The organism is Actinoplanes sp. NPDC051388 (genome assembly GCF_055586225.1).
Genome location: NZ_JBVJIP010000009.1, coordinates 1 through 112,984, shown reverse-complemented (window position 1 = coordinate 112,984; position 112,984 = coordinate 1). Strand labels below are relative to the sequence as shown.

The window sequence follows — 112,984 nt, the reverse complement described above, 5'->3', positions numbered from 1 at the left end:
CGGCCCGCTTCCCCGGCCGCGGATTGCCGGGGCCGCCAATTGCCGGGCGGCGGCTTGCCGGCCGCGGTCTAGTTCGGGCGTCGCGCCAGGGTGGCCGTGCGGACGGTGCGGATCCTGAGATCGTCGTTCTCGATGGCGGCAGCCAGCTCGCGCTCCACGGCCGCCAGATCGGCCGGATCCAGGCGCCCTTCCAGCCCGTGCCGCGCCCGCCCCAAGGCGATCTGTGCATAGCGGGCGGCACCGGCCGGCAGCGGCGACCGCAGATCGATCTCGAACCGCCGCTGGGAATCCAGCGCCAGCCCGGCCGCGACCAGCCGCGCCGACCAGTCCTCGTTCATGTGCATGCCGTGCTCGGCGCGCATCTTGGCCAGTTCCTCGTGGCAGCGCGCCTCCAGCCGCGACGCCGGCAGGAACGTCGGGAACGAGTCCAGCTCGGTGATCACGACGACCCCTCCGGGCCGGAGCGTGGCGAAGATCTGCGTCGCCGCATGTGCCGGGTCGGCCATGTGGTGCATGGACGCGGACGCCCACACCAGGTCCGCCGGTCCGATCGCCGGCCAGGCCTGGTCGAGGTCGGCCTGGACGGTGCGCACCCGGTCGGCCACGCCCGCGTCCGCGGCGCGCGCACCGAGGTGGGCCAGCATCTCCGGATCGACGTCCACGGCGGTGACGGTCGCGCCCGGGAGGCGGCGGGCCAGCGCCAGCGTGCCGGTGCCGCTGCCCGCCCCGAGGTCGACGACGGCCGGACGCGGCGGGACGGCCAGGGCGACCCAGGCGAACAGCTCGTCGTAGTACTCGTGCAGGACTTCGGCGTCGAGATCGAGCATCTCGGCCAGGTGAGAATGTGCCATGCGTCCGACCGTAGCCGGATCTTGCGCCAAGGGCATAGCATCTTGCGTATGAAGCAAGACGCGGATCTGGACGCCGTGGTCCGGCAGCGCATCCGGGGGCTGCGGGCGGCCCGCGGCTGGTCCCTCGACGAGCTGGCCGCCCGCTGCCATCTCAGCCCGTCGACGCTCAGCCGCATCGAGACCGGCCACCGGCGCATCGCGCTCGACCAGCTGACCCCGATCGCCCGCGCCCTCGGCAGCACGCTCGACCAGCTGGTGGAGTCGGCCGACGACGAGGACGTGGTGATCCGCCCGCACCGCAACGCCGCCCGCGGCACCACGACCTGGCTGCTGTCCCGCCAGGGCGGCATGACGGTCGCCAAGATGCGGATCACCCGCCCGGCGCCGGCCGACCTGCGCGTGCACCCCGGACGCGACTGGTTCACCGTGCTGTCCGGCACGGTCGTGCTCCGGCTGGGCGACCGCACCATCGCGGTCCGCACCGGCGAGGCCGCCGAGTTCTCCACGATGGTCCCGCACGCGTTCGGAGTCGAGGACGGCCCGGCCGAGATCCTCTGCATCCTCGACCACGAGGGCGAGCGCACCCACCTCGGCCCCGGCCACTGAGGCCCGCTCAGGTCAGCAGGTGGAGTGGAAGAGTCCGCCGACCGCGTGGTCCTCGGCCAGCTCGTTGTAGATCCGGACCGCCTCGCGGGTCTCCGCGACGTGCACGGTCACACCCCGCTCGCGCAGCTTGTCCACCGTGTCCGCCGAGACCTCGAGTCGCAGCTCCATGCCCCGGGACAGCACGATCTCGGCGGCGCCGTGCTCGATCAGCTCCTCGACGTCCGCCGGCTGGATCCCCGGGCTGTGCTCCATTCCGGTCTCGGACCAGTCCCAGGCCCGTCCCCCGCCGGGATGGAGCTTGAAGTCCTTCCCGGACCCGAGCCCGTCGACCTCCATCACACCCCAGGAGATCGAGAGAACCTTCGGCGACTTTCCCACCCGGCCCACATTACCGGCGCGACGAGGGCGACCGCGAAAGCGCCGCCGATCCCGAGCGGCACCAGCAGCACAGCGACCAGGAAGCAGAAGATCGCGAAGCCGACCAGCCCGCGAGCGACACCGATCAGGGTCCGGACCGCCGCGTCCGCGCCCTGCTGCGCCAGCACGAACGCGACCACCACGCTGATCGCGGTCGGGAAGGGCGCCAGCACCCCGGTCACCGCCGGCCCCGCCACCGCCGCGCTGCCGGTGACCACCAGCACCAGCGTCGCGGTTGCCACCGCCCGAGCCGGGAGATCCCACCACGGCAGCCGAAGGGACTCGAGGACGGCGCTGTCGTCGAGAGTGGACACCGCCCGATGCGCCAGCCAGGCCGCGACCAGCACCAGCGCGAGCCCCCCACCAGGCCCGACCACGAGCCGCGACAGCAGGAGATCGGCCGTCAGCGTCGCGGCCCACGAGACGAGCAGAGTCGCCGGCCACCCCCAGCGACGCCCCGCATGAGCGAACACCACCACGAAGAGCGCCAGCGAGACCAGCCCGAGAAGCGACGCCGACGCCGCGCGGGCACCGAACCGCACCCCCTGCTCGAGCGCGGTGATCAGCAGGATCGGCCCCGCAACGATCGGAAAGGCCACGAGCATCCCGGCGACCCGGGCTCCCCACCGCCGCCCGGCCAGCGAAGAACCCACCACCAGCACCGGCGCCAGCAGAAGCTTGAGCACCAGCGTCACCTGCACACCCTACCGAGTCTCGGAAGTTTCGGAGGATCTCAGGTATTGACGTAGGTCGAAGTCCGTCGCAGCATGTAGCAACGGGCTGGATGGGCCGCTGCCACCCAGCGGCACTTCCCGCGGGCAGGCCCGAAACTTCCGCCCCCACGACAAGGAGTTTCGTCTCATGTCCAGACCCGTCCTTCGTGGCGCGTTCGTGCTCGGCGCAGTCGGACTGCTGGCCGGCGCCGGGCTCGCCGTGCTCGGCACCACGGCCGGCGCCGCCTCCAATGTGGTCACCGCCAGCTGCCAGAACGGTTATGTCGGACTGACCTACGACGACGGCCCGAACCCGAGCAACACCAACACACTGCTGACCGCCCTGCGCAACAACAACCTCCGCGCGACGCTCTTCAACACCGGCCAGAACGCGGCCGGCAATCCCTCACTGGTGGCCGCCGAGGCCGCCGCCAACATGTGGATCGCCAACCACAGCTACACCCACCCGCACATGCTGACGCTCAGCTCTGCGCAGATGTCCTCGGAGCTCTCCCGGACGCAGTCCGCGATTCAGAACGCCGGCGGCGGCACGCCGAAGTTGTTCCGCCCGCCCTATGGCGAGACCAATTCGACCCTGCAATCGGCGGCGTCGGCGCTCGGTCTGCGGACCGTCATCTGGGATGTGGACTCGCAGGACTGGAACGGCGCCAGCACCTCCCAGATCGTGCAGGCCGCGAGCCGCCTGACCAACGGCCAGTTGATCCTCATGCACGACCAATACGCGACCACGGTCGCCGCCATCCCGCAGATCGCCGCCGGCCTCACCAGCCGCGGCCTGTGCGCCGGCATGATCTCCCCGACGACCGGCCGCGCGGTGGCGCCGGACGGCTCGACCAACCCGCCGCCGACCGACCCGCCGCCGTCCGGGGGCTGCACCGCGACCTACTCGCCCGGGCAGAGCTGGCCGGACCGCTTCAACGGCCAGGTGACGGTCACCGGCTCGACCAACTGGACGGTCACCGTCACGGTGCGCTCCCCGCAGCGGATCATCGCCACCTGGAACGCCTCGGTCAGCTGGGACACCAGCGGCAACGTGATGACCGCCCGCCCCAACGGCAACGGCAACACCTTCGGCTTCACCATCATGCACGGAGGTGATCGAACGGTTCCGGCTCTGACCTGCTCGGCCTGACTTCTTCCGCTACGGCCACAGCACACTCCCGTGGCCACCGCCGGGCCGCGCGCGGCGAGACCTCCGCGCGCGGCCACCGGGCTGTCCATCGGGGGGTGGAAAGGCAAAAGGCAAGGAGCACGCGCTCCCTGCCACTTCTAACGTATATCGGACCCGGGGACTTGCCGCAAGCCCCGGGTCCCGGCGCAGAATCGTCGGCCGTAGCCGGAACCGACGGGGGATTTCCATGTATGACGTGATCATCGCGGGCGGCGGGCCGACCGGATTGATGCTGGCCGCCGAGCTGCGGCTGCACGACGTGCGCGTGGTGGTGCTGGAGCGGGACGCCGCGCCGACCAAGGTGGTCCGCTCGCTCGGCCTGCACGTGCGCAGCATCGAGGTGATGGACCAGCGCGGCCTGCTGGAGCGGTTCCTCGCGCACGGCAAGAAATACGAGCAGGGCGGGTTCTTCGCCGGCCTGGTCAAACAGTGGCCGGCCCGGATGGACACCGCGCACGGCTACGTGCTCGGCATCCCGCAGCCGATCACCGAGCGGCTGCTCGCCGAGCACGCCATCGAGGCCGGCGCCGAGATCCGGCGCGGCGCCGAGGTGGCCGCCCTGAGCCAGGACGACGACGGGGTGACCGCCGAGCTGACCGACGGCACCCGGGTGCGCGGGCGTTATCTGATCGGCTGCGACGGCGGCCGCAGCACCGTCCGCAGACTGCTGGGCATCGGCTTCCCCGGCGAGCCGTCCACCCACGAGACTCTGCTCGGCGTGATGGAGCTGACCGCGACGCCGGACGAGATCCTCGCCGTGAACACCGAGGTGCGCAAGACGCAGGTCCGGTTCGGCGCCGGCCCGGTCGGCGACGGGGACGGGCTCTACCGCGTGGTCGTGCCGGCCGCCGGGGTGAACGAGGAGCGTGGTGTCCCGCCGACCCTCGAGGAGTTCAAGCAGCAGTTGCTGGCGACCGCGGGCACCGACTTCGGGGTGCACTCGCCGCGCTGGCTCTCCCGGTTCGGCGACGCCACCCGGCTCGCCGAGCGCTACCGAGCCGGCCGGGTGCTACTGGCCGGCGACGCCGCGCACGTGCACCCGCCGCTGGGCGGGCAGGGTCTCAACCTCGGCGTGCAGGACGCGTTCAACCTGGGCTGGAAGCTGGCCGCGACGATCGCCGGCTGGGCGCCGGAGGGGCTGCTGGACACGTATCAGGCCGAGCGGCGGCCGGTGGCGGAGGCGGTGCTGGACAACACCCGTGCCCAGTCCCTGCTGATCTCGGTGCAGCCGGGCCCGCAGGCGGTGCGCCGGCTGTTCGCCGAGCTGATGGAGTTCGAGGAGGTCAACCGCTACCTGATCGAGAAGATCACGGCGATCTCGGTCCGCTACGACTTCGGCCCCGGCCACGACCTGCTCGGCCGCCGGTTGCGCGACGTGCCGCTGAAGCACGGCCGCCTCTACGAGCTGATGCGCGGCGGTCGCGGGCTGCTGCTCGATCAGACCGGCCGGCTGTCGGTGGCCGGCTGGGCGGACCGGGTCGACCACGTCACCGACGTCAGCGAGGAGCTGGACGCCCCCGCGGTGCTGCTGCGCCCGGACGGCCACGTCGCCTGGGCCGGCGCCGACCAGCAGGACCTGAGCACCGCATTGCCGCACTGGTTCGGAGCGGCGGCGGGGGCGTAAAGGCTGCACGGAAGGCCATTGTTGCCGGTTGCCCGGGTCTGACAGCATGACCGTGACACTGGGCTTTCCGGAGGCTGCACATGACTTTGCCGCTGCGGGTGACGGTGGCGCCCGAGCGGGCTGACGCCGCGCCCGGTGACGCGCTGACCTTCGACGTGACCGTCCGCAATGCGAGTGACATCGTCGAGCACTACGGCGTGGAGTTCCTCGGGCTGCCGGACGGCGCCCAGGTCCGCACCGAGCCCGACGTCGCCAAGCTGCGGCCGTCCGAGTCCGGCACGCTGACCGTGCGGGTCAGCCTGCCGGTGCAGCCGCCCGCGCCGGCCGGCACCTATGTGCTCGGTGCGCTGGTCCGTTCGAAATACCGGCACGACGTGTCGCGCTGCGTCGAGGTGCCGGTCGAGCTCGCCTCGATCGAGTCGATCGCGGTGAAGGCGACGCCCGAGGTGGTCACCGGCGGGCGCGCCGGCCGATACACGATCGAGGTGTCCAACGGGGGCAACGCCCCGGTGCGGCTCTATCTGGCCGCCACCGACCCCGAGCGCCGGGTCACCGCCGCGTTCGAGCCGCCGTGGGTCGACCTGCCGCCCGGCACTTCGGCGCAGGCCCTGCTCACCGTGTCGGCGCCGCTGCCGTGGAACCGTGAGAAGCAGCGCCAGATGACCATCACGGCCACCCCGGACCTGCCCGGCGCCACGGCCGGCACCGGCAACGCGTCCTTCGTGCAGAAGCCGCGGTTCGCGTCCAAGTTCGCCAAGGTCGCCGGCATCGCCGCGGGCGTGCTGCTGCTGGCCGCCGCGGTGGCCGTGCCCACGCTGATGGCGCGCAACGCGGCCAAGGACGACGACAAGACCGACGTCGCCGCGACCGCTCCCGTGGTGGTGCCGCCGACCGTGCCGGGCGCCCAGCAGCCGTCGGCGCCGCCCGCGGAGCAGCCGTCCGCGGCGGCGTCCGGGCCGGTGGTGCCGCCCGGCGGTGGCGAGTCCTCGCCGCCCGCCGAGCAGCCGACGGACGAGGCCACCGCCGGGGGCGTGCTGGCGCCCCGCCGGATCGACCTGACCAAGGGCAAGGACGGCGTGCTGGCCAGCGACGCCTTCCGCGACGACGGCTTCCTGACCAGCGGCGACACCGGCTCGATCTCGGTGCCGGGGTGTGAGAACGCGACCGCGACGGCAGTGGTGACCGATGCCGACCAGAAGAAGTTCCTGACGTCGTCCAACCCGGACGACGCGACCAAGTGCCACACCGTGCCGGTGCTGATCACCTTTGTGGCGGGCGCGCCGGCCGGCGGCCTGACCGTGGTGCCGCTGACCAAGGACACGCTGACGATGGAGGTCGGTTATGCCGACCTCTCCCGCACCACCGAGCCGAGCCTGGCCGTCCCGGAGGACAAGGCGAAGGCCCGCGGCGGCATCACCTTCGTCTCGGTGCGCCCCCGCTCGCAGGACGGCGCGGCCACCCCGCCGGTGGCGCTGACCGAGCTGGTGATCACCCCGCTGCGGTGATCGAGTCCCAGAAATAGGTGAGCAGCGCGGTGGCGATCGAGGCCACCGCGAGGATCGCCAGGATGATCAGCAGCACGATGAGCCAGCGGCGGCGTGGCGCCTCGACCGGCGGCGGTCCGAGCCGCACCGCGTTCGGCCGGGCCACCCGCAGCTCACGGCCGCAGCGCTCGCAGCGGATCCGGGTCTGCTCGTTGGGGTAACCGCAGCCCGGGCACCCGATCTCCCGGCCTTGCGGCGGCGGCGCCTGAAAGTTCTGGTTGCCATAGGTGGTCGGCGGATATTGCCGGGTGTCGGTCGGCCGCTGCCGGTCGACCATGCCGGTCTGGTCCACCGGCTCCCCCGGCTTGCGAGGCGCCGCGCGCGGCTGCTCGTCCTTGGTCTCCTGCCGCAGGAACATCAGCGGGTAACCGCAGTTGGGGCAGAGCTGATCGGACTCCGGGCGCACCGGCGAGCCGCAGTCCGGGCACGGCATCTGCCGCACCGAACCGCCGCCCCCGCCGCCGTGTCCGTAACGGTCAGCCATCGGCACCTCCCGGACGGGCCCGGCCCTGCACGGTGGCCTGCGGCTGGAATCGGACGTCGAGCTGCACCTGCGCGCCGAGCGGCAGCTCGCTCTGCAGGAAGCCGAGCACCTGCCGCTCGGTGAGGTGCCCGGTGTGGTCCATCTGCACGACCACCACCGGGTTTTCCGCCGGCACGGTGTCGTTGCGGCCATAGACGCCGCCGACGTCCATCACCGTCACGCGGGAGCCGGTGGCCGCCTCGAGCAATGCCTCGACACCGTAGCGGGTGCCGCGCCAGCCGAGCAGCCGGCCCACCTCGCGGACCATCGAGCGGCGGTATTCGGCTGGGTCGGTCGGCTCCAGCTCGACGCCCAGCCAGGCGCCCAGGAACTGCAGCATCTCGGGGCTGGCCAGGCCGGTGTCCATTTGATATTCGATGCTGTCGATGCGCTCGCGCACGGTGTCGGCCACCTGCTCGAACGCGGTCACGAAGTCCCGCAGCACCGGGTCCTGCGCCATCGCCCGGGGCAGCTGATCGACCAGCCAGCTCATTGCTGGACCACCACCCGGTGCTCATAGGACATGAAGAGCGCCTCGGGCAGCAGCCGCAGCCGCTGCTCGACCTGGTCGAGGGTGCGCTTGCGGCGCAGGTCGGCGGAGAAGAAGTGCACCGCTTCCACGCCCTGCACGCCGAACGACCCGTGCAGCACGCCGTAGACGTCGCCGAGCCGCAGGTCGGTGTCGAACGGCCAGCCCTGGCCGCTCGGGCCGCCGGTGAGCGGGTTCAGGTATTCGTAGAGCGCCCGCTCGGCGCGTTCGCGGACCGTCTCGGTGCGCACGCCCGGACCGGCCCGCACCTCGGAGACCACCTTGACGCCCTGGTAGCGCGGCGGCTCGATGCGGATCCGCATGGTCAGCAGCCGGCGCGGCTCGAGGTAGGCCTTGATCTGCTCCTCGAGCTCCTCCGGGATGGCCAGGTCGTCCAGCGTCAGGTCCTCCGGCGGGATGTCCAGCCGGGGCACCACGAGCAGCCGGGCCGGCTCGCCGGGACTGGCCGGCGGCAGGCACCGGGCGCGGGCCACGTTGGGCGCCGCGTCCAGGGTGAGCCGCTCGACGTCCTCCGCGGTGACCGCGCGCCGGCCGCCGCGCAGCAGCAGCGGGCCACGGATCTTGGCGTTGTCCACCGTCTCGGCGTCCACCCCGCCGACCGACGCGTCGAGGTTGGTCACCGACGCCACGAACGGGATCGACGTGTGCAGCACGGTCAGCCGCTCGGCCGCCACGTTGCCGCGCTTGCCGCCGCCGAAGCGATAGCCGGTCACGTAGATCTGGGCGTCGATCGGCGGGATCGCGCCGTGCTGCCAGACCTGGCCGCCGCGGTCCAGCACCCGCGGACCGAAGCGGATCTCACCGGTGGCGCCGGACCAGGTGTAGACCTTGTCCTGGACGGTGGCGTCGGCCAGGTCGGCCACCTCCATCCACTCCTCCTCCTCGGGCTCGCCGCTGCGTTCATGGCGCGGGAGGACCACCCGGACGGTCTCGTCGTGCCGCCGCGGCAGCACCGGCACCCGCCGCACCTGGAACATCTGGCCGGGGCGGCCGTTGCTGGTGCCGAGCAGCTCGGACGGGGCCGGCTCGGCGTGGTGGGCCGGGATCGCACCACCCAGCGCCACGGCGGAGAGCGACTCGAGTTCGGGCGGGTTCGCGTACTCCGGCTGCCCCTCCACGGCCTTGACCAACCGGCAGCGCAGCCAGTGCGCCCGGCGCGACCCGATGGCCAGCGCCTCGTGCCGGGCGGGGAGCAGCAGCGTCACCTGGCCGGGGCTGTTGAAGCCGGCGCTGGTGTCCTCCAGGATCCGCACCGACTGCCAGGCCTGACCGTCCCACGCCTCCCAGACCCGGGGCGGGCGGCGCGGGTCGACGCCGGCGCCCTCCGGGCCGGTCTGCACCTCGAGCCGGATCAGGTTGCCCGCGGCCGACTCGGCGAATCCGAAGTAGACCGCCTCGTCCGGGCGCAGGTTCGGGAAGAGCCGCACCGACGACGCCTCGCGGCGCAGGTCCTCCCAGTGGTCGGCGTAGCGCTCGCCGGTGTGCGTGACGCAGGCGACCAGCTTGGGCGGGGTGATCTGCAGCTCGGAGTCGGTGAGGAAGACCACCGGCTCCTCGTCCTCGCGGCGCTCGGTGCTGACCTGGGTGCCGGACGGCACCCGCACGGTGTCCTCGCGGGCCGAGGTGAGCGTGAAGAGCAAATCGACCCGGGCCGGCACGGCGGAGAACAGCTCGACGCCGACCAGTTCGAGGAACTTCACATAGAGCCGGTCGGGCACCTGGTTGAGCCGGTAGAGCGTCATCTCGGTCATCCAGGCGAACAGCTCGACCAGAGCCACGCCGGGGTCGGACACGTTGTGGTCGGTCCACTCCGGACACAGCCGGTTGATCCGCCGCTTGGCCTCGTCGACGATGTCCTGGAACCGGCGGTCGTCCAGTTCGGGCGCGGGAAGGCTCACGGCTGGGGCTCCTCGGTGGGAATGGTGTAGAACGGGAACACCAGGTTGCGGACGTCGTTGGTGCTGCGGATGCGGTAGCCGATGGCGATGTGCACGGTGCTGGTCGACTGCTCGGCGGTGGCCAGCACCTGCTGCAGGGTGATCCGCGGCTCCCAGCGCTCGAGGGCCTCGCGGACCATCTGCTCGATCAGGCCCAGCGTGCCGGCGGTGAGCGGAGCGAAGAGCATCTCCCACATGGCGCAGCCGAACTCGGGCCGCATCACCCGCTCCCCCGGCACCGTGGACAGGATCATCCGGATCGAAGCGTCCACCTCGTCCACGCCGCTGACCAGCCGCACCGAGCCGGTCCGGTTGATCGCCGCCGGGAACGCCCAGCCGCTGCCGATGAAGTCCTCTTGCCGCATCCCGCTCACCCGGCCAGCACGTCGGTGGAACCCGCGGTAATCGCACTCACCGGTGCGTCCGTCGGATCGTTGCAGGTCATCACCTGATCGCCGACCCGGGCCAGCCCTTTCCCGTTCACCAGGACGGTGGTCGAGCCGAGCACCACCTTGCCCTGGTTCGTCGGCGGCTTCTGGAACGTGGTCGGCGGCGGCGCGATGTGCGGCGGGACCATCTGCGAGATGCTGTCCTTGGTCGCGGCCGGCAAGCCGTTGATGAACACGTCGGTGGAGAGCGCGGTCATCAGCTTGCCGACATAGGGCAGCGGCGTCGGGGTCGGCACCGGGCCGCCGGGCGACGGCACCAGCAGGATGTGGATGTCGGTGCCCAGGACGGGATCGTTCTGGCGGGCGGCGGGCTGTGGCATCAGTTCAACCTGATCGGCTTGCCGGACGCGGTCAGCGATCCGGAGGCGGTGATCTCGACCTGAGCGCCGGACAAGGCCAGCTTCTGGGTCGCCTTGATCTCGATGTTGGTGGCCGAGAGGACCAGTTTCTGGTCGCCGGTCACCTGCGACTCGGACTTCTCCAGCTTGACCAGGCAGGGCGTGCCGCCCAGGCTCAGCGTGACGAAGGGCTGGTCCTCGTCGTTGAAGAGCAGCCGCGAGTCCTTCCGGCTGACCAGCAGCCGCTCGTTGATCTTGCCACCGGCCACCGCGCCCGGGGACGGCGGCGCGTCGGTGCGGTTCCACAGCCCGCCCAGGATCACCGGCCGGGTGTGGTCGTCCAGTTCGAAGCCGACCAGCACCTCGTCGTCGACCTCGGGCAGCCACTGCAGGCCGCGCTCCTTGCCGCCGCCCGGGGTGGCGATCCGGGACCAGGCGCTCTCGTCGTCGGCGGACAGCGTGGGGAACTTGACGCGCACCCGGCCGAGCTTCTCCGGGTCGTCGTTGTTGGTCACGATGCCGACCACCAGGCCGCTCCAGCCGCGGCGATCGCTGCCGTTGCCACCGCCGCCGCCACTCGCGCCGGTCAGGTCGGCCAGCCCGCCCGGCTCCTTGCCGCCGCAGGTGAACTTGGTCAGATAGGGCCGGCCCGCGCCGTAGGTGTGCTCGACGCCGGTGACCCGCCAGCCGCCGGTCAACCGCGATCCGATGCCCTCGATCTGCACCTTGGAGCCGGCCGCGATCAGCGGGTCGCCGACCGCCTCGGCGCGCAGCACCGCCTCCTCGGCGGACGCGCGCAGCAGCAGCGACGACGCGAGCTCGTCGGCCTCGGACTGGTCGGTCACCGGGAACTGGCCGGCGTTGCGCTTGACCCGGCCGAACGCGCGCTTGGCGGCGTCGGCCATCTCCTGCGCGGCGGGCGCGTCGGTGCCCGGGTCGGTCTCGGTGCCGCTGCCGGTGATCGGCGCCTTGCCGAGCTGGTCCCAGCCGCGGATCTGCACCTCGTCGCAGCGCTCGGCGGCGGAGAACCGCACCGAGAAGCGGGACAGGTTCTGCCCGTAGCGGAGCTTCGGCGGGGCGCCGGCCGAGCGTACGGATTTCTTGAAGAAGAACTTCTTGTCGCTGACCCAGACGTCGAAGCCGATCCGGGACGCGCGGCGGCGCAGGAACGCGTAATCCGTCTCGCCGGCCTGGAGCACGTATTCGTGGGTGGCGCCGGTCGCGTCCACGTCGGCGTCCAGGCCGTACTCGCCGGCGATGCGGCTGGCGATGTCGGCGTCGCTGATCTTCTGGAAGCTGCGCGACTTGGGCTCGCGGGCCAGCCGGTGGGTCAGGTCGAAGCCGGTCAGGACGAGCTCGTGCCGGCCCGCGCCGCCGGGCTCGATGCTGACCGCGGTGATCTCGCCGGAGGTGACCACCACCGGGTCGCCCTCGGCCCGGAACGCGATCTCGACGCGGGTGCCCATGGTGAAGGTGCCCTTGTCGAAGATCTCGAAGTGCGGGTCGTCGAGGTGGATCGCGAAGTAGTCGGGCAGGTGAACGGACTCCTCGACGCGGACCATCGTGACGCGCGGGTAGAGCTCGGGCGGCAGCGGTCGCCCGTCCACCGTGAGCACGACGCCGTCCAGGCGCTTGACCGCCTCAGGCACGGCGGCGCACCGGCAGCTCAGGGATGACCAGCAGCATGCCCGGCTCGAGCGCGAGCGGGTCGACCACGTTGTTCGCCTCGGCGATGAGCCGCCAGCGGGTCGAGTCGGCATAGTGTCTCGCGGCGACCCGGTCGAGCGTCTCGCCGTGCGAGAGGCGGTGCACGGTGTCCAGCGTCGGCGTGTGCGAGGTCGGGTTCTGCAGCGGATACTCGGCCTCGTCCTTCCACTGCTTGAGCTTCAGGTCGGCCTTGGCCCGCAGCGGCATGCCGTCGCTGGCGAAGAAGGTGTACTTGAGCTGCAGGCTCTCCACGATCGCCTTGAACGACGCCAGCTTGCCCCAGTGGAATTCCACCCACGGCGGCCGCGCCTTGTTGCGCTGCTTGTCCGAGCCGGCCAGGCCCGGGTCGACTTTGAGCAGGTCGAGCAGCTTCTTGGTGTGCTCGGTGACATCGGTGCCCTCGTGGGTGGTGTCCAGCGTCATGCTGATCGCCAGCGTGCCCGACTGGCCGCCCTGGAAGCGCAGCTCGGGCGCGTTACCGCCCTTCTTCTCCGAGGCGTTCCAGGTGTTCGACTTGTTGATCGTCAGCTCGGCCGGGTTGAACAGGAAGTCGATCTTGACGTTGTTCTCCGTGCGAAGGAAGGCCTTCGCGGGTGCGCCGGGTGCGGTCATCAGAACACTCCTGCCCATCGGCCGCCGCGCCGCTCGATCTCGCGCAGCAGGCGTTGTTCGACGATCTCGACGACCTTGTCCGGGTCGAGTGCTTGCTGGGCCGCGCCGGCCGCCCCGGAGACCGCGCCGGACACGGCCGAGGTGGCCTGGCCGACGAGCCCGTTGGCGGCGCCGGCGGCCTGGTCCATGAACCCGTCGACCGCGCCGGACGCCTGGCCGACCAGCCCGTTCGCCGCGCCGGCCGCCTGGTCCGCGTAACCCGACACGGTGGACAGCGCGCCGGACGCCGAGTCCATCGCCCCGGACGCCATGCCCTGCGCCTGGTCCAGCATGCCCCCGGCGGCGGCGAGCGGGCTCGCGCCGGCCTCCATCACCGCGGCCCGCGCCGCGCGCGTCGCCATGTCGCCGACCGCGCCGAAGCCCGCGCCCACCGGCAGCTGGTCGACGATCCCGGCGGCGGTCTCCCCCGCGCTGTTCAGCGCCGAGCGGCCCTGCCCGATGAGTCCGTCGGCCATCTGCCGGCCCTGTCCCAGGTAGCCGCTCGCCGCCGAGGTGGCGTCGGCCATCGCGGCGCGCCCCTGGCCGATCAGCCCGGCCGCCGCGTCCTGCCCCTGGCCGACCAGCCCGGAGACCGCCGAACTGCCCTGCCCGATCAGTCCCGAAGCGGCCGACCGGCCCTGCCCGATCAGCCCGTCGGCCATCTGCCGGCCCTGTCCGACCAGGCCGGACGCGGCCTTGCTGCCCTGCCCGACCAGTCCGGAGGCGGCGGACCGGGCGCCGGCCGCGAGGGCCGATCGCTCGTCGTCGTCCAGCAGCGAGGAGAGTCCGCCGCCGAGGAAGAACCGTGGCCGCCGCACCGGATTGCGGGTGTGCGTCAGCTCGTGCGCGAGGACCGCCGAGACGGTCGGTCCGGCGGCCGGCGCGCTGTGCAGGTGCACGACGCTGCCGGTGGTCGCGCCGAGCGCGCCCGCGGCGTTCAATGCGGCGCGGGTGTTCGGGCCGGTGGTGAACAGCGGCGGCCGCGACCGTCCGCTGAGCGCGGCCGCCATCGCGTGCAACCCGGTCGGCAGCGCGCGGGGGGCTTCCAGAGGTCGTGATGCGACCGCGTCTTCCCAGCGCTGCCTCGGGCTTTCGGTCAAAGACTTTCGGGATACGCGTGCCGGAGAGCTCTCGCCCAGCCGGCCGGCCCGGCTGCCGGGTCCGGGCCGCGGCGCCGCCGCCGGGCCGGACCGCACCGCCGGGCTCAGGTGCACCGCCCCGGTCGGGTCAGGCTCGTTGCCGGGCGGCAGCGGGGCCGACCCGAGCACGCGGAGGTGCTCGACCGGGAGCGGGTTGCTCACCGACGGACCGGTGGCGGGTCGCGCGGCCAGGGGCGAGCCGGTGCCGGCTCCGGCGAGCGGCGTCGAACCACCGGCCAGCGGCCCGTCGGCGCTCCTGCTCGCGCCGCTGCTCGCACCTTCGCTCGCGCGGTTGCTCGTGCCGTTGCCCGCGCCTTTGTTTGCGCCTTTGTTCGCGCCTTTGTTCGCGCCTCTGCTCCGGCCGGCCGCGTGGCCGGATCCCGAGCCGCTCGTCGTGAGCCCGCCCAGCGTCGCGACCGGTGTGATCGCGGCGGGCCGGGTGGCCTCGCCGCCCATGAAGCCCGGGCGCATCGGCATCGCGTGGCCCGGGCGGACCTCGGGACCCGATTCCGGCGCGGCGGTCAACGGCCCCGCGCCCGCGCGTCGTCCGGCCTTCACGGATCGGCGCAGGATTCCCGGTGACCGGCCGGCCAGCGCCGGTCGTGCTTGGCGCAGCATCGACGGCCGGGCGACGATCGGGGTCGTGCCGGCCGAGGCCGGCGTGTCGTGCGAGTGTGACGACAACGACGCGCCTGCGCCAGCCGCCGCCGAGCGACGCGCCCGGAAGCCCTGCCACCAGCGCATCACGGTCCACGGCACGCGCACCGGCATGGCGCCGACCACGCCGGCGCCGACCGGTGCCGCAGCACCCGAAGCGCCGTCCGCCGGGGACGGCGAACGGCGACCGATCAGGCGGCGGACGACGCGGCTCAACAGCCGCGGTCGCCCGCTACTTCGACGAGCGGAAGCCACTGTGGCACACCTCCAGCTCCTCGATGGCCAGGTCGCGGGACGACGCGGCCAGCTTGGGCCCGGACCACTTGACCGGCTTGGCACCCATGATCGTCCAGGTGCGCATGGACTCGCCCTTGGCGTTCAGCACGCTGATCTTTCCGTTGCGGGGCTTGACCTTGTTGCCTTCCTTGGTCAAGCCCTCGCCGGAGGCGGACATCAGCCACTCGAAGAGCGCGTCGGTGTCCGTGATGCCACGCTTGAACACCAGGTTCGGCCATTTCATCCGGCCCAGCAGTTTGTGCGTGAACCCGTTCTGCCCGCCCTCGGCGAGCTCTTCCACGTCGATCTGCACGGACAGCCCGGACACCTCGGTGAAGGCGCCGATCGTCGTACCGTCGATCTCGAACTTGAACTTGCCGACGAACGGCGGGTCGACGGTGTGCGCGTCAGCCACCTTGAACTCCTTGCCATGCGCGTTCGTTCAAGCCGCCGACCTCCTGGAGCAGGCGGATGCGGTCCCCGTGCTCCAGGTCGAGCAGCCGGTCGAGGTCCCAGTGCAGGTGATATGCCAGGAAGGCGATCTCCTGCCACAGCTCGTCGTGGGCGTAGTGCCCTAGCCCACCTCCACGGACGTCTGCGGGAAAGGGGTACCGGGCTCCAAGGCGTCGAGAATGCTCGGGTCCTGGAAGTTGACGATCCGGTAGAGATCCTGCAGATATCCGAAGTCGCTGACGAACAGCGATTCGATCGTCTTGGTGGTCACCCGCTGGACGGTGCCCAGCTCGGTGACCACCCGCGACAGCACGATGACGGTCGCGTACGCCTCGTTCTCCTTGACCCGGCCGTCGCGCAGCGGCTCGATCTCGTCGCGCGCGCAGGCCAGGCGCATGATTCCGGTGCGATGCAGCGTCCCGTGCTCGTCCACGAACCCTTTCGGGAGCGTGAACGGAAACTCAGTCTGCAGGCTCATGCCCGGTGCAGACCCTCGTGCGTGATGACCACCTTCTCGGTCGCCACCTCGTTGCTGCCGGCGTCGAGCTCGGCGCCGGTCCACTTGGAGACCCAGCCGCGCTCGAAGTTCCAGCGCGCCACCTCGGTCTTCATCGAGTCCTTGATGACGATGGAGCCGTCCCGGCGGGCCGCGTCGACGTCGCCGTCCTCGACCTGCTTACGCCACTCCCACAGCGCCTTGGACTCGTCGATCCGGCGCTCCAGGGTGATGTCGCTCCACTTCATCGCACCGGGGACCTTCCGGATGATCATCCGGCCGTCCTTGGTGGCTTCCTTGTACTCGATCGTCTCGGTCTCCGACTCGACGCCGGAGCACTTGCGGAAGCTGGCCATCTCCACTCCGCCGATCTCCAGGACGAAGTTGAAGCTAGTCATCAGGTCGGGCATCGCCGCCTCCTAATCTGTTCTCGGTGAAAGTCTGGTGCGCCTCGTCAAGGGGTGGGTCAGTCGGTGGTGTCGCCGCCGCCCTGCCACTGGCTGATCCGGAAGATCACGAACTCGGCGGGCTTCACCGGTGCGATGCCGATCTCGACGATGAGCTTGCCCTCGTCCACCGACGCCGGCGGGTTGTTGCTGGCGTCGCAGAGCACGTAGAAGGCCTGCTCAGGGGTCGCGCCGACGAGCGCGCCCTGGGTCCAGAGTCCACGCAGGAACGACGTGATGTTGCGCTTGACGCGCTGCCACAGGTCGAAGTCGTTGGGCTCGAACACCGCCCACTGGGTGCCGCGCTGGATCGACTCCTCGACGAAGTTGAACAACCGCCGCACGTTGATGTAGCGCCAGCTCGGATCCGTCTTGGCGAGCGTGCGCGCGCCCCAGATCTTGGTGCCGTAACTGCCGAACGAGCGGATGCAGTTGACCCCCTCAGGATTGAGAAGGTCCTGCTCACCGTTGGTGACGTCGGTCTCGAGACGGATGATGCCGCGGACCGCCTCGTTGGCCGGCGCCTTCCACACACCGCGGGCGCCGTCGGTGCGCGCCCACACCCCGGCCACATGGCCGGCCGTCGGTACGGTCAGATAAAGCTCACCGTTCGTCGCGCCCGGGCGGGCCAACGGGTTGGGCACCACGACGTTCGGGTAATAAAGCGCGCCGAACGCCGAGTCGCGGGCGAGGCGCGAGCGCCACTCCAGCGCACGGGTCGCGTTCAGCCCCGGCGGAAGGTCCAGAATGGCCATCTTGTTGTGGCTGGCCTCGCAGAAGTCGATCAGCTGCTTCTGCGCGCCGAGGAACATCTCCTCGTCGATCGAGCCGTCGTCCTTGGTGGCGACGGTGACCAGGTCGGGGATCGCCACCATGGTGACGTTCTCCGCGATCGCGAGGCCCTGATAACCCGTGCGGTCCGCCTCGCTGCCGATCAGGTCCTGCGGCGACACCTCGACGCCGGAGACCGGCGGCGACTGCAACGTGTAGCGGCCGGCCATCGGGGTGCGCTCGGCGAGCGAGGCGCCCTGCAGCGGCTGGATCTCGATGCGCAGGAACTTGGACCGCTCGTTCACGGCGCGCTCGACGGTGCGGGCGCTGCGGCCGCTGAACTGGATGCCGCCCAGCTCCTCACGCAGCTGGCCGCCCTCAAAGACGCGCAGCGTGTAGTCGCCGGTGCCGTTCGGCGCGGCGGTTCCGTCCGAGCCCTCCTCGGCGGGCGGGGCGGCGGGCGGCGGGACGACCTCGACCTCGAGGTTGGACCCGGGGTTGCGGGCGGACAGCTGCATGCTCGGGTTCTGCGGATTGTCGGCGGCCGGCAGCACCAGCGTCGGGTTCCCGCCGTTGCCGTCCGATCCGTTGGCGCCCGGAATGCGGCAGATGTAGGCGGCGCTGCCGCCGTTCTCGAAGAAGCCGCGCACCGCGTGCGGGAGCATGGCGCCGCGGACGAATCCGCCGTACACACGCTCGAACTGCGGCCAGCTCGTGACGAGCTGTGGCTTCACTCCGTCAGGGTCGGTCGGGTCGCCCTGTTCGGCGTCATAGCGTTCGGTGAAGCCGACGAACGCCGCCACGGCGGTACCCACCCCCTCGATGGGCATGGAGCCGCTCGGCTGCTCCTCGATGTAGACGCCCGGGGCTCCGTACGACGCGGCCATGGGTGACACCCTTCGTTGTCAGGCCTGCACCGCGCTGGTCAGCAGCGCGGGGTCAAGATCCGTTTCGTAGAACTCTCCGTAGTGCAGCGGCGGGAAGACCCGCACCGTCGGCCGGACCGACGAACAGGCGACCACCTTGACCGCGGGGAAACGGTGCACGATGACGTGCACCAGGTCGGTGGTCGCGCGCTTGTCGAGATCGAGCACGATCACATCGGGCAGGGCCTCCAGCACGCGGGCGAGCACATCGCTGCCCGCGTCCATCAATTCGATGCCGTCCTGCCGGAGGATGTCCTCGAGTCCGAGTCGATGCAGCGCGCTGAAATCGCCCATCAGGACTCTCGTCACCGCACGCACCCCCTCAGGCCGTCGCCGCCGGTGCTGAGCGTGCCTCGCGTATGTGCGTTGAGTGAAGGTGCGGCGGTGCAGCCGAAGGTGCACCACGTCACTCAGGGGTTGCCGGGTGGGGCGACACCCGTCGATTCTGGACCCCGGGGGAGGAGGCAGCGCTGTGATGACCACGCCGACCGGACACGACGATCCGGCCGAGACTGTCATCCTCGTGCCGCAACAGCGCGGCAAAGGGTCGGACATGCCGACGGTGCAGATGGCGATCCCGCACGGCCACGCCGCCGACCTGTGGGAGAAGCCGGCCCCGCCGGAGCCTCTCGACGCCCCGTGGCTGCGGCAGGTGGCGTGGATCGCGCCGACCCTGCTCACCCTGGTGCTCGGCGGCACCGGAGCGTGGATCGGCACCGCGACCTGGGCGCCCGACCCGGCGACGCCGTGGGCCACCGAGGCGCTGCGGTGGTACCAGGACCTGGCCGGTGACTCGGCGCTGGCACTGCGTGCGCCGTCCGTGATCGCGATGGCCCTGGCGACCGCCTTCGCGGCGGCATCCGGCGAGCGGGTCGGCGGGCTGCGGGTCGCGGTCGTCGGCGGCTTCCTCTTCGCCGCGCTGCCGACCACCAGCGCCTGGGCCCGGCAGCCCGGACCGGTGCCGATATCCATCATGCTCGCCGCGTTCGCCACGTTCCTGCTGCTGGTCATGCTGCGCAAGCCGCGGATCACCGCGGCGGTGGCCTATGCGATCGTCATCGGGCTGCTCGGCGCCACCGGCGGCATCGCGGCGTTCCTGCTGCTCGGGGCGCACGCGGTCGGGCTGACGGCGGACGCGCGCGATCGGCGTACCCCTCTGACCTGGGGTTTGGCGGCCCTCGTCGGAGCCGGCGCCGCGACGCTTCCCCTGCTCATCGGGCACGCGGACGCGCTGGCCGGCGGCATCAAGCTGGCCATGTCCGCCACCTGGTTGCCGCTCGACCTGTTCGGCGGGGCGATGCTCGCGGGCGCGGTGCTGGCGCTGGCCTTCATGGGCGTCTCGCTGCGCGGCAAGGCCGCCGTGGTGACCCTGTGGGCGCTGCTGCCGGCCATCGCGCTGGCCTCGGCCGCGATCTTCCTGCCGGTCTGGTCCTCGCAGCCGCTGCTGATCACGGTGCCGGCCTGGTGCGTGGCGGCCGCGGTGGCGCTGCGCCGGTTCACGCTGGCCCGCGGGGTGAGTGTGATGCTGGCGATCGCGCTGCTGGGCGTGCCGGTGCAGACCGAGCTGCGCAAGGCGGACCCGGGAGCGTCGTGGGTGGTTCGTCCGTGACGGTGCTCGACTGGTTCTCCGAGACCGGCACGAAGACCGGAGTGCGGGCGTCCGCCCGGGTGCCCGAGCACGTGCCGCACGGCATCCCGGCGCCGCCCTCGGAGAACGAGAAGCTGCTCTATGACAAGCGCCGCCTCTGGGTGCTGCAGCTCGGCTCGGCGGTCAGCTTCGGCACGCTGGTGGTCAGCCAGATCTTCTTCATCTCGCTGTCCCGGTGGCTGCTGCTGCTCGCGCCGCTGCTGATCTTCAGCGTGCTCTATTACCTGATCTCGCTGCTGGTCAACCTGGGCACGCCGGGCTTCGACATGCGCCGGCACCACCGGCTGGTGCGGGACAACCAGACGTTCCCGTCGGTGGACGTGTTCCTGCCGGTGTGCGGCGAGCCGTTCGAGGTGCTGGCCAACACCTGGCGCTACGTGGCCCGGATGAAGCGGCACTACCCCGGGCACGTGGACGTCTACGTGCTGGACGACTCCCCCACCGCCACGCTGTCCCGGGCGGCGCTGCGGCACGGCTTCGTCTACCAGCGGCGGCTCAACCGCGGGTGGTACAAGAAGGCCGGCAACCTGCGATACGCGTACAAGCGCACGTCCGGCGAGTACATCCTGGTGCTGGACGCCGACTTCGCCCCGCGCCACGACATGCTCAACGAGCTGGTGCCCTACCTGGTGTCCGACCCCGGGCTGGGCATCGTGCAGTCGCCGCAGTTCTTCCGGCGCGAGGAGGGCCAGGGCTGGCTGCAGCGCGGCGCCGGAGCCGTGCAGGAGCTCTTCTACCGCCTGGTGCAGGTGTCCCGTCAGGCGCATCACGCGGCGATCTGCGTGGGCAGCTGCGCGCTCTACCGCCGGTCGGCGCTGGACGCGATCGGCGGCTCCACCCTGATCGAGCACTCCGAGGACGTGCACACCGGCTTCGACATGCGGCGCAAGGGCTGGGACCTGCGGTACGTGCCGGTGCCGCTGGCGGCCGGCCTGTGCCCGGACAACGTGCGCGCCTTCTTCACCCAGCAGTACCGCTGGTGCACCGGGTCGATGAGCCTGCTCGCCTCGACCAAGTTCTGGAACACCAGGATGTCGGTGCGCGGCCGGCTGAGTTATCTGTCCGGCTTCTGCTACTACCTGCACACCGCGGTCTTCGCGGTGGCCGCGCCGATCGTGCCGGTGCTGATGCTCACCGTCTTCCCCGAGCAGGTCACCGCCCGCAACTACCTGCTGATCGTGCCCAGCCTGATCTACAACTTCCTGATCTTCCCGGGCTGGCACCGCACGAAGTACCGGTTCGAGACCTGGTCCACGAAACTGCTCTACGGCTGGGCGCACGCCTGGGCGATCTGGGACATCCTGCTGCAGCGCCGGATGGGCTGGCAGGCGACCGGCAGCAAGGTCAAGGGCAACCGCACCGGCCGGCTGCGGGCCGGCGTGGCCATCTGGAGCACCGGCACCAGCCTGGCCTGGGTGGTGCTGGCCGCCCGGCACATGCTGCTCACCGACCTGTACGCTTTCGCCCCGGCATTCCTGGCCGGCGCGTTCTACCTGACCGTGGCCCTCCAGGCGGCACTCGTGGATCCGGCGGAGGACCTGTGAAGACTCGGCAGCTCGTGCTCAGCATGATGCTGGCGGCGACGTCGTTCCTGGGTTACGCGGTGGCCGACGACAACATGCCGGTCACGGTGGCGGCCGGGCGCGACGCGCTGAGCCGCGAGGTGGTCGCGGTGATCGAGCGGCCGCAGACCTACGACGTGACGCCGCTGCTCACCCCGAAGCAGAAGTATTTCGGCGTGGCGATCGACGGCGCCCCGCGCAAGATGACCGGCGTCCGGGGCTTCGAGAAGACGGTCGAGGCGAAGCCCAACATGATCACGGTGTTCGCCGAGTTCGGGGACCCGTTCGCCAACCGCGAGGTGCAGAACTCGTACGCGTACGGCGCGCTGCCCGTGCTGCGCTGGGAGCCGTTCGACCAGAAGCTCTCCGACATCGCGGCCGGCAAATACGACAAGTACGCGCGCAAGTACGCCCAGTCGGTGCGCAAGCTCAACCTGCCGGTGGCGATCACCTTCGCGCACGAGATGAACGGTTTCTGGTACCCGTGGGGCACCCAGGCCAACACGGCGGCGGACTTCATCGCCGCCTGGAAGCGCCTCTACAACATCTTCGAGCAGGCCGGCGCCACCAACGTGATCTGGACCTGGACGCCGAACGTGATCAGCGGCGCCCCCAAGATCAAACTGGACACGCTCTACCCGGGCGACGCCTACGTGGACTGGGTCGGCATGGACGGCTATTTGACCAGGTACGGCCCGCAGAACTTCGACCAGCTCTTCGCGCCGACCATCGCCGAGGTCCGCACGCTCACCCGCAAGCCGCTGCTGATCATCGAGACCGGCGTCGAGCCCGGCCCGAACCGGATCGTCGGGCTCAAGGACCTGCTCTATTCGACCGCCGAGTCCAAGGACCTGATCGGCCTGGTCTATTTCAACCAGCCCGGCCGCGTGCCGTGGCAGATCGACACCGATCCGGAGGCCGCCGGGGTGTGGGGCCGGCACGCCAAGAAGCTGAAGTACGGCTTCCGGGTGAAGTAGCTCATCGACCTTCGTTGGGTTTTCCGCGGCGGGACGGCTCAGGTAACAAGTCGGTACCTGCACCTCCGTCCGCACTTCTTGCCCTTTATCCCCAGGCTTCGACACTCTTTAATGCAAGCGTGGAGTACACCCTCGGCGTTGATCTCGGCACGACGTACACGGCAGCGGCGGTCCGCACCAACGGACACGCCACGGTGGTGCAGCTCGGCTCGCGCCGGGCCGAGATTCCGTCGCTGGTCTTCCTGCGCGAGGACGGCGTGGTGCTGGTCGGCGACGCGGCCGAGCGCCGCGGCGCCCGTGAGCCCGCCCGGCTGGCCCGCGAGTTCAAGCGGCGGCTCGGCGACCCGGTGCCGGTGCTGGTCGGCGGCTCGCCGATCTCCGCGCACGCGCTGATGGCCCGGGTGCTCGAGCACGTGCACCAGACGGTCACCCGCACCCAGGAGGGCCCGCCGAGCCGGGTCAGCGTCACACACCCGGCGAACTGGGGTCCGTACAAGCGTGAGCTGCTGATGCAGGCGATGGTGCTGGCCGAGGTGCCGGACGTGCAGCTGCGTTCCGAGCCCGAGGCCGCCGCGGTGCAATATGCGTCGCAGGAGCGGGTCCGGGCCGGCGAGATCATCGCGGTCTACGACCTGGGCGGCGGCACCTTCGACGCGGCGGTGCTGCGCAAGACCGAGACCGGCTTCGAGCTGCTCGGCGAGCCGGCCGGCATCGAGCAGCTGGGCGGCGCCGACTTCGACGAGGCGGTGCTCGCGCACGTGATCGAGATGCTCGGCCCGATGGCGCAGCAGCTCGACCCGTCCAACCCGTCCGTGGTGGAGGCGCTGAGCCAGCTGCGGCGCGACTGCGTGCTGGCCAAGGAGGACCTGTCGGCGGACACCGAGGTGCTGATCCCGGTCGCGCTGCCGTCGGTGCACACCCGGGTCCGGCTCAACCGCTCCGAGTTCGAGCAGATGATCGGCCCGGCGCTGACCGAGACCGTCGCGGCGATGCGCCGGGCGCTGCGCTCGGCCCAGATCGAGCCCGGCGACCTGCGGTCCATCCTGCTGGCCGGTGGCTCGTCGCGGATCCCGCTGGTCAGCGAGATGCTGTCCACCGAGTTCGGCCGGCCGCTGGTGCTCGACGCGAACCCCGAGCACAGCATCGCGCTGGGCGCGGCGATGTCGGCCCGGGACGGCGGCGGCATGGTGTCCCCGCCGATCCCGCGGACCAAGCCGGCGCCCGAGCCGGCTCCGGCGCCGCTTCCGCCGGGCAAGCCCTACCCGACGGCGCCCTATCCGACCGAGGCGCATCCGGAGTCTCCCGCACCCGAGGATGCCGCCGCCTACTACCCGGGCCAGCCCGCCGCGCCGACGCCGACGGCGCAGCCGGGCGTCTATCGCACCGGAGTCTCGCCACTCCCCCAGCCGGTCCCGGCCAACCCTGTGCCGCCGCCCATCGGCCGGCCGACCTCGCCGTCGCCGGTGTTCACGCCACCGCCTCCGGCGGGCCCGCCGCCGGTCTTCGGCGAGCCGCCGCCGAAGAAGCGTCGCGGGCTCGCGCTCGCGGTCTCCGCCGCCGGGGTCGCCGTGCTGCTGATCGCGAGCGGGGTGGCCTGGGCGGTCACCCGCGGCGGCGGTGGCGGCGAGCCGACCGGCGGCGCCCAGGACACGGCCACCGATCAGCCGGCCGCGCCGAAGACGATCGGCGCCTGGAAGCGGCTCGCCGACCTGCCGACCTCGCTGGAGGGCGCGGCGGTCGCGGCCTATCAGGACCGGGTCTGGGTGGCCGGCGGCCTCTCCGACGACGAGGCCCGCACCAAGCTGACCACGGTCTACATCTATGACCCGACCACCGACAAGTGGTCCACCGGCCCGTCGCTGCCCCGGCAGATCAGCCACGGCTCGCTGGTGGCCACGCCGTGGAGCCTCTACTTCCTGGCCGGCTGGGTGCAGGACGGCGGCTCGCCGCAGGTGTTCAAGCTCAACCCGACGAACAGCGCCTGGGTGCCCGACGTGCCGCTGCCCGAGCCGCGGGTGGCCGGCGCCGCCGCCTTCGACGGGGCGCACGTGATCTATGCCGGCGGCACCCGCAAGGGCGGCGCGCCGACCGACACCGTCTGGTCGCTCGCCAACGGCAAGTGGCGGTCCGTCGGCAAGCTCTCCGAGCCGCGGCAGAAGCTCACCGCGGTCAGCAACAACGTCGACACGGTGTGGGTGCTCGGCGGCCGCGACGCGCAGAAGGAGACCAAGTCCGGCGCCATCGACCGGGTCGCGCAGGGCAAGGTCGCCGAGGCGCCGACGGTGCGGATCGACCCGGCGGTGGACAGCTCGGCCGCGGTCCGGCTGGACGGCATCGGGATGTGCCTGGTCGGCGGTGAGATGCCGAACAAGCGCTACAACGACTGGTGGTGCGACCAGTCCGGGGTCGCCGCCACACTGCCCAAGCTGGACCCGCAGCGGGCCGGCCTGGGCGCCGCGCGGATCGGCAAGACGGTCTACGTGGTCGGCGGATACGGCGCGGACTTCCAGGGTCTGAACCGGATCGAGTCGTTCACCGTGCCGGGCTGATAGCGTTTCTCCCCTGATGGCGTACGGGCTGGGAATCGACTGCGGCACCACACATACCGCCGCGGCCGTCGCGCGGGACGGCGCGTTCGAAGTGCTGCGCCTGGGCGCCCGCCGCGCCGAGCTGCCCTCCCTGGTGTTCCTCCCCGCGGAGGACCCGGTGGTGGTCGGCGACGCGGCCGCCCGGCGCGGTGAGACCGAGCCCGGCCGGCTGGCTCGCGAGTTCAAGCGGCGCATCGGCGACCCGGTGCCGATCCTGGTCGGCGGCACCCCGCTGTCCGCGCACGCGCTGACCGCCCGGATGCTCGAGCACGTGCTCAGGGTGGCCAAGGCCGGCCAGGGCGAGGCGCCCGCGTCAGTGGTGCTGACCTGCCCGGCGAACTGGGGGCCGTACAAGCGGGATCTGCTGCTGCAGGCGGCCCGGCTGGCCGACCTGCCGGAGACGACGCTGCGCAGCGAGCCGGAGGCGGCGGCGATCGAATTCGCCGCCGGGTCGCGGGTCCGCGACGGCGACGTGATCGCGGTGTACGACCTGGGCGGCGGCACGTTCGACGCGGCGGTGCTGCGGCGCACCCCGGCCGGCTTCGACGTGCTCGGCCAGCCGGAGGGCATCGAGCAGCTCGGCGGCATGGACTTCGACGAGGCGGTCTTCGAGCATGTCACCGCCGCGCTGCCGGCCGACAAGCTCGGCGCCACCGACGATCCCGCGGTGCTGGCCGCGCTCGCCCGGCTGCGGCGCGACTGCGTCGAGGCCAAGGAGGCGCTGTCCGAGGACACCGAGGTGATGATCCCGGTCGCGCTGCCCAGCCTGCACACGCGCATCCGGCTGACCCGGGTCGAGTTCGAGGCGATGATCAAGCCGGCGCTCACCGACACGGTGTCGACGATGCACCGGGCGCTGCGGTCGGCGGGAGTGGCGCCGGCCGAGGTCAGCACGATCCTGCTGTCCGGCGGCTCGTCCCGCATCCCGCTGGTGTCCCAGCTGCTGTCCACGGAGTTCCAGCGGCCGGTGGTGCTCGACCCGCACCCGGAGCACAGCATCGCGCTGGGCGCCGCGCGGGTCTCGCTGCTCGGGCCGGCGCCGGCCTTCGTGGCGCCACGCCGCACGACGCCGCGCGCCACGCCGCCGCCTCCGGCCGCTCCCCCAGAGGCCGCAGAGCGCTCTGCGCCCTCTCGGGAAGCACGGCCCGGCGCTGCCTCTCAGGCCGCAGAGCGCTCTGCGCCCTCTCGCGAAGCACGACCCGGCGCTGCCTCTCAGGCCGCAGAGCGCTCTGCGGCCTCAAGGGAAGCGCCGCTGTCCCCGCAGGATGCGGTGAACGCGCGAGCCGTGCCCGTCGTGCCGCCGACCACCGTCCGCGCCTCGGCCAGCGTCCCCGGCCCGGCCGTCGCCCCCGGCCCGGCCAAGGACTTCGACTCCCCGGTGCTGCTCACCCGCGAGGGCCTCGACCTCGGCATGACGCCACCCCCGGTCACCGAGCCGATGCCGTCGCCGAAGGACCGCACCAGGCGCCGCCGCCTGCTGCAGGCCGGCGCCGCCGCCCTCGCCGCCGTGCTGCTCGCCGGCGCCGGGATCTATCTGGTGCAGCGCGCCAACGCCGGCGAGGACGACGACGGCCGCAAGACTCCCCCGGTGGTCGCGTCCTCCCCCGCCGCACCGACGTGCGGGTTCGTCGACGCCTTCGACGGCGGCACGCTCGACCCGGCCTGGGAGCGCACCCGGCCGGACGCCGACGTGACCCTGGTCGGCGGCGCGGTCACGATGGACGCGCCGGACGGCTCGGACATCTACGAGACCCGCTACACCGCCCCGATGCTGCTGCGGCCGTGGTCCGGCGACTTCAGCCTGGAGGCCGAGCTGACCGCCACGCCGGACCAGTTCTATCAGGGCGCCGGGCTGGTCGTCTGGAGCGGGCAGAAGAACTACGTGCGGCTCGAGCTCGGCTGGGGTGACGTGCGCGCGATCGCGTTCGAGTACCGCAACGGCGGCAAGCACCTCAAGCCGCACCCGCCGTTTCAGGCCGGCCCGGACACCGTGCGGACCAACGCCGACAAGGTGGTGCTCAACCTGCGCCGGGTCGGCGACACGATCAACGCCCGCTGGAAGCGGCCGGACGAGGCCGCGTTCACCGACCTGGGCACGATCGACATCGCGCTGGCGGACGAGGTGAAGGTCGGCGTGTCGGTGCTCAACCGGGCGCAGTCCGGCGCCGAGCCGTCACCCTTCAGCGCCGAGTTCCAGCGGGCCTCACTGACCTGCTGAGGCCGCTTCGCCGAGCGCCCGGATCTCGTCCAGCGTGCCGGCGCGTGCCTTGATCACCTCGACCGGCGGGCCCGCCTTGCCGCGCAGGGCCGCGTCCACGGTGGCCGTGACCACCAGGTCGAGGCCGGGCTTGAGCTGGCCGCCGAGCGCCGACCAGAAGTCCGAGTTCTCGCTGCCGTCGCCGCTGCGCAGCTTGAGGGTGGGCACCGGGCGCACGTCCGCGAACGGGCCCTGCAGGTGCTCGGCCTCGATCGTCGGGTGCAGCAGCAGCGCGGCCAGCACGTCGCCGAGCAGCGAGTGCTCGTCGCGCACCTCGCTGGTCCACGCGGTGACCAGGTAGCGGCAGTCGATCCGGGGCAGCGGGTCGCGGCGGAACCGGCGCCCGTTCGACTCCTCGACGATCACCTCGCCCATGTCGCGGTCGGCCAGGTTGGGCCGCACGTCCCACAGGTAGAGGTCGACGGTCGGCTTGGAGGAGAGCGCCGCGGACCACTCGCCGTCGGGCGCCTCGAACGCGATGTCGATGTCCCGGGCGGGCAGGGGCACGACGGCCCGCAGGAACGCCTCCAGCGTCTCATCGAGCAGATGCAGCATCGGCGTCCTTCACCAGATCGAAGTAGCGGTCGAACTCCTTTTCGGTGCGCAGGCGTCCGAGCTTCTGGAACTCCCGCTTCACGCTCAGCACAGCATGCCGCATGGTGATCGGGCTGTCCTCGGCCGCCGCCAGGAACGCCGCCCCCAGGGCCGCGTTGCTGATGATGCCACCGGTGATCTTGAACTGGCGAGCCAGGAAGTCGATGTCCAGGTCGGTGACCGGCGCGGTGGACGGGAACGCCTTGGACCAGATCAGCTTTCGCTCCGGCTCCTCGGGCGAGACGAAGTCGATGGCGATCGAGATGCGCCGCAGGAACGCCGGGTCGATGTTGCGCTGCAGGTTGGTGGCCAGCACCACGAGGCCCTCGTACGTTTCGAGGCGCTGCAGCAGGTAGGCCACCTCGATGTTCGCGTACCGGTCGTGGGCGTCGCTGACCTCGGAGCGCTTGCCGAAGAGGGCGTCCGCCTCGTCGAAGAAGAGCACCAGGTCACCGGCGGCCGCGGCGCCGAAGATGCGCTCGAGGTTCTTCTCCGTCTCGCCGATGTACTTGCTGACCACCGCGGACAGGTCCACCTTGTACAGATCCAGGCCGAGGTCACCGGCGACCACCTCGGCGGCGAGCGTCTTGCCGGTGCCGGACGGGCCGGCGAACAGCGCGACCACGCCGGCCGACGGCAGCGGGCTGAACTTCCACCGGGTGTAGACGGTGTCGCGGCCGCGGTGCCGGGCGGACAGCTCCCGCAGCTGGGCGGCCTCGGGCGGCGGCAGGATCAGGTCGTCCCACCGGCGGCGCGGGCGGATGCGGACGGCCACGCCGTCGAGGTGCCCGCCGGCCAGCCGGCGGACGGCCGTGGACACGTCCCCGCCGTCGGCGGTCGCCGCCGCCGAGACCAGCCGCAGTTGCTCGCGGGTCAGGCGGTAGGCCGGGTCGGGGTCGCGGCCGAGCGCGCGTTGCCAGTCGTCGGTGTCCGCCACGCCGTCGGCCACCCGCACCTCGCGCCACGGGCGACTCGGCACCGACTCGAGCGGCTGCTCCCCGGCCGAGCTGAGCACCCAGTCGAGGTGCGCGGCCCGGGTGATCGCGTCCTGCCCGGCCGCGGTCAGCGGCGCCTCGACCTCCAGCACGACGACCAGATTGCCGAGGGTCGCCTCGCGCACGACCGCCGCCCAGCCGGCGGCGTCCTCGGCCGGCGGGGTGATCAGCAGCCCGGCGCCGGGCCGGTGCCCGGTGACCGCGCGCAGCCGGCTCTCCCGGTCGCCGCCGTGCACGAGCAGCAGGCCGCCGGCCCGCGGCGGGGAGACCGCCGGGCGCAGCATCGCGCCGGGCGGCAGAGCCGGGTCCTTGGCGTCGTCGCCGCGCAGGTGCCAGATCAGCCGGGTGGCGGGCTCGCCGGACAGCGTCGCCCACGGCCCGTCGCCGGCCAGCCGGGCCAGGCCGGCCCGGATCAGCCCGCCGGACGGCGACAGCGCGCGCTCGGCGACGTGCTCGGGCGGCTCGGCGAACATCCGGGTCAGGGTGGACAGCGTCAGCCGCGGCAGCTGCACCGAGTCCTGCACATAGGCCACCAGGCGCTGCCGGGCCGGCGACAGCTCGACCGCGACGAGCAGCGCGAGCACCTCGGCCTCGTCCGGGCCGAGATGGGCGTGCCGGGTGACCGCGGCGAACCGCGAGTCGCTCCCGAGCGAGGCGGCGAACGCCATCCGGACCTCGGTGACCCGGGCGGCCATGCCGGCGCGGACCGCGGCAACCCGCTCCGGAATCGGGCCGTCCAGTCCGGGCAGCTCGGCGAGGGCGCGCTCGAGCTCCTCGACGCCCACGTAGAGACCGGCGAAGTTACGCGGCGGCCGGCCCTCGGCGAGCCGGCTGACCAGCGCTTCGCGCTGCAACAGGAGGTCGGCGAGGACGGCCCAGGGCTCCACGGGCACGTTCACCGCTTCAGATCACGCCTTCGCGGGTCGCCACCGCGACCGCCTGCGCGCGGGTGCGGCAGTTCAGCTTGGTGAGCACGTCGTGCACCACGTTTTTCACGGTGCGTTCGGAGAAGCAGAGGTCCTCCGCGATGCCGCGGGTGTCCATGCCGTCGGCCAGCAGGCGCAGCACCGAGCGCTCGCGCGGGTTGAGCCCGGTCGGGCCCAGGTGCGAGGTCTGCGTGACGTGCAGCAGCAGCCGGGCGAGCATGTCGCCGGGCAGCGCGACGGTGCCGGCCACCACGGCTCGCAGGCTCGCGATCAGCGTGTCGGGGGTCAGCGTGCTGTGCGGCAGGACGGCGCCCACGCCGGCGTCGACGATCTCGCGGACGGCCTGCTCGTTCACGTCACGCACGGTGGCGACGAGACGGACGCCTTTGCCCTCGGCCAGGCGCACCGCGCGGCGCAGGGTCGGTCCCGCATACTCGAAGACCAGGATGTCGAGGCCGGCGGTGACCGGCGCCGGCGCCAGCGTCGAGCTCTCGCCGCGGACGACGAAGTCGGCCTGCTGCAGGCATGCGGCCATGCCGCGCCGGACGATGGCATGGCTGTCATCGATCCAGACGGTCGGCGGCCGTTGCAAAAGCATGCTTTTTCCATTCCCCCAGGTCGGCGGCGCCCCAGCCGCGCGCCAGCACATCTTGCACCGGCCCAGTCGATCAGAACAATAGGCATTCGGGTTGTGTCGGACATCCAACTGTCGTGCCCATTCGAGCGTCTCCCCAGGCCGGACAGTAGCTCATGGTGGAAAGGCCGCTATACAGAGTGGAACCGGCCTTCTACGCTCGTGCGCATGCCCAGGTACTCAGCGGAACAGATCTATGGCTTCGCCCGCCGCGCCGGGTTCAACCCCGACGAGGCCGCGACGATGACCGCGATCTCGCTGGCCGAGTCGGGTGGCAACAGCCGGGCGCACAACCCGCACGGTGAGGACTCCAAGGGGTTGTGGCAGATCAACGGCCGCGCGCACCCCGATCTGGCGGCGAAGTTCGACCTCTTCGACCCGCAGCAGAACGCGAAGGCGGCGTTCTTGGTCTCGCGCAAAGGCGAAGACATCTCGCCTTGGACGGTCACGCACGGTGGCAACAGCGCGCGCTACCTCCGCTACAAGGAGGACGCGCAGAACGCCGCGATCGCGTTCGGCGACGGCGGCGGCCACGGCGTGTGGACCGGCACGCCGGGGTACGGCCACAAGGTCTCCGCATCCAATGGGGACGGTGGCGGCACCGAGCAGGCCGCCCAGCTCGTCTCCGCGGCGGCGGGCGGCCAGGGCGGCAGCGGCGGTGACAACGCGGCGCTGGAAACGTTCCTGAAAGTTGCCAAGGCGCAAGTGGGTGACCCTTATGTCTTCGGCGCCGAAGTCAAACTCAATGATGACGATCCGGACGTTTTCGACTGCTCCGAATTGACCCAATGGGCCGCACACCAGGCCGGAACGAAAATCCCCGACGGCGCGACCGCCCAATACCTGCACCTGAAGGAAAAAGGTCTGCTGATCCCGGTCGACAAGGCCAAGGACACGCCGGGCGCGCTGCTGTTCTCGTTCGACCGTGAGCCGCGGCCCGGCGACGGCCGCACCCCGGGCGCGCACGTCGCGATCAGCGTCGGCGACGGCAAGATCGTCGAGGCGGCGAACCGGCGGGCCGGCGTCCGTGAGTCCAACGCCGGCGACCGGTTCGAGTTCGCCGCGGTGCTGCCCGGCATCTCGGACGGCACCGGCACCCCGCTGGCCAATCCGCAGATGCAGCCGCCCGCGCCGATCGTCGAGGCGGCCCTGCCGACGCTGCCCGACCCGCTGCCGCCGCCGCCCGACCTGGGCGGGCCGGACACCGACCGGGACGGCCTGAGCGACGCGATGGAGCGCCGGCTCGGCCTCGACCCGCTGCGTGCGGACACCGACGGCGACAACATCAGCGACGCGCAGGAGATGATCGTCCACAAGACCGACGCGCGCCGGGCGGACACCGACGGCGACCAGCTCAACGACGCTTTCGAGCTGGCCCAGGGCCTCAACCCGCTGTCGCCCGACTCGGACAACGACGGTCACCTGGACGGCAGCCTGGCGCCGCTGCAGACCGACACCGACCAGGACGGCCTCGACGACGCGCTCGAGGTGGCGATGAAGCTGGACGCCCGGCAGAGCGACAGCGACCGCGACGGGTTCAGCGACGGCCTGGAATACCGGATGGGCAGCAACGCCCTGGACGCCCGCGACAACCCGCTGCTGCACCCGCAGCCGGGCCAGCCCGGTCAGCCGGGCACCGGCCAGCAGATCCCGGGCCAGCAGATCCCGGGCCAGCAGATCCCGGGCCAGCAGATCCCCGGCCAGCAGATCCCCGGCCAGATCCCGGGACAGCCCGGCACCGGGCAGCAGGTCGACTTCGGTCAGCAGGCCGCGCTGGGCCAGGTGCCGATCTCCGGCGGGCAGGGTGTTTACTACAGCTCCGCCCAGCAGTTCCCCGACCTCGACCAGCTCGCCCAGCAGGCGCCCGCCGCGCCCGGCACCGACCCGGATGATGTGATCCAACTCCCGTGACCCTCGAGCTCTCCCTGCAGCCGACGCCCGTCGCCCTGGCCCCCGGCATCACGACGCGGGTGCCCGTCCAGTTGTTCAACCGGACCACCCATCCGCTCACCGTGAACGTGTCGGTCGCCCGCGGGCGCGCTTCCGGCTGGGCGCAGGTCGATCCGCCCGACGTCGTGGTGAGCGCCGGCGGCACCGAGACGGTCGAGGTGGTCCTCGCGCCGCCGGCCAACCAGCCGCCGAGCGCGTCGATGGTGCCGTTCACGGTGCACGCCACCGAGCGGTCCACCGGTGAGCCGGCCGGGTTCGCCACCGGGCTGCTCACCGTGGCCGTGCCGATCCCGGTGTCCGGCCAGATGGAGCAGCGGACCGGCTCCGTCACGGTCTATGACCTGCGGCTGACCAACGAGGGCGCGGCGCCGGCGCCGGTGCGGATCACCGCCGAGCTCGACCCGCCGGCCGGCAGCGCGACGGCCGAGCCCAAGGCGGTGCGGATCGAGCCCGGCGAGACGGTCACGGCCGTCGTGCGCGCCAAACCCGCAAGACCGTTCATGGGTACGCCGCGGCCGTACTTCGTCGTGGTGGAGGTGCACGACGCGGACGACCCGGACCGGCCGCCGCTGATCACCGCCACCGGCACCGGCAAGCGCAAGCCCCGCGTGGCGACCTGGATGGCGGCCACCACGGCGATCGTCCTGGCCCTGGGCGCCACCGCCGCGGTCGCGCTTTCCGGCATGCGGCTCCCGCTGCCCGGCAGCCGACGCGGTGGCGACACCCCGGTGGCCCCGACGCCCGCCGCCACGGTCACGGTCAACAAGCCATATGCGCTGATCGACGTCTTCCCGCACCGCGGCGACGACGGCGGCAAGGCGGCGGCCGAGGCGGCCCGGGTCAAGCTGGCCGACGCCGGCATGCCGGTCAAGCTGGTCGACAGCCTGGCCACGGACACCCTCGCCGACCAGGGCGCCGGCTTCTGGGTGCTGCTGCAGGACGGCTTCGCGACGCCCGAGGCGGCCCAGCAGTTCTGCACCCAGTGGAAGCTGGTCGCCCCCAAGTGCAGCGTCACGACCTGACGGCCGGCCGCGGAAAGACCGGCTGCGGCGCGGCGACCAGCGGGCCCGTGCTCAGCTGAGCCGCGAGCCGGGCGGCGCCGGAGGGAACGAACGGCGCCAGTTCGCGGGCGAGTTCACGGCACGTGCCGACCAGGGCGCCGAGCACGTCGTCGAGCCGGTCGGCGTCCTGGTCGCGCCGGGCCAGTTCCCACGGTCGTTCGGTCTCGACCAGGCGATTGCCGGCGGCCACCGCGGCGCCGATCGCGTCGGTGGCGGCACGGAAGTCGAATGCCGCCAGGGCACGGTCGATCCGGGCGGGCAGATCTCCGAGCGGCGCCCGCTGCACCACCCGGCCATGCCGGAACCGGTGCACCAGGGAGACCGTGCGGTTCACCAGGTTGCCCAGCCCGTTGGCCAGGTCCCGGTCGTATCGGCTGACCAGGCGCTGCTCGGTGAAGTCGGTGTCGCCGAGGGCCGCCACCTCGCTCAGCAACCACCAGCGCAGCGCGTCGTCGCCGTGCCGTCCGACCAGCTCATAGGGGTCGACCGCGGAGCCCGCGCTCTTCGAGATCTTGGCGCCGTCCACGGTGAGGTACTCGTGCACGAAGATCGCGCTGGGCAACGGCTGGCCGGTGGCGAGCAGCAGCGCCAGCCAGTGCACGGCGTGGAAGCGCACGATGCCCTTGCCGATCACGTGCACCCGTTCCGCCGCGTCGAGCCACCAGGTCCGATGGTCGGCGTCCGCGCTGCCATAGCCGAGCGCGGTGACGTAGTTGGCGAGCGCGTCCCACCAGACGTAGACGACCTGGCTCGGATCGTCCGGCACCGGGATGCCCCAGCCGCCGGCCCGCGCGGCCGGCCGGGAGACGCTGATGTCGCGCAGTCCGGCCCGCACGAAGGCCAGCACCTCGTTGCGCCGGGCGGCCGGCTCGATCCGCACCCGCCCGGACTCCAGCGCGGCCAGCACCCGGTCGGCATAGCGGGAGAGCCGGAAGAACCAGTTGGACTCGGTGACCCGCTCGAGGGCGGCGTCGTGCTCCGGGCACACGTCTCCCGCGTCGTAGAACTGTTCGCAGCCCGGGCAGTAGAGACCGTCGTAGTCGCGCCGGTAGAAGTCGCCGCGGGCGGCGGTCTGCCGCCAGAGCAGCTCGACACCCGGGGCGTGGCGCGGGTCGCTGCCGGTCCGGATGAAGTCGTCGACCGACAGCGTCAGCGCATCGGCGAGCCCGGCGAAGCGGTCCGCGTTGGCGGCCACGAAGGACGCCACCTCGACCCCGGCCGCGGCGGCCGCGGCGACGTTCTTGAGCGCGTTCTCGTCGGTGCCGGTGAGGAACCGCACCGGCTCCCCGCGCAGCCGCCGATGGCGCGCGAGGACGTCCGCCTGCACCAGCTCGAGCGCGTGGCCGAGATGCGGGGCGGCGTTCACATAGGGAATCGCGGTGGTCACATAGAAGCTCACGGGAGACTCCGATCCGCCCCGCTGCCGGGGCCGACCGAGTCCGACCAGCCCCGAACACGGGAGCTGGTGGTGGCTGATTTACCGCACGCCGACAGACCCCGGGAAGGGGCGCATCATGCTCGAAGCGCGCGACGTCATGCCCCGTATGATGCCAGACATGGGATCGTGGCCCGGTGGATTTTCCCGTCGTGACGCTGCGGCCGATGGTGATCGAGGACTGGCCCGCGGTGCATGAGTGGGCTCGGCTTCCGGAGGTCTGCCGTTATCAGGCGTGGGGACCGAACACCGAAGAGCAGAGCCGAGAGTTCACCCGATTGGCGGCCGACGCGTGGGCGCAACGACCGCAGACCCGGTTTTCCTTTGCCGTCGTGCATGACGGCGCGGTGGCCGGCAGCGCCGAGCTCAAGCTGCACGGTCCGCACGAAGGCGAGATCTCCTACCTCGTTCACCCGGATTTCTGGGGCCGCGGCCTGGCGACCGCCGCGGCGCGGGAGCTGCTCGCCATCGGCTTCCGGGAGCACGGGTTGCGCCGGATCTTCGCGACCTGTGACCCGCGGAACCTCGCCTCCGCGGGCGTGCTGAAGAAGCTCGGCATGACCCATGAGGGGCGGCTGCGCCACACCATGCTGATCCGGGACGGCTGGCGGGACTCCGACCGCTACGCGATCCTCAGCGGCCGGGAGTGAGGGTCGCGGCCAGGATGCCCTCGCAGGTGCGCATCGCGGCGCGGGCGGCGGTGCGCAGCTCGCGGGCCGAGAACGGGTGCTCGCCGACCGCCTGCCAGCGGGCCAGCGCGGCCTGCGCGGCTGATGCGATGCGGGTCGGCGGCGCCTCCGCGGGCAGGCCCAGCCGGTGGTGCGCCGCGCCGCCCTGGCCGCCGAGCAGCATGTCCATGTCGGTCAGCTGCTCGTCGGTGCCGGGCAGCCGGCCGGAGCGCAGCAGGTGCAGCAGGCGCAGCTCCACGAACTCGTGGGCGCTGGCCTTGATCCGCTCGGCGTCGGCCGCCAGCGCGGACTCCCCCGGCACGCACTCGTCGATGACGGCCAGCGCGGACCGGGCCTTGAGCACCTCGCTGCGGCCGACGAACTGGGCGGTGAAGACCTCGCGGAGCCGGTCGATGCCGCTGTGCTCGGTGAGCGCGCGGGCCAGGTCGGCCGAGTCGCGCACGATGTTCTCCCGGATCAGGCGCACGGACAGGCGTACGCCGAAAAGGCCGAGCCGGTGCAGCACCTCCTGCCGCCCGGGCGCGGAGGCCGCGAAGCGGTCCGCGGTCAGCAGCAGCTCGACCACATCGGACATCGGCTCGGCCGCGACCACCGCCAGCGCCCGGAACTCGTCCTCGCGCAGCGTGGCCCCGGCCGCGCCGAGCAGCCCGGCCACCGGCACCACCACCGGGCAGAGCCGGCGCAGCCGCTCGTCGGTCGCATAGCGGGCGGCGACCCGCGCCGCGGCCTCCATCGCGTCCAGCCGGCAGCCGCCGATCTCGTCCGCCCGGGAGAGCACACCGACCGCGTTGACCGGGGTGCCGTTGGCCATGCCGTCGCCGTGGAACGACTCCAGGAACCGCACGTCGCTGCCGTGCATGTGGCGCAGCAGGTAGATCACCGCGTCGGTCTGCGCGGACCGCTCGCCCTCGGCCTCCATGAACGCCATCGTGCGCAGCGAGACGTCGGTGGAGAGCGAGGCGATGCCCGGGGTGTCGATCAGCGTGTGCCGGCGCAGGCGGGCGCTGGGCACCCGCACCTCGAGGTGGTCCACCTGCTCGGCCGGGCGGCCCAGGTCGATCTGCACGGCGCCCTGCACCCGGTTGAACGGGCGCGGGTCGGCGGTGCCGTCCTTGAGGAAGGCGGTCACCGCGTACGTCGGGCCGTCCGCATACCAGGTCACGATGCGTGTGCACTCGCCCGCGTCGGTGGCCGCGAGCTCCTCGCCGACCAGGGCGTTGAGCAGCGTCGACTTGCCCGCCTTGATCTTGCCGGCGATGGCCACCCGGAGCGGCTCGTCGACCCGGCGGCGGGCCTCGGCCAGGCGCTGCCGCAGGGTGGGGTCCCGGGACTCGGCGAAGGCCCGGTCGAGCAGCGTGCGCACCTCGTCGAGCAGCGTCATGCCAGGTGATCCAATCGGCGGCGCTGTTCGGCCAGCGTGGCGGCGCGTTCCCGGCGCTGGTCCTCGGGCAGCGCCGCGGTCTCCCGCACCGCCTGGGCGGTCGCCGCCGCGGATCGCTCCACCGCCAGCGCCCGCGCGCCGAACTCGTCCCGCAGGAAGCGCTGCGTGCGCCGCACCGCCTCCCGGGAGTCGCGCCCGACGTGGAACGTGACGTCGTCGACGTACCGCCGGAGCTCCTGTTTCGCCTGCGCCCGGCGGTGTTGCACCTGGCGCTCGCGCTCGGCCCGGACCAGCCGGCGGCCGAGCGTCATGCCGGCCAGCAGGCCGAGCGGCGCGGCGATCGCCACGTTGAACAGGGCGCCCACCGCGCCCAGCATGTAGAAGCCGCCATAGGTGACGCGGGCGGCGGTGAAGGCGCCGAGGAACTGCTGCATGCCGGACTTGTGGAAGCTGACGTCCAGGTCGTCGACCTTGCGCAGGGCCAGGTCCGGGGACGGCAGGTCGACGTCGAGGCTGTCGTATTCGATGTCGAACCGCTCGGCCACGTCGCGGGCCAGCTGCTCGCAGCGGCTGACCAGCAGCATCAGGTTGTCCACCGCGGCCGCGGTCGCCTCGCGGGCGGCCCAGGCCTGGAAGTCGCGCCAGGTGTCCCGCGGATCCGACTCGTCCAGCAGCTCCTCGCCCTTGCGGACCATCAGCCGCAGGCGCTCGCGCAGGTCGTGGTCGACGTCCGCGGTCAGATCCTGGATGCCGTCGCCGAGCACCGTCTGCCAGGAGCTGCCGCCCAGCCAGGCGCTGCGCCGGGTCTTCTCCGCATAACGCTTCGCGATCTCCGGCGCGGCCTGCGGCTCCTCCGCCACCACCTGCTCGGCGGCCACCCGCTCGCGGAGCTGGCCGACCACGAACGACAGCTCGGCGCGGGCCGCGGTCAGCCCGTCCGCCTGCGCCGAGCCGAGCACGTCGCGGCGCAGCATGTCCACCAGCAGCGGGAAGCCGGACTCCTTGTTCAGCGAGATGCTGTCCTTCTGCTGGGCGCGCATCCGCAGGAACGACGACACCGCGACGATCGGCACGTCCAGCCCGGCCCGCTCGAAGTGCCCCTGGTTGATCTCGACGATCCGGCGCCACTCCGAATAGAGGTCGGTCTTGGTGACCACGCAGAACGCCCGCGGGCAGCGCTCGAGCACCCGGCGCAGGAAATCCACCTCGGGCGCGGTGAGCTCCTGGGCGGCGTCGGTGACGAACAGGGCGGCGCCGGCCAGCGGCAGCGCGGCGAGCGTGATGTTGCCCTGCGCGGAGTCGAGGCCGCCGACCCCCGGGGTGTCGATGAAGGAGAGCCCGGCGGCCAGCAGCCGCCGGTCCAGCCGCACCTCGACGCTGCGCGGCGCCGGCCGGTCGCCGGTCGGGGTGCCCTCGGTGATGTGCCGGCGCAGCTCCTCGAACGGCACCGGGACGGTCTCCAGGGTGCCGTCCTCGGCCGGAATCTGCAGCGACACCGACGGCGGACTGCCATAACGCAGCACGGTCGGCACCGCGGTCACCACGTCCGAGTCGACCGGGCAGATGTCGGTGCGCAGCAGGGCGTTGACCAGGGTGCTCTTGCCCTGCTTGAACTCGCCGACCACGGCCACCGCCACGTCGTCGGCGCGCAGCCGCTGACCGGCGCGCTGCAGCCTCTCGGCGAGATCGGGCCGGCTCACCTCGACAGCCAGTCGCCGCGCGTCGTCGAGCTCGGCGAGCAGGTCAGCGACCGCCCCGCCGCCCCGCGTCGCCGTGGGCGTCACCGTGGCCAACCGCTCCCTCACCATCCGTCCTCGCCGGCTCCTGCAAACCCTACGCGTACCGATCCACTCATAGTGTGTACCGGTGACCCATGAGGTGTTCAACCAGCCACCGCCGCTCGTCGATCACGATGTGGCGTCCGACACTGCCCTGCTGGAAGCGCTGGACCGGGAGGGCGCCGGGTGGTCGGCCCCCGATCTGCACGCGCTGGGCCGCCGGGCCGGCGGCGCCGAGGCACAGGCCTGGGGGTACGAGGCCAACGCGTTCCCGCCGCGCCTGGCGACCCACGACCGGTACGGGCACCGCATCGACGAGGTTGAGTTCCACCCGTCCTGGCATCGGCTGATGGAGGTCGCGGTCGGCGCCGGGCTGGCCGGCACGGCGTGGGTGTCCGGTGAGCCGGCCGCGCACGTCGCCCGGGCCGCGGCTCTCTACACCTGGTCGCAGGTCGAGGCGGGCCACACCTGCCCGATCTCGATGACCTACGCGGTGATCCCGTCGCTGCGCCACCAGAGCGAGCTGGCCGCCGCCTACGAGCCGCTGCTCACCTCGACGTCCTACGAGCCGGGCCTGCGGCCTCCGCTGGGCAAGAGCGGCCTGCTCGCCGGGATGGGCATGACCGAGAAGCAGGGCGGCTCGGACGTGCGCGCGAACACCACCACGGCGCACCGCTCCGGCGACCATTGGCTGCTCACCGGCCACAAGTGGTTCACCAGCGCACCGATGTGCGACCTGTTCCTGGTGCTGGCCCAGGCGCCGGGCGGGCTGTCCTGCTTCCTGGTGCCACGGGTGCTGCCGGACGGCACGCGCAACGTGTTCCGGATCCAGCGGCTCAAGGACAAGCTCGGCAACCGCAGCAACGCGAGCAGCGAGCCGGAGTTCGAGGACACGGTGGCCTGGCTGGTCGGGGACGAGGGGCGCGGCGTGCGCACCATCATCGAGATGGTCGCGATGACCCGGCTGGACTGCGTGATCGGCTCGGCGGCCGGCATGCGGGCGGCGCTCAGCCAGGCGATCCACCACGCCACGCACCGCTCGGTCTTCGGCCGCCCGCTGGTCGAGCAGCCGCTGATGACCGCGGTGCTGGCCGACCTGGCGCTGGAGACCGAGGCCGCGACCACGCTGATGATGCGGCTCGCCGGGATGTCCGGGCCGGTCCGGCGGCTGGCCGTCGCGGTGGGCAAGTTCTGGGTCTGCAAGCGGCAGCCGGTGGTGGTCGGTGAGGCGCTCGAGTGCCTGGGCGGCAACGGATACGTGGAGGACTCCGGCCTGCCCCGGCTCTATCGGGACGCGCCGCTGAACTCGATCTGGGAGGGCTCTGGCAACGTGCAGGCGCTGGACGTCCTGCGTACGCTCCGGCGCGAGCCCGCGGTGGCAGACGCGTTCCTCGACGAGGTGAGCCTGGCGAGCGGCGCGGACCGGCGGCTGGACGAGGCGGTCGCCGCCCTGAAACCGCTGCTGGACGACCCGGACGAGAGCCAGGCGCGCCGGGTGGCCGAGCGGCTGGCGCTGGTCCTGCAGGCGTCGCTGCTGGTGCGGCACGCACCGCCCGCGGTCGCCGACGCGTTCTGCGCGAGCCGCCTCGGCGGCGATCACGGCGGCTCGTTCGGCACCCTGCCGAGGGGCACGGACACGGCGGCGATCGTGCGACGCGCCGCTCCGCGATTCTTGTCGTAGGCCGTCGCTAGCCTTCCGGCGTGACACTGGGACGGGACTTCAACCGGCTGTGGTCGGCCTACGGCGTCAGCGAGTTCGGCACCGCCGTCTCGATGGGCGCGCTGCCGCTGATCGCGACCGTGGTGCTGCACACGCCGGTGCTGCAGGTGTCCCTGCTCGCCGCGCTGGCCGGGCTGGCCGGCGCCGCGTTGGCCGTGCCGCTGGGCCCGTGGGTCGAGTTCCGCCGCAAGCGGCCGGTGATGATCGGCGCCGACCTGCTGCGGTTCGGCGCGCTGATGAGCATCCCGGCGGCGGCCGCCTTCGGGTCGCTGACCTATGCGCAGCTCTGCCTGGTCGCGATGGCCCAGGCGGTGGGCGTGATCGTGTTCAACGCCGCGAGTGGGGCACACCTCAAGGCGCTGGTGCCGCTCGCCGACCGGCCCGAGGCGACGTCCCGGCTCGAGGCGACGATGTGGACGACCTATGCGGCGGGCCCGCCGATCGGCGGGGTGCTGATCTCCTGGCTGGGCGCGACCGCGTCGGTGGCGGCCGACGCGGTGACGTTCCTGGTCTCCGCGTTCACGGTCAGCCGCATCCGGCGCCCGGAGCCGCCGCCGCCCGAGCGGCACCCGACACCGCGGTGGCGCGAGCTGACCGCCGGCTGGCACTACATCCTCGGCCATCGCGACCTGCGCGCCCTCTGGCTCAACGCGATGGTGTTCGGCGGCGCGGTGATGGCCGGCGCTCCCCTGCTGGCCGTCTTCACCCTGCGCGACCTGGGCTTCCAGCCGTGGCAATACGGCTTCGTCCTGGGCGTCCCGTGCATCGGTGGCGTGCTCGGCGCGCTGTTGGTGCGGCCGATCCGCCGCCGCTGGGGCGAGCGGACGACGTTGCTCGGCTTCGGCGCGGTCCGGGCGCTGTGGCTGGGCGCGCTGCCGCTGGCGCCGGCCGGCACCGCCGGAGTGGTGGTGATCTTCGCCGGCCAGTTCCTGCTGCTGGTCTGCTCGGGCGGGTTCAACCCGACGTTCGCGACCTACCGCCTGCAGGCCACCGACGACAGCCACCTGTCCCGCGTGCTGGCCGCCTGGGCGATCAGCTCGCGGGTGGCGCAGCCGCTGGTCATCGCGGTCGCCGGACTGATCGCCGCGGCCACCGGCCCGCGCCTGGCGCTGGCGGTGCTGGCCGTGCTGGTGCTCGCCAGCATCCCGCTGCTCCCCTGGCGCCCGGCCCCGGTCAGGCAGCCGGTCGGGGCAGCTGCATCTCCCGGATCCCGGCCACCAGATCGGCCTGGTTGATGGGGTCGACCATCCCGCCGGTGCGGGCGTCCTGCATCGCCTTGTCGAGCTGCACCCGGCGCAGGATCTCCTTGATGTCGGCGCCGGTCAGGCCGACCGTCGACTGGCCCAGCTCGGCCAGGTCGAGGTCGTCGGCGAACATCGCGAAGCCCGGCGTCGCGTGCGCCGCGACCAGCGCGGCGACCATCTTGCGGAAGATCTCGGCCCGCCCGGCCGCGTCCGGCTTCGGCACGGCCACCTTGACGTCGAAGCGGCCGGAGCGGATCAGCGAGTCGTCGACCCGGTGCGGGAAGTTCGTGGTGGCCACCACGATCACGTTCGGGTTGGCCTCGATCAGGTCGTTCATTTCCTGCTTGAAGATGCCGGCCACCGCGTTGATCGCCTGGCTGGCCGCGTCGCCACCGGACCCGGCATAGCTGATGATCGAGTCGAACTCGTCGAACAGGATCAGCGTCGGCACCCGATACCGCCGGGCGTCGCGGAAGATCTGCTTGATGTTGCGCTCCGAGCCGCCCAGCCACTTGTCCAGGATCTCCGGGGTGCGGATCTCGCGGAAATCGGCGCCGATCTCGTTGGCGAGTGCCCGGGAGAGCATGGTCTTGCCGGTGCCGGGTGGGCCATACATCAAAATGCCCTGCGGCCGGCGCGCGCCCCACCTGGCCATCGCCTCCGGATGCCGGAAGGAGGTGGCGATCTGCCGCAGCTCACCGACGATGTCGGCCAGCCCGCCGACCTGATCGAGCGTGACGTTCTGGGTGGTCGGCGGCGTCTTGGCCGGCGGGGCCTCGCGGCTCAGCACGTAACGGCGCCCGGCCAGGCTGTCCGGCCCGGCCAGTTCGAGCACGGCCTGCAGCGTCAGCCCGGCGAAGGCCTGCAGGTGCGCCGGCGTCACGTCGTCGCGCGGCACCTCGGCATGCAGCCGCACGACGGTGCCGGACTCGTCATAGGTCACGCTCGCCTGCAACCCCACCGCGGCGTCGGCCAGCGTGCTCGGCTCACGCACGGTGGGCGGCTTGGGGATCCGATCAAGACCGAGTTTCCGGTACGCGGCCAGCGCCGCCGTCCCCACCCCGTCGACGATCTTCGCGGCCAGCTGATCCCCCTCGTCGATCCGCTTGGCCAGCAAGACCCCGATCGGGTCGGCGCCCAGCACCAGCTTGCGCACCCGCTCGCGGGACATCGGATCGGCCGCGGTGGAGATCGCCGCGGCGAACACGTGCACCGCCCCGTCCTTGGTGTCGGCGCTGCTCACGGTGAGGTCGACCCGCTGCACGGGCGCCGGCCAGGTGGACTTCCGCAACAGCTCGACGGCATTGACCCGAGCCGCGGCCAGCATCGTCGCGGCGTCCACCATCGTGACGGTCGCGCCCGCATATTCGAACGTGTCCCCGCGTTCCGCCTCACCCATGGTGGTCCTCCAACTGCTAGGCGTCCTCCAGCCACAGTGACACGCCCCGACGACAACCGCCCACCGGTACCGTGGCCGCATGGGTTCCCGGCCTGCCGTGACGCTCGACGACCTCACCGCGATGGCGGCTGACGAACACCATCGGTACGAGATCAGCCCTGCGGGAACTCTCTCGATCGTTTCGCCGCCGGCTTATGCCCAGGCGATCATCGCGACCCGGCTCACGGTGTGGCTCGCCGCCGGTGTGCCGGCCGAGCGGATCGCTCAGGCGGTCGGCCTCCGCATTCCCGGCCGGAGTGGCGGACTCGGTGGGCGGATTCCCGACCTCGTCGTGTGGAGCAAGGCCCAGGCCGACGGCGTCTGGTTGCCGGTCGCCGACGTCCTCCTGGTCGCCGAGATCGTCTCGCCGGGGTCCGAAGGCGTGGACACGGTGACCAAACGCGGCGAGTATGCCGCCGCAGGCATCCCGCAATACTGGGTGATCGACCAGGACCCGGCACAAACCGTAACAATGCAGCACCTCGACGACGACGGCCACTACAAAGTGCGCGCGACCATGCCGCTCGCGTGGCTTCTGAACACGAGCCCCGCCGAGCACGACCTCACCTGAGGCAGCGCGATCCGACGGGCTCGTCGCCGCGGTCAGGCGGGGTCGGTGGGGAAGACGCCGATCCGGCGATCCGGCCGCGCCGAAGCCCTTTCCCGGTCGAACGCCGGCGCGGCGCGCCCCTACCGAGCCAGCAGGGCCTCGCCGTCCAGGCCGGCCAGCTTGTGCGGGTTGAAGACCGCGTAGATGCGGGTGATCCGGCCGCCGGACACGGTCAGGCTCACCGCTCCGGCCAGCGCGCCGTCCACATCGATGCGCGCGCCCGGCGCCCCGTTCAGCCACACCGGCGTGGTGGTGAGCGAGTCGCGGACCCGGGCGTACCCGTGGGACAGGAAGGGCGCCAGCTTGTGTGCGCCCTCGATCGGCCGGCGGGCCGCCGGGGCCAGGCCGCCGCCGTCGGCGACCAGGATCACGTCGGGGGCGAGCACGTCCATCAGGCCCTGCACGTCGCCGGTGTCCAGCGCCGCCAGGAAACGGTCGACGACCGCGCGCTGCTCGGACCGGCTCACCTCCATCCGCGGGCGGCGGGCGTCCACGTGCCCGCGCGCCCGGTGGGCGATCTGCCGGACCGCGGCCGCGGACTTGCCCACCGCCTCGGCGATCTCCTCGTACGGGACCCCGAACACCTCCCGCAGCACGAACACCGCACGCTCGGCCGGCCCCAGCGTCTCCAGCACCGTCATCATCGCCATCGACACGCTCTCCGCGAGCTCCACGTCCTCGGCCACATCGGGGCTGGTCAGCAGCGGCTCCGGCAGCCACTCCCCGATGTAGTCCTCACGGCGGCGGGCCACCGTACGCATGCGGTTGAGGGCCTGCCGGGTGACGATCCGCACCAGATAGGCACGCGGGTCCTCGACCGGGACGGTGACGCCCGCCCACCGCAGCCAGGTCTCCTGCACGACGTCCTCGGCGTCGGCGGCCGAGCCGAGCATCTCGTAGGCCACCGTGAAGAGCAGGCCGCGGTGGGTGACGAACGGGTCCTCGGTCATCGGGTGAGCGGCACTTCGCAGACGGCGGAGTATTCCTGCGACTCGATGCCCATCGCGACGTTGCCGCGGGTCATGAAGTTGACCAGGGCGATCCACGAGGTCAGCTCGACCAGTGCGGCCGGGCCCAGCGCGGTCAGCAGCCGGGCGGACAGCTCGTCGGTGACCGTCGGCGGGGTCTGCGTCATCGCCTCGGCATATTCCAGCACGTCACGCTCCAGCGGGGTGAAGACGTCCGACGTGCGCCACCGGGGCACGGCGCGCGCCTTGGTCATGTCCAGTCCGTTGTTGTGCGCCTGGAAATAGCCCAGGTCCAGGCAGAAGCTGCAACCGACCAGGCTGGACACGGCCATGTGCGCGAACGACTTCAGGCTCTCGTCGCACTGGTCCCACTTCTGGAGCTTGCGGCTGACGGTGAAGCTGAAGTCGAGCACCTTCTGGTTGTGCCAGATGATCTTGATGGGGTCGGGGACGCTGCCCATCATTCTGCGGGACATCCGCTTGACGAGCGCGCCCTTGATGCCGGTCAGCTCGGCGTTCGGGATCCTTGCCATGATGTCTCCTCCGTGTCGTCGCGGCCGAACGAGGCCGCTCCGGGCATGAAGACACCGGCGAACGGAGGGCTGTGACAGCCGCGCCGGACAATACTCGACAGGTGGCCGACACCTGGGTGCTGCACGTCGACCTCGACCAGTTCTTCGCGTCGGTCGAGGTGCTGCGGCGTCCCGAGTTGCGCGGCCGGCCGGTCGTGGTGGGTGGCGCGGGTGATCCGTCGCAGCCACGCACGGTGGTCGCCACGGCTTCGCGCGAGGCGCGGGCGTTCGGCGTGCACTCCGGCATGCCGCTGCGCCTGGCCGCCCGCAAGTGCCCGGGGGCGATCTTCCTGCCCACCGACATGCCCGCTTATCAGCAGGCTTCGGCCGAGGTGATGGGCACGCTCCGCGATTTCCCGGTACGGGTGGAGGTGTACGGCCTCGACGAGGCGTTCGTCGGCGGCGACCTGGCGGACCCGGAGCGACTGGCCGCCGAGCTGAAGACGGCCATCCGTGACAGGACCGGCCTGACCTGCGCGATCGGCATCGGGCGCAACAAGAACCAGGCGAAGATCGCCGCCCGCTTCGCCAAGCGCGACCCGGCCGGCGTGTTCACCCTGACCGACGAGACGTGGATGCCCACGATGGGCGCCCGACCGGCCGGCGACCTGTGGGGCGTCGGCCCGAAGACCGTCACCAAGCTCGACGACCTGGCCCTGCACACGGTCGCCGACCTGGCCGCCGCGAGCCTCGACACGTTGCAGACGCGCTTCCCGCCCCGGGCCGCCCAGTGGCTCACAGTGATCGCCCGCGGCGGCGGCGACAGCGAGGTGAACACCGAACCGTGGGTGGCCAAGTCCCGCAGCAAGGAGACCACCTTCGCCACCGACCTGACCGAGCGCGCCGACATCGAGGCACAGCTGGTGATCCTGGCCCGCGCGCTGGGCGCCGAGGTGGCCGCCGAGGGCCGCGAGGTGATCCGGGTCGGCGTCAAGGTCCGGTCGTCGTCGTTCTACACCCGCACCCGGGAGGCCAAGCTGCGCGGCGGCCCGACCACCGACCTCGACGTGATCAGCGCGGCCGCCCTGACCGTGCTGGAGAAGTTCGAGCTACGCCGCCCGGTCCGCCTGCTCGGCGTCCGCGCCGACCTGGCCGAGTGACGCGTAGAAGTCCAGGTGTCTTCGGGCGGCCGACGACCAGGTGTGGCCGAACGCCAACGCGCGCCCGGCGGCGGTCCGGGCGGGATCAGGTTCCGTGATCCCCCGGCGCAGGGCCGTGGCGAACGACGCGGGGTCGGAGCCGTAGAGCACCGAGTGGCCGAACACCTCGCGCAGCACCGGCAGGTCGCGCGTCACCACCGGGACCCCTGCGGCGAGAGCCTCCATCGCGGCCAGCCCGAAGCCCTCCTTGGTGGACGGGAACGCGAACGCCGCCGCGCCCGCCACCAGCCCGGGCAGCTCGTCGTGCTCGACCGGCCCGAGGATCTCCGGCTCGACGCCGAGCGAGACGGTCAGCTCGTCGAACGAAGCGCGATAGGCGCGGTAGTCGAACAGCGTCTCCCCGCCGGCGAAGACCAGCCGCAGGCCGGGCAGGTCCGAGCGCAACAGAGCGTAGGCGCGCAGCAGGTCCAGCGACCCCTTGCGCGGCTCGATGCCGCCCACCGCGAGCAGGTAGAAGCCGCGGGACGACGGTACGGCCGCGGCGAACCGGGCGGCGTCGACGCCGTTCGGGATCACCGTCGGTGTGATCCCCCAGCCCGCGTGGACCTCGGCCGCCACCGCCGCCGAGACGCACAGGTGGGCGTGCGGACGGACCAGCGCGCGCTCGTGACAGGCGGCCAGCTCGGGGGTGGTGAACCGATCCAGGTGATGCACGGTCCGGACACAGCGGTCGACCGCGTTCGCGGTGATGCAGTCCTGCGCGTGCACGATGTCGTACTCGGAAGGGGTGAACGCCGCGCGCAGCAAGGCGATCGACCGCAGGATCCGCTCACCGACCGATTCGTCGTCCGCCGGAGGGAACGGCACGATGCGCAGCCGGACCAGCGGCGACACCGGCCGGAAGAAACCGCCACCCCGGCCGAGGGTCCACACCGTGACGTCGTGACCGAGGTCGGCCAGCGCCTCGGCCAGAGACAACGTGTGCACGACACCGCCGCGCGGGCGGGTCGAATAGGTGAGCAGCGCGATTCTCATCTGGGGCCGGTGCGGTAGATGGCCGGGCGCAACTCCTCGAGGTGCGACAGCACCCGGCGGGCGGCGGCGATCTCCGCCGCCACGTCCAGCTCGGCCACCGCGAGGCCGGCCTTGGCCCAGGTGCGGGCCAGGATGTTGCCGGCCGGCCCGACCACCTTGGCCTGGCCCAGGAAACGCATGCCGCCGACCGCGCCGGTCTGGTTGGCGGAGACCACGACGATCTGGTTCTCCGCGGCGCGGGCGCAGTCGTAGAGGTCGAAGAGGCGGGACTGGCGGTCCTGCGCGAGCTTGGGGGCGGCGTTGGTGACGCTGGCCGGCCAGGCGGACAGGCACGCGACGATCTCGGCGCCGTCCAGGGCCAGGGTGCGGGCCGACTCGGGGAACGTCTTGTCGTAGTCGATCAGCATGCCGATCCGGCCGACCGGGGTGTCGAAGGCGGCGAACGTGTCCCCCGCCGCATAGGCGGTGACCTCGGCGGCCGGCAGGTGGACCTTGCGGTGCCGCCCCAGCACGCCGTCGCCGGTGAGGCAGACCGCGGCGTTGTAGCGGCGGTCGCGGTCGGCCTCGCAGTAGCCGACGCAGACCACCATCTCCCGTGCCATCGCGGCGACCTGTTCGAGCAGCGGGTCGTCCGGCTCGAGCGCGGGCGGCAGCGCTTCCGGGTCGGGGTGGCGCAGGTCGGCCAGGTATCCCCCGATCGCCGCGTCCGGCAGCACCAGCAGCGCCGCGCCGCCGGCCCGGGCGTCGGCGATGAGCTTGCCGATGCGGCCCAGGTCGTAGTCGAGGTCGCGGCCGAAGTGCGCCGCGGCGGCGGCCAGTCTGGAGATCATCGGCGGGTGATCATGAGGTCAGTAGGCTTCCGGCCGGCGGTCTCGCAGATGGCCCATCGATCGGCGGGCCGTCGACAGCGCGGCCGCCACGTCGATCTCGGCGACCGCCATGCCGGGCGCCACCCCGGTCGAAGCCAGCACGTCGCCTCCGGGATCGACCACCTTCGCGCTGCACACGAACCGCAACCTACCGAACGTCCCGGACTGGTTCGCGGACAGCCACACCACCTGGTTCTCCAGCGCTCGTGCCCGGTCGAACAGATCGAAGCGCCGGGTCCAGCGATCCTCGGCCAGATCCTCCGGCGCGTTCGTGCGGCTGCCCGGCCAGGCGGACACGCACACGATGATCTCCGCGCCGTCCAGCGCCAGCGTCCGCGCCGACTCCGGGAACGCCTTGTCGTAGCAGATCATCAGCCCGAGCCGCCCGACCGGCGTGTCGAACGCGGCGAACGAGTCGCCGGAGTCATAGCTGGCGCTCTCCCGCAGCGGCTGGTGCACCTTGCGGTGGTTGCCCAGCACCCGGCCCTCGCCGACGCAGACCACGCTGTTGAAGCGGCGGCCACCGTCGGCCTCGCAGTAGCCCGCGCACACCACCATGTCCCCGGCGATCGCTGCCAGCCGCGCGATCTCGGGACCGTCCACCCGCAACGCCGGTGGTTCGTCGGCCCCGCCGTCGAGATGCGCCAGATATCCACCGAGACAGGCCTCCGGCAGGGCGAGCAGCCGTACGCCGTCCGCCCGCGCCGCCTCGACGAGTTTTTCGATCCGCGCGAAGTCGCCCTCCAGGTCCCGGTCGAACTCGTCGGCGACCGCGGCCATCCTGATGACCGTCATGCCGGCCCCAATCCTGTGACGCCGCCACCGATCGCGACGGTCAGTTCCCCGTCCGGCCAGCGCAGCCGGACCCCGTGCCCGTCCACCAGCTCGCCGCACTCGGCCGACCCCACCAGTGGTAGCCCAGCCGTCCATCCGCCCCCCGCATCCACGGCTGGGCTACCACTGGTGGCTGTGGTGACCATGCCGAAGCCGGGGAAGCAGGTGAACCAGTCTCCGGTGGTGGCGTCGGCGGGACGCGGCACGTCCACCACGTCCAGGATGGCGCCGCACCCGCTGGCCTCGGCGAGCATGCCGAGCGTGCCGGCGATTCCAGCCATCGACACGTCCTTGGCGGCGGCCGGTCGCGTGGAGGCCACGATGCCGTGCAGCGCTCGCAACTCAGCGGGCGTGCGGTGGCTGGTCGAGTCCCACTGCCGCCCGTGATAGCCGGGGCGCCAGCGCCCGCCCAGGTCCGCGGTCAGCCGGACCCGATGACCAGGCCGCCCGCCGCCGCCCGGCACCGGGTGGTCGGTGCGGCCCAGGGCGGTCGCGGACAGCGCGGCCGGCACGCCGAGCTGAGTGTGGCCGCCGAGCACCGGCACGCCCCACGCGGCGGCGGCCCGGCGCAGCCCGCCGAGGATGCGCGCGGCGAACGCGGCGTCCCGGGCGCCCACCGCGTTCAGCAGGCCGACCGGGGCGGCGCCCATCGCGGCCAGGTCGTTCAGGTTGACCAGGACGGCACACCAGCCGGCCCAGTCCGGGTCGCGCTCGACCATCGACGGGACGATCGCGTCGCAGGCGGCGATCAGGTCGGATCCGGGGACCGGGGCGCCGTCGTCGCCCGCGTACCCGTCGGGGGTGAGGCCGTCGAGAAGGTCGCCCAGGGGCTTCTTGGTGGCGGCGGCGAGGGCGGCGATGCGGCCGATGGGCCAGCGCATCAGGACGTGCGGGCGCCCGGCGACGGTGGCCGGGCGGATGCTGTCCCAGCCCAGGCGCCGGAACATCGGCTCGTGGCGGGGCTGCACGGTGGCGTCGAAGCGGAGGGCGCCGGCGTTCTCGGCGTAGGCACAGGCGGCGCGTACCAGAGCGGGTCCGATGCCGCGGGAGCCGCGGACCGCGGGGTCGACGACCAGCCGGCCGCCCACCCACCAGCCGAGGTCCGGTCCGCCGGAGGCCGGGCCGACCCGCACCCCGCCGAGGAATTCCCCGCGCGCGGACCGGGCGACCAGCACCACCGTGCGTGGGTCCTCGTCGCGGTCGTCCACGTCGGAGCGGGCGAACATTTCCTGCTCGGTCACGAAAACCTGTCGGCGCAGCGCGCGATAGGCCGCGACGTCGTCGGTCGGCAGCACCGAGAACGACGGGCCGAGCAGCGCGGGCGCGAGGTCGGTCAAGCTGAGCAGACTGGGGATGCCCTCGTGGCCCTCGGCGCGCCGGACCCGCTCAGTGGCCTGGTCGCGCTCGGTGCGCTCGGTCATCCGCCGGCCGCCTGGAGCACGCCGCACGCACCGCACGCGGCACAACCGGCCTTCTGGTCGGCGCCGAGCATGCCGGCCTCACGCAGCAGGGCGGCCACCCGGGCGCTGACGTCGCGCACCAGCGACGGCGCCGGCGCCGGAATCCCGTCGCGGCGGGCGAGCGTCCCGGCCATCGGGCGGAACGGCACGACGAACGGGTAGACGCCACGCTCGATGAGCCCAGCCGCGCCCGCGACGAGTTCGTCGGGGTCCTCGCCCAGCCCGATCAGCAGATAGGTGGACACCTGGTTGCGGCCGAAGACTTCGACCGCGTAGTCCCAGGCCGCTTCGTATTCAGCCATGGCGACCGAGCCCTTGCCGGGCATCCAGCGGCGGCGCACCTCGTCGTCCAGGGACTCGGCGTGGATGCCGATCGAGGACGCGCCGGCGTCGTGCAGGTCGCGGATCACCGCCAGGTCGCCGGGCGGCTCGATCTGCACCTGGACGGGCAGGCCGGGCACCGCGTCGAGGACCGCCCGGACCGACCGGACCAGGTTGCGGGCGCCGCGGTCCGGCCCGGTCGTGGTGCCGGTGGTCATCACCATCTGGGTCACGCCGTCGAGGTCCACGGCGGCGCGGGCCACCTCGGCGAGCTGCGCGGGCGTCTTGGCGGCGATCGTGTCACCGGACCGCAGCGACTCCTCGATCGTGCAGAACCGGCAGCGCTGGTCCTCGGCATAGCGGATGCAGGTCTGCACGACCGTGGTCGCGAGGACGTCCTTGCCGTGCAGGCGGGCGATCTGCTCGTAGCGCACGCCGTCGGCCGTGGTCAGGTCGTAGAACTTCGGCCGGTGCACCACCTGCAGCGACAGCCCGGTGTCCACGTCGCCGAGCCAGACCCGGCCGTCCCGCACGAGATAGGGGCTGTCAGAAGCCAGAGGCAGGGCCGCGTTCGCGCCGTCGATGACCACGTGGCCGTCGTCCGAGGGACCGGCGCCGGCCGGCCGGCGCACGGGTGTCGCCACCCGCACGCCACGCACGGCCAGGTCGGCCCTGACGTCGAGATCCATGTCTTTGTTCCGCTCAGGGGTGGTGGGTGGGGCGGCGGACGTCAGAACATGTAGGTCGAGTTGATGATCGCGCCCTTGCGCACGTAGTGGATGAGCGCGTCCTGCACGTCCAGCGGGTGCGTCGGGATGACGCCCTCGATCAGGTCCTCCTCGCGGGCGCCGTGCAGGGACAGCCCGAAGCGGCAGCAGTACACCTTGCCGCCCTCGGCCATGAACGTCTTCAGCGAGTTGTTGATGTTGTGCTCGCCGGGGAACGCGGAGGTGCCGGTGGTCGGGAAGCCGCGGGTGGCGAGGCAGTTCAGCGAGCCGGGGCCGTAGAAGTAGATGGCCGACTCGAAGCCCTTGCGCAGCGCCCGGGTGGCCTGCAGGACGGCGACGAAGCTGACCGACGACTCGTGCGCGATGCCGTGCACCAGCGTGAAGTAGCTCTGCCCCTCCTCGGCCTTGTAGTCCGGGAACACCTTGGTGCCGCCATAGATGCTGGCGCCCTCGGCGAGCGCCGGGTGCGGGATCTCGTTGAGGCTCTTCTGCTCGAGGTCGGTCAGGTCGGTCATGGTGTTCTCCTTCATCCGTAGAGCTTTTCGAACGTGGTGGTGAAGACCATTTCGGACAGTTCGCGGGAGGGGACGGCGGCTTGCAATCGGGCCGATTCGCCCGCGTGGTCGCCCCACGGCTCGTCGCTGGCGAACAGCACCCGGTCGTGACCGAGCCCGCGTCGGTCGATCTCGGCGGCGAGCCAGCGCGGGGCGAAGCCGATCGCCCAGGACAGGTCGGTGTAGACCTGCTTGCCGGCTGCGATCCAGTCGAAGAACCGGCCGCCGATCAGCTTGATGTGGCCGCTCATCCCGCCGCCGAAGTGCACGAGATGGATGCGGGTGTCGTCGCCGTAACGCTCGACCAGCTCGCCGACACGGTCGATGTCGGACGCGGCGCCCGGCGAGGTGTGCACGTGCACGGTCAGGTCGTGCTCGCGCGCCGCCGCGAAGATGGGATCGAGCGCCGGGTCGTCCGCGCCGCCACCCAGCAGGAAGCTCAGCTTGAGCGCCCGCACCTCCGGCTCGCCGGCCAGCCGCAGCGCCTCGGCCGTCATCGCCGGTTGCAGCGGGGAGACCCACAGTCCACATCGGATCCGGTCGTCGCGCTGCGCCGCCTCCAGCACGAGCTCGTTGAAACCGAAGGCCACCGCGGGATCGGGCACGCCGTAGTTCGGCAGGATCAGCGCTCGCTCGGTGCCCTCGCGGTCGAGATCCGCGAGCAGCTGGTCGATGGTCGCCCGCGCGGTCACGTCCGGGTTGACGGGCGGTCCGCCATAGAACGGGTACGCCGGAAGGACACCCAGGTGCCGGTGGGCATCGTTCACGCGGCGGCCCACCAGTCGAGGGTCGGACAGGTCTCGGTCGGCGTCCCGGCCAGCCAGCTGACGTCCTCGGTGATGCGCCGGCGCCCCACCGAAGCGATGCGCCCGGCGAGGTGCTCGGCGTCCCTGGCCACCCCCGCGAACCGCCCCGACCCCCAGGTCCACTGCCAGGGCAGTCCGAGGAAATAGAGCCCCGGGCAGCTGGTCACGCCGCGATCGTGGGTGGGATAGCCGCGCCCGTCGAAGATCGGCACCTCGATCCAGCGGTGGTCGCGGTGGAACCCGGTCGCCCAGACCACCGCCGAGATCTCCCCGGTGTCCAGCGACGAGGTTCCGGCGGCGGGCTGCCACACCGGCACATACCGCTCCTCCGCGGGCGCTTCCAATGAATGGTGGGAGATCCAGACGTCGATCGCGTCCTTGATGCCGTCCGCGACCCGGTCCGCGTTGTCCAGGTGTGCGGCCAGGTCCGCGCCGAACGACACCGTCGAGCCGTCCACGCCGAGCAACCGCCCGTGCAACCGCATCCCGTCCCGGGCGAACGCGCGCAGATCGATGTCACGCCCGCCGTCCCGCCCGGTCATGTAGTGGTTGGCCCGCAGCCGCACCTCGTCCGCGTCGCCGAACTCGTCGATCCCCTTGGCGTAGTGGCCCATCTCGTCCAGCCAGGCGAGCGTGTCGCGACCGCGGTAGCGCCGGGCGGCCCGCGGCGCGCTGCCCACCGCGAGGTGCACCTGCCGCCCCGCCAGATGCAGGTCCTCGGCGATCTGGCAGCCGGACTGCCCGGTGCCCACCACCAGCACGGGACCGTCCGGCAGCTGCGCCGGATTGCGGTACTGCGACGAGTGCAGCTGCGTCAGTCGTCCGGGCAGCCGCTCGGCGAGCCGCGGCACGGCCGGCTGGTGATAGGGCCCGGTCGCGATCACCACCTGGTCGGCCGTGCAGTTCCCGTCCGAGGTGGACAGATCAAAGTCGCCTTGACGGGTACGCCGTAAGCGGGTGACCGCCACCCCCTCGGCGAGCGGCGGATCGAAGGACGCCGCGTACTTCTCGAGGTGGTCGACGACGTCGGCGCCGGGCATGAAGCCGTCCGGGTCGTCGCCGGCGTAGGGGTAGCCGGGCAGGTCGCACTGCCAGTTCGGGGTCACCAGGCAGAACGAGTCCCAGCGCCGGTCCCGCCACTCGTGGCCGACCCGGTCGCGCTCGAAGACGATGTGGTCGATGCCCCGCCGGCGCAGGTGCCAGCTCATCGACAGGCCCGCCTGTCCACCGCCGACGACGGCGACGGTGTGATGGCTTCTCCGGTCCGGTTCCGGCATGGCAATTACCTCATTCGCCCTGGTGGCGCCCGGTTGTTGCGACGCCAGTCAAAGCAGTTGGGATTTCGCCGGAGTTTCATCCGGAACAAGCGGGCGTGAGAAAGAACTCACCACCGCCGTCGATGTCAGAGCGGTTTCGAGCGTGCTGCGACCGCCGCCACCAGTTCCTCGTCGCCGGCCAGGTCGGGCGCCAGCAGGGCGAGCACGTCGCGCGGCGAACCGGCCCGCGCCTGATAGGGGCCGGCGCCCGCGTCCCGCACCGGCGCGCCCTCGCCGCGCAGGTGCCCGATCCACGCCGCCAGCACGCGCGCCGCGCCGACCGGCATCCGCCCGGCCCGCCGCTCGCCGCGCAGCACCGGGAGCACCCGGATCGGGATCTTCTGCGAGCCGTCCGCGGCGATCTGGGCCAGGGTGTGCCGGATCCGCGGATTGGCGAACCGGTCGAGCAAGGCCACCCGGTATTCGGCGAGCTCCGCCGCGGGCAGCGGCACGTGCCGGACCGCCTCGTCCCACCACTCGTCCAGCCAGCCGCGGCACCGCGGGTCGGCCACCGCGTCCGCGATCGTCTCCAGGCCGAGCGCGCTGCCCGCATAGGCCAGCAGTGAGTGGCCGCCGTTCAGCAGCAGCAGTTTGCGCAGCTCGTGCGGGGTCACGTCGGCGACGAAGCGGGCGCCGCCGGCCTCCCAGGCGGGCCGCCCGCGGGGGAAGTCGCCCTCCAGCACCCACTCGGTGAACGGCTCGGTGACCACCGGCGCGGCGTCGGCGGCGCCGCGCTCGGCGACCAGCGCCAGGTCCGGCGGGGTGGTGCGCGGGGTGATCCGGTCGACCATGGTGGTCACGAACGACACGTTGTCCCGGATCCAGGCGAGCAGGGCCGGCTCGACGGCGGCCGCGAAGTCGAACACCACCCGCTTGGTGACGGCGCCGTTGCCGGGCAGGTTGTCGCAGCTGACCACGGCGATCGGGCCGCCGAACCGGGCGCGGCGCGCGTTGAGCCCGGCGACCAGGCGGCCGGGCACGGTGGCCGGCGGCGCGCCGGTGCGCCAGGCGGCGAGGTCGGTGCGGATGTCCGGGTCGGTGTCGTCCAGCCCGCCGCCGGGGCCGCGACGGTAGGCCGCCTCGGTCACGGTCAGCGTCACCAGGGCCACGTCGGTGCGGCTCAGGTAGGCCTTCCAGGCGTCGATATCGCTGCCGGGATGCGCGGCGGCCACCGAGCCCAGCACCTCGAGGTCGTCGCGCTCGGGGCCGCGTACCACCAGGGTGTAGAGCCCGGCCTGCTCCTCGAGTGACGTCGCCAGCGGCGCGGAACGACCGGTGAAGGCCGCGATCCCCCAGCGGGCGGCGTCCGGCGCGGCGGACGTGTACCACGCCTGGTGGGCGCGGAAGAAGTTGCCGAGGCCGAGGTGGGCGATCCGGACCGGCGGGCGGCTGGTGCGGGTGAGGCGTTCGGCGGGCATGATCCCATCCTGCCCGCTCCCGGTGTTTTCGGCGATGGGCTCAGCTCTTCGCCTCGGTGGCGATGATCTCGTGGAAGGCTTCCAGGGCCGCGCCGTCGCCGTGCGGGCTGAGAACGTATTCGTGGGCCCAGGCGGAGGCGCCCGGGAACCCGCTCCGGCCGATCCGCTCGGCGGCCGCCCGCAGGTCATAGGACGTGCGCCGGAGCTGGATGCCGGGCCCGATCAGTGCCCAGCTCGCGCCGGTCACGCCGTAGCCCATGCCGACGCTGCCCGGGTTGACCACCCGGCGGCGGTTCACCAGCCGGTCGAACGGCATGTGCGTGTGTCCGCAGACGACGGTGTGCTCGGTGACCCCGTGCAGCGCCTCCTCCCAGCGCTGCAACGGCGAGTCGACCAGCACGAACTCGTCGTCGCGGCGCGGGGTGGCGTGACAGAACAGCACCGGACCGAGTCCGTCGGCGTCCAGCGTGACGGTGATCGGCAGGTCGGCCATCAGGTCGCGGTGCCGCCGTTCGAGCAGCGGCACGCAGGCGGCCACGGTGTCGCCCGCCGCGGGCTGCCCATCGAAGCCGGCGACGAGTTCCCGCTCGCCGTTGCCGTGCACCCAGACCGCCCGGTCACCGAGCGCGGCCAGCAGGTCGAGTGTCCCGGCCGGCATCGGACCGCCGGCGATGTCGCCGAGCAGCACGATCCGGTCCGCTCCGGCCTCGTCCACCTCCGCCAGCACGGCCTCGAGAGCAGGCAGATTGCCGTGAATGTCAGCAAGCACCGCAATGCGCATCAGCACAACCTAGCCCTTGTCGCCGCCGCGGACCCGGGCTGCGGCGGACGGCGCGCTGGTGGTGAGATGGCGGGCGTGGCGATCAGGGAAGTGGACGGCTGGCCGCTCGGCGAGTCGGCCGAGGACCTCACCGAATACACGATGACGCAGGGCGCCGAGGGCTACGACATCGACGAGGTGCGGCTGTGCCGGTGCGCGGCCTGCGGCGGCGACGTCTTCGGCCTGCGCGGCGACCTGGAGATGCAGGCGGCGCAGCGAATCTGCCGGGGTTGCGGCGACCGGCACTTCATCGCCGGCAGCGGCGGCCACTGGGCGGACGCGAAGCCCGGCGTCATGGTCTGCGAGTGCGACGGTGACGGCGACGAGGAGGACTTCAAGCTGGCCGTGGGCTTCTCGCTCTATGCGGAGCGGGCCGGCGTCCGCGCGCTCTCCATCACCAGCCACTGCATCGCCTGCGGCCGCCTCGGCTACTGGGACGACTGGATGCTCCGCACCGGCGACCTGACGCCGCTGGAGCAGGCGTAGAGCCGCACCCTCCGGGTCCGGCGGTGGCCGGGGTGGCGCGTATGGTCGTGCGGTGAATCCCGCCGACCTGCAGGGCCTTCGATCGGGAGATCTCGAGACGCGCGAGGCGCATGTCTACCAGCTCCTCGACCGGGCCAGGTCGCACGGCGACGCCTCGGCCGTCGCGGCGCTGCACGCGCTCGTCCGCGACTACCGGGACTTCCACCGGTCCCTCTATTCGCGGGCGATGAACCAGGCGGACGTCTTCGCGGACCCCGGACTCCAGGAGCCGTTGCTGGCCGCGCTCGGCGACGCTCGGTACAACTGCCAGGCGTGGGCCGCGATGGGATGCGCGGCGATGGACGTGCGGGCCGCCGTGCCACAGCTCGTCACGCTGCTCGACCACCCCCAGTGGATCGTCCGGAGCGAGGCGGTGACCGCGCTCGGCCGCCTCGGCGACGCCTCGGTCGTGCCGTCGCTGCGACCGCTGCTCGGCGACGAGGCCGACTGGTTGCGCCAGAAGGCCGCCGACGCCCTGGCCCGCATCGGTGGCGACGCGGCGCTGGAGGCACTCTGGCACGAGTTCGAGCAGCGGCGATTCCCCCGGATCGGTCACGTCGCCAGCGCGCTGGCCCTGTTCACCCCGCAGGTGCTGCCCCGGCTGCTGGCCGCGGCCGGCAGCCCGGATCCGAATCAGCGGTACTGGGCCGCCGTCGCGCTCGGCTCGACCGGCGACGATCGGGCGATCCCGACGCTGGAGCGGCTGATGGCCGCCGACCGCGGCACGACCGTGTTCGACGGCGAGGTCCGCGCGGCGGCGAAGAAGGCTCTGCGCACGCTGCGCCGCATCCAGGCCGCCATCGCCGACCGGGAGAACGGGGAGCGCGCCGCGCCCGCCCACCGGTCGGCACCGATGGGCGGGAGCGGCGGCCCCGGGGGGTGAATCAGTTGCTGAACTGCTGCACCGGGGAGCGCTCGAAGGACGTCCAGTCCGACTCGCTCAGGTCGTCCGGCACGACCTGGAAGCTCACTGTGTGATACATCTCCTCCGCGCCGCTCACGTCGTCGTTGCGCAGGGTGAGGTCCCACCACATGGTGTCGGTGTCCGTGGTCGGGAACTCCCAGCTGCGGACGTTGGAGGTCTGGTGGGTGTAGTTGTTCTCGCTGTCCTCCTCGTGGATGTGCTGATTGATCGTGATCGTGCGTCCCGCCGAACAGGTGACGGTCATGTTGTATCGGATGACCTTGTTCCCGTTGTCCGGGTTGATGTGGTGGAAGACCGGACGCTCCGGAGTCACCGTGCACCCCCAGGTCGAGGTCGAGGCCTCGGCCGAGGCGACGCCCGCGAGCGACGCGACGGCGACGGCGGCGGCGACCAGGGCCACCTTGCGCAGGCTCGATACTGAAAACTTCACCATGTCTCCTCTGGCTGGTGGGCCGCGATTGCGGCGCCGACATCAGAGTGCGGTGGAGCATCAGCGTGGTGTCACAGCTCGATCAGGGCCTAGTAGCGGAACTTGTGCCGGGCGCTGCGCCGGTTCACCCGGCCCGGCAGCTCGTCCAGGTTGTCGCCATGAGGCAGCTGCTCGTTCGCCTCATGGCCCTGGGCGAAATCCCGCATCGTCACCACGAAGCCCTGGACCAGGCGGTCCTCGCGCAGGTCACGGTAGGTGGCTTCGACCAGCACCTGGCTGTGGTCCGCCCGCAACAGCGAGCAGAACACCACACCGTCGCCGGAGCCGCGGAAGGCCTGACGCAGCTGGTGGCGATCGTCCGGATGCACCAGATCGTCGAGGGTGGCCAGCGGCGGAAGATCGTCGGCGCCGAGCAGCTCGCGCAGCGACGGACTGGCGTACCGGATGCGCTGGTCCTCGTCGATCACCACGATGATGTCCGCGCTGTTCCGGATCACCGCGCGCAGATAGAGGTCGCTGTCGCGGCGGCCGACCGCCTCCACCAGCGAGATGCGATCCAGCGCGAGCGCCGCCTGGCCGGCCAGCACCTCGAGGGTGTCGCGAGTGGCGGTGAGGGTGTCCCGGCGGCCCACCAGGATCAGGGCGCCACCGCTGGGCCGGGCGACGCCGAGCGGCTCCAGCCAGAGCGGACAGACCAGCGTGACGTGGTCGTGATCCTGGTCCTCGATCCACCAGCTGCGCGGTGGTGGGCCGCCCTCGAGGCCGGGCACCCCCGCGAGCGCGAGCCGGCGGTCGTCGACGGCGAAGTCGGTGCTGCGGATGGCGTCCGGCGGCATCAGCGCGGCGATCGCGGCTCGGACGGCCTCGTCCACGGCCGCCGTGTCGGCGGCGCCGACCAGCGCGGCGCTCGCCTGCCGCAAGCCGCGCTCACGCGTCAAGGCCTGGCGATTCAGGGTCACCGAATCGGTCAGCCGCGTGATGGTCAGGAGAAGAGTGATCGCACCAGCCACGGCGATCACCACGCCGTCGCCGACCGAGCCGTAGACCGCCTCGATCAGCAGGACGACCGGCGGGGTGGCGACGGAGATGCCCAGCAACGCCGCCCAGTGCCCGCGCCACGGGCTCGGGCGCGGCACCGCGGGCTCGGTGAGCCGCACCATCGACGGGTGCAGCGCGGCGGCGCCCCAGGCCAGGTAGAGCACCACGAATCCGGACTCGCTCAGCCGGCCCGGCCACAGCGGCTGCAGGATGTCACTGACCAGCACCCCCACCGCGCCGACGACCAGCAGCGCGGCGGAGAGGTTCCGGCCCACCGCGACCAGCAGGCGGGCGACCACGGCGAGGAGCAGCAGGGCCCCGATGACGTACGCCCCGGAGATGTCTCCGATCCGGCCCGCGTCGCCGATGACGAACACCCAGACCACCAGCAGCGTCGAGCAGGCGAGTGCGAGCAGGTCGATGAGCCGGGCCCGGTCGACGAGAATCGCGCCGATCCGGGTCAGCTGCAGCAGACCGCAGGCGACCAGCACGAACATGGCGTAGAAGCAGACATCGGCCAGGGCGGGCCGGTGCAACGCGGTCAGCACGTCGCCGGCGGCGCTCGCCAGGATGGCGGCGGCGAGCAGCACCCACGGTCCGATCCGCGCAGGCCGGTGACGACGGACCCCGTACGCGATGGCGGCCGCGCTACCGATTCCCAGCACAGCCCATTCGATGGCCCTCAGCACGCATAACTACTACCAGCGGCGTTGCGGTGTGTCCATGTGGATGTATACGTAGCGCTATGCCGTCGTACCCAGCCGACAAGAGAGAGCATCGGCCGATCGGATGGCGCGAGGCGATGATCGGCTATTTCCATGGGCGACGGACCGTCCGCGACGCCTAGGAAGGAGCCATGACCAACGAGGTGACCGTTCCCCTGCTGCCCTGCCCGTCGATCGACGACATCGAAGCCTTCTACGGGGTTCTCGGCTTCCGCACCACCTACCGGCAGCGCAAGCCCTACCCCTGCGTGGGACTGCAACGTGAAGACCTGAACCTGCAGTTCTTCGAGATCGCCGGGTTCGACCCCGAGCAGTCCTACGGCTCCTGTCTCGTGCTCACCCCGGACATCGCGGAACTGCACCGGGCTTTCGCCGCCGGCATGCGGGCCGCATACGGCAAGGTCCTGGTCTCCGGGATGCCGCGGATGACCCGGCCCCGGCCTCGGAAGAACGCCGACGGGGTGGGCGGGTTCAGCGTCGTCGACCCGGGCGGCAACTGGATCCGCGTCTTTCAGAACACCGCGGCAACGCCGACGCCGGCCCCGCCCATCGCCGACGGACGACTCCCCAGAGCGCTGGCGAACGCCACCGTCCTGGCCGACTCCAAGGGTGACCCGGGCCAGGCCGCCCGCATCCTCGACAGCGCGCTGGCCCGCCCGCGAGCCGACGACGACCCCGTCGCCCACGTGGAGGTTCTGGTGTACCGCGCCGAGCTGGCGATGGTGCTCAACGACCCGGAGACCGCAACGGACATGCTGGCCCGTGCGGAGCAGATCGCGCTCGACGCGGACCAGACCAGCAGGGCGGCGCCGACCTTCGAGGCCGCGGCCGACCTGGCAGCGGCGCTGCGATGAGGTCCAGGTGTTGTGCGGCAAGGGCTGGTGCGGGCAGTCCAGTAGATCGCGCCGGCCCACGACACGTTCGCCCGGCCGCGCAGGACCTCCGGGTCGGCGGCCGGCTTGAGCAGGCCGTCACGGACGGATCATGCCGGATCGCCGCCGGGCAGCCGAGCGGCGCCGTCGAGATAGCTGCTGGTGCCGGTCGTCAGCAGCTCGGTGGCCGCGGCGACCAGGCCGCCGTACGCCGCCCAGGTCAGGCTGCCGCCCGTGGAGACGCGCCGCACCCCGGCCGCGGCCAGCTCCGCGACGGCCGGGCCGTGCCGCAGCGCCAGCACGTTGACCGGCGCCCCGGTCTCGTCCACCACTCGGCGGATCGCGTCCAGATCGGCCAGCCCGGGCGCATAGACGCAGGTCGCGCCCGCTTCGCGATAGGCGCGCAGCCGCTCGATGGTGTCCTGGAGATCGCCGGCGTCATAGAGGTGGTTCTCGGCCCGGCCGGTCAGCACCATGCCGTGCCGGGCGCACACCTCGGCGGCCGCGGCGATCCGGGCGGCGGCCGCCTCGAGCGGCTCGATCGCACCGGCCGACGGGTCGTAGTCCTCGATCGAGACGCCGCTCGCGCCGGCTTCGGCGAGCAGTTCGACAGTGGCGGCCACCCCGGCCGGGTCGTCCGCGTAGCCGCGCTCGGCGTCCACCGACACCGGGACGGTCACCGCCGCGGTCAGCCGCGCCACGTGCGCGACCAACTCGTCCCGGGTCACCTGCTGGTCGTCGCGGCCCAGCGTGGCGGCCAGGCCGGAGCTTGTGGTGGCCAGCGCCTTCACCCCCAGGCTCTGCAGGATCCGAGCCGACCCCACGTCGAACGGGTTCGGGATCAGGAACGTGCCGGCGGAGTGCAGGTCGCGGAAGGCGCGGCGGGCGTCGGTCGTCACCCCATGATCGTAGGGCTGACAGAATCCTCGCCATGTTGCAGCAGTACGACGAGCGGAACGCCGATCTGAGGTATTGGGTCAACGGGGTCGTGCGGCACCGGGACGAGCCGGGGATCTCGCCGTTCGACTCGGTGGTGCAGGGCGGCGATGCCGTCTGGGAGGGACTGCGGCTCTACCAGGGCCGGATCTTCGCGCTCTACGAGCACCTGGCACGCCTGCGCCGCTCCGCCCGGGCGCTGGGCTTTCACGGCGTACCCGAAGATCCTTGGTTCGTGGACGCGATCAGCGAGACACTGCGGGCCAACGAGATGACCGACGGGGTGCACGTCCGGCTGACCCTGACCCGCGGCGTCAAGGTCACCAGCGGCATGGATCCGCGCCTCAACCAGGCCGGCTGCACGGTGATCGTGCTGGCCGAGCACAAGGCGCCGGTGTACGACACGTCGGGCCTGAGCCTGGTCACGGCGAGCGTGCGGCGGCCGGGACCGGACGTGCTCGACCCGAAGATCCACCACAACAACCTGATCAACTCGATCCTGGCGAAGATCGAGGCGAACGTGGCCGGCGCGGACGACGCGCTGATGCTCGACGGGCGCGGCTTCGTCGCCGAGACGAACGCGACGCACCTGTTCGCGGTGGTCGACGGCGCGCTGCACACGCCCACGTCGGCCGCCTGCCCGGAGGGCATCACGCGGCGGACCGTGCTGGAGCTGGCCGCCGCGCAGGGCATCACCTGCCAGGTCAGGGACATCTCCCTGGCCGAGATGTACGCGGCGGACGAGGTCTTCTGCACCGGGACGATGGGCGAGATCGCCGCCGTGGTGGACATCGACGGCCGGGTGATCGGCGCGGGCGAGGTCGGTCCGGTGACCGGGCTGATCGCCGGCCTCTACCGCTCGAAGGCGTCGATCTCCGGCACGCTGGTGGTCTAGCCGAGCTGGTGGCGGGCCATCGCCTCGTAGAACGGGCGGGCCTGAGCCACCAGCCATCGCAGTCGCTCGGGCACCTCGGCCGGCTTCGGGTCGTACGGCGCGAAACCGGTCGACGCCTCCACGCCGGCATACCAGTGCGGCGCCCACACCCCGTCGGTGTCGCGGCGACCGGGCGGCCAGGACAGCATCGCCTCGTCGAACGGGATGCCGAGCGCGGCGCACAGCGCGGACAGCACCCGGCGGGGGTCGCGCAGCAGCGCCGCGCTGTCCACCACCGGGCCGCCGAAGGCGCCGAAGATCTCGGCCTGCTGCTCATAGCCGAGATCGGCCAGCGTGGGCGCGCCGCGCACCTTGGCATAGGAGGCCACCACGTGCGCCGGGTCGCGGATCAGGAACGCGTTGGTCAGCTCGCCGATCCAGTCGCGGCCGATGTCCGGCAGCAGGTGGTGGGTCATGTGCTTCTGGTAGTGCACGGTCACGCCGGGCGGCAGCGGCCCGGTCAGCGCGGCGGCCGCATCCTGCCAGCGGTTGGGCTGGGCGGCCAGGATCTCCGCCCGGCCGGGGTGGTCGATGCCGGTCTCGGCCAGGTAGTGCGCGTACAGCGGCTCGTCCACGACCAGCGTGTCCGGGCGGGCGCCGAAGCTGCGCATCAACGCGGTGGAGACGTTGCGCGGGCCCGACCACATGGCGATCCGCGTGGTCACGTCGCGGCTCGCAGGTGGTCCAGGACGAGCGGGCAGATCGCGCCCTCCACGATGCGCTCCTCCAGGTTCTCGATGCCGGCCCAGGAGGCCAGGCCCTCGTCCAGGTCGGCGCCGGCCGGGTGACCGGCCTTGGCCAGCCGCTCGCGCACCTCCGCGGCGAGGTCGCCCTCCAGCGGCAGCAGCGTCGCCGGGTCCGGGCGCTCGAAATAGAGCGTGTGCATCTCCATCAGCCGGGTCAGCTCGGCCACCGGGTCCGGATGATCGTCGACCCGCAGATCCACCACGACGTCGCTGGTGCCGCCGTAGCCCATGCCCTTCGCCACCACGAGCAGCGCGGCGCTCTGCCGGCCGCGCCGGTCGCCGCCGGCCAGGTCACCGGCGCGCAGGGCGGCGAGAAGACGGTACGCCAGCCGCGGATTGGCCTCGTCCGCCAGCCACGCCGCCTCCATGTCCCCGACCACCGCCGGCCCGGCCAGCATGTTGCCCTGGATCGCATAGCCGTCGCCGGCCGTGCCACCGGCCCAGTCGTGACAGCGCCCGCCGGTGAACGTGGCGCCCGGCCCGTCCACCCCGACCACGCCGACCTGCCGGTGATCGACCGGCCCGGCGTCCCCGGCGAGCAGGGCGGCCACCGTCTCGGTCGCGGCCACCCCGGTGCCGAGCAGCGCCAGCGCCTGCGGGCGGTAGGCCAGGTTCGCGTAGGACTGGGTGGCCACCGCGCCGACGTCGGCCAGCGCCGCCGGGACGGCCGCGCCGGCGCCGAGGAACTTGCTGGCCACCGCCACACCCAGCGAGACGCCGCCGGCCGACCGGGCCACGATCGAGAAGGTCATGATCGAACCGTAGTCGCGCGGATCAGCGCGAGCACCTCGCCGGGCGCACGCAGCGGCGGCAGGTGATCGACGCCGGGCAGTTCCACGTAGTGGCAGCCGGGGATGCGCCGGCCGGCCTCCCGGTTGCTGGCCAGCAGCCAGTCGTGGTCGAGGTCGCCGACCAGCAGCGCGGTGGGCTGGGTGATCTGCTCGAGCCGGTCCCAGACCGGCGGGTCGCCGCGGTCCAGCCCGTCGGTGGCGATCCAGGCGCGGGCCGCCGAGCGCAGCTGGTCGACCACCTCCGGGGTGCGTCCGGCCGCCGCCCACAGCCGCAGCCCGATCTCGGCCAGCGCGTCCGGGCCGGCCGCCGCGGCCGCCTCGAACTCGGCGTCCAGCTCGGGGTCCGCCGGGATCGGGTAGCCGGGCAGTCCCGGGCAGAGCAGGATCAGCGCGGACACCCGCCGCGGGTCGGCCAGCGCGAGACCGACCGCCGCCCCGCCGCCCTGGCTGCAGCCGACGATCGGGGCGGCCGGCACCCCGAAGTGATCGAGCACCGAGGCCAGATCCTCGACCATCGAGAACGGCTTCTCCGGCGCCGGGGAACGGCCGTAGCCGCGGGTGTCGTACCGGATGACCCGATGTTCCTCGCGCAGCTCGGGCAGCACCCGGTCCCAGATGCGGGAGTCGCCGACGCCCGGGTGCACCAGGACCAGGGGTGGCCGGTCGCCGCCGGTGTCGTCGGCCCAGACCACGCCGTCGTGGACCGGAATCAGATTTTCCGTCATCGGGGCACTGTATTCGTAACGAAAGGCGAGCAGACTGTCGAAATGGAGTGGCTGCCCGTCGCGCCGGAGGCCGACGTCGGCACGACGCCGGTCGCGGTGCAGGCGGACGGCGTGGCCCTGGTGCTCTTCCGGCCGTTCGCGGATGCCGCGCCGGTCGCCTTCGCCGACCGGTGCCCGCACCGGCTGGTCCCCCTCTCCGCGGCGGATGCGCTGGGCGACGGGCGGTTGCGCTGCATCTACCACGGCTGGGAGTTCGACGGCACGGGCGCCTGCGTCGCCCTGCCCTCCCAGGAGGGCGCCACTCCCCCGCGAGCGAACCTGCCCGCCGGCCCACGGGTGCGCGTCGCCGACGGCGTGGTCTCGGTGGCGTCCTCGGACCTGACCGAGGCCGACCTCGACCTGTTGACCAATGTGGACCCGGCGTTGCGGCACGGCTGGCATCCCGTCGCCCTGGCCGCGGAGAACCCCGCGTCGGTGCAGCTGCTGGGCGACACCTACCAGCTCTCTGATCTGGCCGTCCGGGAGCGCTGGGGAATGCTCTGGGCCGCTCTCGACACCCCCGTGATCGACCTCTTCCCGGACCCCGACGAGGACGACGCCGCCTATGTGGGCGCCTGGCTGCCGCCGGTCCGCACGTCGGCGCCCGCCGGTGCGGTGGCCGACAACTTCCTCGACGTCGCGCATTTCCCGTTCGTGCACGCCGGCACGTTCGGCGCCGCCGAGGAGAAGGTGGTGCCGCGATACGAGGTCACCACCGCGCGCTTCGAGTGCCGCAGCGTGCAGGAACAGTGGTTCGACAACCCCGGCGACCCGGGCGTGGCGGACGGTCTGCGGCCGATGCGGCAGCGGCGGCGCGCGACCTATGTCTATCGCGCGCCGTTCCAGCTGCTGCTGCGGCTCGAGGAGCTGGACGCCGGGGCGGTCAAGACGATCCTGTTCTTCGCCCAGCCGGAGACGCTGACCAGCACCCGCATCTACACGAAGATGCTGCTCCACGGCATCGGCGGCGTCGCCGATCCCGGCCCGTCCGTGGTGGCGGACGAGGTCGCGTTCGAGGAGGCGGTGCTGGCCGAGGACCTGGCCCTGCAGGAAAAGATGCGACTGCCCGGGTTGCCGCTGCGGCCGCGGGACGAGCTGCACGTGCGCGCCGACCTGCTGGGCGTTCATCTGCGCTGCATTCTGCAAGATTTCCGAGACGAAGTATCCGGTCGCGCCAGCCGCCGCCCCGGTGAGGCCGACACCCCGGACCGCACATGAGGTCCCGGTGTCGCGGGTGGAGGGACCGGGGTTGCCGCCCCACCCTTCGCCCGCGGCGAAAGTGACGCTCGACCTCACGGATCCGTCCTTTCTGCGGGATCCGTATCCGGCCCTCGCCGCGTTACGCGCGAAAGAGCCGGTGAGCTGGCACGAGCCGACCGGCACCTGGCTGGCGGCGAGCCATGCCACGGCGTCCGCGGTGCTGCGCGATCGCCGGCTGGGCCGGTTCTGGCGCGACCGCACCCCGCTGGACGTGTACGAGCCGTTCAACCTGCTGCACCGCAACCAGATGATGGAGAACGAGCCGCCCGCGCACACCCGGCTGCGGTCCCAGGTGTCGGCGGCCTTCGCCCGGGGGCACGTGGCACGGCTGCGGCCGGCCGTGGCCGGGTCGGCCCGCTCGCTGCTGGCCGCCGCCGGGCCGTCCTTCGACCTGCTCGCGGACGTCGCGGAACCGCTCGCGGTCACGGTCATCGCCGAACTGCTCGGCGTCCCGCACGCGGATCGGCATCGGCTTCGGCCCTGGTCCGCCGCGATCGTGGGGATGTACGAGGTGTCCCGTACCCCCGAGGTCGAAGCCGCCGCCCTGACCGCCTGCCGCGAGTTCGCCGACTATCTGCGGTGGCTGGCCGCGCTGCGGCGCGACCGGCCCCGCGACGACCTGATCAGCCATCTGGTGGCCGCCGACCTCACCGCGGACGAGGTGGTCGCGTCGGCGATCCTGTTGCTCAACGCGGGGCACGAGGCCTCGGTGAACGCGTTCGGCGGCGGGGTGGTCGCCCTTCTGCGGCACCCCGATCAGGTGGCCCGCCTGCGGTCCGACCGCCGGCTGATCGCCCCCGCCGCCGAGGAGATGATCCGGTACGACCCACCGCTGCACATGTTCGTCCGGACCGCCGCGGCGCCGGTGTCCGTCGGCGGGGTCACGATCCCCGAGGGTGGCGCGGTGGCGGCGCTGCTCGGGGCCGCCAACCGCGACCCGCTGGTGTTCGACTCCCCCGATGTGTTCGACGTCGGGCGGGACCCGAACCCGCACCTGGGCTTCGGGGCCGGGCTGCACTTCTGCCTGGGCGCGCCGCTGGCCCGGATCGAGCTGCAGGCCGGCCTGACCGCCCTGCTCGACCACGCGCCGCGGCTCGCCCTGGCCGCCGAACCGGTGCAGCGACCGACCTTCGTCCTGCGCGCCTACACCGCCGTGCACCTCGCCGCCGGCCGAGTCGTGCGATGACGGAAGGCGTCTCGGCCTCCCGCAGGCCGCGCGGGCGGATCCCCGTCAGGTGCTCAGGGCCGGGCCCCGGCGCAGCACCGGGACCGCCGTGGCGACCAGGGCGATCGCCGCGCAGACGGCGGTCACCCAGAGGGCCGCCGGCCAGGGGATGACGATCGGCACCGGCATGTCCAGCTCGGACTCGACGGCGCGGCTGACGCCGGTCAGCGAGACCGCCGCCACGGCCGCGCCCAGCACCGTGCCCACCAGGACCGCGAGCAGGCCCTCGGCGGCGGCGATCCGGAGCGTGTGCCCCTGCCCGGCGCCGGCCAGGCGCAGCGCCCGGAACTCCGGCCGACGGGCCGCGGTGGCCATCAGCAACGTGTTCGCCACGGCCAGGCCGGTGTAGCCGACCGACAGGCCGATCAGCACGAGCAGGAAGACGTCGATCAGCCGTCCCTCCCGATCGATCCCGATCTGCACCCAGGCGCGCACGCTCATCTCCCGCACCCCGGCCGCCGGGACGGCCCCGCCGTCCAGCAGCACCACGTCGGTCAGCGCGCCGGGATCGTGCGCCCGCACCAGGGCCCGTGGCAGCACGACCGCGGCCGGCGCGTCCGCCGACACCGAGGCGACCCGAAGGTCCGATGTGGTGCCGTCGGCCCAGCCCACCGCCACCTCGTCGCCGGCCGCCACCCCCAGCTTCGTGGCCGTCCCGGCGTGCACGACCAACTCGTCGTCCGCGCCGGCCGCCGGGAAGCTGATCGACCTGCCGTCGTGCGCGAGGTGAACCATGGTGGGCAGGCGGGACCGGCCCGGTTGCGCGGCCACCGCGGCCTCGGAGAGGCCCGGCACCCCGTCCGGCACGGCGACCGACACCGCCGGATAGTCGTCGGCGAGGTCGATGCCGGCCACCTCCTGGATGGTCGCCACCGTGCCGGTCAGCAACACCGTGAAACCCACCGTGAGCAGCACCGGCGCCGCCGTCGACGCGACCCGCCGCACCCCGGTCAGCGTGCCCTCCCGGATCAGCATGCCGATCGCCGAGCGGCGCCACGGCCAGGTCACCACCCGCACCAGCGGGACGATCAGCACCGGCGCCAGCAGCGCGGCGCCGGTCAGCAGCAGCATCGCCGCACCCAGCCCGGCCGTCGACTGGGTCTCCACCGGCAACACCGGCACCGCGAACAGCAGGACCAGCCCGGCGACCACGGCCAGCAGCCCGGCGACCCAGCGCGGCGGCGTCATCGCCCGCTTCTCCACGGCCGCCTCGCGCAGCGCGTCCAGCGCCGGGATCCGGCCGGCCCGGCGGGCCACCGCCCACACGCCGGCCAGGGCCACCACGATGCCCATCAGATAGGCCCCGGCCAGCGCCGCCGGCTGCGTGGAGACGGTGAAGCCGGCCGGTTCCAGACCGGCCCGGACGAACGGCCCGGCCAGCAGCGGCGCGGCCAGCGCTCCGGCCGCCACACCGACCACTCCGGCCAGCGCCGCGAGCACCAGCGTCTCGCCGTAGAGCAGCCGCCGCACCTGGCCCGGCGTGGCGCCGACCGCGCGCAGCAGGCCGATCTCCCGCCGCCGCTGCGCGGTGCTCAGCGCGCAGGTGGAAGCGACCACGAAGATCGCCACGAAGGCACCGAGCCCGACCATCGCGATCAGCAGCTGGGCGCCGAGCCACCGGATCCGGGTGACGGCGACCGGCTCGAGTCGGGCCCGATCGTCGCCCACCAGCACCGAGTCGGAGGGGCCGGGGAGCAGCTCGCGGGCGGCGGACGCCACGGTCGCCGGGTCGGCGTCCGTGGTCAGGCCGATCACCCGGATGCCGGACGACCTGCGCGCCGCCTCATCGTCGGCGACGTAGAAGCCGGGACCGCCGACCGTGCCGGTGACCGTCCAGGTGGCCGGGCCCGCGGCGGTCAGCACGTCGATGCGTTCGCCCGGCGGCACCACGGCCACCGCGACCTCGCCGGCTCGGGACGGCGGCCGGCCCGCGGTCAGGGCGTAGCCGCCGAGCGCGGCCGACGACCAGGCGTGGCCGTCGATCAGCGACTCCTCGGGGTCGCCGGTGGGCCGGCCGCCGATGACGCGCTGGATGTAGAAGGCGGGATCCGGGATCGCGGCGGTCACGCCCGGCAGCGCGGACAGCCGGGACGCCAGTGCTTCGGCCTCGCCGGTCGTCCACGCGCGACGGGCCGGCCGGTCGTCGTCGTCCACTCCGGACTCCGGGGACTGCGCCAGGACGGGGCTGTGGGCGTACCGGGAAGGGGTTTGTGGCTGGGAGGACAGCCAGAGGGTGGTCGCGCCGCCGACGAGGGCGACCCCGGCGGCGATCGCGAGGAACGTGCCGGCGAAGGCGGCGAATCGGCGCCGCACCATCTGCCAGGCGATCACCAGGCGCTCCGTTCCGCGGCGACCAGCGCGCCCGCGATCTGCGGCGCGCTCAGCGGTCCGTCCGACTGCTCGACCACGCGGCCGTCGGCCAGGAAGACCACCCGGTCGGCGTGCGCGGCGGCGACCGGATCGTGGGTCACCATCACCACCGTCTGCCCGTGCCGGTCCACCGCCGCCCGCAGCAGGCGCAGCACCTCGCGGCCGGACGCGGCGTCCAGAGCGCCGGTCGGCTCGTCGGCGAAAAGCACGGCCGGCCGGGTGACCAGGGCGCGCGCGATCGCCACCCGCTGCTGCTGGCCGCCGGACAGCTCGGACGGGCGGTGGCCGGCGCGGTCCGCGAGGCCCACCTCGGTCAGCATCGCGGTCACCTCTCCGGCGGCCGGACGGCGACCGGCCAGGCGCAGCGGCAGGGCGACGTTCTGCGCCGCGGTCAGCGCCGGGATCAGGTTGAAGGCCTGGAAGACGAAGCCGACGCGGCCGCGGCGCAGCTTGGTGAGCCGGCGTTCGGAGAGGTCGGTCAGCGGCACGCCGTCGATCTCCACGACGCCGGCGGTGACCCGGTCGAGCCCGGCCGCGCAATGCAGCAGGGTGGACTTGCCGGAGCCGGACGGGCCCATCACGGCGGTGCAGGAGCCGGGCGGCACCACCAGGTCGACGTGGTCGAGGGCGGTCACCGCACGCTCGCCGTCGCCGAAGACGCGGGACACGCCGCGCAGTTCGAGTGCTGAGGTCATGGCGACGAGCCTTCCGGCCCGGCCATCGACGCACATTCACGCGGAGTCGACAGTCGGGGGTATACCCAGCACTACCGTGGACCGGGCGTCGCTTGGGTAGCGTCCAGGCATGGTCCGCAACGCCCTCGACGCGCTCACCCTGCGCCCGACGGTGTTCCTGCGCTCGTCCTGGCCGTGGCGCTCGTTCGCCTACCTGGTGGGCGGCGCGCTGCTCGGCATGACCACGATCCTGGCGGTGGTCGGGCTGCTCGCCGCCGGGCTGGCCCTGGCGGTGGTGCTGATCGGCGCCGGCGGTCTGATCGCCACGCTGCTGTCCGGCATCGCGGTGGCCCGGCTCGAGCGCTGGCGGCTGCGGCTGGTCGACCACGACGTGCTGCCCGATCCGCACCGCCCGCCGCCCCGCCAGGGTCTGCGGGCCTGGCTCGCGCTGCGGCTGCGGGAGCAGGCGACGTGGCGCGAGCTCGGTTACGCGGCGATCTCCGCCGGGCTGCTCTGCTGGATGGATGCGGCGGTGGTGGGCTGCGCCCTCTACATTCCGTTCGCTTTGCTGCTCGGGCCGCTGTGGGTGGAGAGCGTGTCGCTGGGCCTCACCGCGTTGCTGGCCGGCATCCCGCTGACCATGGTGATGGCCTGGCCGGTGACCGCCTGGGCCGGCGCGCGGGCGGCGATGGCCCGCGCGATCCTGGCGCCCCGCTCGGGCGACACCGACGAGCGGCTGGTCGAGGTGACCCGGTCGCGGGCCCGGCTGGTGGACGCGTTCGAGGTGGAGCGCCGGCGGATCGAGCGGGACCTGCACGACGGCGCGCAGCAGCGGCTGGTCGCGCTGAGCATGCAGCTCGGGCTGGCCCGGCTCGAACTGCCCGCGGGGTCGGCGGCGGCCGGGTCGGTGACGGCCGCGCACGAGCTGGCCAAGGAAGCGCTGACCGAGATCCGCGAGCTGATCCGCGGCGTGCACCCCAAGGTGCTGACCGACCGGGGGCTGGCCGCCGCCGTACGCGACGTGGCGAGCACCGCGCCGGTGCCGATCCACCTCGATCTGCTGACCGAGCGGCTGCCCGCGGCGGTCGAGGTGACCGCCTATTTCGTGGTGGTGGAGGCGCTGGCGAACGTGGCCAAGCACAGCGGCGCCCGGCACGCCCGGATCACCGCGCGTCTGCGGCACGACCGGCTGCTGGTGGAGATCGGCGACGACGGCCGCGGCGGCGCGGACCCGGCGAACGGCAGCGGGCTGGTCGGGCTCGCCGACCGGGTGGCCGCGGTGGACGGCACGGTGGCGGTGTCCAGCCCGCTGGGCGGCCCCACCCTGGTGCGCGTGGAGATCCCGTGCGCGTGGTGATCGCCGAGGACGGCCTGATCGTCCGCGAGGGCATCGCCGGCATGCTGCGCCGCTTCGGCCACGACGTCGTCGCCGCGGTCGGTGACGCCACCGCCCTGATCAAGGCCGTCGAGGCGCTGGCGCCGGACGTGGTGGTGACCGACGTCCGGATGCCGCCGGCCTTCGCCGACGAGGGCCTTCAGGCCGCGATCGCCCTGCGGGCCACGAACATGCCGGTCCTGGTGCTGAGCCAATATGTGGAGCAGACCTACGCGGCCGAGCTGCTGGAGTCGGACCATCCGGCCGGCGTCGGCTACCTGCTCAAGGACCGGATCGGCGAGGTCACCGAGTTCGTCGAGGCGCTGGAACGGGTGGCCGCCGGCCGCACGGTGGTCGACCCCGAGGTGGTGCGCCAGCTGCTCGGCCGGCGCAAGGCCCCGCTGCAGCGGCTGACCCCGCGCGAGCGTGAGGTGCTGGCGCTGATGGCCGAGGGCCGGTCCAACACCGCGATCGCCCGCGCCATGGTGGTCTCCGAGGCGGCGGTCGCCAAGCACATCGGCAGCCTGCTGCTGAAGCTCGACCTGCCGCCGGACTCCGACGACCATCGCCGGGTCCGCGCCGTCCTGGCCTACCTGCAAGGCTGATTTCCCAGCTTCGGATGGCATGCTGCACTGAGACGGCCGTCACAGATCCGGAGGAGCACCATGCTGAACCTGTCGATCTTGCTCGAGGACTCCGCCCGCACCTTTCCCGAGCGGACCGCCGTCGTGCTCGGCGACACCCGGCTCAGCTACGCCCAGGTGGACGGCGCCGCCAACCAGGTGGCGAACATGCTGGTCAGCCGCGGCATCCGGCCCGGCGACAAGGTGGCGTTGTCCTGCCCCAACCTGCCCTACTTCCCGGTCGTCTACTACGGCATCCTCAAGGCCGGCGCCGTCGTCGTCCCGCTGAACGTGCTGCTCAAGGGCCGCGAGGTGGCCTACCACCTGGCCGACTCCGAGGCGACGGCGTACTTCTGCTTCCAGGGCACCGCCGAGCTGCCGATGGGCGAGGCGGGCAAGGCCGGCTTCGACCAGACCGACGGCTGCGAGCACTTCTTCCTGATCACCGCCGACCCGGCCGCCGAGTCGCCGATCGAGGGCGCCGAGACGATGGGCCGCGCGCTCGCCGGGCAGTCGCCGAAGTTCGAGGCGGTGCTGCTGCCGGAGACCGACCCGGCGGTCATCCTCTACACCAGCGGCACCACCGGGCAGGCCAAGGGTGCCGAGCTCTCCCACGCGAACCTGCTGTTCAACGCGCTCACCTGCAATCGGCTCTTCCAGTCGCCGTCGGGCCGGGACACCCACCTGGCCGTGCTGCCGCTGTTCCACTCGTTCGGCTCGACGGTGAACATGAACGCCGGCTTCGCCACCGCGAGCACGCTGGTGCTGCTCCCCCGCTTCGACGCCGCCGCGGCGGTCAAGCTGCTCGAGGCGGAGAGCGTGACGTTCTTCGCGGGCGTACCCACGATGTACTGGGGTTTGCTGAACGCCCTGTCCGAGGGCGTGGACGTGCAGCGGATCGCGGACAACATGCGGGTGGCGGTCAGCGGCGGCTCGAGTCTGCCGGTCGAGATCATCCACCAGGTCAAGGACCGTTTCGGGGTGCAGATCCTGGAGGGGTACGGCCTGAGCGAGACGTCTCCGGTGGCGACGTTCTCGGATCCCAACTCGGACCCGCGTCCCGGATCCATCGGCATCCCGATCTGGGGCGTCCAGGTGAAGCTGATCGACCCGGAGTGGAACACCGTCGAGGGCTCGGACGAGATCGGCGAGGTGGCGATCCGCGGGCACAACATCATGCGCGGCTACTACAACCGGCCCGAGGCGACCGCCGAGGTGATGAAGGACGGCTGGTTCCGCAGCGGCGACCTGGCCCGCCGCGACAAGGACGGCTTCTACTACATCGTCGACCGCGCCAAGGACATGATCATCCGCGGTGGCTTCAACGTCTATCCGCGGGAGATCGAGGAGGTGCTGATGACGCACGAGGCGGTCTCCCTGGCCGCGGTCATCGGCGTGCCGCACGAGAGCCACGGCGAGGAGATCAAGGCGTACGTGATCCGCAACGCCGGCGTGACCACCACCGAGGACGAACTGGTCGCCTGGAGCCGCGAGCAGATGGCGAGCTACAAATACCCGAGGATCGTCCAGTTCGTCGATTCCCTGCCGATGACCGCCACCGGCAAACTGCTCAAGCGCGAGCTCACTTAGACAAATCGCCGTTGCGTGGATGTAGAACAGTAGGGCCATGACGGAGGACGACGCGTGACCACGGTTCAGCTGGAACGGCCCGGGCTCACGCGCGTCGCCCAGCTGCGCCACACGTCGCCCGGCAAGCTGCAGCTCATCCTCGGCGCGCTGCTGGCGCTGGGCCTGCTCACCGGCCTGCTCGCCGCGGTGGTGGCCACCGAGACCGGCACCGGCACCGACGACCTGGGCGAGCGCGCGCAGCCGCTGCTGGTGGAGGCGGAGACGATCTACTCCGCGCTGGCCGACGCGGACACCACGGCGGCGCAGGCGTTCCTGGCCGGCGGGCTGGAGCCGGCCGAGCTGACCCGGCGTTACGAGGACGACCTGACCCGGGTCACGACGGCGCTGACCTCGGCGGCCCGGCGCACCCCGGAGGGCGGCGAGCCGGCTGAGACGGTCCAGGCGCTGTCCACCGGCGTGACGCGTTACGCGGCCCTGGTGGCCGCCGCGCGGGCGAACAACCGCCAGGGCCTGCCGGTCGGCGCGGCCTATCTGTCGAACGCCTCGGAGCTCAACCGCGAGACGCTGCAGCCGCAGGCCCAGGCGCTGTTCCGGATCGCCCAGCACGAGGTGGACCGCGGCTACTCGGCCGCCAAGGGCACCGGCTGGGTGATCCTCTACTTCGTGGTGGGCGTCCTGCTGCTGCTCGGCCTCGCGCAGGCGCAGGTGCACCTGAGCCGCACCACCAAGCGCACCTTCAACATCCCGCTGGTGGTCGCCACCGCGCTGACCCTGCTGCTCGGCCTGATCTCCGGCGCCGCCCTGCTCACCCAGCGCAGCCATCTGGACGACGCCGACCACGAAGGCTCGACGCCGGTGACCCTGCTGGCCCAGGCCCGGATCTTCGCGTTGCGCGAGCGTGGCGACGAGGCGCTGACGCTGGCCGCCCGGGGCAACGGCGCGCAGTACGAGCAGGACTTCGACACGGTGGCGGACCGGATGCGCGGTTCGCACGGCCTGCTCGCGGTGGCCGAGGGGTCGGTGAACGACGAAGCGCTGGCCGCCGTGCGGTCCGCGATGACCGCGCACGACGAATACCTGGCGGCGCACAACCAGATCCGCGCGCTGGACGAGAAGGGCGACCATGACGGCGCCGTGAAGCTCGCCGTCGGCGCCGAGACGACCGCCGTGTTCCAGCGGCTCACCGACCAGATCGGCCTCGCGCTGGAGGACCGGAAGGCGGCCTTCAACGACGAGATCGGCGCGGCCGGGCGGGCGATCACCCTGCTCACCGTGACCGGTCCGGTGCTCGCCCTGATCATCGCCGCGCTGGCCTTCGTCGGCCTGCGCCCGCGGCTGGAGGAATATCGATGAGGCGGTTCCTGCTGGCGGCCGCGCTGGTGCTGCCGCTGCTGGCGGCCGGGTGCACGAGCAGCGGCGACCCCGACCTGATCGAGCGCATCGAGCGTCCGGCGCCGATCGCGCCGCCGGTGGTCGACGCGCCGGCGGACTGCAAGCCGCGCGAGAGCCTGCGCCCGACCGGCAAGCTGCCCGCGCCCGGCGCGTTCCCCGCCGACTCCTACATGGCGGAGATCCGCAAGCGCGGCCGGCTCATCATCGGCACCAGCCAGGACACCCTGCTGTTCAGCTCGCGCAACCCGTTCACCGGCAAGATCGAGGGCTTCGACGTGGACATGGGCCGGCAGATCGCCGAGGCCATCTTCGGCGACCCCGACAAGATCCAGATCAAGGTCGTCGGGTACGACCAGCGCGTGCAGTACGCGGCCGACGGCACCGTGGACCTGATCGCCGACACCATGACGATCAATTGTTCGCGGCTGCAGGAGGTCGACTTCTCCACCGTCTACTACGACGCCGGCCAGCGCGTGCTGGTGTCCACCAACTCGACCGCCAAGGGCATCGGTGACCTGGGCGGCAAGAAGGTCTGCGCGGTGTCCGGCTCGACCTCGCTGGAGAACATCGAGATCAGCGAGTCCAAGCCGATTCCGGTGGCCCGCGCCGGGTTCGCCGACTGCCTCGTCGCGTTCCAGCAGAACGAGGTGGACGCGATCTCCACCGACGACACGATCCTGGCGGGTCTGGCCGCCCAGGACCCGTATGCGAAGGTGGTCGGCGACAAGTTCACGGTCGAGCCGTACGGGATGGCGATGTCGAAGGACCACCCGGAGTTCACCCGGTTCGTGAACGCGGTGCTCGAGCGCAACCGCGCGAACGGCACCTGGAAGAGGACGTACGAGCGCTGGCTCGGTGACTTCGGCCCGGCGCCGGCGCCACCCCGGGCCGAGTACACGCTATGACCGATCCGCGCGCCGAGCTGGCGCGACTCGAGGCGGCCGCGGCCGTGGTCGCGCAGAACCTGATCGACCTGGACAACAGCGTCGCCCGCCGCGACCTCGACCAGCGCCGGCTGACCGGGCGCACCGCGTCGTCCTGGGCCAAGGCCAAGGCCGAGCTGACCCGCCTGTGGGACGGCTACGCGCAGCTGACCAACGCGATCACCGAGGCCCGGGCGCTGAAGGACGGCCCGATCCCGGCGTTCGCGCACCAGGTGCTCGGCCGCTCGATCACGCTGTCCACCTCGGTGGTGCCCCTGGCCCAGCGCGGCCTGCTGGGCGCCGGTCAGGTCACCCGCAGCTGCACCCCGGGCGAGTTGCTCTCCGGCATGGAGGCGGCGTTCGCGACCGTGGCCGATGTGGTGACCCGGGCCGGCGACGTGTGGCACCGGCTGCTGGCCGGCACCGCCGAGACGGCCGCCTCGCTGGCCAACGTGCAGGCCCTGGTCCGCCGCGAGGGCCGCACGCTGCCGGTGCTGACGGACGCGGACCGGCGGCTGAAGTACTTCACCCAGATGATGGCCTCCGACCCGCTCGGCGTGGACGAGTCCGAGCTGGCCCGGATCCGCACGATGATCGAGCGCGCGGACGCCGAGCGCACCTCGGCCGGCGAGCTGCGCGACACGCTGACCGCCCGGCTGGCCGAGGCGCGCCGCCTGCTCGACGAGGTCGAGCAGGCGGAGAAGGCGGCGGTGCAGACCGCGTCGCACGCGGCCAGCCGGATCAGCGGCGGCGCGGTGACCCTGCTGCAGGGCCCCGACCTGCGGCCCGACCTGCTGGGCATCGAGGCGCTCGCGGCGGCCGGGCACTGGGCGCACGTCAGCCCGCGGCTGGCCGAGTGGACCCGCCGGGCGCGCGCCCGGCGGGCCGAGCTGGACGAGGTGGCGGTGCGCAACGACGGCCTGCTGGCGGCGCGCAACGAGTTGCGCGGGCGGTTCGAGGCATACGAGGCGAAGGCGAAGCGCCGCGGCCTGGACGGGCACGCGGCGCTGGCCGGCGCGGCCGATCGGGTGCGGGCGGTGCTCTACACGGCGCCGTGCGACCTGACCGACGCGCGGGTCGCGGTGAACGCCTATCAGGAGGCGCTGCGGGAGGCCGGATCGTGAAGTGTCTCCGCAACTGCCCGGGCTCCATTCTCGACGGATACTGCGACACGTGCGGCATGGCGCCGATGAAGCAGCCCACTTCCGCGCCGGTGGTGGAGGTGCCGACCAAACAGTCGGCCGCCGCGCCGACAAAGGTGACATCGCCGACCGCCGCGACCCGGCCCTCCCGCGTGGTCAGCACCCGCACCGGCAGCCGGCGGCGACGTTTCGGCGGCGGGCTGGTCGACATCGCGCCGATCACCCAGGCGGACCCGACCGCGGCGGTGATGGCCGCCGCCGAGGTGCCCGAGGAGAAGCGCTACTGCGCCAAGTGCAACGAGCCGGTCGGCCGCGGGCGGGACGGGCGGCCCGGGCGCACGTCCGGCTTCTGCCCGTCCTGCGGCGAGCCCTTCGACGTGACGCCCAAGCTGCGCAAGGGCGACCTGGTCGGCGGGCAATACGAAGTGGTCGGACCGCTCGCGCACGGCGGGCTCGGCTGGATCTATCTGGCCGTGGACAAGAACGTGTCGGACCGCTGGGTGGTGCTCAAGGGCCTGCTCAACTCCGGCGACGAGGACGCGCTGGCCGCGGCGGTGGCCGAGCGGCGGTTCCTGGCCGAGGTCGAGCACCCGAACATCGTCAAGATCTACAACTTCGTGGAGCACGACGGCGCCGGCTACATCGTGATGGAGTATGTCGGCGGCGAGTCGCTCAAGGGCATCCTCAAGGACCGGCGCGCGGCCAACGGCGGCCAGAGCGACCCGCTGCCGGTCGAGCAGGCGCTGGCCTACGTGCTGGAGATCATGCCGGCGTTCGGTTACCTGCACGACCGCGGCCTGATCTTCTGCGACTTCAAGCCGGACAACGTGATCCAGACCGGCGACCAGGTGAAGCTCATCGACCTGGGCGGCGTGGTGCACGAGGAGGACCAGGACGCCGCGATCTACGGCACCGTCGGCTTCCAGGCGCCGGAGATCGCCACCGAGGGCCCGTCCGCGGCCGCCGACCTCTACACCATCGGCCGCACCCTGGCCGTGCTCACCACCGACTTCCGCGGCTACCAGAGCACGTACGCGACCAGCCTGCCGCCGCGCGACGCGGTCGAGGTCTACCGCGACCACGAGTCGTTCTACCGCCTGCTGGTGCGCGCCACCCGCCCCGAGCCGGCGGCCCGCTTCCCGGACTCCGCCGAGATGACCGAGCAGATGATCGGCGTGCTCCGCGAGGTGCTGGCGGCCGGCGGCGAGCCGCGCCCGGCCACGTCCCGCCTCTTCACCGCCGAGCTGCGCACCGACCCGCGGCACGACGAGCCGGACTGGCGGCACCTGCCGGCCCCGATGATGGACCTGACCGACCCGGCGGCGCCGTTCCTCGCCTCGGTCACCGTGACCGACCCGCAGCAGGTGCTGAGCCTGCTCGTGCGGGCCCCCGCGCACACCATCGAGGTGCAGCTGCGGGCCCTGCGGGCGATGATCGACCTGGGCGCGGCGACCTATGCCGACCACCCCGGCCTGGACGTCTTCGCGCACGCCAAGCGCACCCGCGACGTGCTGGCCACCTCGGCCCCCGGCGACTGGCGGGTGGCCTGGTACGACGGCATGCTCGGGCTGGCCTCCGGCGACCTGGTCCGGGCCCGCGGGCGCTTCGACGAGGTGTACTCGATGCTGCCCGGCGAACTCGCCCCGAAGCTGGGGCTGGCGCTCGCGCTGGAGCTGTCCGGCGAGCACGCCGCGGCGGCCGGTTACTACGACGCGGTGAGCCGGACCGACCCGTCGTACACCACGGCGTCGGCCGGCCTGGCACGATGCCGGTTGACCGCCGGCGACCGCAGCGGGGCGGTGGAGGCGTACAACAGGGTGCCGGGCACGTCGGCGGCCTATCACAGCTCGCAGGTCGGCGCGGTGCGCGCGCTGGTGCGGCCGCACCCGGCGGCCGGCGCGGACGTCACGGCGCTGGCCACGGCGGCCGAGCTGATCGACCGGTTGGAAGTGGAGGCGGCGCAGGTGGCGGCGTTGCGCGCGGAACTGCTGGAACAGGCGCTGACCGCGGTCGGGGGCGGGCAGCAGGTGCCGGCCGCGGTGGTCGGATGGAAGAACGGTGGTCTGGTGGAGGAGCGGGATCTGCGGTTCGCGCTGGAGACGGCGTACCGGGAGATGGCCCGGGCCGCGCACGGCCCGGAGAAGGTCCGCCTGGTCGATCTGGCCAACGCGGCCCGGCCGAGGACCCGCACGTGACGGCCGTGGAGTGCCTGTCCTGCGACGACGAGCGCAAGGCCGGGGCCACCTTCTGCGAGGCCTGCGGCCGGCGGCTGGTGACCTGCGCGCACTGCGGCGGCGGGGTGGGCGACGACGGCTACTGCGAGAGCTGCGGGCTGCTCGCCGAGAAGCCCGGCGACCACGCCGAGACCGACCTCGGGGCGATCGCCGCCGCGGTCACCGATCGCGGGTTGCGGCACCACCGCAACGAGGACGCGGTGTTCCTGGCCGCCCGCGGCGCGGACGTGGACATCGTGGTCTGCGACGGGGTGTCGTCCTCCTTCGACCCGGACGTGGCCGCGGCGACCGCGGCGCAGACGGCCGGCGCGGTGCTGGTCGCGGGCGAGCCGCTGGACGCGATCGGGAAGGCCGCCGCGGCGGTCGCCGAGCTGGCGGCGAGCGGGGACGCGCGGCGGGCGGCGTCCAACCCGGCGTGCACGATCGTCGCGGCCACCGTGCGCGGCGACACGGTCTCCTTCGCCTGGGTCGGCGACAGCCGGGCATACTTTGTGCCGGCCGAGGACGGCCCGGCCGAGCAGCTCACCGAGGACGACTCCTGGGCGCGGCACGCGGTGGCGCTGGGCGCCGACCCGGCCACCGCGATGCAGGACCCCAAGGCGCACGCGATCACCGCCTGGCTGGGCGCGGACGCCGGCACGGTGCGGCCGCACACCGGCACGATGACGGTCACCGCGCCGGGGCACCTGGTGGTGTGCAGCGACGGCCTGTGGAACTACCTGACCGACCCGGGCGACTTCGCGGACGCGGTCCGCAGTCTGCTGGGCACCGGTCCGATCGACGCGGCGAAGGCCTTGACCGCGATGGCGAAGAGAAGCGGCGGCGCGGACAACATCACCGTCGTCCTGACACCTGTGGGAGGTCCCCGTGGCGTACTCCGCTGAGACGTTCCAGAACGAATATCTGCCGCTCGGCGCGTCCGAGGTCAACGCGATCGTGACGGTCACCTCGACCGGCACGCCCGGTCGCCGCCGCACCGCCGGCGCCACCGAGGTGATCATCGTGGACGCCTCCGGCTCGATGCAGGCCGAGGGCCGGATGGACGCCGCCAAACAGGCCGCCAAGGCCGCGGTGAACTGCCTGGACGACGGCGTGCACTTCGCCATCATCGCCGGGGTGAGCACCGCGCAGCAGCTCTTCCCCGCGCCCGGTCAGCTGGCCGTGGCGAGCCGGGAGAGCCGCCTCGACGCGGTCCTGGCGATCGACCGGCTGCGGCCCAGCGGCGGCACCGCGATGGGCGCCTGGCTGCGGCTCGCCGCGCAGCTGTTCGCCCAGCGGCCCGGCGACATCGCGCACGCGATCCTGCTCACCGACGGCGACAACGGCGAGCACAACGGCTACCTCGAACGGATCCTGGAAGAGGTCGGCGGCCGCTTCCAGTGCGACTGCCGCGGCGTCGGCACCAACTGGAAGGTCTCCGAGCTCCGCAAGATCTCCGCGGCGCTGCTCGGCTCGGTCGACATCGTCGCCCGCCCCGCCGACCTGACCGCCGCCTTCGAGCAGATGATGACCACCGCGATGGGCAAGGTCTCGGCCGACGTCCAGCTCAAGGTCTGGACCCCGGTCAACACCACCATCCGGTACGTGAAGCAGGTCGAGCCGTCGGTCACCGACCTGACCGGCAAGCGCGTCGAGGACGGGCCCCGGGCCGGCCGCTACCCGCTGGGCGCGTGGGGCGACGAGAGCCGCGACTACCACGTCTGCGTGGACGTCACGCCGGGCGCGTCCGGCGACGAGATGCTGGCCGCCCGGGTATCCGTGCTGGAGGGCGACGACGTGCAGGCCCAGTGCCTGGTGCGCGCGGTGTGGACCGACGACTCCGCGCTGTCCACCCGGATCAACCGGCAGGTGGCGCACTACACCGGGCAGGCCGAGCTGGCCGACGCGATCCAGGCCGGGCTGGAGGCGCGCAAGGCCGGCGACGACCGCACCGCGACGGTGAAGCTGGGCCGGGCCGCGCAGCTCGCCCACGAGAGCGGCAACACCGCCACCTCCGAACTGCTGGCCACGGTGGTGGACATCGAGGACCCGGTGACCGGCACGGTCCGGCTGCGGCGGCGGGTCGAGGCCGCCGACGAGATGGCGCTGGACACCCGGTCGACCAAGACGGTCCGGGTCGGGCGGTCCGGCTCGTGACCTGTCCCCGGGGGCACGAGTCGAGCACCGACGACTTCTGCGACGTGTGCGGCGCGCGGATGGGCGCGACCGTGGCGATCCCGCAGCCGGCGTCGGCCGTGCCGCCCTGCCCGCACTGCGGCACGCCGCCGCTCGGACCGGGCCGATTCTGTGAGAACTGCGGCTACGACTCGAACACCGGACGCGTGCCGGTGCTGTCCGCGCCGGTCGCGCCGGCCGGCGAGTGGACCGCGACGATCACCGCGGACAAGGAGTGGTTCGACGCGAACGCGGTGGAGGGGGTCGTCTTCCCGCCGTCCGCGCTCAGCCGCGACGTGACGCTGGCGCCGCCGCAGGTGCGGATCGGCCGCAAGAGCAGCTCCAAGGGCACCGATCCCGAGCTCGACCTGGACGATCCCGGGGTGTCGCACAGCCACGCGATGCTGACCCAGGACCTGGACGGGGTGTGGCTGGTGGCCGACGTCGGCTCGACCAACGGCACCTATCTGAACGACGACGCGCAGCCGCTGGTCGCCGGGCGCGGCCGCCCGCTGGCCGACGGCGACCGGCTGCACGTCGGCGCCTGGACCTGCATCACCCTGCACGCGCCGGGTTCGTGATTCCGGCCCTGCGGGCGGTGCGGCAGCGATATCTTCGCCGCGATGAGGGACGAACGGGTCGCGACCGCGGAGCGCACCGAGGTGATCGGGCTGCTCAACCGTGCGCTGGAGCAGGGTGAGCTGGCCGAGCTCGACTACGACCATCGGATCGCGGCGGTCGGCGGGGCCACGTACGCGTCGGAGCTCGTGGCCCAGCTCCACGACCTGCCCCCGGAGTACGCGTGGCTGCCGGCCGCCGCGGTGGCGCCGCCGCCGCGGGCCCCGGGCGGCCGGGCCGCGCTGATCCTCGGCGTGCTGAGCCTGCCCACGTCGTTCTGCCTGTTCGGCGGCCTGCTCGGCCTGATCGCGGTGGTGCTCAGCCTGCGCGGTGAGCGTTCGCCCGGGATGTCGGCGGCGCTGCTGGGCCGGGTCTTCGGCATCATCGGCGTGGTGCTGTCGATCGGCGCCGGCGTCGCCCTGGTCCTGGCGATGAACTCCAGCACCTCGCCGTAACCGGCCCCGGGTCGCTCTCGTCCTCGCGATGAGCGCTCGCGATGAGCGCTCGCGATGAGCGAGAGCACGTCGCCCTGACCGGCTCCCGACTTGCCGGTGCCGCCGCATTGGCATAGGACATTGACATGACTCGACGTGTCGCGGTCCCGGTCCTGCTGTCGGCGATCACCGCCCTGGCCCTGATCGCGCCGCCCCCGGCGGTGGCCGCGCACCGCCCGGCCCTGCCTCTGGGCCCGGCCGGGCTCGAGGAGACCAGGACGACGCGCACCCTGCAGCCCGGCGTCACGCTGACCCGGATAGTGCGCGGTCAGGCCGGTCCGGAGTCGGTCTGGACGGTCGAAGTGGCGGTCCCGCCGGCCTCGCCCGACCCGGACACCCCGCCGGTCGCGATCAGCGACGAGGCCGACGCCCGGGCGGCGGCCGACCTGCTCCGGGCGGCCGGCCTCGATCCCCGCGTCGAAAAGGTGACCACCCCCCGGCTGGCGGACTTCGGCGGCGACCTGGGCTGGCGGGTCCGGGTCGGCGCGGTCCCCACGAGGGCGGAGGCCGACGCCATCCGCGCCCGGGTCGTCGCGGCCGGGCTGAGCGGCGCCAGTGTCTACACCGGCTGGGACGGCGAACCGGACGACGTGGCCGGTTCCACCGGTCCGTGGCACGTCGACGTGCTGACCATCGACCCACGGACCTTCAGCGGCCGGCTGGCCGGGGTTTACGGGCCGGACCTGGAACGCCGCGAGACGACCAGTGAGCTGGCCGCGTCGCACACCGCGGTCAACGCGGGCTTCTTCGTGCTCGACCCGGCGGCCGGCGCGCCCGGCGACCCGGCCGGGGTGGCGGCCTACGGCGGGCGGCTGGTCAGCGAGCCGATCGCGGGCCGCCCGGCGCTGGTGCTGCGCGACGACGCCCGGCGCACCTCGATCGTGCGGCTGCGCTGGCACGGCCGGGCCGGCGGGCTCGCGCTGGACGGCCTCAACCGGGTGCCGGGCCTGATCCGCAACTGCGGCGGCGCCGGCGACACCCCCACCGACCGGCCCCTGCACGACTTCACCTGCACCGATCCCGACGAGCTGATCGCCTTCGACCAGTCCTACGGGGTGCGGACGCCGGACGGGCCGGGCGTCGAGGCGGTGCTCGACCGCGGTGGGCGGGTCACCGAGATCCGCACGGTCCGGGGCGGCGCCGTCCCGGCGGGCGGCCGCACCGTGCAGGCGACCGGGTCGAAGGCCGACGCGCTGCTCGCGGTCGCGCGGACCGGTCGCAAGCTGGCGGTCACCGCGACCCTGGTCGATCAGCGCGGCCGGCCGGTGACCGCCCCGCGGTCGGGGTCGATCATCAATGGCGGCCCCGAGCTGGTGCGCGACGGCCGGCTGCACGCCACTCCGGCCGCCGACGGCATGGTGCGGCCCGGCGACCCGAGCTTCTACTACGGCTGGGTGCACAAGCGGAACCCGCGCACCTTCGCCGGGGTGGACGCCCACGGCCGGACCGTGCTGGTGACGGCGGACGGCCGCAGCACGTCCAGCCTCGGGCTGGGCATCGCGGAGACCGCGGCGGTGGCCAAGGCGCTCGGCCTGCGCGACGCGATCAACCTGGACGGCGGCGGCTCGACCACGATGGTGGTGGACGGCGCGGTGATCAACGTGCCGTCGGACGCCACCGGCGAGCGCCCGGTCGGCGACGCCCTGGTGGTGTTTCCCTAACCGTCGCGCAGCAGCTTGCGGGCCTGGTCGCGCAGATCCGGGGTGCGGGCATAGACCGAGACCCCGGTGCCCGGCCGCGGGCTGCCGTCCAGCGTGCTGTACACCCCGCCGGCCTCCGTCACGATCAGCGACGTCGCCGCGAAGTCCCAGATCTTGCCGCTGGTCTGCACCGCCAGGTCGAGCTCGGCGCAGGCCACCAGCAACGGCGGGTTGACCCGCCACGGCCGGCTGGGCAGCACTTCGAGCAGCGGCCCGACCTCCTCGGTGACCGGGGTCGGCACCACGCCCAGGCGCACCTCGTCGCCGGGCCCGGCATCGCAGAACAGCCGCCGCGCATCGGACAGGTCGTCGAGCGGCGCCTCCCACGAGCCGCCGCCCCGGGAGGCCCACCAGATGCGCCCCTGGGCCGGCACCGCGGCCACCCCGGCGACGATCTCGCCGTGTTCCTCGAGCGCCACCAGCACCAGCCAGCGGTCGTCGCCGGTGACGAACAGCGCGGTGCCGTCGATCGGGTCGATGATCCAGCGCCGGGAGCCGGCGCCGGTCTGGCCGCCCTCCTCGCCGAGCACCGCGTCGGCGGGCCGGTCGGCGGAGAGCACCGCGCGCACGGCTCTCTCGACCGCCCGGTCCGCCTCGGTGACCACGGTGCCGTCAGCCTTCATCTCGCGACGCAGCCGGGCCAGGTCCGTGAACCACCTCATGCCCTCGGCCGCTCCCGCCCGGGCCGCCGACAGTGCGGTCTGAAGATCGTCCCCCATGGGTCTCATCAGACCACGCCCGCCGCCGGGCCAGCAGCATGACCAGTGACACCCCGGCCGCCGCGAACACGACACGGCTCACCGGCGTGATCACCGGCCCGCCGCCCATCAGTGGTTGCAGGAAGAAGCTGTGCCAGGCATAGGTCAGCACGCCACCGGCGGCGGCCGCGAGCACGTGCGCCGGGGTGCGGGCCCAGGCGATCAGCGCGGCGAGCACCGCCGCGAAGGCGATCAGCATCGCGGTCACGCCCAGCGCCGCGTCGATCCGCGGGCCGGTCATGAACAGGGCTCCGGCGGGCAGCGTCACCGCGAGGATCACCCAGGGCCGCCGGGCCGGCGGCGTGGGCGCGGGGACCCGGCGCGGCACCACGAACGCGATCACCACGAGCACCGCTGCCACCACGAGCACCGCAATCAACTGCGGCCACGGCGCCCAGAACCGCCCGTCGGCCCAGGAGCTCAGGGTGGTGGCCGCCAGCCCGAGGACGAACAGCACCGTGGTGACGATCAGGCCCGGCGTACGCAGCCAGGGCTCCGCCCCGCGCCGGCGGCCCGACTCGACCAGCGCGATCGGCACGCTGATGCTCCACACGGTGTGCAGCGCGAGCACGTAGAGGGTCCACGGCACCGCGATGCCCAGCGCCGGGATGAACCCCCTTTCCAGCAGGTGGTGACCGGCGTAATTCGGGTTGAACAACGACTGCGTGGTGATGCCCTCCTCGAGCACGCCGTAGGCGAGGGCCAGCAGCGCCATCGTCGGCCAGCCGCGACCGGTGCGCCGGGTCACCTCCCGGATCAGCAGCGCGCCACCGCCGTAGAGCGGGGCGAGGAAGAAGATCACCGGCAGCGAGGCCAGGGTGAAGTCCCCGAGCAGGAACTCGGCCACCAGCGGCGAGAGGAAGAACAGGGCGAATGCGGGTGCTACCCGGCGCAACATGACATCTCCTCATCAGTAGTTGTGGATATCGTCACGCCGCGTGTCCGCCCGCACCCCCGCCGTTTGTCACGGCTGCCCCCTGACGAATGTCGGGGGGTTAGGCTCAGCGCTTATGGACCACCGGCTCGGCTTCGCCGTTGCCGACGCTTTCGCCCTGGGTACGCCCATCGCACCGCCGGCGCCGGTCGGGGGCGGCGGCTCACACCTGCTCTGGCGCCTGCACACCGATCGCGGCGACTGGGCGGTGAAACGCCTCAACCGGTCCACCGAGCAGTGGTGGATCGCGGACTACCGCAACGCCGCCGCGATCGAGCTGACCGCCGCGGCGGCCGGCATCGCGATGCCCCGCCCGGTCGAGCCGCTCTCCCCCGCCCTGCCGCTGCTGGCCGAACTGCCCCTGGGCAGTTTCCGGGTGCACGAGTGGTGTCCGGGCTCCCCTGTGGACATCGGCGATCCCGCCGTGCGGCGGTGGATCGGCGGCACCCTGGCGGCCATCCACCGGCTGGACGTCCCGGCCCGGCTCGCCGAGGCCGCGGTCCGGCCGCCGCGCCCGGTGGCCGACTGGCACGAGTGGCTGGACAACGCTCCCCCGGCCGAGTCGGATCTGGTGGCCCGGGTCCGCGAGCAGCTGCCCGCGATCGCGCTCGGCACGTCCTTCGTGGACACCGCCCGCGCCGAGATCACGCTGACCCCGGTCTTCGCCCATCGCGACGTGCGCCCGCCCAACATGCTGCAGACCGCGGACGGCCCGGTGCTGCTCGACTGGGACAGCGGCGGCGCCGACCACGCGGAGTGGGAGGCGGTGAGCTCCGCCCTGGTGTGCGCCCGCGGCACCGCCCATCGGGCGCCGGATCGGGCGGCCTTCGAGCAGATCCTGGGCGCCTATGCGGCCGCTGGGGGCGCTCCGATCGCGGCGGCGCCGGCGTCCTTCGGCGGGCTGATCGAGTCGCAGCTCACCGCGGCGGCCTGGCTGCTCTGGCGGTCGCTGGGGCATCGGCCGGTGACGCCGAACGAGCGGGCTCTGTCGCGAGCCACCCTGATCGAGATGCTGGCCGACCTGCGCGCCGCCCTGGACCGGCTGGACGAGTGGACCGAGTGGCTCCCTAAGTCCTACTAGACCACTGGCCGCGTACCAGAACAAGACTTGTTCTTCGTCCCAGGAGGGACCACCGTCGGTCCCATGGAATGGGACCCCGTCCGCACCCTGCGGACCGCGCTCTGGATCACCGGCGGCCAGTGGGCCGGCAAGTCGACGGTCTCCGGCATCCTCGCCGAGCGCTACGGCCTGACCCACTACGCCTACGACTTCCACGCCGTTCGCGGCCACCAGGATCGCCGCCTGGCCGCCCAGATCCGCCGCGGCGAGACGCCCACCGAGTTCGACCCCGAGGCGACCTGGATCCGCTCCACCCCGGCGGAGGCCGCGCAGCAGGCGCTGGAGAGTTTTCCGGAGAGCTTCGAGTGGGCGCTCGACGACCTGCGCGGGCTGACCACGCCGCGGCCGTTGATCGCGGACGGCTGGGGACTGCGGCCGGAACTGATCGCGCCGCTGACCGGCGACCTCGGGCGCATTCTGGTGATGGTGCCGACCGACGAGTGGCGCCTGGCCCAGGCCGCCGCCGTGCCGCGCGCGTCCGCCGTGGGCCATCGGGTGAGCGATCCGGTGCTGGCGCAACGCAATCGCCTGGCCCGGGACCGCCTGATCGCGGCCGACGCGGTCCAGCGGGCCGAGGCCCTCGGCATCCGGGTGCTCGAAGTGGACGGCAGCCGCGACGCGCAGGGCGTCGCCGACCAGGTGGCCGAACACTTCGAGCCCTTCTTGCCATGACGAAGGGCCGCCGGCGCGATGCCGGCGGCCCTTCTGCTGACTCTGCTCTACCCGGCCGGAGGGGGTGGCTGGGTGGGTGAGCTCGTCGTCAGGCGCTGATCCACTCGGTCGCCACGCGGCGGCCCGAGACCGAACACTCGATGCGGATCGGACCGCTGCGCGCGGCCGGGAACGAGAAGCACCCGACCTCGTCGGCGGTCGTCTCCGCGACCGGGCCGGTGGCGTCCAGCAGCCACACCCGGCCCGGCTCCGGTGGGATCAGCTGACCCTCGATCCCGTTGTCACTGACCTCGATCTCGACGCGGAGCTCCCCCAACGCGAACGTCAGGTTGCGCGGCGCCCCGGACATAGGCCCCCGGACGGCGGCAAGACCGTCCAGATGGGAGTCGTAGACCAGGGCGGCCAGCTCCTTGTCGAGATCGGCCATGTGAAAGGCGAACACCATCCGCCCCGCGGTGATGATCTGCTGCTCGGCCGGATCCGGCCGGACGGCGTCACCGATGTCTCGCAGCAGCTCGTCGTCATCGCTCCAGTTGCGCCACGGCATCACGGACACCTTCCCATCTGTGCGGACCTGTCCGCCTCGAGATATGCCCGAACCGCGTCCGTGTCACGCAGTTTGTCGAGCACTCTGCTGCGGGTGGGCCCGATGCTGCCGATCGGAATGCCGAGGATCCGGCTGATCTCCGCATAGGCGAAAGGCGGATCCGCGGACAGCATCAGCAGCAGTTCGCGCTGCTGGGGCTGGAGTTGATCCAGCCCGTCCAGCAGCACCTGGCGCCGCTCGGCGGCGAGCAGCACCTCGTCGATCGCCGCCTCCGCGGCCTTGTCGTTGTCGCGCATCATGGTCGGGTCCATGGACACGCTCCGCCCGTTGATCCGGAGGTAGCGCTCGCACTCGTGCCGCGTCGTCGTGGCCAGCCAGCCCGGGAGCGCGGCCGGCTCCCGGATCTGCCCGAGGTGCTCGACCAGGCGCAGCCAGACCAGCTGGCTGACGTCCTGGGTGTCGGCCGGGGACAGACGGTAGTGCCGGATGACGAACGCGACGAGCCCGGCGAACCGGCGGACCAGCTCGTTCCAGGCCTCCTCGTCGCGGTCGATGCTCGCCTTGACCAGGGCCGGTAGGTCCCAATCGGCCATCTCTGCTGCCATCTCGTCCCCGCTCTGCCGCCCTGTGGTCCGGGCGGCCCCGACGCCGCCCGGTCGCGCACTCGGTCCGGAGCCTCGCACGGGATCAACCGAGCCCCTGCAGGATCCGCATCGCCTTGCCGTAGCCGGCGATCGCCTTGCCGTATTCGTCCAGTTTGTCCACCGCCGCCCGGGGCTCCAGGCCCTCGACCTGGCAGATCCGCGCGACCGCTCCGGCGATCTGGGGCGCCGCGAACGACGTCCCGCTCCAGAATGCCCACGCGTCGCCGGTGAAGGAGTCGGGCGAAGGGTCGAAAACCGGCGACTCCACGCCGCTCACATAGGTGGACCGGATGCCCTCGCCGACGGTGGAGAAGCGCACGCCGTCGCCATAGGACGACCAGGCCGACGGCGTCAGATATGCCGTCAGGCCGGCCACCGACTCGACGCCGGGCAGGTCGGCCGGCCACACCGGAGCGTCGTCGCCGTGGTTGCCGGCCGCCGCGACCAGCACGACCTTGCCGCCGGACTCGCGCACCACGGTGGCGACCGCCTCGGCGGTGGCCGGCGGCGGCTGGTCGTCGATCGTGCGCACGCCCAGCGACATGTTGATCACGTCGGCGCCGTCCGCGTGGGCCCGCAGGATCGCCTCGGCGATGTCGTGGTCGGTGGCGAAGCCGTCGGTGTCCGCGGCGCGGTACATGACGATCTCCGCCTCCGGCGCGACCCGCTGCACCACACCGGCCACGAAGGTGCCGTGCCCGGCCTGGTAGTCGAGCAGGCCGTCGGGACCGGCCGGGAGGATGTCGAGCACGTCGATGTTGTCGTCGGTGCGGGCCACCTTGTCGAGCCAGCCGTCGCCGCGCTTGGCGCGCGGGATGCCGGTGTCGATCACCGCGACCTTGACCGTCTTGCGCTTCTTGCCGGCGGCCGGAGCCGCGGCAGCCGCGGCGCCATCCGCAGCCCGGGCGGGCCCGTCGGCGGCCAGCGCGGCGAAGGGGGTCGGGGTGGGCGGCGGCGGGGGTGGCGGCGGGGTCGGCTCGGGACCACCGACGCCCTTGCCCACCGCGGCCATCGTGGCCAGGTAGTTCGGCCAGGCGTCCACCTTGGCCGCGTGGCAGTCGTCGACGATCTTGTCGAGGGCGGCGCGGGCAGCGCTCGGCTTGCGCAGCCGGACGTGCCGGCCACGGCCGGCGGCCGGGTCGGTCGGGCCGGTGAAGTCGGCGAACAGCGCCTTCACGGTGTCGCCGGCGAACGCGGCGGCGGGCACCATGACCTCGCCCCGGGCCAGCAGGCTCAGTGATCCGTCGCGCCGGGTGCGCGACTCGACCTGCGCGCGACCCAGGTCGCCGCTGCGGCGCCCGATCAGGATGCCGAGCAACCGGGCGTCCGCGTCGGCCGATCCGACGCCCAGCTGGCCGATCTGCTGGGGCAGGATCGCCCGCAACCGGGCCGCGTCCTCCGGCCCGTAGGATTCCGGATAGTCCCCCTCGAACGCATATCCCAGGCGGTCTCTTTCGAATCTCATGCCATCTCGACTCTCATCGCGGTCCCCGGCCCTCGCACATGTCCGGAAGTAGGTCTCTTGGCACTAATAGAGACGCCAGCCGACCTCGTGATACACGCTAGACGTGTCCATGAGGGAGCAGTAGCCGATCCGAGGCGGTTCGGACCCGTAGCCGCCGACCTGGTGCGCCAGGCGCGGCGTGCCGGACCACCGGAGGCACTCGCGCTGGCGCTGCGGGCGCAGGCCTGGGCACGGCGGGCCCAGTTCGCGGCCGCGGAGGCGAAACGCCTGCTCGACGAGGCTGCCGGGGTGGCGCGGCGGCACCGTCTGCCGCAGGTGCTGGCCGAGGTGCTGATGACCCGGGCGGTGGTGAACCAGGAGCTGGGCAACCTCACCGGGGCCCAACGTGATCTTGATCTCGCCGGGCCGATCGTGTCGCCCGCGGAGGCGGTCGAGCTCGCCTTCCAGCGCGCCGTGCTGCATCAGAACCTGGGCCGGCTGAGCGCGGCCGCGGCGGCCTACCGGGAACTGCTGGCCGGATCGGAGATCTCCCCCCGGCTGCGGGTGGTGGCCGGCAACAACCTCGCGATGATCGACGCGCAGCACGGCCGGCACGGTGACGCGCTGCGCCTGCTGGCCGAGGCCGGCGAGGCGGCGCCCGGGGTCGGGCCGGCGCACGTGGCGATGGTGATCGAGACCCGGGCCTGGGTGACCGTGCACGCCGGCCGGCTGAGCGAGGGCATGCGGCTGTTCGACGAGGCGGCACGGGCACATGAGGCCGCCGGGCTGCCCCTGGGTGAGCACTACGTCGAATACGCGGACGCGCTCATCGACCTGCGACTGATCCCCGAGGCGACCAGTGCCGCGCAGTCGGCGGCGGAGGAGTTCCGGTCGCGCGGGGTGCCGCTGATGGGCGCCGAGGCCGAGCTGCGGGTGGCCCAGCTGGCGTTGCTGGCCGGGGACCCCGAGCAGGCCGTGGCGGCGTCCACCGTGGCCACGCAGAGCTTCCACCGGCAGGGCCGGCGGGCGTGGAAGGCGCGGGCGGCGCTGGTGCGGGTGGAGGCGAGGCTGCAGGCGGGCACCGCGGACGCGGGCGATCTGCGCGACGCCCGCCGGGTCTGCCGCACCCTGGAGAAGCAGGGCACCTGGTCCTATGCGGTGAACGCCTACGTGATCACCGGCCGCGTGGCACAGCGGCTGGGCCGGCGACGCGACGCGGTGAACGCCTGGCGCCGCGCGTCCGAGCTGGCCCGCCGGAGCCCGGTGCTGATCCGGATGCGCGGGAGTGTGGCCGGGGCGATGGCCGCCGCCGCGCTGGCCGACGATGCGGGCGTGCTCGCGTACTGCAGGAGGGGTTTGAGCGATCTGGCCCGGCACCGCACCGCTCTGCCCTCGGTGGAGCTGCGCGTGCTGGCCTCCGGGCACGGCGCCGAGCTGGGGCAGCTCGGCCTCGAGGTGATGGTGCGCGGCGGGTCGGCGCCCCGGGTGCTGGATTGGATGGAACGCACCCGGGCGGCGGCCCTGCTCGCGGTGGAGCCGTCCGGCGGCATCGACGTGGACGACCTGGAGGCGCTGCGCGGCATCCACGCCGAGCTGGAGGGGGTGGCGGCCGGCGACCGGGTGGTCGCGGTGCCGGAGCCGCTGGTCGCCCGGCAGAAGACGATCGAGGACCGGATCCGGCGGGCCAGCTGGCGGCGGCGGGCCGACAACCAGGCGGTGACGGCCACGATCAAGCCGGCCCGGCTGCGGTCCTACCTGGACGGCCGAGTGCTGGTGGAGTTCGCCCGGCTGCACGGCGACCTGGTGGCGGTGGTGGTCGAGCCGCGGCGCAGCCGGCTGGTCCGGCTCGGCCCGGCGACCGCGGCCCTCGACCTGGTACGCACCCTGTTCTTCGCCCTGCGCCGGATGACCCAGGCGCTGCCCGAGTCGTCGCTGGCCGCGGCCCGGCTGAGCGCGGACAACCGGGTGGCCCGCCTGCGCGCGATGCTGCTCGCCCCGCTCGGCCTGCCGCCCGGCGCCGAACTGGTCGTGGTGCCGGTCGGCGACCTGCACGGCATCCCGTGGTCGGCGCTGTGGGACGAGCCGGTGTCGCTGGCCCCCTCGGCCGGCATGTGGGCCCGCACCAGCGAGGCCGCCGCCCAGCGCCGCGGCGACGGCGTCCCGCTGCTGGTGGAGGGCCCGAGCCTGCCCGGCGCGACCACCGAGGTGCTGCGTCTGCGCGAGCTCTATCCGGGGGCGACCGCGCTGAGCCCGCCGGAGAGCACGACCGGCGAGGTGCTGCGCCGGCTGGACGGCGCCGGCCTGGTGCACCTGGCCTGCCACGGCTGGCTGCGCGCGGACAACCCGCTGTTCTCGTCGCTGGTGCTGAGCGACGGGCCGCTGACCGTGCAGGAGCTGCAGACCAGCGGGGTGGCGCCGCACCGGCTGATCCTGGCGTCCTGTCAGTCCGGCGCGGACGTGGCCTATGCGGGCGACGAGACGGTGGGCTTCATCAGCTCGCTGCTGTCCCGGGGCACCGCCGGCGTGATCGCCAGCGTCGCCGCGGTGCCCGATGTGGCCGCCGTGGATCTCATGTACACCCTCCACGAACACCTCGCCGGCGGGCAGACGCTCGCCCGCGCTCTGCACGCCGCCCGGGCAGGTCTTGATCGGACCGACCCAGCGAGCTACGTCAATTGGTGCACGTTCAGTGCATACGGAGCCGCGTAAACCCCGATGTATCAGGGTCGACAGTCAGGTCTCTGACTCATCGTGGAAGTCGCCCGGAAACACGACATGCAACGTGACATGCACAGTGACCGTGGTCATCGCCGGCAGGCAGCCGTGCTCTTCGCCGACCTGACCGGCTTCACCCAACTCGTCGAGACCGTCGAACCGGAGATCGTCTATCAGGTCGTCAAGCCGCTGCTCGACGATCTCGTGTCCATCGCCCGCCGGCACGGCGGCGAGATCCAGCAGGTGCTCGGGGACGGCTTCATGTGCGTCTTCGGGTTGCACGACACGATCGGCGACGAGGCCGATCGTGCGGTCCGCGCCGGGCTGGCGATGGTCGCCGCCGGTGGCACCCGCTCGGTGCGCCCGTCGGTGCACGCCGGCGTCGAGTGGGGCGAGCTCTTCGTCACCCCGTCCTGGCCGCCGGCCGGTTACGGCGTGTGGGGGCGCGCCGTCAACCTGGCCCAGCGGCTCTGCAGCCTGGCCGGGCCGGGCGAGCTGCAGATCGGCCCGGGCGCACACGCCCGCGCCGACCGGGCCGCCGTGGTCGGCATCCCGACCGAGCCGGCCCGGCTCAAGGGCATCACGCACCCGGTGGTCAGCCATCGCGTCCCGGCCGCCGCGGGGGCGACCGCACCGCGTTACAAGCTGGTCTGACCGCTCGTCATCGTCCTCAGAGGCCGGCCTGGTAGGCCAGTACGCCGCGGTTGATCGCGGTGATCGCCTTCCGGGCCGCCTCGCGCACCCCCGGCGAGGCCGCGGACGCCTCCTTGAGCTGGGCCAGCAGATCGAGCACCTGCCTGGCCCAGCGCACGAAGTCGCCGGCCGGCATGTCCGAGTCGTAACTCGTGCCGCCGCTGGACAGCACCCGGCCCAGCGGCTCGCCGCGCGCCCAGCGGTAGATCGGCCAGACGAAGCCGACATCGGGCTCGCGGGTGAGCTGCAGCCCGTGCGCCGCCTCCTCGGCCTCGATCTCGCCCCAGAGCTTGACGCAGTCGTCGACCGCGGCCTGCAGCGCTCCCTTGGGGACGGAGACCCGCTCGTCGCCCTCGCGCCGCGACTCGAACAGCACCATCGACACCGCCGCGGCCAGTTCCTCGGGCGCCAGCCCGTCCCACACCTCGCGGCGCAGGCACTCGGCGACCAGCAGATCGGCCTCCGTCCAGATCCGCCCGAGCATCCGCCCGGCCTCGGTGACCTCGCCCTCGCCCGTCAGGTAACCGCGCGCGGTGAGCACCGCGCAGACCTGGTCGAAGGTGCGGGCCAGCGAGCCGGTGCGCCCGGCCACCTTGTCGCGCAACGCCTGGGTGTCCCGGCCCAGCCGGTGCTTGCGCTCGGCCCAGCGGGCGTGCTCCTCGCGCTCCGGGCAGGAGTGACAGGGGTGCTGCCGCAGCTGCACCTTGAGCAGCGCGACCTCGGCGTCCTCCCCGCCGCCGTCGCCGCCGCGGTTGCGCCGGCGCCGGCCGTCGCCGTGCCGGTCGAGGCCGGTGGCGGAGATCTGCGCGGCCAGGTCGCGGCGGGCGCCCGGCGACCGCGAGTTGAAGTTCTTGGGTACGCGGATGCGCTCCAGCACGTCCACCGGCCCGGCGAAGTCGGCCGGACTGACCCGCCCGGCCCAGCGGTCCTGGGTGAGCACCAGCGGCCGCGGCTCGCCGAAGCCTCCGGTGACCGGCTCGAGCACCACGGCCAGCCCGGCCCGGCGGCCCTGCGGCACCCGGATCACGTCGCCGATGCGCAGCCGCTCCAGCCCGGACACCGCAGCCGCCCGGCGCTGCGCCACACCCTGCCGGGACAGCGCCCGCTCGCGGTCGGCGATCGCCACCCGGATCGCGAAATAGGCGTCGAAGTCACCGTGGTGGCACTCCTCCTCGGCGCCGTAGGACGCGATCGTCTCCTGGTTGCGCTGCACCTGGCGGGCCAGCCCGACCACCGAGCGGTCGGCCTGGAACTGCGCGAACGACGACTCGAGCAGGTCGCGGGACCTCTCCGCGCCGACCGACCCGACCAGGTTGACCGCCATGTTGTAGGACGGCCGGAAGGACGAGCGCAGCGGGTAGGTGCGCGTCGACGCCAGCCCGGCCACGTGCCGCGGGTCGACGTCGGGGCTCCACAGCACCACGGCGTGGCCCTCGACGTCGATGCCGCGCCGCCCGGCCCGGCCGGTGAGCTGCGTGTATTCCCCCGGGGTCAGGTCGACGTGCGCCTCCCCGTTGAACTTGACCAGCCGCTCGAGCACCACGCACCGGGCCGGCATGTTGATGCCCAGGGCCAGCGTCTCGGTGGCGAACACCGCCTTGACCAGGCCGCGGACGAAGCACTCCTCGACCGCCTCCTTGAAGGCCGGCAGCATGCCCGCGTGGTGCGCGGCGACGCCCCGCTCGAGCCCGTCGAGCCACTCCCAGTAACCCAGCACGCTCAGGTCCTCGCCCGGGATGGTGGCGACCCGGGCCTGGGCGATGCGGCGGATCTCGGCCCGCTCGTCGGGGTCGGTGAGCCGCAGCCCGGCGGCCAGGCACTGCTGCACCGCGGCGTCGCAGCCGGCCCGGCTGAAGATGAACAGGATGGCGGGCAGCAGGCTGGACCGCTCGAGCCGCTCGACCACCTCGGCGCGCGGCGGCGGCTGCCAGCGGCGGGACCGGCCACGGTGGCCGGCCGCCGCGCGATCGGTCATCTCGAGCCGGCGCAGCATCTCGCGCGAATAACGCAGCAGCTCGGGATGGACGTCGTGCTTGCGGGCCGCGTCGGCGTCGTGGAACAGGTCGAACATGCGCTTGCCGACCAGCACGTGCTGCCACAACGGCACCGGCCGGTGCTCACTGACGATGACCCGGGTCTCGCCGCGCACGGTGACCAGCCAGTCGGCGAACTCCTCGTAGTTGCTGACCGTGGCGGACAGCGACACCAGGGTCACCGAGGCCGGGAGGTGGATGATCACCTCTTCCCAGACCGCGCCGCGGAACCGGTCGGCCAGGTAGTGCACCTCGTCCATCACCACATAGGCCAGGCCGGTGAGCCCGGGCGAGCCGCTGTAGAGCATGTTGCGCAGCACCTCGGTGGTCATCACCACCACCGGCGCGTCGCCGTTGATCGCGTTGTCCCCGGTCAGCAGCCCGACCTTGTCCGGCCCGTAGCGCTGCACCAGGTCGTGGTATTTCTGGTTGGACAGCGCCTTGATCGGGGTGGTGTAGAAGCACTTGCGCCCGCCGCCCGCGCGCAGCGCCAGGTGCACCGCGAACTCGCCGACGACAGTCTTGCCCGCGCCGGTCGGCGCGCACACCAGGACACCGCTGCCCTCCTCGAGTGCCTCGCACGCCTCGCGCTGGAAGTCGTCGAGGTCGAACCCGACATCCAGCATGAAGTCGTCGAGTGCCGGGAACTCGGCCAGCCGGGCCGCCCGCCGTCTCGACTCCGCGTAACGCTCGGCGGGACTCGTCATGACCACCAGAGTAGGTCGTGGGTGTGACAGCTTGCGATCCCGGCGGTTGCCGACAGGGGCGCGCCGGCCGCTGGGTATCGTGCGGGGCGTGCCGGATTCTGCCCAATCGACCGACCACCCCCCGGATACCAGCGCGGGACGCCCGGTGGACGCCGTGCTCTTCGACTTCCACGGGACGCTGGCCCAGGTCGAGGATCCGGTGGCCTGGGTGATCGCGGCGGCGGCCGCCTGCGGCGCCGACCTCGACCGGGTGCGCGCCACGGTGCTGGCCGACCGCCTGGTCACCGCCGGGCGCGCGGGCGGCCCGGTGCCGCACCGGGTGCCACCGCACCTGGCCGAGCACTGGGCCGACCGCGACCTCTACGAGCACAGTCACCGCGCCGCCTACACCGGACTGGCGGCGACCGTGGTGACCGACGTCGAGGGGCTGGCCGACGCCCTCTACGAGCGCCTGCTGGGCCCGGACGGCTGGTTGCCCTATGCGGACACCGAGGCGACGCTGCGGGCCCTGCGCGAGGCCGGCATCCGGGTCGCCGTGGTCAGCAACATCGGCTTCGACATCCGGCCGATCTTCGCCGCCTGGGGGCTGGACGCTCTGGTCGACGCGTTCGCGCTGTCCTTCGAGGTGGGCCGGTGCAAGCCCGATCCGGCGATCTTCCTGCGCGCCTGCGGCATGATCGGCGCCGATCCGGAGCGGACGCTGATGGTCGGCGACACGGCCGCCGACGCGGGCGCGGTGCGGGCCGGGTGCTCCGCGCTGGTGCTGCCGGCCGCCGAGCCGGGCCGCCCCAACGGCCTGAGCGCGACGCTGGCCCTCACCGGCTGCTCAGCGCAGTAGGCGGAGGGCGCCGGGGACCGCGGTCACCGCCAGCGGCAGCGGCCCGATGCGCTCACCGTCCGCATAGCCGACGATGTCGTCGGCGTGGATCCGCACCTCGCGGGCGCGATAGGTGCTGACCCGCGGATCGGTGACGTGGGTGCCGCGGCGCAGCCGGGGCTTGAGGCGGGCCAGCGTCAGCCGGCTCATGTTGGCGGCGACCAGCACGTCCAGCAGCCCGTCGGCCGGGTCCGCGCCGGGCACGATGCGCATCCCGCCGCCATAGCTCTCGGTGTTCCCGATCGCCACCAGGACGCCCTCGAAGCCGCGGTCGACGCCATCCAGCTCCAGCGCGTAGACCCGCGGCCGCAACCGCGCCATCTCCAGCGCGATCGCCAGGTCGTAGCGCCGCGGGCCCTTCGGCCAGGGCATCCGGTTGGCCCGCTCGTTGACGATCGCGTCGAAGCCCGCCGCCAGGACCGCGCCGAACCAGCGCACCTCGCCGTCGGTCCCGCTGATCCGGCCCAGATCCATCCGGTGGTCCCGGCCGTCGCGGACGGCGGCGGCGATGGCCTCGGCCGCGGCCAGTGGTCTTCCGGGTACGCCCACACAGTTCGCGAAGTCGTTCCCGGTGCCGGCCGGCACCACGCCGAACCCGACCTCCCGCCCGGCGACCGCCTGCAGCCCCTGGTGCACCGTGCCGTCGCCGCCCACCACGACCAGCGCGGAAACGTCGTCGGCAACGGCCCGGTGGCAAGCCTTCTCGGCGTCCTCCGAAGTGTGCGCGTCGAGCAGCCGCACGGTGCGGCCGGTCGCACCGAGCCGTTCGAGCACCCCGGGAAGCAGACCGCGGTGCCGGCCTCTCCCTGCCGAGGGATTGGCCAGCACCGCGATCGTGTCGTTCGTCACACGCGGAGGTTACCGCCCCGCTATGTCATGTCGTCGTAGCGGCGCTCGATCGGCAGCGGCCCGGCCACCGGCTCGGGCGACTCGACCGCGGTCGGGCCGTCGATCCGGTCACCCGCCGCGACCGGCTCGCGCGGGTCGTCGATCGGTGAGATCGCGTCGTCGTCCAGCCCCGCGTAGAGCTCCTTGCCGCGGCCCCTGCGCCGGTCGTTGAGGAACGCGACACCGGTCGCCGCCAGATAAAGCAAAACCATGCACAGCGCCAGCAGGGTCATGCCGAACGGCCCCGGGTCGGGCGTGGCGATCGCCGCGAAGCCGAAGGACAGGAACACCACGATCCGCCACCAGCTCAGCAGCCGGCGCGCGCTGACCACACCGGTGAAGTTGAGCATCAGCAGGACCAGCGGGAACTCGAACGCCGCCCCGAAGATCATGATCATGCTGGTCACGAAGCCTATGTATGCCGTGACCTCGAGCTGGGTGGTGTCGCCGATGACACCGGCCTCCATGATGAACGGCAGGCTGTGCCCGATCACGAAGTAGGCCAGCACGGCGCCGCCGATGAACAGCGGCGCGGCGATCGCGACGAAGACGTAGGCCCACTTGCGCTCGTGCCGGTGCAGGCCCGGCGCGATGAACGCCCACAGCTGGAAGAGCCAGACCGGCGCGCCGACGATCAGGCCGACCCACAGCGCGATCTTGAGTCGCAGGAGCAGGCCGTCGGTGGCGCCCAGCACGGTGAACCGGCACTTGCCGTCGATCCACGAGCTGTCCAGCGAGCAGTATGGCCCCTCGAGGACGTGGAACACCCATTGGGAGATGATGAAGCCGACGATCAGGCCACCCACGATGCCGAGCGACGCCCAGAAGAGCCGGTTACGCAGCTCTCGGACATGCTCGATCAACGTCATCGAGCCGTCGGCGGCCTGCTCGAACTTGCTGGGCCCCTGACGGCGCAGGGAGAGAGCCATGACGGGTCAGCGGTCGGTGGTGCGCTGCTGCACCGGGTCGACATAGGGCTGCTGCTGAGGCTGCTGCTGCCGCTGCGGGTCGTGGATCTCGGTGGGGTGCACGGGCTGGCGGGAGTGCTGCGGCTCCGCCTTCTCCGCGACGTTGTTGTCCTCGTCGATCAGGCCCTTGGTCTCGGCCTTGATGATCCGCAACGAGCGGCCCAGCGAGCGCGCCGCGTCCGGCAGCCGCTTCGCGCCGAAGAGCAGCACGAGCACGACGACGAAGACGATGATGTGCCATGGCTTGAGGGCGCCCATGGGATTACTCCAGTCGGTCGGATCAAGGACGGGGTGGTCGGGGTCCATCGTACGTGTGGTTTCCGCGGTGTAACCGCCTGCGGTGCCTGTGGATTTGCCGTGCGGCGGTGAAGTTCGGGACAACCCGGAGACAACGCCGCAGGTCGGCAGGTTTCACCGGCGTGACGGCCAGGCGTGCTTTCCGCTCGAGTCGTGCCCGGCCTTGATCAGCGCGAGCCGCTCCTGCATCGTCTCGGCCCGGCCCTGCAACCCGAGCAGAGTTTCCTGCAGCCGCTCGGCGCCGGCCTGCAACTGCTCCGCCTCGGCCTGGCGGCGCTGCACCCGGCCGACCGCGCGCTGCAGCTCGGACAGCTTGCCCAGCAGCGGCAGGGCCGCCGCGAGCAGAATGATCAGTCCGAGCACGCCGGCCCCGATCAGGATCCACGTCATCACGTGATCAGCTTATCTGTGCGTACTGGTCGAGCGCCTTGGCGGCCTGCGCGCGGATCCGGTCGACCAGCTCCGGCGGGCTGACCACGGTCACGTCCGGCCCCACCCCGATCAGCAGGCGCTGGGCCCAGCCCAGGTCGGTGACCCGCATGGTGACCAGCCACTCGTCGCCGTCCGGGTGGACGCTCTCCACCGGGTAGTACTCGGTCAGCCAGCGGCTGCTGCGGCCCACCCGCAGGGTGACCAGGGGCAGTTCGGGGCCGGGGTGGAAGACGCCGCCGGTGACGTCGGACGGCACCACGCCGACCGGCGGGCGGGACGGCTCGTCCAGCTCGGTCCAGGCGTCGATCCGGTCGATCCGGAACATCCGGGTCGCCTCGGCGCGGCGGCACCACGCCTCCAGATAGGCCTTGCCGCCGACCATCAGCATCCGCATCGGGTCGACGGTGCGCTCGGAGGTCTCGTCCCGGGTCGCCGTGTAATAGGTCAGGTGCAGGGCGTGGCCGCGCTCGACCGCCGCCCGGATCGCGTCCAGCCGCTCGTTGGCGGGCGGCAGCCGCACCGCCACCGGCGCGTCGGCGAGGTCGCCGGCCGCGTTCTCGATCTTGGCAAGGGCGCGCTCGATCACGTCGCGGGTGCCCGTGCCCGGTGTCTCCGCCAGCATGCGCAGGGCCACTACCAGCGCGAGCGCCTCGTCCTGGGTGAGGCGCAGCGGGCGGTCGATGCCGGCGTCGTAGGTGATCGTCACCCGGTCGCCGTCGAGCGCCATGTCGATCAGGTCGCCCGGGCCGTAACCGGGCAGCCCACAGACCCAGAGCAACTCCAGGTCGGCGCGCAGCTGGGTCTCGGTGATGCCCAGGCCGGCGGCCGCGTCGGCGGTCGCGATGCCGGGCCGGGCCAGCAGGTAGGGCACCAGGTTGAGCAGCCGGCCCAGGCGGTCCGCGGAGGCCTTGGACCCGGCCGTCACGCCACGCTGCTGCGCTGTCACGTCGCCACCGCCACGCCCTCGTGCCGCGCGACGATCTCCTTGAGCTGCTGGATGACCGCCTCGCGCAGCTCCGGCGGGGAGTCCGCGCGCACGTCCGCGCCATAACCGACCAGGGTCGCGGCCAGCCGCTCGGCGTCCGAATAGGGAATCGTCAGCACGTCGCCGTCCGCGCCCTTGGCCGAGTCGATCGCCCAGCGGCGCAGGCCCGCGGCGCGACCCGGCCGGACCGTGACGGTGGCGCGGCCGTTGTGCGCGACCGGGCCGCCCCAGCGGGAGACGTGCTGGATCAGGTCCTCGTTCTCCGGCGGGGTGAAGGCGCCGGCGCGGCCGGTGAGGCGCACGTTGCCGACGATGCGGGAGAGGCGGAAGCAGCGGGCGGCGCGGCGGTCGCGGTCGTGTCCCACCACGTACCACCGGCCCTGCCAGCACACCACGCCCCAGGGCTCCAGCCGCCGGGTCGCCGGGGCGTCGCTCTCCGGCGCCCGGTAGGAGAACGACACCGCCCGCCGATCGCGCGCCGCCGTGGTCAGCGGCCCGAACGCCGGATCCACCGTCACCACCGGCTCCACGCCCAGCGTGGCCTGCGGGTCCACCTCGACCCCGGCGGCCCGCAGCTTGGCCAGGCCGGAGGACGCGGCGGCGGCCAGGCCGGCGTGCTGCCACAGCCGGGCGGCGATGCCCACGGCGGCCGCCTCGTCCGGCTCCAGCAGGATGTCGGGCAGCGCGTACTCCCGGTGGGCGATGCGGTAACCGGGCTCGTTGTCGAACGCGGACGGTGTGCCCATCTCCAGCGGAACGCCGAGCTCGCGCAGCTCGGCCTTGTCCCGCTCGAACTTGCGCTGGAAGGCCTCGTGGTCCTTCGGGTCCTCGGGGTCGTGCTCGTAACCCGGCACGGTCGCGGCGATCTGCGCGGCGGTCAGGAACCGTCGCGTGGACAGCAGGCAGATCACCAGGTTCACCAGGCGCTCGGTGCGGGTCCGCGACACGAGACAGAACGCTAGCAGCCTCCCGGCCGGGCGGTTATCCGGCGACGCCGCGGGGAAGGGAGAACGGGTGTCATCATCTGAATCCTCCGCACCGGTCGGCCTGGCCGGCGCCGAGCCGCTCCCGGTGCCCGCCGAGCCGGGCGAGGGCGGCAACGAGAGCGTCGGCACGGTCATCCTCGCCGGACTCGCCAACCTGGTCATCGCCGCCGCCAAACTGGTCGCCGGCATGGTGTCCGGATCGGCCGCGATGCTCTCCGAGTCGGCCCACTCGCTGGCCGACACGGTCACCGAGGTCTTCCTGTTCGTCGCGCTGCGCCGCGGCGGCAAGCCCGCCGACGAACAACACCCTTTCGGGTACGGCAAGGAGAGCTTCGTCTGGGCCTTCATCGCGGCGCTGTTCACGTTCATCGGCGGCGCCGGGTTCTCCGTCTACCACGGCGTCACCACGATCATCAGTGGCGAACACAGCGGCGACTACCTGCTCTCGTACATCGTGCTCGGGGTCTCGTTTCTCGCCGAGGGCACCTCGTTCCTGAAGGCGCGGCGGCAGGTCCGCGGCGAGTCGAAGCGGTGGGGCATCACGCCGTCGCGGTTCCTGCGGCTCACCCCGGACACCACGGTCAAGGCGGTCTACTTCGAGGACTCCGCGGCGCTGATCGGCCTGGTGCTGGCCGCGATGGGCATCGGGCTCGCCCAGCTCACCGGCTCCGAGGTCTGGGACGGCATCGCGTCGATCCTGATCGGCCTGCTGCTGCTCGTGGTCGCCTTCACGCTGGCCAGCAGCAACGTCTCGCTGCTGGTCGGCCGGGCGGTGCCGCGGGCCATGCACAACCAGATCGCCGACGACCTGGCGGCCATCGACGTCGTCACCGCGGTGCCGACGCTGCTCACCATGCAGCTCGGCCCCGGCGACATTCTGGTCGCCGCCAAGGTCGACTTCGACGACGAGGTGAACGGCGGGGAGATCGAGGCCGCGTCCGACGACGCCGAGCGTCGCCTGCGCGAGCGTTACCCCGGCATCCGGTACGTGTTCCTGGACCCGACGCGCGGCACGGCCGGGCGCAACCACCGGGACGGCGGAGTGGACCTATAGGGTCCCGGTTCATGGTGCGCTGGCGGTCCGGAACGGTTCTTTCGGTGGGCCGGTCGTGGCGCGGCGCGGTGGAGCTGCAGGTGTCCGTCGACACGGCGCCGGTCCGCGCGCTGGCCTACCCGGAGCTGGTGGGCACGCCGATCGAGGGCGACCGGGTGCTGCTCAACGTGGGCGCGCAGGTGATGGGCCTCGGCACCGGCGGGTACGCCCTGGTGGTCGCCCTCCCCGACCGGCTGCCGCCCGATCCGGTCTCGTCCGGCACCACCCGCGACAGCGGTCACCTGGTGAAGGCCCGCTACACCCCGCTGCAGCCGATCCTGCTCGGCGTGGACGAGGAGGCCTCCCCGCACCGGCCGGTGATGGCCGCCGCCACGTCGCTGTCCTCGATGCCGGTGGTCACCGCCGACCTGCACTCGGCGCTGCCCGCGATCCTGGCCGGCGTGCTGCACTCGCGCCCGGCCGCCCGGGTGGCCTATGTGATGACCGACGGCGGCGCGTTGCCCGCCTGGTTCTCCCGCACGCTCTCCGGCCTGGCGGACTCGCTGGCCGGCACGATCACCGCGGGGCAGTCCTTCGGCGGCGACCTGGAGGCCGGCACGGTGCACACCGCGCTGCTGGCCGCCCGCCACGTGCTGGAAGCCGACGTGACCATCCTGACCCAGGGGCCCGGCAACCTCGGCACCGGCACGACGTGGGGCTTCTCCGGGGTCGGCATCGGCGAGGCGATCAACGCGATCGGCACGCTCGGCGGCCGGGCCGTCGGCTCGCTGCGCATCTCGGACGGCGACGGTCGTCCCCGCCACCGCGGCGTCTCGCACCACTCGCTGACGGCCTACGGCCGGGTCGCCCTGCTGCCCGCCGACCTGGTGATCCCGCTGGGGCTGCCGCCGGCCCTGGCCGACGAGGTGGCGACCGCGGTGGCCCCGCTGTCCGCCCGCCACCACCTGGTCCGGGTGCCGACCGACGGCCTGATGGACGCGCTGCGCGCGAGCCCGGTCCCGTTGTCCACCATGGGCCGCGACCTCGACCAGGACAGCGCCTACTTCCTGGCCGCGGCGGCCGCCGGCCGGCACGCCGCCGCCCTGCTCTCCTAGTTGGCATGTCGTCCCGGCGACGATGGGCTTGCCGGCGCCGGGCCGGGTCATAGGTTGGCGCGGTGCATCTTGATCTCGTCGTGCTGATCGTGGACGACTACGACCCGGCGATCGAGTTCTTCACCGGCGTGCTCGGGTTCGACCTGGTGGAGGATTCGCCGTCGCTGACCAACGACGGCCGCCCCAAGCGCTGGGTCGAGGTGCGCCCGACCGGCGCCCGCACCGGCCTGCTGCTGGCCCGGGCCGACGAGCACCAGCGCGCGGCGATCGGCAACCAGGCCGCCGACCGGGTGGGCTTCTTCCTGCGCGTGGACGACTTCGACGCGCACCACCGCCGGCTGGCCGAGGCCGGCGTCACCTTCGTCACCGAACCGCGCGACGAGCCCTACGGCCGGGTGGCGGTCTTCCTGGACATCGCGGGCAACCGCTGGGACCTGCTGGGCCCCAGCCAACCCTCACCCTCCACCTGACCTCGACCCTCAACCTCAGGTCGAGCCTCAGGCGCCCAGACAGCTGGAACCTGAAGAACTTGATCCTCAGCTGGTGATGATCAGATAGAGCCAGCCGGCCAGGAACAGCACGAGGATGACCGCCAGAAGCCACGTCGGGATCTTGTGATTGCCCTCGCGGTCGCGCTGGATCTGGGCACGGATGCGCTCGCGGCGACGGTCGACCCGGCCGCGGATCACGTCCTCGAACGTGCGCTCGGCGGGCTGGTCGGGCTCCGGCTTGGAAGAAGTCATCGCCCGGCCAGCCTAGCCATATGTCACATGCTGGCGATCAGGCGCTCCACGCGCTCGTCGTAGGCGCGGAACGGGTCCTTGCAGAGCACCGTGCGCTGCGCCTGGTCGTTGAGCTTGAGGTGCACCCAGTCGACGGTGAAGTCGCGACGCTTCTCCTGGGCGTGCCGGATGAACTCGCCGCGCAGCCGGGCCCGCGTGGTCTGCGGCGGCGTCTCCTTGGCCTCGAAGATCTCCAGGTCGTTGGAGATGCGGTCGACCTGCTTGCGCTTCTCCATCAGCGCGTAGAGGCCGCGGCCCCGGCGCACGTCGTGGTAGGCCAGGTCGAGCTGGGCGATCCGCGGGTGGCTCATCGGGATCTGGTGCTTCGCCTGGTAGCGCTCGATCAGCTTGAGCTTGCTGACCCAGTCGATCTCGCGGGAGACCGGGTCGAGGTCGCCGCTCTCGATCGCGTTGAGCACCCGGCCCCACAGCTCGACGACGCGCTTGGCGGTCTGGTCGCCGCCGCGGCGCTCGACGAACTCGGTGGCCTTGGCGAGGTATTCCTGCTGGATCTCGAGCGCGCTGACCTCTTTGTTGTTGGCCAGGCGGATCTTGCGGCGGCCGGTGACGTCGTGGCTGACCTCGCGGATGGCCCGGATCGGGTTCTCCAGAGTCAGGTCACGCATCACCACGCCGGCCTCGATCATGCGGAGCACGATGTCGGCGCTGCCCACCTTGAGCAGCGTGGTGACCTCGTTCATGTTCGAGTCGCCGACGATCACGTGCAGACGGCGGTAGCGCTCGGCGTCGGCGTGCGGCTCGTCGCGGGTGTTGATGATCGGGCGGCTGCGGGTGGTGGCGCTGGAGACGCCCTCCCAGATGTGCTCGGCGCGCTGCGAGAGGCAGAAGACGGCGCCGCGCGGGGTCTGCAGCACCTTGCCGGCGCCGCAGATCAGCTGCCGGGTGACCAGGAACGGGATCAGCACATCGGCCAGGCGGCCGAACTCACCGTGCCGGCTGACCAGGTAGTTCTCGTGGCAGCCGTACGAGTTGCCGGCCGAGTCGGTGTTGTTCTTGAAGAGGTAGATCTCCCCCGCGATCCCCTCGTCGTGCAGGCGCTTCTCGGCGTCGACCAGCAGACCCTCGAGGATGCGCTCGCCGGCCCGGTCGTGGGCCACCAGATCGGTGACCGAATCGCACTCCGGGGTCGCGTATTCCGGGTGGGAACCGACATCGAGGTAGAGGCGAGCGCCGTTGCGGAGGAACACGTTGCTGCTGCGTCCCCAGGACACCACACGGCGGAACAGGTAGCGGGCCACCTCGTCGGGAGACAGCCGCCGCTGTCCCCGGTAGGTGCATGTGACGCCGTACTCGGTTTCGAGGCCGAAAATTCGCCGTTCCATGACGAAACACTAGCCGTCCGGCACCCGTGAACGGCAGTCACAACCCGCCGTTTCACCGCCGCGAAGCGCGCAGCGCCGGATTTACCTGCGGATACGCTGCCGTCGGCATGAAATTACTGGTCACCGGCGGCGCCGGATTCATCGGCTCCCATTTCGTCCGCACCGTGCTGGCGGACGCGATGCCCGGTCTCGAGGGCGCACGGATCACGGTGCTGGACAAGCTCACCCACGCCGGCGGTTTCGGCAATCTGGGTCCGGTCGCGGAGAGCAGGCGACTGGACTTCGTGCCCGGCGACGTCTGCGACGCGGCGCTGGTGGACACCGCCGCGCGGGACATGGACGCGCTCGTCAACCTGGCCGTGGAGCCGCACGCGCCGGCGACCAACGCGCTCGGCACCCAGGTGCTGCTGGACGCCGCGCTGCGGCACGGGATGCCGCGTTTCCTGCAGGTCTCCACGGATGAGATCTACGGCACGATCCCGCGCGCGTCGCTGCCCGTCGTCGAGGGCGTGCTCGACGTGGGTGAATGGACCGAGCCTCGTCCCGCGCCTCGTGACGAGCCTGCTGGACGGGCGGACGGCCACGCTCGACGACGGCGGGGCGCAGGACCGCGACCGGCTGCACGTCGACGACCACTGCCGGGGGCTCGCGCTCGCACTGACCGAAGGCAAGGCCGGCGAGATCTACCACATCGGCAGCGACCACCTGGCGACCGACCGGGAACTCACCGAGCTCCTGCGGGAGCTGTGCGGGGCTCCTCCGGGCGGCGCCGAGGACGAGCCGCAGGCCGAGGTCCGTCCGGCCCTGGACGACACGAAGATCCGGCGCGACCTCGGTCACCGCCCGCTCATCGGGCTCGACGAGGGCTGGCCGCCACCGTCCAGTGGTATCGCGACCACGAGGACTGGTGGCGACCGCTGGTCGGCTAGCTCTCCTCGTCCTTGTCCGTGCCCTCCAGGTCGGCGGGCGCGGCGGAGACGGTCGGCTTGGTCTCGGCCGGAGCCGGCGGCGCCGCGTCACCCGCGTCACCGACCTCCTTCTCCGGCACGTCCTTGCCGCCCTCGAGCAGCGTGGTCAGCGCCGCCCCGGTGATGCGCCGGAACGCGCGGCCGTTGCGGGTGCGGTCGAGCACCGCCACCTCGAGCTGTGCGGCGCTCAGCTCGCGGGTGGCGCCGTTCTCCCCGCCCACGCTGCCCAGTGCCGCCACGGCCACCTTGAGCGCCGCGCCGGCGTCCGCGGTGGCGTCGTGCCGCTCCTTGAGCACCGCGGCGATCGCCTCGGCCTGGCCGCCCATCGCCATGAAGCCCGGCTCGTCCATCACCGAGCCGTCATAGGTGATCCGGTAGAGCTCGTCCGACTCCGGCGACGAACCCACCTGGGCCACGCAGATCTCGACCTCATAGGGCTTCTGCGTCTCGGAGAAGATCGCGCCCAGCGTCTGCGTGTACGCGTTCGCCAGCGCCCGCCCGGTGACGTCCCGCCGGTCGTACGCCAGCCCGTTCAGGTCCGCCATCCGGATCCCGGCCCGCCGCAGACTCTCGAACTCGTTGTACCGCCCGACCGCGGCAAACCCGATCTTGTCGTACAGCTCGCTGATCTTCCGCAGCGACGTCAGGTTTTCCGCCACCAGGAGGATGCCACCGACATAGCTGAGCACGACGGCCGACCGGCCGCGTGCGATGCCCTTGCGGGCGTATTCCGAGCGGTCCCGCTGGACCTGCTCGGGCGATGCGTAGAACTGCATGGCCACGGGGGCTGCTCCTTCTCTCGTCTCGGCAGGTGTCGTCGCGCGCGCAGTGCGGGCGCGCGGATCAGCCGCCCGGGTTCTCCGCGCGGCGTGCGACGACCTGCTCGGCCACCGTGGTGATCTCGGCCTCGGTGAGGCGGTGCGTGCTGTCCGCCGTCGCGGTCATCACCACCGGGTAGATCTTGCGGATCACGTCGGGTCCGCCGGTGGCGGTGTCGTCGTCGGCCGCGTCGTAGAGCGCCTCGACCGCCAGCACGATGGCGTCCTGCGTGCTAACGCCGGGCCGGAAGCGCTTCTTGAGCGCCGACTTGGCGAACAGCGAGCCGGAGCCGATCGCGTCGTAGCCGGTCTCCTCATAGAGACCGCCGGCCACGTCGAAGCTGAAGATGCGCCCGGCCCGGGAGGGGTCGGACGGCGCCAGGTCGAAACCGGCGAACAACGGGACGACGGCCAGCCCCTGCATGGCCGCGCCCAGATTGCCCCGCACCATCGCGGCCAGCCGATTTGCCTTGCCGTCGAGGGACAGCATCGCGCCCTCGATCTTCTCGTAGTGCTCGAGCTCGACCTGGAAGATCCGCATCAGCTCGATGCCGATGCCGGCCGTCCCGGCGATGCCGATCAGCGAATAGGCGTCCGCCGGATGCACCTTTTCGATGTCGCGGCTGGCGATGAGGTTGCCCATCGTCGCCCGCCGGTCGCCGGCCATCACGACACCCTCGGCGGTGGCGATGGCGACGATCGTGGTGCCGTGCGGCGCGAGGTCGCCGGCCAGCCCCGGCGGCAACGGCCGGCGACCCGGCAGCAGCTCGGGGGCGGCCTGACTCAGGAACTGCGTGAAGGAGGACGTCCCTGCGTTGGTGAACACATCTGGTAGACGCCCGGATGGATCAAAACCCGCTGCCACGTGGTTCCCTTCAGTTACATGATCGCTCCGGAGAGGAGCACCATATCCAACGTGCCCCCGCCGGCGCGATGATCGTCATTCAGATGTGGGCTGTCCGATATGCCTACTGACCGCCCTTTTGCACATAACCACGGACGAATTCTTCGGCGTTTTCCTCCAGGACGGAGTCGATTTCGTCGAGCAGGTCGTCGACGTCCTCGTCGATCTCCGCCTTGCGCTCCGCCACCTCGGGGTTCGCCTCGGTGGTGACGTCCTCGACCTCTTCGTCGCGCTTGCCCTTGCCGGACTGCGACTGGCCGCCGGTGTCTCGGGTTGCCATCTGGGGTCCCCCTTCTCTCCCGATCACTCTCGGGATGCTGAAAACCTACCTCGCCCGTACGACAATGCTGCCGCCGACACCTGGTCCTTCGGACGGCGTGGAGAACCCGGACCCTCCGGGCTCGACCGTGTCACCGGCTGGTGATCACCTCAAGGAGATCCTTCGCCGTGTCGCACTTGTCGAACAGGGCCCCGACGTGCTTCTTGGTGCCGCGTTCCGGTTCCATCATCGGCACCCGGACGAGCGACTCCCGGCCCACGTCGAATATCACCGAGTCCCAGCTGGCCGCGACCACTTCGGACGCGTACTGGGCGAGGCAGCGCCCGCGGAAATAGGCGCGGGTGTCCTCGGGGGGCTCGACCATCGCGCGCCGCACGGCGTCGTCGTCGAGCAGGGTCCGCATCGAGCCCCGGGCCACCAGGCGGTGGTAGAGGCCCTTCTCCGGGCGGACGTCCGCGTATTGCAGATCGACCAGCTGGAGCTTGGGCGAGGCCCAGGTCAGGTCCTCGCGCTCGCGGTATCCCTCCAGCAGCCGCAGCTTGGCCACCCAGTCGAGGGAGTCGGAGCAGAGCATCGGGTCGCGGCCCAGCTTGTCGAGGACGTCCTCCCAGCGGTTGAGGATGTCCACGGTCTGGTCGTCGGCGTCCGCGCCGTAACGCTCGTCGACGAAGGCCTTGGCCCGCTCGAAATAGGCCCACTGGAGGTCGAGCGCGGTGAGCCGGCGGCCGTCGCGCAGCCGCATCAGGTGCTTGAGCGACGGGTCGTGGCTGACCGCCTTGAGCTCGCTCACCGGGTCGGCGATGCCGAGCTCGCCGGTGAACACCTTGTCCTCGATCATGGCGAGCACCAGCGCGGTGGTGCCGACCTTGAGGTAGGTCGCGATCTCGGACAGGTTGGCGTCACCGATGATCACGTGCAGCCGGCGGTATTTGTCGGCGTCCGAGTGCGGCTCGTCGCGGGTGTTGATGATCGGCCGCTTCAGCGTGGTCTCCAGGCCCACCTCGACCTCGAAGAAGTCGGCGCGGGAGGAGATCTGGAAGCCGGAGCCCGAGCCGTCCTGCCCGAGACCGACCCGGCCGACGCCGGTGAAGATCTGCCGGGTCACGAAGAACGGCGTCAGGTGCGCCACGATGTCCGCGAACGGGGTCTGCCGGCGCATCAGGTAGTTCTCGTGCGAGCCGTACGAGGCGCCTTTGTTGTCGGTGTTGTTCTTGTAGAGCTGAATGCGGTGCGCGCCCGGGATGGTGGCGGCCCGGCGCGACGCCTCGGCCATCACCCGCTCCCCCGCCTTGTCCCACTTGACGACGTCGAGCGGGTTGGTGCACTCGGGGGTGCTGTATTCCGGGTGGGCGTGGTCGACGTAGAGGCGGGCACCGTTGGTCAGTATCACGTTGGCCAGCCCGAGATCCTCGTCGGCCAGGGCGTCGGCGGGGTCGTAGGCGGCGCCGGAGTAGGTGAAGCCGCGGGCGTCGCGCAGCGGCGACTCCTCTTCGTAGTCCCACCGGGCCCGGCCGCCGCGGGTCAGCTCGGGCCGTGCGCCATAGGCGTTGACCACCTGCGACGACGTGACCATCGGGTTGGCGCCGGGCTGTCCGGGGACCGAAATGCCGTACTCGACCTCGGTGCCCATGATCCGTCGAACGCTCATGCTGCTGCTCCACCCGCCGCTGGAATGCCGTGCCCTTGCATCGAGCCTAGACGCTTCGCGTTCCATTGACGCGTCTGGCCGTGCGCGTCACGGCACGCTGCGTCGCCAGCCGCCGGCCGAGTGCCTGGCAGGGCTCTTCGATCCACCGGTACGCGAGGACGGCCGCACCGATCGCGAAGGCCAGGCACACCACTGCCAGCGGCACCCTGACCTGCACCGGGCGCTCGGCGAGGTGCGGGACCATCCGGGCGAACGCCAGCATCACCACCACGTGCAACACGTACAGGGAGTAACTGATCGTGCCAAGCCGGACCAGGAAACCGGGCGCCGGGCGTTCGCGCAGGGCGGAGAATGCCGCAAATGTCGCCGCGACCGCCGCCGTGGTGACCGCCCCGACCGTGGTGGCCAGCCCGGCGCCGACGACGGCCAGCGCGATCCCGCCGGGCAGCCGGCCGATCTCGCCGCGGTGCAGCCGGTGCACGACGGTCCCGGCGAACATCGTGGCCAGCAGCAGCAGGCCCTGGCCGGACGAGGCGACCGTGCTTCCCGCGGCCGGGTGCCCGTTGACCGCGACGACGCCGAGCAGCGCGATCCCGGCGATCCCGGCTGCCCGCACCCGGCGGCGGGTGAGGCACGCCACGACGATCGCGACGACCACCATGGCGAGCCCGATCGCGGTGGCCCGGCGGCTCCCGAAGCCGCTGGCGAGCAGGCCGTCCGGCAGCGGCAGCGCGAGCGCGGCGACGGCCAGCACGGTGGCGATCGGCGCGCTGTGCCGGTGCAGCCGCCAGGCGAAGAGCCCGGAGACGACGAGGTAGAAGACCATCTCGTAGGTCAGCGTCCAGAACGGCCGGACCGCGCCGCGCAGGCCCAGCAGGTCGGTCAGCATGGTGGCGTGGCCGAGCACGCCGCTGACGGTCTGGTCCCGCAGCACCGCCGGGATCGCCGCGGTGGTCACCACCAGCACCGCGATGGCCGCCAGATAGGCCGGATAGATGCGGAAGAGGCGCCCGATCCAGAACCGGCGCAGTGAGCCGTGCCGTTCCAGCGACATCGGGATGACGTATCCGCTGACCAGGAAGAACAGCAGGACGGCGTACCTGCCGAGGTCGAGCAGGCGGTAGACGCTCAGGTGCGTCTCGGGGCCGAGCAGCCACGGCCCGAGGTGGAAGAGCACGACGACCCCGGCGGCCCAGCCCCGGAGAGCGTCGAGCCAACCCAGCCGGTTCATGCCTGGTGAAACGACGAAGCGGGGGGGGGGGGGGGCCCCCCCCCCCCCCCCCCCCACCCCCCTCCCCCCCCCCGCCCGGTTTTTTGGTCGTCTCTCTCTAACGGCCCTCCTCCTCGCCCCTTCCCCCGGCAACAAGCGTGTGGATGTC

105 protein-coding genes and 1 pseudogene are annotated in these 112,984 nt (G+C 72.5%); 43 read left to right on the top strand and 63 right to left on the bottom strand.

Annotation, left to right across the window (positions count from 1 at the left end):
* Positions 1-68: 68 nt before the first annotated feature.
* The gene (locus ACZ6TI_RS23335) at positions 69-851 is read right to left on the bottom strand and encodes a class I SAM-dependent methyltransferase (protein ID WP_465347236.1); all 783 of its coding nucleotides are present in this window, start codon (positions 849-851) and stop codon (positions 69-71) included.
* 48 nt (positions 852-899) lie between these two features.
* Between ACZ6TI_RS23335 and ACZ6TI_RS23330 the strand changes: the two genes are divergently transcribed.
* On the top strand, positions 900-1,457 hold the full coding sequence (locus ACZ6TI_RS23330) for a helix-turn-helix domain-containing protein (RefSeq protein WP_465347235.1): 558 nt from the start codon (positions 900-902) through the stop codon (positions 1,455-1,457).
* A 12-nt stretch (positions 1,458-1,469) separates the two neighbouring features.
* On the opposite strand, the gene ACZ6TI_RS23325 is transcribed toward ACZ6TI_RS23330, so the two are convergent.
* Positions 1,470-1,835 (bottom strand): Mth938-like domain-containing protein, encoded by a 366-nt coding sequence (locus ACZ6TI_RS23325; RefSeq protein ID WP_465347234.1) that lies wholly within the window; start codon positions 1,833-1,835, stop codon positions 1,470-1,472.
* Positions 1,793-2,569 carry a hypothetical protein gene (locus ACZ6TI_RS23320; protein ID WP_465347233.1) on the bottom strand — a complete coding sequence of 259 codons (777 nt, stop codon included), beginning with the start codon at positions 2,567-2,569 and terminating at the stop codon, positions 1,793-1,795. Before ACZ6TI_RS23320 ends, ACZ6TI_RS23325 begins: the two co-directional genes overlap by 43 nt.
* A gap of 166 nt (positions 2,570-2,735) precedes the next feature.
* Here ACZ6TI_RS23320 and ACZ6TI_RS23315 point away from each other — a divergent pair, with 166 nt between their 5' ends.
* The 3 genes from ACZ6TI_RS23315 to ACZ6TI_RS23305 all read left to right on the top strand — a co-directional run bounded on the left by ACZ6TI_RS23315 (position 2,736) and on the right by ACZ6TI_RS23305 (position 6,908).
* A complete protein-coding gene (locus tag ACZ6TI_RS23315; RefSeq protein ID WP_465347232.1) occupies positions 2,736-3,740 on the top strand; it encodes a polysaccharide deacetylase family protein in 1,005 nt (334 codons plus the stop codon).
* A 226-nt stretch (positions 3,741-3,966) separates the two neighbouring features.
* Positions 3,967-5,403 (top strand): rifampin monooxygenase, encoded by a 1,437-nt coding sequence (gene rox, locus ACZ6TI_RS23310; RefSeq protein ID WP_465347231.1) that lies wholly within the window; start codon positions 3,967-3,969, stop codon positions 5,401-5,403.
* Positions 5,404-5,483: 80 nt separating this feature from the next.
* Positions 5,484-6,908: a COG1470 family protein gene (locus tag ACZ6TI_RS23305; protein ID WP_465347230.1), complete on the top strand. Its 1,425-nt coding sequence runs from the start codon at positions 5,484-5,486 to the stop codon at positions 6,906-6,908.
* Here the strand turns inward: ACZ6TI_RS23305 and ACZ6TI_RS23300 are convergent.
* From ACZ6TI_RS23300 to ACZ6TI_RS23235, 14 genes are read right to left on the bottom strand one after another with little or no spacing between them, the layout of a single operon-like run.
* A complete protein-coding gene (locus ACZ6TI_RS23300; protein ID WP_465347229.1) occupies positions 6,892-7,431 on the bottom strand; it encodes a hypothetical protein in 540 nt (179 codons plus the stop codon). The genes ACZ6TI_RS23305 and ACZ6TI_RS23300 overlap by 17 nt on opposite strands.
* Positions 7,424-7,963, bottom strand: coding sequence for a phage tail protein (locus ACZ6TI_RS23295; RefSeq protein WP_465347228.1), 540 nt, complete (start codon positions 7,961-7,963; stop codon positions 7,424-7,426). Before ACZ6TI_RS23295 ends, ACZ6TI_RS23300 begins: the two co-directional genes overlap by 8 nt.
* Positions 7,960-9,918 (bottom strand): putative baseplate assembly protein, encoded by a 1,959-nt coding sequence (locus tag ACZ6TI_RS23290; protein WP_465347227.1) that lies wholly within the window; start codon positions 9,916-9,918, stop codon positions 7,960-7,962. The genes ACZ6TI_RS23295 and ACZ6TI_RS23290 overlap by 4 nt, the downstream gene beginning before the upstream one ends.
* The gene (locus ACZ6TI_RS23285; protein ID WP_465347226.1) at positions 9,915-10,322 is read right to left on the bottom strand and encodes a GPW/gp25 family protein; all 408 of its coding nucleotides are present in this window, start codon (positions 10,320-10,322) and stop codon (positions 9,915-9,917) included. The genes ACZ6TI_RS23290 and ACZ6TI_RS23285 overlap by 4 nt, the downstream gene beginning before the upstream one ends.
* Before the next feature lie 5 nt (positions 10,323-10,327).
* Positions 10,328-10,726: a PAAR domain-containing protein gene (locus tag ACZ6TI_RS23280; protein ID WP_465347225.1), complete on the bottom strand. Its 399-nt coding sequence runs from the start codon at positions 10,724-10,726 to the stop codon at positions 10,328-10,330.
* Positions 10,726-12,393: a VgrG-related protein gene (locus tag ACZ6TI_RS23275; protein ID WP_465347224.1), complete on the bottom strand. Its 1,668-nt coding sequence runs from the start codon at positions 12,391-12,393 to the stop codon at positions 10,726-10,728. The genes ACZ6TI_RS23280 and ACZ6TI_RS23275 overlap by 1 nt, the downstream gene beginning before the upstream one ends.
* Positions 12,386-13,063, bottom strand: a complete 678-nt coding sequence (locus ACZ6TI_RS23270; RefSeq protein ID WP_465347223.1) for a CIS tube protein — start codon at positions 13,061-13,063, stop codon at positions 12,386-12,388. The genes ACZ6TI_RS23275 and ACZ6TI_RS23270 overlap by 8 nt, the downstream gene beginning before the upstream one ends.
* Entirely contained in the window at positions 13,063-15,114 is a 2,052-nt protein-coding gene (locus ACZ6TI_RS23265; protein WP_465347222.1) for a hypothetical protein, read from the bottom strand. Before ACZ6TI_RS23265 ends, ACZ6TI_RS23270 begins: the two co-directional genes overlap by 1 nt.
* 16 nt (positions 15,115-15,130) lie before the next feature.
* Complete coding sequence (locus tag ACZ6TI_RS23260; RefSeq protein ID WP_465347221.1) at positions 15,131-15,589, bottom strand: phage tail protein; 459 nt, start codon at positions 15,587-15,589, stop codon at positions 15,131-15,133.
* Complete coding sequence (locus tag ACZ6TI_RS23255; RefSeq protein ID WP_465347452.1) at positions 15,582-15,854, bottom strand: DUF6760 family protein; 273 nt, start codon at positions 15,852-15,854, stop codon at positions 15,582-15,584. Before ACZ6TI_RS23255 ends, ACZ6TI_RS23260 begins: the two co-directional genes overlap by 8 nt.
* Positions 15,749-16,105 carry a hypothetical protein gene (locus ACZ6TI_RS23250; protein ID WP_465347220.1) on the bottom strand — a complete coding sequence of 119 codons (357 nt, stop codon included), beginning with the start codon at positions 16,103-16,105 and terminating at the stop codon, positions 15,749-15,751. The genes ACZ6TI_RS23255 and ACZ6TI_RS23250 overlap by 106 nt, the downstream gene beginning before the upstream one ends.
* Positions 16,102-16,533 (bottom strand): phage tail protein, encoded by a 432-nt coding sequence (locus tag ACZ6TI_RS23245; protein ID WP_465347219.1) that lies wholly within the window; start codon positions 16,531-16,533, stop codon positions 16,102-16,104. The genes ACZ6TI_RS23250 and ACZ6TI_RS23245 overlap by 4 nt, the downstream gene beginning before the upstream one ends.
* 56 nt (positions 16,534-16,589) lie before the next feature.
* A complete protein-coding gene (locus ACZ6TI_RS23240; RefSeq protein WP_465347218.1) occupies positions 16,590-18,227 on the bottom strand; it encodes a phage tail sheath family protein in 1,638 nt (545 codons plus the stop codon).
* Between the two features lie 18 nt (positions 18,228-18,245).
* The gene (locus ACZ6TI_RS23235; RefSeq protein ID WP_465347217.1) at positions 18,246-18,575 is read right to left on the bottom strand and encodes a helix-turn-helix domain-containing protein; all 330 of its coding nucleotides are present in this window, start codon (positions 18,573-18,575) and stop codon (positions 18,246-18,248) included.
* Positions 18,576-18,741: 166 nt separating this feature from the next.
* Here ACZ6TI_RS23235 and ACZ6TI_RS23230 point away from each other — a divergent pair, with 166 nt between their 5' ends.
* The 5 genes from ACZ6TI_RS23230 (at position 18,742) to ACZ6TI_RS23210 (ending at position 27,259) form a co-directional block, all read left to right on the top strand.
* The gene (locus ACZ6TI_RS23230) at positions 18,742-19,875 is read left to right on the top strand and encodes a glycosyltransferase family 39 protein (RefSeq protein ID WP_465347216.1); all 1,134 of its coding nucleotides are present in this window, start codon (positions 18,742-18,744) and stop codon (positions 19,873-19,875) included.
* Entirely contained in the window at positions 19,872-21,458 is a 1,587-nt protein-coding gene (locus ACZ6TI_RS23225) for a glycosyltransferase family 2 protein (RefSeq protein WP_465347215.1), read from the top strand. The genes ACZ6TI_RS23230 and ACZ6TI_RS23225 overlap by 4 nt, the downstream gene beginning before the upstream one ends.
* On the top strand, positions 21,455-22,453 hold the full coding sequence (locus ACZ6TI_RS23220) for a glycoside hydrolase family 26 protein (protein ID WP_465347214.1): 999 nt from the start codon (positions 21,455-21,457) through the stop codon (positions 22,451-22,453). The genes ACZ6TI_RS23225 and ACZ6TI_RS23220 overlap by 4 nt, the downstream gene beginning before the upstream one ends.
* Positions 22,454-22,572: 119 nt before the next feature.
* On the top strand, positions 22,573-25,002 hold the full coding sequence (locus tag ACZ6TI_RS23215; protein WP_465347213.1) for an Hsp70 family protein: 2,430 nt from the start codon (positions 22,573-22,575) through the stop codon (positions 25,000-25,002).
* Between the two features lie 16 nt (positions 25,003-25,018).
* Positions 25,019-27,259 (top strand): Hsp70 family protein, encoded by a 2,241-nt coding sequence (locus ACZ6TI_RS23210; protein ID WP_465347212.1) that lies wholly within the window; start codon positions 25,019-25,021, stop codon positions 27,257-27,259.
* Here the strand turns inward: ACZ6TI_RS23210 and ACZ6TI_RS23205 are convergent.
* The 3 genes from ACZ6TI_RS23205 to ACZ6TI_RS23195 are packed head-to-tail and all read right to left on the bottom strand — an operon-like array spanning position 27,245 to position 30,411.
* A complete protein-coding gene (locus ACZ6TI_RS23205) occupies positions 27,245-27,853 on the bottom strand; it encodes a Pvc16 family protein (RefSeq protein WP_465347211.1) in 609 nt (202 codons plus the stop codon). The two genes, ACZ6TI_RS23210 and ACZ6TI_RS23205, sit on opposite strands and share 15 nt — an antisense overlap.
* Entirely contained in the window at positions 27,834-29,786 is a 1,953-nt protein-coding gene (locus tag ACZ6TI_RS23200; protein ID WP_465347210.1) for an AAA family ATPase, read from the bottom strand. The genes ACZ6TI_RS23205 and ACZ6TI_RS23200 overlap by 20 nt, the downstream gene beginning before the upstream one ends.
* A 4-nt stretch (positions 29,787-29,790) precedes the next feature.
* A complete protein-coding gene (locus ACZ6TI_RS23195; protein WP_465347209.1) occupies positions 29,791-30,411 on the bottom strand; it encodes a response regulator transcription factor in 621 nt (206 codons plus the stop codon).
* A 204-nt stretch (positions 30,412-30,615) separates the two neighbouring features.
* On the opposite strand from ACZ6TI_RS23195, the gene ACZ6TI_RS23190 reads away from it, so the two are divergent.
* Together ACZ6TI_RS23190 and ACZ6TI_RS23185 are read left to right on the top strand one after the other, a co-directional pair.
* On the top strand, positions 30,616-32,358 hold the full coding sequence (locus ACZ6TI_RS23190) for an NlpC/P60 family protein (protein WP_465347208.1): 1,743 nt from the start codon (positions 30,616-30,618) through the stop codon (positions 32,356-32,358).
* On the top strand, positions 32,355-33,419 hold the full coding sequence (locus ACZ6TI_RS23185; protein WP_465347207.1) for a COG1470 family protein: 1,065 nt from the start codon (positions 32,355-32,357) through the stop codon (positions 33,417-33,419). The genes ACZ6TI_RS23190 and ACZ6TI_RS23185 overlap by 4 nt, the downstream gene beginning before the upstream one ends.
* On the opposite strand, the gene ACZ6TI_RS23180 is transcribed toward ACZ6TI_RS23185, so the two are convergent.
* On the bottom strand, positions 33,409-34,857 hold the full coding sequence (locus ACZ6TI_RS23180; protein ID WP_465347206.1) for a methionine--tRNA ligase: 1,449 nt from the start codon (positions 34,855-34,857) through the stop codon (positions 33,409-33,411). The two genes, ACZ6TI_RS23185 and ACZ6TI_RS23180, sit on opposite strands and share 11 nt — an antisense overlap.
* Positions 34,858-35,030: 173 nt before the next feature.
* Here ACZ6TI_RS23180 and ACZ6TI_RS23175 point away from each other — a divergent pair, with 173 nt between their 5' ends.
* A complete protein-coding gene (locus ACZ6TI_RS23175) occupies positions 35,031-35,543 on the top strand; it encodes a GNAT family N-acetyltransferase (RefSeq protein ID WP_465347205.1) in 513 nt (170 codons plus the stop codon).
* Here the strand turns inward: ACZ6TI_RS23175 and ACZ6TI_RS23170 are convergent.
* Positions 35,527-36,963 carry a dynamin family protein gene (locus ACZ6TI_RS23170; RefSeq protein WP_465347204.1) on the bottom strand — a complete coding sequence of 479 codons (1,437 nt, stop codon included), beginning with the start codon at positions 36,961-36,963 and terminating at the stop codon, positions 35,527-35,529. The two genes, ACZ6TI_RS23175 and ACZ6TI_RS23170, sit on opposite strands and share 17 nt — an antisense overlap.
* A complete protein-coding gene (locus ACZ6TI_RS23165) occupies positions 36,960-38,768 on the bottom strand; it encodes a dynamin family protein (protein ID WP_465347203.1) in 1,809 nt (602 codons plus the stop codon). Before ACZ6TI_RS23165 ends, ACZ6TI_RS23170 begins: the two co-directional genes overlap by 4 nt.
* Before the next feature lie 61 nt (positions 38,769-38,829).
* On the opposite strand from ACZ6TI_RS23165, the gene ACZ6TI_RS23160 reads away from it, so the two are divergent.
* Together ACZ6TI_RS23160 and ACZ6TI_RS23155 are read left to right on the top strand one after the other, a co-directional pair.
* Positions 38,830-40,422 (top strand): acyl-CoA dehydrogenase family protein, encoded by a 1,593-nt coding sequence (locus tag ACZ6TI_RS23160; protein WP_465347202.1) that lies wholly within the window; start codon positions 38,830-38,832, stop codon positions 40,420-40,422.
* 20 nt (positions 40,423-40,442) lie between these two features.
* Complete coding sequence (locus tag ACZ6TI_RS23155) at positions 40,443-41,696, top strand: MFS transporter (protein WP_465347201.1); 1,254 nt, start codon at positions 40,443-40,445, stop codon at positions 41,694-41,696.
* Here ACZ6TI_RS23155 and ACZ6TI_RS23150 read toward each other — a convergent pair.
* On the bottom strand, positions 41,635-43,104 hold the full coding sequence (locus ACZ6TI_RS23150) for an ATP-binding protein (RefSeq protein ID WP_465347200.1): 1,470 nt from the start codon (positions 43,102-43,104) through the stop codon (positions 41,635-41,637). The genes ACZ6TI_RS23155 and ACZ6TI_RS23150 overlap by 62 nt on opposite strands.
* A gap of 97 nt (positions 43,105-43,201) precedes the next feature.
* On the opposite strand from ACZ6TI_RS23150, the gene ACZ6TI_RS23145 reads away from it, so the two are divergent.
* Positions 43,202-43,714 carry a Uma2 family endonuclease gene (locus ACZ6TI_RS23145; RefSeq protein ID WP_465347199.1) on the top strand — a complete coding sequence of 171 codons (513 nt, stop codon included), beginning with the start codon at positions 43,202-43,204 and terminating at the stop codon, positions 43,712-43,714.
* Between the two features lie 119 nt (positions 43,715-43,833).
* Here ACZ6TI_RS23145 and ACZ6TI_RS23140 read toward each other — a convergent pair whose 3' ends face one another.
* Complete coding sequence (locus ACZ6TI_RS23140; protein ID WP_465347198.1) at positions 43,834-44,703, bottom strand: RNA polymerase sigma-70 factor; 870 nt, start codon at positions 44,701-44,703, stop codon at positions 43,834-43,836.
* Positions 44,700-45,254 carry a carboxymuconolactone decarboxylase family protein gene (locus ACZ6TI_RS23135; RefSeq protein ID WP_465347197.1) on the bottom strand — a complete coding sequence of 185 codons (555 nt, stop codon included), beginning with the start codon at positions 45,252-45,254 and terminating at the stop codon, positions 44,700-44,702. Before ACZ6TI_RS23135 ends, ACZ6TI_RS23140 begins: the two co-directional genes overlap by 4 nt.
* Before the next feature lie 101 nt (positions 45,255-45,355).
* On the opposite strand from ACZ6TI_RS23135, the gene ACZ6TI_RS23130 reads away from it, so the two are divergent.
* Positions 45,356-46,393 (top strand): DNA polymerase IV, encoded by a 1,038-nt coding sequence (locus ACZ6TI_RS23130; protein ID WP_465347196.1) that lies wholly within the window; start codon positions 45,356-45,358, stop codon positions 46,391-46,393.
* Here the strand turns inward: ACZ6TI_RS23130 and ACZ6TI_RS23125 are convergent.
* The 10 genes from ACZ6TI_RS23125 to ACZ6TI_RS23080 form a co-directional block, all read right to left on the bottom strand.
* Positions 46,343-47,428, bottom strand: coding sequence for an MSMEG_0565 family glycosyltransferase (locus tag ACZ6TI_RS23125; protein WP_465347195.1), 1,086 nt, complete (start codon positions 47,426-47,428; stop codon positions 46,343-46,345). The genes ACZ6TI_RS23130 and ACZ6TI_RS23125 overlap by 51 nt on opposite strands.
* Positions 47,425-48,258 (bottom strand): carbon-nitrogen hydrolase family protein, encoded by an 834-nt coding sequence (locus tag ACZ6TI_RS23120; protein WP_465347194.1) that lies wholly within the window; start codon positions 48,256-48,258, stop codon positions 47,425-47,427. The genes ACZ6TI_RS23125 and ACZ6TI_RS23120 overlap by 4 nt, the downstream gene beginning before the upstream one ends.
* 18 nt (positions 48,259-48,276) lie before the next feature.
* Positions 48,277-49,092, bottom strand: coding sequence for a carbon-nitrogen hydrolase family protein (locus ACZ6TI_RS23115; RefSeq protein WP_465347193.1), 816 nt, complete (start codon positions 49,090-49,092; stop codon positions 48,277-48,279).
* Positions 49,089-50,552, bottom strand: a complete 1,464-nt coding sequence (locus ACZ6TI_RS23110) for an MSMEG_0567/sll0787 family protein (RefSeq protein WP_465347192.1) — start codon at positions 50,550-50,552, stop codon at positions 49,089-49,091. The genes ACZ6TI_RS23115 and ACZ6TI_RS23110 overlap by 4 nt, the downstream gene beginning before the upstream one ends.
* Positions 50,549-51,601 (bottom strand): MSMEG_0568 family radical SAM protein, encoded by a 1,053-nt coding sequence (locus ACZ6TI_RS23105; protein WP_465347191.1) that lies wholly within the window; start codon positions 51,599-51,601, stop codon positions 50,549-50,551. The genes ACZ6TI_RS23110 and ACZ6TI_RS23105 overlap by 4 nt, the downstream gene beginning before the upstream one ends.
* A 41-nt stretch (positions 51,602-51,642) precedes the next feature.
* Positions 51,643-52,155: an MSMEG_0572/Sll0783 family nitrogen starvation response protein gene (locus ACZ6TI_RS23100; protein WP_465347190.1), complete on the bottom strand. Its 513-nt coding sequence runs from the start codon at positions 52,153-52,155 to the stop codon at positions 51,643-51,645.
* Between the two features lie 11 nt (positions 52,156-52,166).
* Positions 52,167-52,973: an amidohydrolase family protein gene (locus ACZ6TI_RS23095; protein ID WP_465347189.1), complete on the bottom strand. Its 807-nt coding sequence runs from the start codon at positions 52,971-52,973 to the stop codon at positions 52,167-52,169.
* Positions 52,958-54,277 carry an MSMEG_0569 family flavin-dependent oxidoreductase gene (locus ACZ6TI_RS23090; protein ID WP_465347188.1) on the bottom strand — a complete coding sequence of 440 codons (1,320 nt, stop codon included), beginning with the start codon at positions 54,275-54,277 and terminating at the stop codon, positions 52,958-52,960. The genes ACZ6TI_RS23095 and ACZ6TI_RS23090 overlap by 16 nt, the downstream gene beginning before the upstream one ends.
* A 125-nt stretch (positions 54,278-54,402) precedes the next feature.
* Entirely contained in the window at positions 54,403-55,734 is a 1,332-nt protein-coding gene (locus ACZ6TI_RS23085) for a mannitol dehydrogenase family protein (protein ID WP_465347187.1), read from the bottom strand.
* Between the two features lie 40 nt (positions 55,735-55,774).
* Positions 55,775-56,515: a metallophosphoesterase family protein gene (locus ACZ6TI_RS23080; protein ID WP_465347186.1), complete on the bottom strand. Its 741-nt coding sequence runs from the start codon at positions 56,513-56,515 to the stop codon at positions 55,775-55,777.
* A gap of 75 nt (positions 56,516-56,590) precedes the next feature.
* On the opposite strand from ACZ6TI_RS23080, the gene ACZ6TI_RS23075 reads away from it, so the two are divergent.
* Positions 56,591-57,040, top strand: coding sequence for a hypothetical protein (locus tag ACZ6TI_RS23075; protein ID WP_465347185.1), 450 nt, complete (start codon positions 56,591-56,593; stop codon positions 57,038-57,040).
* A 52-nt stretch (positions 57,041-57,092) separates the two neighbouring features.
* The gene (locus ACZ6TI_RS23070; RefSeq protein WP_465347184.1) at positions 57,093-57,962 is read left to right on the top strand and encodes a HEAT repeat domain-containing protein; all 870 of its coding nucleotides are present in this window, start codon (positions 57,093-57,095) and stop codon (positions 57,960-57,962) included.
* A gap of 1 nt (position 57,963) precedes the next feature.
* Here the strand turns inward: ACZ6TI_RS23070 and ACZ6TI_RS23065 are convergent, their stop codons facing one another.
* Both ACZ6TI_RS23065 and ACZ6TI_RS23060 read right to left on the bottom strand, forming a co-directional pair.
* Entirely contained in the window at positions 57,964-58,434 is a 471-nt protein-coding gene (locus ACZ6TI_RS23065; RefSeq protein ID WP_465347183.1) for a hypothetical protein, read from the bottom strand.
* 89 nt (positions 58,435-58,523) lie between these two features.
* Positions 58,524-60,137, bottom strand: coding sequence for a PAS domain-containing protein (locus ACZ6TI_RS23060; RefSeq protein ID WP_465347182.1), 1,614 nt, complete (start codon positions 60,135-60,137; stop codon positions 58,524-58,526).
* A 191-nt stretch (positions 60,138-60,328) separates the two neighbouring features.
* Between ACZ6TI_RS23060 and ACZ6TI_RS23055 the strand changes: the two genes are divergently transcribed.
* Complete coding sequence (locus tag ACZ6TI_RS23055) at positions 60,329-61,051, top strand: VOC family protein (protein ID WP_465347181.1); 723 nt, start codon at positions 60,329-60,331, stop codon at positions 61,049-61,051.
* Between the two features lie 128 nt (positions 61,052-61,179).
* On the opposite strand, the gene ACZ6TI_RS23050 is transcribed toward ACZ6TI_RS23055, so the two are convergent.
* Positions 61,180-61,968 (bottom strand): isocitrate lyase/PEP mutase family protein, encoded by a 789-nt coding sequence (locus ACZ6TI_RS23050; RefSeq protein ID WP_465347180.1) that lies wholly within the window; start codon positions 61,966-61,968, stop codon positions 61,180-61,182.
* Between the two features lie 32 nt (positions 61,969-62,000).
* Here ACZ6TI_RS23050 and ACZ6TI_RS23045 point away from each other — a divergent pair, with 32 nt between their 5' ends.
* Positions 62,001-62,900 carry an aminotransferase class IV gene (locus ACZ6TI_RS23045; protein WP_465347179.1) on the top strand — a complete coding sequence of 300 codons (900 nt, stop codon included), beginning with the start codon at positions 62,001-62,003 and terminating at the stop codon, positions 62,898-62,900.
* Here the strand turns inward: ACZ6TI_RS23045 and ACZ6TI_RS23040 are convergent.
* From ACZ6TI_RS23040 to ACZ6TI_RS23030, 3 genes are read right to left on the bottom strand one after another with little or no spacing between them, the layout of a single operon-like run.
* Positions 62,897-63,604 carry a sulfotransferase-like domain-containing protein gene (locus ACZ6TI_RS23040; RefSeq protein WP_465347178.1) on the bottom strand — a complete coding sequence of 236 codons (708 nt, stop codon included), beginning with the start codon at positions 63,602-63,604 and terminating at the stop codon, positions 62,897-62,899. The two genes, ACZ6TI_RS23045 and ACZ6TI_RS23040, sit on opposite strands and share 4 nt — an antisense overlap.
* Entirely contained in the window at positions 63,601-64,437 is an 837-nt protein-coding gene (locus ACZ6TI_RS23035) for a DUF1028 domain-containing protein (protein WP_465347177.1), read from the bottom strand. Before ACZ6TI_RS23035 ends, ACZ6TI_RS23040 begins: the two co-directional genes overlap by 4 nt.
* Positions 64,434-65,201 carry an alpha/beta fold hydrolase gene (locus ACZ6TI_RS23030; protein ID WP_465347176.1) on the bottom strand — a complete coding sequence of 256 codons (768 nt, stop codon included), beginning with the start codon at positions 65,199-65,201 and terminating at the stop codon, positions 64,434-64,436. Before ACZ6TI_RS23030 ends, ACZ6TI_RS23035 begins: the two co-directional genes overlap by 4 nt.
* 42 nt (positions 65,202-65,243) lie before the next feature.
* Between ACZ6TI_RS23030 and ACZ6TI_RS23025 the strand changes: the two genes are divergently transcribed.
* Positions 65,244-66,458 carry a Rieske 2Fe-2S domain-containing protein gene (locus ACZ6TI_RS23025; protein WP_465347175.1) on the top strand — a complete coding sequence of 405 codons (1,215 nt, stop codon included), beginning with the start codon at positions 65,244-65,246 and terminating at the stop codon, positions 66,456-66,458.
* A 61-nt stretch (positions 66,459-66,519) separates the two neighbouring features.
* On the top strand, positions 66,520-67,686 hold the full coding sequence (locus tag ACZ6TI_RS23020; protein ID WP_465347174.1) for a cytochrome P450: 1,167 nt from the start codon (positions 66,520-66,522) through the stop codon (positions 67,684-67,686).
* A gap of 45 nt (positions 67,687-67,731) precedes the next feature.
* Here ACZ6TI_RS23020 and ACZ6TI_RS23015 read toward each other — a convergent pair whose 3' ends face one another.
* Both ACZ6TI_RS23015 and ACZ6TI_RS23010 read right to left on the bottom strand, forming a co-directional pair.
* Complete coding sequence (locus ACZ6TI_RS23015; protein WP_465347173.1) at positions 67,732-70,056, bottom strand: ABC transporter permease; 2,325 nt, start codon at positions 70,054-70,056, stop codon at positions 67,732-67,734.
* Positions 70,053-70,790, bottom strand: a complete 738-nt coding sequence (locus tag ACZ6TI_RS23010) for an ABC transporter ATP-binding protein (RefSeq protein ID WP_465347172.1) — start codon at positions 70,788-70,790, stop codon at positions 70,053-70,055. Before ACZ6TI_RS23010 ends, ACZ6TI_RS23015 begins: the two co-directional genes overlap by 4 nt.
* A gap of 109 nt (positions 70,791-70,899) precedes the next feature.
* On the opposite strand from ACZ6TI_RS23010, the gene ACZ6TI_RS23005 reads away from it, so the two are divergent.
* The 12 genes from ACZ6TI_RS23005 to ACZ6TI_RS22950 all read left to right on the top strand — a co-directional run bounded on the left by ACZ6TI_RS23005 (position 70,900) and on the right by ACZ6TI_RS22950 (position 84,975).
* A complete protein-coding gene (locus ACZ6TI_RS23005) occupies positions 70,900-72,126 on the top strand; it encodes a sensor histidine kinase (protein ID WP_465347171.1) in 1,227 nt (408 codons plus the stop codon).
* Between the two features lie 41 nt (positions 72,127-72,167).
* On the top strand, positions 72,168-72,749 hold the full coding sequence (locus tag ACZ6TI_RS23000) for a LuxR C-terminal-related transcriptional regulator (protein ID WP_465347451.1): 582 nt from the start codon (positions 72,168-72,170) through the stop codon (positions 72,747-72,749).
* Between the two features lie 60 nt (positions 72,750-72,809).
* The gene (locus ACZ6TI_RS22995) at positions 72,810-74,357 is read left to right on the top strand and encodes a long-chain-fatty-acid--CoA ligase (RefSeq protein ID WP_465347170.1); all 1,548 of its coding nucleotides are present in this window, start codon (positions 72,810-72,812) and stop codon (positions 74,355-74,357) included.
* 54 nt (positions 74,358-74,411) lie between these two features.
* Positions 74,412-75,710, top strand: coding sequence for a hypothetical protein (locus tag ACZ6TI_RS22990; protein ID WP_465347169.1), 1,299 nt, complete (start codon positions 74,412-74,414; stop codon positions 75,708-75,710).
* Positions 75,707-76,654: a glutamate ABC transporter substrate-binding protein gene (locus tag ACZ6TI_RS22985; protein ID WP_465347168.1), complete on the top strand. Its 948-nt coding sequence runs from the start codon at positions 75,707-75,709 to the stop codon at positions 76,652-76,654. Before ACZ6TI_RS22990 ends, ACZ6TI_RS22985 begins: the two co-directional genes overlap by 4 nt.
* Positions 76,651-77,796, top strand: a complete 1,146-nt coding sequence (locus tag ACZ6TI_RS22980; RefSeq protein WP_465347167.1) for a hypothetical protein — start codon at positions 76,651-76,653, stop codon at positions 77,794-77,796. The genes ACZ6TI_RS22985 and ACZ6TI_RS22980 overlap by 4 nt, the downstream gene beginning before the upstream one ends.
* Positions 77,797-77,852: 56 nt before the next feature.
* A complete protein-coding gene (locus ACZ6TI_RS22975) occupies positions 77,853-80,009 on the top strand; it encodes a serine/threonine-protein kinase (protein WP_465347450.1) in 2,157 nt (718 codons plus the stop codon).
* The gene (locus ACZ6TI_RS22970) at positions 80,006-80,932 is read left to right on the top strand and encodes a protein phosphatase 2C domain-containing protein (protein WP_465347166.1); all 927 of its coding nucleotides are present in this window, start codon (positions 80,006-80,008) and stop codon (positions 80,930-80,932) included. Before ACZ6TI_RS22975 ends, ACZ6TI_RS22970 begins: the two co-directional genes overlap by 4 nt.
* Positions 80,916-82,184, top strand: a complete 1,269-nt coding sequence (locus ACZ6TI_RS22965) for a vWA domain-containing protein (RefSeq protein ID WP_465347165.1) — start codon at positions 80,916-80,918, stop codon at positions 82,182-82,184. Before ACZ6TI_RS22970 ends, ACZ6TI_RS22965 begins: the two co-directional genes overlap by 17 nt.
* Positions 82,181-82,783 (top strand): FHA domain-containing protein, encoded by a 603-nt coding sequence (locus ACZ6TI_RS22960; protein WP_465347164.1) that lies wholly within the window; start codon positions 82,181-82,183, stop codon positions 82,781-82,783. The genes ACZ6TI_RS22965 and ACZ6TI_RS22960 overlap by 4 nt, the downstream gene beginning before the upstream one ends.
* 42 nt (positions 82,784-82,825) lie before the next feature.
* Complete coding sequence (locus ACZ6TI_RS22955) at positions 82,826-83,275, top strand: DUF1707 SHOCT-like domain-containing protein (RefSeq protein ID WP_465347163.1); 450 nt, start codon at positions 82,826-82,828, stop codon at positions 83,273-83,275.
* Between the two features lie 125 nt (positions 83,276-83,400).
* Positions 83,401-84,975 carry a phosphodiester glycosidase family protein gene (locus ACZ6TI_RS22950; RefSeq protein ID WP_465347162.1) on the top strand — a complete coding sequence of 525 codons (1,575 nt, stop codon included), beginning with the start codon at positions 83,401-83,403 and terminating at the stop codon, positions 84,973-84,975.
* Here the strand turns inward: ACZ6TI_RS22950 and ACZ6TI_RS22945 are convergent.
* Together ACZ6TI_RS22945 and ACZ6TI_RS22940 are read right to left on the bottom strand one after the other, a co-directional pair.
* Positions 84,972-85,676, bottom strand: coding sequence for an inositol monophosphatase family protein (locus tag ACZ6TI_RS22945; RefSeq protein ID WP_465347161.1), 705 nt, complete (start codon positions 85,674-85,676; stop codon positions 84,972-84,974). The two genes, ACZ6TI_RS22950 and ACZ6TI_RS22945, sit on opposite strands and share 4 nt — an antisense overlap.
* Positions 85,627-86,670, bottom strand: coding sequence for a hypothetical protein (locus tag ACZ6TI_RS22940; RefSeq protein WP_465347160.1), 1,044 nt, complete (start codon positions 86,668-86,670; stop codon positions 85,627-85,629). Before ACZ6TI_RS22940 ends, ACZ6TI_RS22945 begins: the two co-directional genes overlap by 50 nt.
* A gap of 112 nt (positions 86,671-86,782) precedes the next feature.
* Between ACZ6TI_RS22940 and ACZ6TI_RS22935 the strand changes: the two genes are divergently transcribed.
* Both ACZ6TI_RS22935 and ACZ6TI_RS22930 read left to right on the top strand, forming a co-directional pair.
* Positions 86,783-87,787, top strand: a complete 1,005-nt coding sequence (locus ACZ6TI_RS22935) for a phosphotransferase (RefSeq protein ID WP_465347159.1) — start codon at positions 86,783-86,785, stop codon at positions 87,785-87,787.
* A gap of 63 nt (positions 87,788-87,850) precedes the next feature.
* Positions 87,851-88,498 carry a hypothetical protein gene (locus ACZ6TI_RS22930; protein ID WP_465347158.1) on the top strand — a complete coding sequence of 216 codons (648 nt, stop codon included), beginning with the start codon at positions 87,851-87,853 and terminating at the stop codon, positions 88,496-88,498.
* A gap of 88 nt (positions 88,499-88,586) precedes the next feature.
* Here ACZ6TI_RS22930 and ACZ6TI_RS22925 read toward each other — a convergent pair whose 3' ends face one another.
* From ACZ6TI_RS22925 to ACZ6TI_RS22915, 3 genes are all read right to left on the bottom strand, one after another.
* On the bottom strand, positions 88,587-89,045 hold the full coding sequence (locus tag ACZ6TI_RS22925) for a hypothetical protein (protein WP_465347157.1): 459 nt from the start codon (positions 89,043-89,045) through the stop codon (positions 88,587-88,589).
* Positions 89,045-89,638 carry an RNA polymerase sigma factor gene (locus ACZ6TI_RS22920; RefSeq protein ID WP_465347156.1) on the bottom strand — a complete coding sequence of 198 codons (594 nt, stop codon included), beginning with the start codon at positions 89,636-89,638 and terminating at the stop codon, positions 89,045-89,047. The genes ACZ6TI_RS22925 and ACZ6TI_RS22920 overlap by 1 nt, the downstream gene beginning before the upstream one ends.
* Positions 89,639-89,732: 94 nt before the next feature.
* Positions 89,733-91,154 (bottom strand): S8/S53 family peptidase, encoded by a 1,422-nt coding sequence (locus tag ACZ6TI_RS22915; RefSeq protein ID WP_465347155.1) that lies wholly within the window; start codon positions 91,152-91,154, stop codon positions 89,733-89,735.
* A 162-nt stretch (positions 91,155-91,316) separates the two neighbouring features.
* Between ACZ6TI_RS22915 and ACZ6TI_RS22910 the strand changes: the two genes are divergently transcribed.
* Together ACZ6TI_RS22910 and ACZ6TI_RS22905 are read left to right on the top strand one after the other, a co-directional pair.
* Complete coding sequence (locus tag ACZ6TI_RS22910) at positions 91,317-93,842, top strand: CHAT domain-containing protein (RefSeq protein WP_465347154.1); 2,526 nt, start codon at positions 91,317-91,319, stop codon at positions 93,840-93,842.
* A 78-nt stretch (positions 93,843-93,920) separates the two neighbouring features.
* The gene (locus tag ACZ6TI_RS22905; protein ID WP_465347153.1) at positions 93,921-94,502 is read left to right on the top strand and encodes an adenylate/guanylate cyclase domain-containing protein; all 582 of its coding nucleotides are present in this window, start codon (positions 93,921-93,923) and stop codon (positions 94,500-94,502) included.
* A gap of 16 nt (positions 94,503-94,518) precedes the next feature.
* Here ACZ6TI_RS22905 and ACZ6TI_RS22900 read toward each other — a convergent pair whose 3' ends face one another.
* The gene (locus ACZ6TI_RS22900) at positions 94,519-97,281 is read right to left on the bottom strand and encodes a DEAD/DEAH box helicase (protein ID WP_465347152.1); all 2,763 of its coding nucleotides are present in this window, start codon (positions 97,279-97,281) and stop codon (positions 94,519-94,521) included.
* Between the two features lie 79 nt (positions 97,282-97,360).
* Here ACZ6TI_RS22900 and ACZ6TI_RS22895 point away from each other — a divergent pair, with 79 nt between their 5' ends.
* Positions 97,361-98,119, top strand: coding sequence for an HAD family hydrolase (locus tag ACZ6TI_RS22895; RefSeq protein ID WP_465347151.1), 759 nt, complete (start codon positions 97,361-97,363; stop codon positions 98,117-98,119).
* On the opposite strand, the gene ACZ6TI_RS22890 is transcribed toward ACZ6TI_RS22895, so the two are convergent.
* From ACZ6TI_RS22890 to ACZ6TI_RS22865, 6 genes are all read right to left on the bottom strand, one after another.
* Positions 98,108-99,007, bottom strand: a complete 900-nt coding sequence (locus tag ACZ6TI_RS22890) for a YegS/Rv2252/BmrU family lipid kinase (protein ID WP_465347150.1) — start codon at positions 99,005-99,007, stop codon at positions 98,108-98,110. The two genes, ACZ6TI_RS22895 and ACZ6TI_RS22890, sit on opposite strands and share 12 nt — an antisense overlap.
* Positions 99,008-99,027: 20 nt before the next feature.
* Positions 99,028-99,975: a twin-arginine translocase subunit TatC gene (gene tatC / locus ACZ6TI_RS22885; protein WP_465347149.1), complete on the bottom strand. Its 948-nt coding sequence runs from the start codon at positions 99,973-99,975 to the stop codon at positions 99,028-99,030.
* Positions 99,976-99,981: 6 nt separating this feature from the next.
* Complete coding sequence (gene tatA / locus ACZ6TI_RS22880; protein ID WP_465347148.1) at positions 99,982-100,272, bottom strand: Sec-independent protein translocase subunit TatA; 291 nt, start codon at positions 100,270-100,272, stop codon at positions 99,982-99,984.
* Positions 100,273-100,425: 153 nt separating this feature from the next.
* Positions 100,426-100,701, bottom strand: a complete 276-nt coding sequence (locus ACZ6TI_RS22875) for a hypothetical protein (protein WP_465347449.1) — start codon at positions 100,699-100,701, stop codon at positions 100,426-100,428.
* 7 nt (positions 100,702-100,708) lie between these two features.
* The gene (locus tag ACZ6TI_RS22870) at positions 100,709-101,689 is read right to left on the bottom strand and encodes a helix-turn-helix transcriptional regulator (protein WP_465347147.1); all 981 of its coding nucleotides are present in this window, start codon (positions 101,687-101,689) and stop codon (positions 100,709-100,711) included.
* Positions 101,686-102,675, bottom strand: a complete 990-nt coding sequence (locus tag ACZ6TI_RS22865) for a helix-turn-helix transcriptional regulator (RefSeq protein ID WP_465347146.1) — start codon at positions 102,673-102,675, stop codon at positions 101,686-101,688. The genes ACZ6TI_RS22870 and ACZ6TI_RS22865 overlap by 4 nt, the downstream gene beginning before the upstream one ends.
* Positions 102,676-102,799: 124 nt before the next feature.
* Here ACZ6TI_RS22865 and ACZ6TI_RS22860 point away from each other — a divergent pair, with 124 nt between their 5' ends.
* The 3 genes from ACZ6TI_RS22860 to ACZ6TI_RS22850 all read left to right on the top strand — a co-directional run bounded on the left by ACZ6TI_RS22860 (position 102,800) and on the right by ACZ6TI_RS22850 (position 105,332).
* Entirely contained in the window at positions 102,800-103,768 is a 969-nt protein-coding gene (locus ACZ6TI_RS22860) for a cation diffusion facilitator family transporter (RefSeq protein WP_465347448.1), read from the top strand.
* An 11-nt stretch (positions 103,769-103,779) separates the two neighbouring features.
* Positions 103,780-104,862, top strand: coding sequence for a DUF3866 family protein (locus ACZ6TI_RS22855; RefSeq protein WP_465347145.1), 1,083 nt, complete (start codon positions 103,780-103,782; stop codon positions 104,860-104,862).
* A gap of 62 nt (positions 104,863-104,924) precedes the next feature.
* The gene (locus tag ACZ6TI_RS22850; RefSeq protein WP_465347144.1) at positions 104,925-105,332 is read left to right on the top strand and encodes a VOC family protein; all 408 of its coding nucleotides are present in this window, start codon (positions 104,925-104,927) and stop codon (positions 105,330-105,332) included.
* A 66-nt stretch (positions 105,333-105,398) separates the two neighbouring features.
* Here the strand turns inward: ACZ6TI_RS22850 and ACZ6TI_RS22845 are convergent, their stop codons facing one another.
* Together ACZ6TI_RS22845 and pafA are read right to left on the bottom strand one after the other, a co-directional pair.
* Entirely contained in the window at positions 105,399-105,605 is a 207-nt protein-coding gene (locus ACZ6TI_RS22845) for a hypothetical protein (protein ID WP_465347143.1), read from the bottom strand.
* A 23-nt stretch (positions 105,606-105,628) separates the two neighbouring features.
* Complete coding sequence (pafA, locus tag ACZ6TI_RS22840) at positions 105,629-106,987, bottom strand: Pup--protein ligase (RefSeq protein WP_465347142.1); 1,359 nt, start codon at positions 106,985-106,987, stop codon at positions 105,629-105,631.
* A gap of 107 nt (positions 106,988-107,094) precedes the next feature.
* On the opposite strand from pafA, the pseudogene ACZ6TI_RS22835 reads away from it, so the two are divergent.
* Positions 107,095-107,916, top strand: a pseudogene (locus ACZ6TI_RS22835) (dTDP-glucose 4,6-dehydratase).
* Here the strand turns inward: ACZ6TI_RS22835 and prcA are convergent.
* The 5 genes from prcA to ACZ6TI_RS22810 all read right to left on the bottom strand — a co-directional run bounded on the left by prcA (position 107,913) and on the right by ACZ6TI_RS22810 (position 112,836).
* The gene (gene prcA / locus ACZ6TI_RS22830; RefSeq protein ID WP_465347141.1) at positions 107,913-108,737 is read right to left on the bottom strand and encodes a proteasome subunit alpha; all 825 of its coding nucleotides are present in this window, start codon (positions 108,735-108,737) and stop codon (positions 107,913-107,915) included. The pseudogene ACZ6TI_RS22835 and the gene prcA sit on opposite strands and share 4 nt — an antisense overlap.
* A 61-nt stretch (positions 108,738-108,798) precedes the next feature.
* Positions 108,799-109,638 carry a proteasome subunit beta gene (gene prcB / locus ACZ6TI_RS22825; RefSeq protein ID WP_465347140.1) on the bottom strand — a complete coding sequence of 280 codons (840 nt, stop codon included), beginning with the start codon at positions 109,636-109,638 and terminating at the stop codon, positions 108,799-108,801.
* Between the two features lie 103 nt (positions 109,639-109,741).
* Positions 109,742-109,957, bottom strand: a complete 216-nt coding sequence (locus tag ACZ6TI_RS22820; RefSeq protein ID WP_465347139.1) for a ubiquitin-like protein Pup — start codon at positions 109,955-109,957, stop codon at positions 109,742-109,744.
* A 130-nt stretch (positions 109,958-110,087) separates the two neighbouring features.
* Positions 110,088-111,605, bottom strand: a complete 1,518-nt coding sequence (gene dop, locus ACZ6TI_RS22815; RefSeq protein ID WP_465347138.1) for a depupylase/deamidase Dop — start codon at positions 111,603-111,605, stop codon at positions 110,088-110,090.
* A gap of 46 nt (positions 111,606-111,651) precedes the next feature.
* Positions 111,652-112,836: an acyltransferase family protein gene (locus ACZ6TI_RS22810; RefSeq protein WP_465347137.1), complete on the bottom strand. Its 1,185-nt coding sequence runs from the start codon at positions 112,834-112,836 to the stop codon at positions 111,652-111,654.
* Positions 112,837-112,984 lie beyond the last annotated feature (148 nt).

Coding starts and splice junctions, on each gene's coding strand:
- ACZ6TI_RS23025 (WP_465347175.1), top strand. CDS start 65,244: ATGGAGTGGCTGCCCGTCGCGCCGGAGGCCGACGTCGGCACGACGCCG.
- ACZ6TI_RS23205 (WP_465347211.1), bottom strand. CDS start 27,853: ATGCTGCATCTGCTCGATGAGACGCTGGAGGCGTTCCTGCGGGCCGTC.
- ACZ6TI_RS22900 (WP_465347152.1), bottom strand. CDS start 97,281: ATGACGAGTCCCGCCGAGCGTTACGCGGAGTCGAGACGGCGGGCGGCC.
- ACZ6TI_RS23300 (WP_465347229.1), bottom strand. CDS start 7,431: ATGGCTGACCGTTACGGACACGGCGGCGGGGGCGGCGGTTCGGTGCGG.
- ACZ6TI_RS23100 (WP_465347190.1), bottom strand. CDS start 52,155: ATGACCGACCTGACCGACCTCGAGCAGAAGAGCCTCAACGAGATCCCG.
- ACZ6TI_RS22940 (WP_465347160.1), bottom strand. CDS start 86,670: ATGTTGCGCCGGGTAGCACCCGCATTCGCCCTGTTCTTCCTCTCGCCG.
- ACZ6TI_RS23090 (WP_465347188.1), bottom strand. CDS start 54,277: ATGCCGGAACCGGACCGGAGAAGCCATCACACCGTCGCCGTCGTCGGC.
- ACZ6TI_RS22820 (WP_465347139.1), bottom strand. CDS start 109,957: ATGGCAACCCGAGACACCGGCGGCCAGTCGCAGTCCGGCAAGGGCAAG.
- ACZ6TI_RS23280 (WP_465347225.1), bottom strand. CDS start 10,726: ATGCCACAGCCCGCCGCCCGCCAGAACGATCCCGTCCTGGGCACCGAC.
- ACZ6TI_RS22905 (WP_465347153.1), top strand. CDS start 93,921: ATGCACAGTGACCGTGGTCATCGCCGGCAGGCAGCCGTGCTCTTCGCC.
- ACZ6TI_RS23150 (WP_465347200.1), bottom strand. CDS start 43,104: ATGGGTGAGGCGGAACGCGGGGACACGTTCGAATATGCGGGCGCGACC.
- ACZ6TI_RS22845 (WP_465347143.1), bottom strand. CDS start 105,605: ATGACTTCTTCCAAGCCGGAGCCCGACCAGCCCGCCGAGCGCACGTTC.
- ACZ6TI_RS22915 (WP_465347155.1), bottom strand. CDS start 91,154: ATGAGATTCGAAAGAGACCGCCTGGGATATGCGTTCGAGGGGGACTAT.
- ACZ6TI_RS23330 (WP_465347235.1), top strand. CDS start 900: ATGAAGCAAGACGCGGATCTGGACGCCGTGGTCCGGCAGCGCATCCGG.
- tatA (WP_465347148.1), bottom strand. CDS start 100,272: ATGGGCGCCCTCAAGCCATGGCACATCATCGTCTTCGTCGTCGTGCTC.
- ACZ6TI_RS23115 (WP_465347193.1), bottom strand. CDS start 49,092: ATGACGGTCATCAGGATGGCCGCGGTCGCCGACGAGTTCGACCGGGAC.
- ACZ6TI_RS23105 (WP_465347191.1), bottom strand. CDS start 51,601: ATGGATCTCGACGTCAGGGCCGACCTGGCCGTGCGTGGCGTGCGGGTG.
- ACZ6TI_RS22945 (WP_465347161.1), bottom strand. CDS start 85,676: ATGAGGTGGTTCACGGACCTGGCCCGGCTGCGTCGCGAGATGAAGGCT.
- ACZ6TI_RS23125 (WP_465347195.1), bottom strand. CDS start 47,428: ATGAGAATCGCGCTGCTCACCTATTCGACCCGCCCGCGCGGCGGTGTC.
- dop (WP_465347138.1), bottom strand. CDS start 111,605: ATGAGCGTTCGACGGATCATGGGCACCGAGGTCGAGTACGGCATTTCG.
- ACZ6TI_RS23080 (WP_465347186.1), bottom strand. CDS start 56,515: ATGCGCATTGCGGTGCTTGCTGACATTCACGGCAATCTGCCTGCTCTC.
- ACZ6TI_RS23110 (WP_465347192.1), bottom strand. CDS start 50,552: ATGACCGAGCGCACCGAGCGCGACCAGGCCACTGAGCGGGTCCGGCGC.
- pafA (WP_465347142.1), bottom strand. CDS start 106,987: ATGGAACGGCGAATTTTCGGCCTCGAAACCGAGTACGGCGTCACATGC.
- ACZ6TI_RS23055 (WP_465347181.1), top strand. CDS start 60,329: ATGACCAACGAGGTGACCGTTCCCCTGCTGCCCTGCCCGTCGATCGAC.
- ACZ6TI_RS22935 (WP_465347159.1), top strand. CDS start 86,783: ATGGACCACCGGCTCGGCTTCGCCGTTGCCGACGCTTTCGCCCTGGGT.
- ACZ6TI_RS23045 (WP_465347179.1), top strand. CDS start 62,001: ATGTTGCAGCAGTACGACGAGCGGAACGCCGATCTGAGGTATTGGGTC.
- ACZ6TI_RS23250 (WP_465347220.1), bottom strand. CDS start 16,105: ATGAGCCTGCAGACTGAGTTTCCGTTCACGCTCCCGAAAGGGTTCGTG.
- ACZ6TI_RS23005 (WP_465347171.1), top strand. CDS start 70,900: ATGGTCCGCAACGCCCTCGACGCGCTCACCCTGCGCCCGACGGTGTTC.
- rox (WP_465347231.1), top strand. CDS start 3,967: ATGTATGACGTGATCATCGCGGGCGGCGGGCCGACCGGATTGATGCTG.
- ACZ6TI_RS22920 (WP_465347156.1), bottom strand. CDS start 89,638: ATGGCCGATTGGGACCTACCGGCCCTGGTCAAGGCGAGCATCGACCGC.
- ACZ6TI_RS23230 (WP_465347216.1), top strand. CDS start 18,742: ATGACCACGCCGACCGGACACGACGATCCGGCCGAGACTGTCATCCTC.
- ACZ6TI_RS23135 (WP_465347197.1), bottom strand. CDS start 45,254: ATGGCAAGGATCCCGAACGCCGAGCTGACCGGCATCAAGGGCGCGCTC.
- ACZ6TI_RS22950 (WP_465347162.1), top strand. CDS start 83,401: ATGACTCGACGTGTCGCGGTCCCGGTCCTGCTGTCGGCGATCACCGCC.
- ACZ6TI_RS23295 (WP_465347228.1), bottom strand. CDS start 7,963: ATGAGCTGGCTGGTCGATCAGCTGCCCCGGGCGATGGCGCAGGACCCG.
- ACZ6TI_RS23285 (WP_465347226.1), bottom strand. CDS start 10,322: ATGCGGCAAGAGGACTTCATCGGCAGCGGCTGGGCGTTCCCGGCGGCG.
- tatC (WP_465347149.1), bottom strand. CDS start 99,975: ATGGCTCTCTCCCTGCGCCGTCAGGGGCCCAGCAAGTTCGAGCAGGCC.
- ACZ6TI_RS22955 (WP_465347163.1), top strand. CDS start 82,826: ATGAGGGACGAACGGGTCGCGACCGCGGAGCGCACCGAGGTGATCGGG.
- ACZ6TI_RS22930 (WP_465347158.1), top strand. CDS start 87,851: ATGGAATGGGACCCCGTCCGCACCCTGCGGACCGCGCTCTGGATCACC.
- ACZ6TI_RS22975 (WP_465347450.1), top strand. CDS start 77,853: ATGGCGCCGATGAAGCAGCCCACTTCCGCGCCGGTGGTGGAGGTGCCG.
- ACZ6TI_RS23170 (WP_465347204.1), bottom strand. CDS start 36,963: ATGACGCTGCTCGACGAGGTGCGCACGCTGCTCGACCGGGCCTTCGCC.
- ACZ6TI_RS23000 (WP_465347451.1), top strand. CDS start 72,168: ATGCTGCGCCGCTTCGGCCACGACGTCGTCGCCGCGGTCGGTGACGCC.
- ACZ6TI_RS22925 (WP_465347157.1), bottom strand. CDS start 89,045: ATGCCGTGGCGCAACTGGAGCGATGACGACGAGCTGCTGCGAGACATC.
- ACZ6TI_RS22995 (WP_465347170.1), top strand. CDS start 72,810: ATGCTGAACCTGTCGATCTTGCTCGAGGACTCCGCCCGCACCTTTCCC.
- ACZ6TI_RS23240 (WP_465347218.1), bottom strand. CDS start 18,227: ATGGCCGCGTCGTACGGAGCCCCGGGCGTCTACATCGAGGAGCAGCCG.
- ACZ6TI_RS22810 (WP_465347137.1), bottom strand. CDS start 112,836: ATGAACCGGCTGGGTTGGCTCGACGCTCTCCGGGGCTGGGCCGCCGGG.
- ACZ6TI_RS22985 (WP_465347168.1), top strand. CDS start 75,707: ATGAGGCGGTTCCTGCTGGCGGCCGCGCTGGTGCTGCCGCTGCTGGCG.
- ACZ6TI_RS23035 (WP_465347177.1), bottom strand. CDS start 64,437: ATGACCTTCTCGATCGTGGCCCGGTCGGCCGGCGGCGTCTCGCTGGGT.
- ACZ6TI_RS23210 (WP_465347212.1), top strand. CDS start 25,019: ATGGCGTACGGGCTGGGAATCGACTGCGGCACCACACATACCGCCGCG.
- ACZ6TI_RS23335 (WP_465347236.1), bottom strand. CDS start 851: ATGGCACATTCTCACCTGGCCGAGATGCTCGATCTCGACGCCGAAGTC.
- ACZ6TI_RS23085 (WP_465347187.1), bottom strand. CDS start 55,734: ATGCCCGCCGAACGCCTCACCCGCACCAGCCGCCCGCCGGTCCGGATC.
- ACZ6TI_RS22980 (WP_465347167.1), top strand. CDS start 76,651: ATGACCGATCCGCGCGCCGAGCTGGCGCGACTCGAGGCGGCCGCGGCC.
- ACZ6TI_RS23315 (WP_465347232.1), top strand. CDS start 2,736: ATGTCCAGACCCGTCCTTCGTGGCGCGTTCGTGCTCGGCGCAGTCGGA.
- ACZ6TI_RS23270 (WP_465347223.1), bottom strand. CDS start 13,063: ATGACCGCACCCGGCGCACCCGCGAAGGCCTTCCTTCGCACGGAGAAC.
- ACZ6TI_RS23245 (WP_465347219.1), bottom strand. CDS start 16,533: ATGCCCGACCTGATGACTAGCTTCAACTTCGTCCTGGAGATCGGCGGA.
- ACZ6TI_RS23120 (WP_465347194.1), bottom strand. CDS start 48,258: ATGATCTCCAGACTGGCCGCCGCCGCGGCGCACTTCGGCCGCGACCTC.
- ACZ6TI_RS23190 (WP_465347208.1), top strand. CDS start 30,616: ATGCCCAGGTACTCAGCGGAACAGATCTATGGCTTCGCCCGCCGCGCC.
- ACZ6TI_RS23140 (WP_465347198.1), bottom strand. CDS start 44,703: ATGACCGAGGACCCGTTCGTCACCCACCGCGGCCTGCTCTTCACGGTG.
- ACZ6TI_RS23305 (WP_465347230.1), top strand. CDS start 5,484: ATGACTTTGCCGCTGCGGGTGACGGTGGCGCCCGAGCGGGCTGACGCC.
- ACZ6TI_RS23010 (WP_465347172.1), bottom strand. CDS start 70,790: ATGACCTCAGCACTCGAACTGCGCGGCGTGTCCCGCGTCTTCGGCGAC.
- ACZ6TI_RS22855 (WP_465347145.1), top strand. CDS start 103,780: ATGGTGCGCTGGCGGTCCGGAACGGTTCTTTCGGTGGGCCGGTCGTGG.
- ACZ6TI_RS23195 (WP_465347209.1), bottom strand. CDS start 30,411: ATGCTTTTGCAACGGCCGCCGACCGTCTGGATCGATGACAGCCATGCC.
- ACZ6TI_RS23030 (WP_465347176.1), bottom strand. CDS start 65,201: ATGACGGAAAATCTGATTCCGGTCCACGACGGCGTGGTCTGGGCCGAC.
- ACZ6TI_RS22875 (WP_465347449.1), bottom strand. CDS start 100,701: ATGACGTGGATCCTGATCGGGGCCGGCGTGCTCGGACTGATCATTCTG.